The 99,893-nt window shown below is 64.2% G+C and carries 96 protein-coding genes, 2 tRNA genes and 1 pseudogene (1 of these 99 running past the window's edge); 65 read left to right on the forward strand and 34 right to left on the reverse strand.

All coding sequences use genetic code 11. From position 1 onward, the window contains the following. A protein-coding gene (gene motA / locus LB528_RS03820; RefSeq protein ID WP_224543321.1) for a flagellar motor stator protein MotA crosses the window boundary here: on the reverse strand, positions 1-324 show its start. The gene continues 552 nt to the left of window position 1, outside the view; only the first 324 of its 876 coding nucleotides appear in the window; it begins with the start codon at positions 322-324; its stop codon lies beyond the left edge, outside the window. Positions 325-471: 147 nt separating this feature from the next. Between motA and LB528_RS03825 the strand changes: the two genes are divergently transcribed. From LB528_RS03825 to LB528_RS03975, 31 genes are all read left to right on the forward strand, one after another. Next, a complete protein-coding gene (locus LB528_RS03825; RefSeq protein WP_224713899.1) occupies positions 472-1,593 on the forward strand; it encodes a DUF1217 domain-containing protein in 1,122 nt (373 codons plus the stop codon). 7 nt (positions 1,594-1,600) lie between these two features. Then, entirely contained in the window at positions 1,601-2,323 is a 723-nt protein-coding gene (flgF, locus tag LB528_RS03830) for a flagellar basal-body rod protein FlgF (protein WP_224713900.1), read from the forward strand. 4 nt (positions 2,324-2,327) lie between these two features. Further along, positions 2,328-3,734: a flagellar protein export ATPase FliI gene (fliI, locus tag LB528_RS03835; protein WP_224713901.1), complete on the forward strand. Its 1,407-nt coding sequence runs from the start codon at positions 2,328-2,330 to the stop codon at positions 3,732-3,734. Continuing rightward, complete coding sequence (locus LB528_RS03840) at positions 3,715-4,434, forward strand: hypothetical protein (RefSeq protein ID WP_224713902.1); 720 nt, start codon at positions 3,715-3,717, stop codon at positions 4,432-4,434. The genes fliI and LB528_RS03840 overlap by 20 nt, the downstream gene beginning before the upstream one ends. A 195-nt stretch (positions 4,435-4,629) precedes the next feature. Beyond that, positions 4,630-5,010 (forward strand): flagellar basal body rod protein FlgB, encoded by a 381-nt coding sequence (flgB, locus tag LB528_RS03845; RefSeq protein WP_140542872.1) that lies wholly within the window; start codon positions 4,630-4,632, stop codon positions 5,008-5,010. 2 nt (positions 5,011-5,012) lie between these two features. Beyond that, complete coding sequence (flgC, locus tag LB528_RS03850; RefSeq protein ID WP_095766383.1) at positions 5,013-5,429, forward strand: flagellar basal body rod protein FlgC; 417 nt, start codon at positions 5,013-5,015, stop codon at positions 5,427-5,429. Then, a complete protein-coding gene (locus tag LB528_RS03855) occupies positions 5,429-5,758 on the forward strand; it encodes a flagellar hook-basal body complex protein FliE (protein ID WP_095766382.1) in 330 nt (109 codons plus the stop codon). The genes flgC and LB528_RS03855 overlap by 1 nt, the downstream gene beginning before the upstream one ends. Positions 5,759-5,762: 4 nt before the next feature. Next, positions 5,763-6,551, forward strand: a complete 789-nt coding sequence (flgG, locus tag LB528_RS03860; protein WP_224603445.1) for a flagellar basal-body rod protein FlgG — start codon at positions 5,763-5,765, stop codon at positions 6,549-6,551. Positions 6,552-6,557: 6 nt separating this feature from the next. After that, entirely contained in the window at positions 6,558-7,079 is a 522-nt protein-coding gene (flgA, locus tag LB528_RS03865; protein WP_224713903.1) for a flagellar basal body P-ring formation chaperone FlgA, read from the forward strand. 149 nt (positions 7,080-7,228) lie between these two features. Beyond that, on the forward strand, positions 7,229-8,317 hold the full coding sequence (locus LB528_RS03870; RefSeq protein ID WP_224603773.1) for a flagellar basal body P-ring protein FlgI: 1,089 nt from the start codon (positions 7,229-7,231) through the stop codon (positions 8,315-8,317). 2 nt (positions 8,318-8,319) lie between these two features. Continuing rightward, the gene (locus LB528_RS03875; protein ID WP_411908996.1) at positions 8,320-8,931 is read left to right on the forward strand and encodes a MotE family protein; all 612 of its coding nucleotides are present in this window, start codon (positions 8,320-8,322) and stop codon (positions 8,929-8,931) included. After that, positions 8,928-9,632, forward strand: a complete 705-nt coding sequence (gene flgH, locus LB528_RS03880; RefSeq protein ID WP_140842054.1) for a flagellar basal body L-ring protein FlgH — start codon at positions 8,928-8,930, stop codon at positions 9,630-9,632. Before LB528_RS03875 ends, flgH begins: the two co-directional genes overlap by 4 nt. An 18-nt stretch (positions 9,633-9,650) precedes the next feature. Then, entirely contained in the window at positions 9,651-10,145 is a 495-nt protein-coding gene (fliL, locus tag LB528_RS03885; RefSeq protein ID WP_224707840.1) for a flagellar basal body-associated protein FliL, read from the forward strand. Continuing rightward, positions 10,142-10,873: a flagellar type III secretion system pore protein FliP gene (fliP, locus tag LB528_RS03890; protein ID WP_095766375.1), complete on the forward strand. Its 732-nt coding sequence runs from the start codon at positions 10,142-10,144 to the stop codon at positions 10,871-10,873. The genes fliL and fliP overlap by 4 nt, the downstream gene beginning before the upstream one ends. Before the next feature lie 249 nt (positions 10,874-11,122). Continuing rightward, entirely contained in the window at positions 11,123-12,109 is a 987-nt protein-coding gene (locus tag LB528_RS03895; protein WP_224514468.1) for a flagellin, read from the forward strand. Positions 12,110-12,366: 257 nt separating this feature from the next. Continuing rightward, positions 12,367-13,437, forward strand: a complete 1,071-nt coding sequence (locus LB528_RS03900) for a flagellin (RefSeq protein WP_224514470.1) — start codon at positions 12,367-12,369, stop codon at positions 13,435-13,437. Positions 13,438-13,610: 173 nt separating this feature from the next. Further along, entirely contained in the window at positions 13,611-15,257 is a 1,647-nt protein-coding gene (gene fliF, locus LB528_RS03905; RefSeq protein ID WP_224514472.1) for a flagellar basal-body MS-ring/collar protein FliF, read from the forward strand. A gap of 3 nt (positions 15,258-15,260) precedes the next feature. Next, a complete protein-coding gene (locus LB528_RS03910) occupies positions 15,261-15,887 on the forward strand; it encodes a hypothetical protein (protein WP_224713904.1) in 627 nt (208 codons plus the stop codon). Continuing rightward, positions 15,884-17,302 carry a MotB family protein gene (locus LB528_RS03915; protein WP_224713905.1) on the forward strand — a complete coding sequence of 473 codons (1,419 nt, stop codon included), beginning with the start codon at positions 15,884-15,886 and terminating at the stop codon, positions 17,300-17,302. Before LB528_RS03910 ends, LB528_RS03915 begins: the two co-directional genes overlap by 4 nt. Beyond that, the gene (locus tag LB528_RS03920; RefSeq protein ID WP_224713906.1) at positions 17,299-18,765 is read left to right on the forward strand and encodes a chemotaxis protein MotC; all 1,467 of its coding nucleotides are present in this window, start codon (positions 17,299-17,301) and stop codon (positions 18,763-18,765) included. The genes LB528_RS03915 and LB528_RS03920 overlap by 4 nt, the downstream gene beginning before the upstream one ends. Continuing rightward, entirely contained in the window at positions 18,762-20,117 is a 1,356-nt protein-coding gene (locus LB528_RS03925) for a flagellar hook-length control protein FliK (protein ID WP_224713907.1), read from the forward strand. The genes LB528_RS03920 and LB528_RS03925 overlap by 4 nt, the downstream gene beginning before the upstream one ends. Then, positions 20,104-20,637: a transglycosylase SLT domain-containing protein gene (locus LB528_RS03930; protein WP_224514593.1), complete on the forward strand. Its 534-nt coding sequence runs from the start codon at positions 20,104-20,106 to the stop codon at positions 20,635-20,637. The genes LB528_RS03925 and LB528_RS03930 overlap by 14 nt, the downstream gene beginning before the upstream one ends. 220 nt (positions 20,638-20,857) lie before the next feature. Continuing rightward, positions 20,858-21,526, forward strand: coding sequence for a response regulator transcription factor (locus LB528_RS03935; RefSeq protein WP_224514477.1), 669 nt, complete (start codon positions 20,858-20,860; stop codon positions 21,524-21,526). A gap of 89 nt (positions 21,527-21,615) precedes the next feature. After that, on the forward strand, positions 21,616-22,872 hold the full coding sequence (locus tag LB528_RS03940) for a flagellar hook protein FlgE (RefSeq protein WP_224713908.1): 1,257 nt from the start codon (positions 21,616-21,618) through the stop codon (positions 22,870-22,872). 29 nt (positions 22,873-22,901) lie between these two features. After that, positions 22,902-24,353, forward strand: coding sequence for a flagellar hook-associated protein FlgK (gene flgK / locus LB528_RS03945; protein WP_224514479.1), 1,452 nt, complete (start codon positions 22,902-22,904; stop codon positions 24,351-24,353). Between the two features lie 3 nt (positions 24,354-24,356). Beyond that, a complete protein-coding gene (locus LB528_RS03950; RefSeq protein WP_224514480.1) occupies positions 24,357-25,406 on the forward strand; it encodes a flagellar hook-associated family protein in 1,050 nt (349 codons plus the stop codon). Between the two features lie 31 nt (positions 25,407-25,437). Further along, positions 25,438-25,785 (forward strand): flagellar biosynthesis regulator FlaF, encoded by a 348-nt coding sequence (flaF, locus tag LB528_RS03955; RefSeq protein WP_140746484.1) that lies wholly within the window; start codon positions 25,438-25,440, stop codon positions 25,783-25,785. Then, positions 25,782-26,219 (forward strand): flagellar biosynthesis repressor FlbT, encoded by a 438-nt coding sequence (gene flbT, locus LB528_RS03960; protein WP_224713909.1) that lies wholly within the window; start codon positions 25,782-25,784, stop codon positions 26,217-26,219. Before flaF ends, flbT begins: the two co-directional genes overlap by 4 nt. Before the next feature lies 1 nt (position 26,220). Next, a complete protein-coding gene (flgD, locus tag LB528_RS03965; protein WP_140632323.1) occupies positions 26,221-26,628 on the forward strand; it encodes a flagellar hook assembly protein FlgD in 408 nt (135 codons plus the stop codon). 23 nt (positions 26,629-26,651) lie between these two features. Further along, positions 26,652-26,918, forward strand: coding sequence for a flagellar biosynthesis protein FliQ (gene fliQ / locus LB528_RS03970; RefSeq protein WP_040989996.1), 267 nt, complete (start codon positions 26,652-26,654; stop codon positions 26,916-26,918). 227 nt (positions 26,919-27,145) lie between these two features. Further along, positions 27,146-28,789 (forward strand): MFS transporter, encoded by a 1,644-nt coding sequence (locus tag LB528_RS03975; protein WP_224713910.1) that lies wholly within the window; start codon positions 27,146-27,148, stop codon positions 28,787-28,789. 54 nt (positions 28,790-28,843) lie between these two features. Here LB528_RS03975 and LB528_RS03980 read toward each other — a convergent pair whose 3' ends face one another. The 9 genes from LB528_RS03980 to LB528_RS04020 all read right to left on the reverse strand — a co-directional run bounded on the left by LB528_RS03980 (position 28,844) and on the right by LB528_RS04020 (position 37,781). Then, positions 28,844-29,212 (reverse strand): cupin domain-containing protein, encoded by a 369-nt coding sequence (locus LB528_RS03980; protein WP_224713911.1) that lies wholly within the window; start codon positions 29,210-29,212, stop codon positions 28,844-28,846. 2 nt (positions 29,213-29,214) lie between these two features. Further along, positions 29,215-30,600, reverse strand: coding sequence for an NAD(P)/FAD-dependent oxidoreductase (locus LB528_RS03985; RefSeq protein ID WP_224713912.1), 1,386 nt, complete (start codon positions 30,598-30,600; stop codon positions 29,215-29,217). An 81-nt stretch (positions 30,601-30,681) separates the two neighbouring features. Continuing rightward, on the reverse strand, positions 30,682-31,794 hold the full coding sequence (locus LB528_RS03990; RefSeq protein ID WP_224713913.1) for an ABC transporter ATP-binding protein: 1,113 nt from the start codon (positions 31,792-31,794) through the stop codon (positions 30,682-30,684). Then, positions 31,791-32,588 (reverse strand): ABC transporter permease, encoded by a 798-nt coding sequence (locus LB528_RS03995; RefSeq protein ID WP_224584077.1) that lies wholly within the window; start codon positions 32,586-32,588, stop codon positions 31,791-31,793. Before LB528_RS03995 ends, LB528_RS03990 begins: the two co-directional genes overlap by 4 nt. Further along, on the reverse strand, positions 32,588-33,457 hold the full coding sequence (locus tag LB528_RS04000; RefSeq protein WP_224514497.1) for an ABC transporter permease: 870 nt from the start codon (positions 33,455-33,457) through the stop codon (positions 32,588-32,590). Before LB528_RS04000 ends, LB528_RS03995 begins: the two co-directional genes overlap by 1 nt. Positions 33,458-33,479: 22 nt before the next feature. Then, the gene (locus LB528_RS04005; protein WP_224713914.1) at positions 33,480-34,553 is read right to left on the reverse strand and encodes an extracellular solute-binding protein; all 1,074 of its coding nucleotides are present in this window, start codon (positions 34,551-34,553) and stop codon (positions 33,480-33,482) included. A 38-nt stretch (positions 34,554-34,591) separates the two neighbouring features. Beyond that, positions 34,592-35,257 (reverse strand): helix-turn-helix domain-containing protein, encoded by a 666-nt coding sequence (locus LB528_RS04010; protein WP_224713915.1) that lies wholly within the window; start codon positions 35,255-35,257, stop codon positions 34,592-34,594. A gap of 119 nt (positions 35,258-35,376) precedes the next feature. Next, positions 35,377-37,158 carry a chloride channel protein gene (locus LB528_RS04015; protein WP_224713916.1) on the reverse strand — a complete coding sequence of 594 codons (1,782 nt, stop codon included), beginning with the start codon at positions 37,156-37,158 and terminating at the stop codon, positions 35,377-35,379. 323 nt (positions 37,159-37,481) lie between these two features. Next, positions 37,482-37,781, reverse strand: coding sequence for a putative quinol monooxygenase (locus LB528_RS04020; protein ID WP_224713917.1), 300 nt, complete (start codon positions 37,779-37,781; stop codon positions 37,482-37,484). A 122-nt stretch (positions 37,782-37,903) separates the two neighbouring features. Here LB528_RS04020 and flhA point away from each other — a divergent pair, with 122 nt between their 5' ends. The 7 genes from flhA (at position 37,904) to LB528_RS04055 (ending at position 43,236) form a co-directional block, all read left to right on the forward strand. Next, positions 37,904-39,991, forward strand: coding sequence for a flagellar biosynthesis protein FlhA (gene flhA, locus LB528_RS04025; protein ID WP_224713918.1), 2,088 nt, complete (start codon positions 37,904-37,906; stop codon positions 39,989-39,991). After that, on the forward strand, positions 39,988-40,740 hold the full coding sequence (fliR, locus tag LB528_RS04030) for a flagellar biosynthetic protein FliR (protein WP_224713919.1): 753 nt from the start codon (positions 39,988-39,990) through the stop codon (positions 40,738-40,740). The genes flhA and fliR overlap by 4 nt, the downstream gene beginning before the upstream one ends. A gap of 2 nt (positions 40,741-40,742) precedes the next feature. Next, a complete protein-coding gene (locus LB528_RS04035) occupies positions 40,743-41,129 on the forward strand; it encodes a hypothetical protein (protein WP_224713920.1) in 387 nt (128 codons plus the stop codon). A gap of 70 nt (positions 41,130-41,199) precedes the next feature. Next, on the forward strand, positions 41,200-41,769 hold the full coding sequence (locus LB528_RS04040) for a rod-binding protein (RefSeq protein WP_224713921.1): 570 nt from the start codon (positions 41,200-41,202) through the stop codon (positions 41,767-41,769). Between the two features lie 8 nt (positions 41,770-41,777). Then, positions 41,778-42,197, forward strand: a complete 420-nt coding sequence (locus LB528_RS04045) for a hypothetical protein (protein WP_140688726.1) — start codon at positions 41,778-41,780, stop codon at positions 42,195-42,197. A gap of 31 nt (positions 42,198-42,228) precedes the next feature. Next, complete coding sequence (locus tag LB528_RS04050; RefSeq protein WP_095766351.1) at positions 42,229-42,759, forward strand: hypothetical protein; 531 nt, start codon at positions 42,229-42,231, stop codon at positions 42,757-42,759. Positions 42,760-42,951: 192 nt separating this feature from the next. After that, entirely contained in the window at positions 42,952-43,236 is a 285-nt protein-coding gene (locus LB528_RS04055) for an SCP2 sterol-binding domain-containing protein (protein WP_027165149.1), read from the forward strand. A 120-nt stretch (positions 43,237-43,356) separates the two neighbouring features. On the opposite strand, the gene LB528_RS04060 is transcribed toward LB528_RS04055, so the two are convergent. Together LB528_RS04060 and odc2 are read right to left on the reverse strand one after the other, a co-directional pair. Then, entirely contained in the window at positions 43,357-43,947 is a 591-nt protein-coding gene (locus tag LB528_RS04060; protein WP_263481553.1) for a GNAT family N-acetyltransferase, read from the reverse strand. Between the two features lie 277 nt (positions 43,948-44,224). Continuing rightward, positions 44,225-45,358, reverse strand: a complete 1,134-nt coding sequence (gene odc2, locus LB528_RS04065; protein ID WP_140842090.1) for an ornithine/lysine decarboxylase — start codon at positions 45,356-45,358, stop codon at positions 44,225-44,227. 539 nt (positions 45,359-45,897) lie between these two features. On the opposite strand from odc2, the gene LB528_RS04070 reads away from it, so the two are divergent. The 4 genes from LB528_RS04070 (at position 45,898) to LB528_RS04085 (ending at position 49,972) form a co-directional block, all read left to right on the forward strand. Beyond that, positions 45,898-47,094, forward strand: coding sequence for an amidase (locus LB528_RS04070; RefSeq protein WP_224713922.1), 1,197 nt, complete (start codon positions 45,898-45,900; stop codon positions 47,092-47,094). Positions 47,095-47,096: 2 nt separating this feature from the next. After that, positions 47,097-47,996, forward strand: a complete 900-nt coding sequence (locus LB528_RS04075) for a LysR family transcriptional regulator (RefSeq protein ID WP_224710858.1) — start codon at positions 47,097-47,099, stop codon at positions 47,994-47,996. A 79-nt stretch (positions 47,997-48,075) separates the two neighbouring features. After that, positions 48,076-48,744 carry a DUF1007 family protein gene (locus LB528_RS04080; RefSeq protein WP_224713923.1) on the forward strand — a complete coding sequence of 223 codons (669 nt, stop codon included), beginning with the start codon at positions 48,076-48,078 and terminating at the stop codon, positions 48,742-48,744. Positions 48,745-48,904: 160 nt separating this feature from the next. Further along, positions 48,905-49,972 (forward strand): nickel/cobalt transporter, encoded by a 1,068-nt coding sequence (locus tag LB528_RS04085; RefSeq protein WP_411962093.1) that lies wholly within the window; start codon positions 48,905-48,907, stop codon positions 49,970-49,972. 48 nt (positions 49,973-50,020) lie between these two features. Here LB528_RS04085 and LB528_RS04090 read toward each other — a convergent pair whose 3' ends face one another. From LB528_RS04090 to LB528_RS04115, 6 genes are all read right to left on the reverse strand, one after another. Beyond that, positions 50,021-50,638 carry a Fic family protein gene (locus LB528_RS04090; protein WP_224713925.1) on the reverse strand — a complete coding sequence of 206 codons (618 nt, stop codon included), beginning with the start codon at positions 50,636-50,638 and terminating at the stop codon, positions 50,021-50,023. Positions 50,639-50,682: 44 nt separating this feature from the next. Then, positions 50,683-50,901, reverse strand: a complete 219-nt coding sequence (locus tag LB528_RS04095) for a hypothetical protein (RefSeq protein WP_224713926.1) — start codon at positions 50,899-50,901, stop codon at positions 50,683-50,685. Positions 50,902-51,109: 208 nt separating this feature from the next. Then, entirely contained in the window at positions 51,110-52,084 is a 975-nt protein-coding gene (gene denD, locus LB528_RS04100) for a D-erythronate dehydrogenase (protein WP_224713927.1), read from the reverse strand. Positions 52,085-52,086: 2 nt separating this feature from the next. Then, complete coding sequence (locus tag LB528_RS04105; RefSeq protein ID WP_224543371.1) at positions 52,087-52,293, reverse strand: hypothetical protein; 207 nt, start codon at positions 52,291-52,293, stop codon at positions 52,087-52,089. Positions 52,294-52,344: 51 nt separating this feature from the next. Beyond that, positions 52,345-53,328 (reverse strand): cation diffusion facilitator family transporter, encoded by a 984-nt coding sequence (locus LB528_RS04110; RefSeq protein WP_224713928.1) that lies wholly within the window; start codon positions 53,326-53,328, stop codon positions 52,345-52,347. A 13-nt stretch (positions 53,329-53,341) separates the two neighbouring features. Then, complete coding sequence (locus tag LB528_RS04115; protein WP_224713929.1) at positions 53,342-54,028, reverse strand: GNAT family N-acetyltransferase; 687 nt, start codon at positions 54,026-54,028, stop codon at positions 53,342-53,344. Positions 54,029-54,110: 82 nt separating this feature from the next. Between LB528_RS04115 and LB528_RS04120 the strand changes: the two genes are divergently transcribed. Then, positions 54,111-55,295, forward strand: a complete 1,185-nt coding sequence (locus LB528_RS04120; RefSeq protein WP_224713930.1) for a pyridoxal phosphate-dependent aminotransferase — start codon at positions 54,111-54,113, stop codon at positions 55,293-55,295. A gap of 12 nt (positions 55,296-55,307) precedes the next feature. Here LB528_RS04120 and LB528_RS04125 read toward each other — a convergent pair whose 3' ends face one another. The 3 genes from LB528_RS04125 to LB528_RS04135 form a co-directional block, all read right to left on the reverse strand. After that, positions 55,308-56,069 (reverse strand): SDR family oxidoreductase, encoded by a 762-nt coding sequence (locus LB528_RS04125; protein ID WP_224543380.1) that lies wholly within the window; start codon positions 56,067-56,069, stop codon positions 55,308-55,310. A 239-nt stretch (positions 56,070-56,308) separates the two neighbouring features. Then, positions 56,309-57,040: a tellurite resistance TerB family protein gene (locus LB528_RS04130; RefSeq protein WP_224713931.1), complete on the reverse strand. Its 732-nt coding sequence runs from the start codon at positions 57,038-57,040 to the stop codon at positions 56,309-56,311. 123 nt (positions 57,041-57,163) lie between these two features. After that, on the reverse strand, positions 57,164-58,081 hold the full coding sequence (locus LB528_RS04135) for a rhodanese-related sulfurtransferase (protein WP_224713932.1): 918 nt from the start codon (positions 58,079-58,081) through the stop codon (positions 57,164-57,166). Positions 58,082-58,238: 157 nt separating this feature from the next. Between LB528_RS04135 and LB528_RS04140 the strand changes: the two genes are divergently transcribed. Next, complete coding sequence (locus LB528_RS04140) at positions 58,239-58,877, forward strand: 2-dehydro-3-deoxy-phosphogluconate aldolase (protein ID WP_224713933.1); 639 nt, start codon at positions 58,239-58,241, stop codon at positions 58,875-58,877. 8 nt (positions 58,878-58,885) lie between these two features. On the opposite strand, the pseudogene LB528_RS04145 reads toward LB528_RS04140, so the two are convergent. Next, a pseudogene (locus LB528_RS04145) lies at positions 58,886-59,634 on the reverse strand (SDR family oxidoreductase). Between the two features lie 160 nt (positions 59,635-59,794). Between LB528_RS04145 and LB528_RS04150 the strand changes: the two are divergent. Next, positions 59,795-60,685 (forward strand): AraC family transcriptional regulator, encoded by an 891-nt coding sequence (locus LB528_RS04150; RefSeq protein WP_224713934.1) that lies wholly within the window; start codon positions 59,795-59,797, stop codon positions 60,683-60,685. Positions 60,686-60,734: 49 nt separating this feature from the next. Here LB528_RS04150 and LB528_RS04155 read toward each other — a convergent pair. From LB528_RS04155 to LB528_RS04165, 3 genes are all read right to left on the reverse strand, one after another. Then, positions 60,735-60,808: transfer RNA gene (locus LB528_RS04155), tRNA-Gln, on the reverse strand. Positions 60,809-60,887: 79 nt separating this feature from the next. Then, positions 60,888-62,744, reverse strand: coding sequence for a DUF882 domain-containing protein (locus LB528_RS04160; RefSeq protein ID WP_224713935.1), 1,857 nt, complete (start codon positions 62,742-62,744; stop codon positions 60,888-60,890). 378 nt (positions 62,745-63,122) lie between these two features. Further along, positions 63,123-64,667 carry a sigma-54-dependent transcriptional regulator gene (locus tag LB528_RS04165; protein ID WP_224713936.1) on the reverse strand — a complete coding sequence of 515 codons (1,545 nt, stop codon included), beginning with the start codon at positions 64,665-64,667 and terminating at the stop codon, positions 63,123-63,125. 159 nt (positions 64,668-64,826) lie between these two features. Here LB528_RS04165 and LB528_RS04170 point away from each other — a divergent pair, with 159 nt between their 5' ends. The 11 genes from LB528_RS04170 to LB528_RS04220 all read left to right on the forward strand — a co-directional run bounded on the left by LB528_RS04170 (position 64,827) and on the right by LB528_RS04220 (position 77,716). Beyond that, positions 64,827-66,665, forward strand: coding sequence for a M3 family oligoendopeptidase (locus LB528_RS04170; RefSeq protein ID WP_224713937.1), 1,839 nt, complete (start codon positions 64,827-64,829; stop codon positions 66,663-66,665). A 354-nt stretch (positions 66,666-67,019) separates the two neighbouring features. Beyond that, positions 67,020-67,721: a proton-conducting membrane transporter gene (locus LB528_RS04175; RefSeq protein ID WP_224514541.1), complete on the forward strand. Its 702-nt coding sequence runs from the start codon at positions 67,020-67,022 to the stop codon at positions 67,719-67,721. A gap of 153 nt (positions 67,722-67,874) precedes the next feature. Further along, a complete protein-coding gene (locus tag LB528_RS04180) occupies positions 67,875-69,020 on the forward strand; it encodes an aminodeoxychorismate synthase component I (protein ID WP_224514543.1) in 1,146 nt (381 codons plus the stop codon). Then, positions 68,969-69,631, forward strand: a complete 663-nt coding sequence (locus LB528_RS04185; protein ID WP_224514545.1) for an aminotransferase class IV family protein — start codon at positions 68,969-68,971, stop codon at positions 69,629-69,631. The genes LB528_RS04180 and LB528_RS04185 overlap by 52 nt, the downstream gene beginning before the upstream one ends. Positions 69,632-69,671: 40 nt before the next feature. Further along, positions 69,672-70,607, forward strand: coding sequence for a heme-dependent oxidative N-demethylase family protein (locus LB528_RS04190; protein WP_224514546.1), 936 nt, complete (start codon positions 69,672-69,674; stop codon positions 70,605-70,607). A 131-nt stretch (positions 70,608-70,738) separates the two neighbouring features. Further along, positions 70,739-72,184 carry a homospermidine synthase gene (locus LB528_RS04195; protein ID WP_224514548.1) on the forward strand — a complete coding sequence of 482 codons (1,446 nt, stop codon included), beginning with the start codon at positions 70,739-70,741 and terminating at the stop codon, positions 72,182-72,184. An 86-nt stretch (positions 72,185-72,270) separates the two neighbouring features. Beyond that, positions 72,271-72,642: a hypothetical protein gene (locus LB528_RS04200; protein ID WP_224514550.1), complete on the forward strand. Its 372-nt coding sequence runs from the start codon at positions 72,271-72,273 to the stop codon at positions 72,640-72,642. 189 nt (positions 72,643-72,831) lie between these two features. Next, the gene (locus LB528_RS04205) at positions 72,832-74,946 is read left to right on the forward strand and encodes a bifunctional metallophosphatase/5'-nucleotidase (protein WP_224713938.1); all 2,115 of its coding nucleotides are present in this window, start codon (positions 72,832-72,834) and stop codon (positions 74,944-74,946) included. 144 nt (positions 74,947-75,090) lie between these two features. Beyond that, positions 75,091-76,155, forward strand: coding sequence for a ferrochelatase (gene hemH / locus LB528_RS04210; protein WP_224514554.1), 1,065 nt, complete (start codon positions 75,091-75,093; stop codon positions 76,153-76,155). Between the two features lie 124 nt (positions 76,156-76,279). Further along, the gene (locus tag LB528_RS04215) at positions 76,280-77,230 is read left to right on the forward strand and encodes an SPFH domain-containing protein (RefSeq protein ID WP_224514556.1); all 951 of its coding nucleotides are present in this window, start codon (positions 76,280-76,282) and stop codon (positions 77,228-77,230) included. A gap of 21 nt (positions 77,231-77,251) precedes the next feature. After that, positions 77,252-77,716 (forward strand): NfeD family protein, encoded by a 465-nt coding sequence (locus LB528_RS04220; RefSeq protein WP_224514558.1) that lies wholly within the window; start codon positions 77,252-77,254, stop codon positions 77,714-77,716. Positions 77,717-77,751: 35 nt separating this feature from the next. Here LB528_RS04220 and LB528_RS04225 read toward each other — a convergent pair whose 3' ends face one another. Next, on the reverse strand, positions 77,752-78,753 hold the full coding sequence (locus tag LB528_RS04225) for an SIS domain-containing protein (protein ID WP_224514560.1): 1,002 nt from the start codon (positions 78,751-78,753) through the stop codon (positions 77,752-77,754). A 158-nt stretch (positions 78,754-78,911) separates the two neighbouring features. Between LB528_RS04225 and LB528_RS04230 the strand changes: the two genes are divergently transcribed. Further along, positions 78,912-80,714, forward strand: coding sequence for an outer membrane beta-barrel protein (locus LB528_RS04230; protein WP_224713939.1), 1,803 nt, complete (start codon positions 78,912-78,914; stop codon positions 80,712-80,714). A 223-nt stretch (positions 80,715-80,937) separates the two neighbouring features. Here the strand turns inward: LB528_RS04230 and galU are convergent, their stop codons facing one another. Beyond that, complete coding sequence (galU, locus tag LB528_RS04235; protein WP_224514564.1) at positions 80,938-81,843, reverse strand: UTP--glucose-1-phosphate uridylyltransferase GalU; 906 nt, start codon at positions 81,841-81,843, stop codon at positions 80,938-80,940. Positions 81,844-82,079: 236 nt separating this feature from the next. On the opposite strand from galU, the gene LB528_RS04240 reads away from it, so the two are divergent. The 3 genes from LB528_RS04240 to LB528_RS04250 all read left to right on the forward strand — a co-directional run bounded on the left by LB528_RS04240 (position 82,080) and on the right by LB528_RS04250 (position 85,160). Next, positions 82,080-83,300 carry a lytic murein transglycosylase gene (locus LB528_RS04240; RefSeq protein WP_224514565.1) on the forward strand — a complete coding sequence of 407 codons (1,221 nt, stop codon included), beginning with the start codon at positions 82,080-82,082 and terminating at the stop codon, positions 83,298-83,300. Between the two features lie 114 nt (positions 83,301-83,414). Beyond that, complete coding sequence (locus LB528_RS04245) at positions 83,415-84,632, forward strand: DUF459 domain-containing protein (protein ID WP_224713940.1); 1,218 nt, start codon at positions 83,415-83,417, stop codon at positions 84,630-84,632. 120 nt (positions 84,633-84,752) lie between these two features. Continuing rightward, complete coding sequence (locus LB528_RS04250; protein WP_224710840.1) at positions 84,753-85,160, forward strand: MAPEG family protein; 408 nt, start codon at positions 84,753-84,755, stop codon at positions 85,158-85,160. A 139-nt stretch (positions 85,161-85,299) separates the two neighbouring features. On the opposite strand, the gene LB528_RS04255 is transcribed toward LB528_RS04250, so the two are convergent. The 3 genes from LB528_RS04255 to LB528_RS04265 all read right to left on the reverse strand — a co-directional run bounded on the left by LB528_RS04255 (position 85,300) and on the right by LB528_RS04265 (position 92,139). Next, positions 85,300-86,754 carry a glutamate synthase subunit beta gene (locus LB528_RS04255; RefSeq protein WP_224514569.1) on the reverse strand — a complete coding sequence of 485 codons (1,455 nt, stop codon included), beginning with the start codon at positions 86,752-86,754 and terminating at the stop codon, positions 85,300-85,302. Between the two features lie 198 nt (positions 86,755-86,952). Next, positions 86,953-91,689 carry a glutamate synthase large subunit gene (gene gltB, locus LB528_RS04260; RefSeq protein WP_224713941.1) on the reverse strand — a complete coding sequence of 1,579 codons (4,737 nt, stop codon included), beginning with the start codon at positions 91,687-91,689 and terminating at the stop codon, positions 86,953-86,955. A 171-nt stretch (positions 91,690-91,860) separates the two neighbouring features. Then, positions 91,861-92,139 (reverse strand): hypothetical protein, encoded by a 279-nt coding sequence (locus tag LB528_RS04265; RefSeq protein WP_224713942.1) that lies wholly within the window; start codon positions 92,137-92,139, stop codon positions 91,861-91,863. A gap of 38 nt (positions 92,140-92,177) precedes the next feature. Here LB528_RS04265 and LB528_RS04270 point away from each other — a divergent pair, with 38 nt between their 5' ends. Further along, positions 92,178-93,227 (forward strand): threonine aldolase family protein, encoded by a 1,050-nt coding sequence (locus LB528_RS04270; protein ID WP_224514573.1) that lies wholly within the window; start codon positions 92,178-92,180, stop codon positions 93,225-93,227. 108 nt (positions 93,228-93,335) lie between these two features. Next, on the forward strand, positions 93,336-94,148 hold the full coding sequence (locus LB528_RS04275) for an MBL fold metallo-hydrolase (protein WP_318012272.1): 813 nt from the start codon (positions 93,336-93,338) through the stop codon (positions 94,146-94,148). A gap of 11 nt (positions 94,149-94,159) precedes the next feature. Here LB528_RS04275 and LB528_RS04280 read toward each other — a convergent pair whose 3' ends face one another. Together LB528_RS04280 and LB528_RS04285 are read right to left on the reverse strand one after the other, a co-directional pair. Then, complete coding sequence (locus tag LB528_RS04280; RefSeq protein ID WP_224713943.1) at positions 94,160-94,936, reverse strand: sulfite exporter TauE/SafE family protein; 777 nt, start codon at positions 94,934-94,936, stop codon at positions 94,160-94,162. 112 nt (positions 94,937-95,048) lie between these two features. Further along, positions 95,049-95,516, reverse strand: a complete 468-nt coding sequence (locus LB528_RS04285; protein ID WP_224713944.1) for an Hsp20 family protein — start codon at positions 95,514-95,516, stop codon at positions 95,049-95,051. A gap of 511 nt (positions 95,517-96,027) precedes the next feature. Here LB528_RS04285 and LB528_RS04290 point away from each other — a divergent pair. Continuing rightward, positions 96,028-96,984 (forward strand): alpha/beta fold hydrolase, encoded by a 957-nt coding sequence (locus LB528_RS04290; protein ID WP_224514577.1) that lies wholly within the window; start codon positions 96,028-96,030, stop codon positions 96,982-96,984. A 12-nt stretch (positions 96,985-96,996) separates the two neighbouring features. Here LB528_RS04290 and hisN read toward each other — a convergent pair whose 3' ends face one another. Both hisN and LB528_RS04300 read right to left on the reverse strand, forming a co-directional pair. After that, positions 96,997-97,770 carry a histidinol-phosphatase gene (gene hisN, locus LB528_RS04295; protein ID WP_224713945.1) on the reverse strand — a complete coding sequence of 258 codons (774 nt, stop codon included), beginning with the start codon at positions 97,768-97,770 and terminating at the stop codon, positions 96,997-96,999. 355 nt (positions 97,771-98,125) lie between these two features. After that, positions 98,126-99,082: an N-formylglutamate amidohydrolase gene (locus LB528_RS04300; protein ID WP_224713946.1), complete on the reverse strand. Its 957-nt coding sequence runs from the start codon at positions 99,080-99,082 to the stop codon at positions 98,126-98,128. A gap of 150 nt (positions 99,083-99,232) precedes the next feature. Here LB528_RS04300 and cpdR point away from each other — a divergent pair, with 150 nt between their 5' ends. Then, positions 99,233-99,595, forward strand: a complete 363-nt coding sequence (gene cpdR / locus LB528_RS04305) for a cell cycle two-component system response regulator CpdR (RefSeq protein ID WP_006199474.1) — start codon at positions 99,233-99,235, stop codon at positions 99,593-99,595. Between the two features lie 127 nt (positions 99,596-99,722). Then, positions 99,723-99,797 (forward strand) — tRNA-Val (locus LB528_RS04310). Positions 99,798-99,893: the final 96 nt, after the last annotated feature.

Below are 99,893 nucleotides of genomic sequence, written 5' to 3' on the forward strand. Positions count from 1 at the left end.
GGCCGACTCCTCCGGATTGTCGATATGCGCCTCGACCTCGCTGCGCGACTTCGAGCGCAGCTCGCGCATCAGGCTGTGCAGGACGCCCAGCGTCTCGAGGTAGTCGCGCTCCTTCGGCACCGCCTGTTTGAAGGCTTCGAGAATGCCCTTGCCGGTATCCTTGACCGTCTTCATCGGATTGGCGACGAGAAAGGTGCCGAGCGCCGCGCCGCAGATCACCACCGCTTCCCACGGCTGCAGCAGCACATGCAGATGGCCGCCCATGGCCATGAAGCCGCCGAGAACGCAGCCGAGCGTCACCACAAGTCCGATCAGAATGCCCACGACAGGTCCTTCCGCATGTCACATCGTGGATCAGGGATAGTCCCCGTGCCTTGTGTGAGGCTTGAATCGAGGCAGCGAACGCGATTCAGCTTCGCGCAAGGAAGTGACGCTATTGTGCGGGGATAGCTTCGGCCGGAGGCATGCCCTTTGCTTAGCACCTACATCAGCTACCAGTTGATCGCCAAAGACATCCCTAAGTCTATCGCCCGCATCGAGCAGCAGCCGAAGGTCGATCGCGATACCCAATACTATCTGGCCAACATCACCAAGGTGAAATCGATCGACGATTTCGTCAACAACGACCGCCTGTTCAAATACGCCATGAAGGCCTACGGGCTGGAGAACATGGACTATGCCAAGGCCTTTATGGTCAAGGCGCTGAAGGAAGGCGTCTCCAATCCCGACAGCTTCGCCAACAAGCTGACCGACAAGCGCTACGCCCAATTCGTCCGCGCGTTCAACTTCGCGGCGGATGGCGCCGATGCGACGGTCTACAATCCGGCGCAGCAGCCGGTCACGAAGAACTACGTAATGCAGGCTGAGATCGCCGGTCTCGACCCGGATTCGGACTATGTGAAGGGCGAGACGACATATTATCTCGCCAACATCACCAAGGTGAAATCGGTCGACGACCTGATGTCGAACGACCGGCTCTACACCTACGCGCTGGCCGCCTTCGGTCTCGACTCCGCGACCGAAGACAAGGACCTGATCAAGCAGGTCCTTGGGGGCGGCGTGCGCGATCCGGACAGCGTCGCCAACAAGCAGACCAACAAGGCCTATGCCGGGCTGGCTGCGGCCCTCAACTTCGAGCAGTACGGCGCAAATGCCACCACCTATGTGCCGGCGCAGCAGCCGACCGTCGACAAATACCTGCGCCAGACCTTGGAAGAGGACGCCGGCCAGACCAACGAGGGCGTGCGGCTGGCGCTCTATTTCCAGCGCAAGGCGCCGGACATCACCAGCTGGTACGACGTGCTGGCCGACACCGCTTTGGCCAGCGTGGCGCGGACCGCGCTCGGCCTGCCCGATTCCTTCGCTACCGCCGACGTCGACAAGCAGGCGCAGCTGTTCGAGCAGAAGCTCGACATCAAGGACTTCACCGACCCCGACAAGCTCAGCAAATTCCTGACCCGCTTCACCAGCATGTACGAGATCAACCATCCCACTTCGACGGCGGTGACGTCGGTCAGCGTGCTCTTCGCGCAACCGACCAGTGTCGGCATATCCACCGATTTGATGATGGCCATGCAGCAGTTGAAGTTCTGAGAAGATCATGCAGGACAGTCTTTACGTCGCCCTTTCCTCGCAGATCGCGCTCGAGCGCCGTCTCGACACCATCGCCGACAACGTCGCCAACGCCTCGACCATCGGCTTTCGCGCCACCGGCGTGAAATTCGAGGATATGGTTTCGGGTACCGGGCCGAAGTCGGTTTCCTTCGCCTCCTCCGGCAAGACCTATCTTTCCGGCGCGCATGGCGCGCTGACCGAAACCGGCAACCCGTTCGACTTCGCCGTCCAGGGCGACGCCTGGTTCGCCATCGAGACGCCCGCCGGCACGGTGATGACGCGCGACGGCCGCTTCTCCATGAACGAGAACGGCGAATTGATGTCGATCGAAGGCTACCCCGTCCTGGACGGCGGCGGCGCCCCGATCCAGCTCGATCCGCGCAACGGCCCGCCCAAGGCAGGCGCCGACGGCTCGCTCAGACAGAACGATCAACTGGTCGGCGCGATCGGCCTCTACAATTTCGACCCCGGCGAGAATTTCGTCCGCTATGGCAATTCGGGTGTCGTTCCGGCGCGCACGCCCGAACCCGTCACCGACCGCTCGGACGTCGGTATCGCCCAAGGGTTTCTGGAAGAGTCGAACGTCAACCCGGTGCTGGAAATGACTCGGCTGATCCAGGTGCAGCGCGCTTTCGAGAACACGGCGGCGCTGATGCGGCAGGCCGATTCCTCCACCGACGACGCGATCAAGACGCTCGGCTCGAAGTGACGGCATGACGACCGGCTCGTCCCTGTTGCGCGCTTCCGACAGCCCGGCGGCCACCGAACGGACCGACAGGCTGGCCGCGCTCGAACGCGTCTGGCGGCGGTTCGACGATCCGCAGGCGCTGCTTTCACGCGGCGGCCGCGTCGCCGAGATATCGCCGACGCATTACAAGGTCCGCGGCCTGTCCGGGATTGCCAGGCTCGGCGACATCGTCGAGCAGCGCGGCAAGGCCGGCGCACGCCGCGGCGAGATCGTCAAGATCGGCAGCGACGAGGTGGTGGTCGCGCCTTTCGAACGCAGCGCCGACGCCGGCATCGGCGACGTCGTTTTCCGCCGCGGCCCGCTCGCGGTCGCACCGCATGTCTCCTGGCGCGGGCGCGCCATCGATGCCTTGACGCGGGTCATAGACGGCGGACCGCCGCTGATCAGGCCGAATGCCGCCGGTGCTGCGGACGGGGCGACACCCGGCGCCTTGGCACGTCAGCGCGTCGGCACCGGCTTCCTCACCGGCGTCAGGGTCATAGACATCTTCACGCCGCTCTGCTTCGGCCAGCGGCTCGGCATCTTCGCCGGCTCCGGCGTCGGCAAGTCGACGCTGCTTGCGATGCTGGCCGGCGCCGAGGCCTTCGATACGGTGGTCGTGGCGCTGATCGGCGAGCGCGGCCGCGAGGTGCGCGAATTCCTCGAGGATACGATCGGCGCCCAGAGCATGGCCAAGACCGTCGCCGTCGTCGCCACCAGCGATGAAAGCGCCATGATGCGCCGGCGCGCGCCCGACACCGCCATGTGCGTGGCAGAGCATTTCCGCGACCAGGGCCATCGCGTGCTGCTGGTGCTGGATTCCATCACCCGCTTCGCCCATGCGCTGCGTGAGGTGGCGACGGGAACCGGCGAGCCGCCGGTCGCGCGCGGCTATCCGGCCTCGGTGTTCACCGACCTGCCGAAGCTGCTCGAGCGAGCCGGGCCGGGGGCCGAAGGCAAGGGTTCGATCACCGCCATCATTTCCGTGCTGGTCGACGGCGACGACCATAACGATCCGGTCGCCGATTCGGTGCGCGGCATCCTCGACGGCCATGTCGTGCTCGACCGCGCACTTGCCGAGCAGGGTCGTTATCCGCCGGTCAATCCGCTGTCGTCGATCTCGCGCCTCGCCGACAAGGCTTGGAGCGCGGAGCAGCGCATGCTGGTGACCAGGCTGAAATCGATGATCGCGCGCTTCGAGGACACGCGCGACATCCGTCTGCTGGGCGCTTACCAGAGCGGCGCCGATGCCGAGCTCGACATCGCGGTGCGCCAGGTGCCACTGATCTATGAGGCGCTCACGCAATCGCCGAGAGACCGCGCATCGGCCGATCCGTTCGCCGACCTCGCCCGCCACCTCAAGGGGAAGCTGAATGGCGATCAAGGAGACTGAGCTCCAATACACCGAGCGCATGTTGCGCGACATGCTTGCCGAGGCAGCCGAGAGGGCCGAGGCCGACGCGGCCCGAACTGCCAAGGACAGGGCCGCGCGCATCACCGCCGAGGCCGCCGATGTCGCGCAGGCCAGCCGCGATTCCTTGCTCGACGGCCTTTTCCCCCGCACCGAGTGGCCGGGGCCGCCGAAAACCCAGTTCCCGCGCCTGGCCGACAAGAGCGCCGACCGCCGCAGCGATTTCGTCATTGCCGCGCTTGGCATCACGCTCGGCCTGATCTGCGCGCTGTTTCCCTGGTACATCTTCTTCAACCAGGAACAGTTCGGCGTTCAGGCCATCAAGTTCGGCGGCAGTGGCAGCAACTCCGGGCGCGAGGGCGGCGGCGTCGTGGCCGAACGCAGCGGGCCGCTGACGGCCAAGGACGTTCCCAATGCCGATATCGACCTCTTTGCTACCGGAACGGTTGAGGACGACCCTGCGCCACCGCCCGGGGACCAGCCCTTCCCCGCCGCCGTATCGGAATTCAAGATGGTGCATGTCGCCAATGGCCGCGCCATGATCGAGGACGATACCGGTCTGTGGCTCGTCCAGCGCGGCTCCGTCCTGCCGGATTCCAGCCGCGTCGCCTCGATCGAGCAGCGCGGCGGCAAATGGGTGATCGTCACCAGCGCCGATAAGGTGATCCAGCTCTCGAAGTAGCCGCTAGAGCATGATGCCGAAAAGTGTGAAGCGGTTTTCGGACGACGTCGTGCTCTATTCGTTGATTTAGAAGCGGATTCAGATTTCAGGTCCATAGACCTGAAATCATACGGCTCCAGGGCGCAAGCCCACCCCGCGCAAGGTCCACGCAAGACTGGCCGCCTAGTCTTGCGCGTACTTGCCCGGGAGATTCCCATGGAACCCGTAAATCTTTTCGATCTCGCCACGCGGCAGTCGCAATGGCTGGCCGTGCGCCAGTCGGCGATTGCCTCCAACATCGCCAATGCCAACACGCCCGGCTACACCGCCAATGACGTCGAGCCCTTCGAAAAGGTCCTCGACCGGACCGCGGTGACGCTTGCCGCCACGCAGACTGGCCACCTTGGCGCCGAAAGGGCCAATGCCGGCTTCAACGTCAAGCCCGAGGACCCTGACGGCGCGATCATGCCCTCGAAGAACACCGTGGTTCTCGAACAGGAGTTGATGAAAGCCGGTGAGGTCCGCCGCTCCTTCGAGCTCAACACGGCGATCGTCAAGGCCTTCCACTCGATGATGACGATGGTGGTGAAGAGCTGATCATGGATGCCCTGACTGCAGCCCTCAAAGTCGCGGCATCCGGCCTTGGCGCCCAGTCCGAGCGGCTGCGCGTGGTCTCGGAAAACCTCGCCAACGCCCAGTCGACCGGCAGCACGCCCGGCGCCGATCCCTATCGCCGCAAGACCATCACCTTCCAGTCCGAGGTCGACCGCGCAACCGGCGGCTCGCTGGTGGAAGTCAACGCGATCTCCCGCGATCCTTCGGACTTCCCGATCGAATTCCAGCCCGGCAACGAAGCCGCCGACGCCAAAGGGTACGTCAAGATGCCCAATGTCAACACATTGGTCGAAATGGCCGACATGAGCGAGGCGAACCGCTCCTATGAAGCCAACCTGCAGGTCATCAAGCAGGCTCGCGATCTGATTTCCATGACCATCGACCTGATGAGGAACCAGTAATGATCGGCGGTATCGGGGCAATACAATTCAAGACGGCGGTTGACGGCGCGGAGCAGGCGTCACCGAACCTGCTGCAGGGCGGCGTCGGAACGCAGACCGGCGAAAGCGTCGGCAGCAGCTTCGCCGAGGTGCTCAGCCAAGCGGCGACGAAGACCGTCAACACCCTGCAGGGCGCCGAGCAGATGTCGATACAGGCCCTGAAGGGCGACGCCGATACGCGCCAGGTCGTCGATGCGGTGCTGAGCGCCCAGCAGGCGCTGCAGACCACCATCGCGATCCGCGACAAGGTCGTCTCGGCCTATCTCGAAATCAGCCGCATGAGTATCTAGCGTCATGAAAGCCCTTGCCATCGCCGCCACCGGCATGAATGCCCAGCAGACCAACTTGGAAGTCATCGCCAACAACATCGCCAACATCAACACCACCGGCTACAAGCGGGCGCGGGCCGAATTCTCCGACCTGCTCTACCAGGTCGACCGCACCCAAGGGGTGCCCAACCGTTCCAACACCTCGCTGGTGCCGGAAGGCGTCTCGATCGGTCTTGGCGTCAAGACGACGGCGGTGCGCAACGTCCACACGCAAGGCGAGCTGACCAGCACCGGCAACAGCTTCGACCTGGCGTTGACCGGCAGGGGCTGGTTCCAGATCGAGGGCGCCGATGGAGCCACGCTCTACAGCCGCGCCGGCGCCTTCAACACCAACGCCACCGGGCAGCTCGTGACGGTCGACGGCGCCAATGTCGTTCCGGCCATCTCCGTGCCGACCGACGCGGTCGAGGTGATCGTCAACAAGACAGGCCAGGTCTTTGCTCGCATCCAGGGCCAGACCGACCTCCAGCTGCTCGGCCAGCTTCAGATCGCCAACTTCGCCAACGAGGCGGGCCTGGCGCCGCTCGGCGACAACCTCTTCCAGGAAACGGCCGCCTCAGGCCCGGCCAATGTGGGCGTCCCCGGCGATCCGGGCTTCGCCACGATCCAGCAGGGCTATCTCGAATCCTCCAACGTCGATCCGGTGAAGGAAATCACCGAGCTGATTTCGGCGCAGCGCGCCTACGAAATGAATTCCAAGGTCATCCAGGCCGCCGACGACATGGCCTCGGTGGTCTCCAAGAACATCAGGTAACGGATGATGGCCTGGCCGATCTCCTCCGCGCTCCGTCGCGCCGTGCTGGCCACCGCCCTGGTGGCCGCCGGCACGCCGGCTTTGGCGCAGGACCCGACCGGCCAGTCGGCAAACCAGATCGCCGCCGGCCAGGCCGTCGGCGAGGCCGTGCTGATCCCCAACCGGGTCATCTATCCCGGCGAGACCATCGAGCCCGCCTCGCTCAAGCAGGTGACGCTCATCCCCGGCAAGCACAAGCCGGACGGCATGGCGACGCGCTCGGAGGAGCTTCAGGGCAAGGTTGCCAAGCGCACGCTGCTGCCCGGCCGCTACATCCCGGTGACTGCCATCCGCGACGCCTGGCTGGTCGAGCAGGGCGCTTCCGTGCAGGTCTATTTCACCGCCGGCTCGCTCACCATTTCAGCCGCCGGCGTCACGCTGCAGCCAGGTGCTGCCGGTGACCAGATCAAGATCCGCAACACCGACAGCGGCAAGATCATCTCGGGCACGGTGATGGCCGACGGCACCATCAAGGTCGGCGCTTCGTGATGCGCGCCTTTGTTCTTCTGCTGAGCGCCGCCATTAGTCTGCAGCCGGCATTGGCGGATGGGCTGACGCCCAAGGCCAAGCGGGAGCTCGCGCAGAAAAACGGCGGTGTCTACGACGATCCGGAATACGATCCGGCCACCACCCAGCGCATGTTCCGGGTCTCGACCGGGCCAAGCACGCTGCCGCCCGGCCAGGTCGCGGCGCGCATCAAGGACATCGCCCAGCTGCAGAGCGCGCGCGACAACCAGCTCGTCGGCTATGGCCTGGTCATCGGCCTCGCCGGAACCGGCGACAGCCTGCGCAACTCACCGTTCACCGAACAGTCGATCCGGGCCATGCTGGAGAATCTAGGCATTGCCACCGAAGACGGCCGAGCGCGCGCCAAGAACGTGGCGGCCGTCATCGTCACCGCCAACATGCCGCCCTTCGTCCAGTCGGGCAGCCGAATCGACATCGACGTCTCCTCGATGGGCGACGCCACCTCGCTCGCCGGCGGCACGCTGGTGATGACGCCGCTGAAGGCGGCCGACGGCGAAATCTATGCCGTCGGGCAGGGCTCGGTGATCGTCGGCGGTTTCACCGCCCAGGGCCAGGCCGAGCAGTTGACGCAAGGCGTGCCGACCGCCGGCCGCGTGCCGAACGGCGCCATCGTCGAGCGCTCGGTGCCGGCCGAGTTCGATGACCAGGGCGTGTTGACGCTGCAATTGCGCAATCCCGATTTCTCGACCGCCATCCGCATCGCCGACGCCATCAACGACTACACCTCGCAGCGCTTCGGGATGCGGGTCGCCGCCGAACGCGATGCCCGCACGGTGCAGATCAGGCGGCCGAGGAATGTCTCGGCCGCGCGTTTTTATGCCGAGATCGAAAATCTCGTCGTCGAATCCGACGCCCCTGCCCGCGTCGTCATCGACGAGCGCACCGGCACCATCGTCATCGGCAGCAATGTCAGGATCTCGCGCGTGGCGATCAGCCACGGCACCCTCACCGTGCGCATCACCGAAGCGCCGAAGGTGGTTCAGCCGGAACCCTTCTCCAGGGGTCACACCGCCGTCGAGCCCTTCACCGCCATCGAGGCGAGCCGGCCTGACGCCCGCGTTGCCGTGCTCGACGGTCCCGACCTCGAAACGCTGGTCTCGGGCCTCAATCGCCTCGGCGTGAAGCCCGACGGCATCATCGCCATCCTGCAAGGCATCAAATCGGCCGGCGCCTTGCAGGCCGATCTGGTTCTCCAATAGGCATGCCGATGATCGCGCTTTCCTCCCCAACACCCCGCCGTCACCTGAGCTTCCGGGCCATCGCAGCAATGGTTGCTCTGCTTGGCGGCACCGCTGCCCATGCGGACGAGGTACGACAGGTGTTGCCGGGCGGTCAGGCGCCGGTTCAGCCGGCACAGCTCACACATGAAAACGCGCCGCTTCAGCCGGCTGCGCTCGCAGGCGGCAAGGCGCCGGACGAAAGCGAGATCCAGCGCTTCTGCTCCAACATCGCGGATGCCGCGCGCGACCGCCGCTACGCTCTCCAGGCCGAGGAATTGAAGCAGCTGCAGGCCGGCATCGACGAGCGTATGAAAGCACTGGAGGCGAAGCGGGCAGAATACGAGGAATGGCTGAAGCGCCGCGAGGTGTTCCTGGCGCGTGCCGAGGACGGCGTCGTCAAGATCTATGCCGGCATGAAGCCCGATGCCGCCGCCGAACGTCTGGCGATGGTCAACGCCGAGCTCGCGGCGGCCATCCTGATGAAGCTCGATTCGCGCAAGGCCGGCGTCATCCTGAACGAAATGGACCAGAAGGCGGCGGCGACGCTCACCGGCATCATGGCCAGCGCGGCGCGAAGGGTTGATCCGTCATGAAGTTGAAATTGCTGGCCCTGATCGCCCTCGCCACCCTGGCCGGCTGCGGTACCGATCTCAGGGAGGTCGGCAGGGAGCCCGCTTTGTCGCCGGTCGGCTCCGGCATCGGCGAAGGCGGTTCCGGCCCTTACAGCTACCCTGAGCCGCCTGCCTCCCGGCCGAAGAAATTCTCGCTGTGGGACGATCGCCAGAGCCGGCTCTTTACCGATCCGCGCGCGCTGCGCGCCGGCGACATCCTGACCGTCAACATCAGGCTCAACGACAAGGCCAATTTCAAGAACCAGAACGACCGCAGCCGCACCGCCGCGCGCAAGCTTGGCTATGACATCAATCTCGGATGGGAAAAGGCAAGCACCAGCGGCAAGGGCGACGCCGGCCTGAGCTCCAGCACCGAGACCAATGCCGATGGGGAGATCAAACGTTCGGAAAACCTCGAGCTCAATGTCGCCGCCGTTGTCACAGACGTGCTGCCCAACGGCAATCTGATGATCAGGGGCTCGCAGGAGGTCCGCGTCAATTACGAGCTTCGGGTGTTGACCATCGCCGGCATGGTCCGTCCGTCCGACATCGGCGCGGAAAACACCATCCCCTACGAGCGCATCGCCGAGGCGCGCATTTCCTATGGCGGCCGTGGCCGTGTGAGCGAGGTCCAGCAGCCGGCCTATGGCCAGCAGATCCTCGACCAAGTGCTTCCCTTCTAGGACCGGGAGAGCGCTGCCGTGGCAAATGTCGAGCAAGTCCAGCCCAAGAAGGGACCTTCCCTGGCGATCCAGCTCGCCATGCTGTTGGCTATGACCGGCGCGGCCGTCGGTATGGGTTGGCTTTCCGGCGGCTATCTCCAGCAAGGCGAAACGCCGGCAGCGGTGCCCGCGGCGCCGGAGAACGCCGGCGCCGCGGAAAAACCCGCCGAAGGCGGCAAGGCGGGCGCCGGGCCAGCGCTGGTGCAGCTGGCGCCGATCACCACCAATCTCGCCTCGCCGTCGGAAGTCTGGATCCGGCTGGAGGCGTCGCTGCTCTACGATGCTCCGCAGCCGCAGGAAGTGACCGAGCAGATCCACCAGGACCTGCTTGCCTATGTGCGCACCCTCAAGCTGCATCAGATCGAAGGCGCCAGCGGCTACCAGCATCTCAAGGCCGATCTCGAGGAGCGCGCGGCGCTGCGCAGCGGCGGCCACGTCAAACAGGTTCTCGTCAGGACGATGCTGCTCGAATGAGAAAGTTCCTCATAGCCACGGCGCTCATCGTCGTCACCACGTCCGTCGCCGCGGCCCAGCAGCTCGATCTTGGCGGCATCGGCAAGGCCGACGGCACGACCGTCGGCTATCTGATTCAGATGTTCGGCCTGCTCACAGTGCTCTCGGTGGCCCCGGGGCTTTTGATCATGGTGACGAGCTTCACCCGCTTTGTCATCGCCTTCTCGATCCTGCGCGCCGGCATCGGCCTGCAATCGACGCCGGCCAATCTGATCCTGATCTCGCTGTCGCTGTTCATGACCTTCTATGTCATGGCGCCGACTTTCGACCAGGCCTGGAACACCGGCGTGAAGCCGCTGATGGACAACCAGATCACGCAGGGCGAGGCGTTCGAGAAAATCTCCGGCCCGTTCCGCGACTTCATGCTGCACAATGTGCGCGACAAGGATTTCGACCTCTTCGCTGACCTCGCCCGGGAGCGCGGCCAGACCGTCTCGCGCGAGACCGTCGACCTGCGCATACTGGTGCCGGCCTTCATGATATCGGAGATCCGACGCGGCTTCGAGATCGGCTTCCTGATCGTCCTGCCCTTCCTCGTCATCGATCTGATCGTTGCCACCGTCACCATGGCCATGGGCATGATGATGCTGCCGCCGACGGTGGTATCGCTGCCGTTCAAGATCCTGTTTTTCGTGCTGATCGACGGCTGGAACCTTCTGGTCGGCAGCCTGGTGCGATCCTTCACCTGATCGTTCCTGCCGGACCGCGCGCAGGCGTGTCGCCTCACCTCTCGACGGCTTGAGGAACGTGCACGCAAGTCTTCCAACATTATTTTCGATTAACCGTCCGATTTAGGTCTTTGGTAGGGACTTCCCGCCATAGTCGCTCGCAGATGGCGGGTGACCCGACTGAGCGGTCATTGGCATGATGCCGCACCGTCATACCGGACATGCCGGTATGTAAAAAAAAATCCGTGTAAAAAATAGGTACGAGTAACCATGGCCAGTATCATGACCAATGCCTCGGCGCTGACCGCGCTGCAGAGCTTGAACGCCACCCAGAAGAACCTCGACACCACCCAGGCCCGCATCTCGACGGGTTATCGCGTCTCGCAGGCTTCCGACAACGCCGCTTACTGGTCGATCGCCACCACGATGCGCTCCGACAACCAGGCCATGTCCACCGTCTCGGACGCGCTCGGCCTCGGCGCCTCGAAGGTCGATACCGCCTACACCGGCATGGACAGTGCGATCTCGACCATCAACCAGATCCAGCAGAAGCTGACCGCTTCCTACGGCCAGACCGATGCTTCCAAGGAAAAGACCCAGGTCGAAATCGCCGCTCTTCAGAACCAATTGAAGGCCTATGCCGACGGCGCCACCTTCTCCGGCACCAACATGCTGTCGGTCTCGACGGCTTCGGGCACGGCGGCGGACGTCAAGATCGTATCGGCCTTCAACCGCGGCGCCACCGGCGCGGTTTCGATCTCGACGATCGACGTCAACGTGGAAAGCATCAAGCTTTATGACTCGGGCGCTGCCCCGACCGCGAAGGGCATCCTCGACACAGAGCGCCTCGGCACCACCGGCGCCGCTGTCACCACGGCCTCGGCCCCGACTCTGGGCGCTGCTGCCGCCGCCACCGACACTTACTCGGTCGCCGGCCTGAAGATCTTCTCCGGCACCACCGCTGCAAGCGACACTCAGATCCAGGCGATGATGAACGTCGTCGACGCCGCGCTGAAGGACATGACCAACGCCGCCACCAAGCTCGGCGCCGCCAAGAGCTCCATCAACCTGCAGAAGACCTTCACCTCGAGCCTGATGGACTCCATCGATCGCGGCGTCGGCCAGCTCGTCGATGCCGACATGAACAAGGAATCGACCCGCCTCCAGGCGCTGCAGGTTCAGCAGCAGCTCGGCGTCCAGGCGCTGTCGATCGCCAACGGCTCGTCGCAGTCGATCCTGTCGCTCTTCCGCGGCTGATCGCTCTATACTGACCGGACCAAAGCATCGGGCCGCGCCAAAAGCGCGGCCCGATTTGCGTTTGCTCAAGCCTCGCGCAACGCTCGTTCCTTAACTTCTCCGAAGCCTACTTTTAACAGGCCATTAACCATATCGCGCTAGCTATGGTTAACCAATCACTTAGGTTGTCGAGTCGGCCCGACCGGCGCGATCGCAACCGATGGGCAGGTCGAGACCCGGCCTGTGTGGCATGCCGGCTTTGAGAAGGAGCGAGTTTCTTGGCGAGCATCATGACGAACGCTGCGGCGTTGACTGCACTTCAAAGCCTCAACGCCACCAACAAATCGCTCGAGCAGACGCAGGCCCGGATCTCGACCGGCTACCGGGTCTCCGAGGCCTCCGACAACGCCGCTTACTGGTCGATCGCCACAACCATGCGCTCCGATAACTCGGCGCTGTCGACCGTGCAGGATGCGCTCGGCCTCGGCGCCTCGAAGGTCGACACCGCCTATACCGGCATGAACAACGTCCTTTCGACGATCGGCCAGATCAAGACCAAGCTTTTGTCGGCTGTCGGCCAATCGGGTGCCAACAAGGCCAAGACGCAGACCGAAATCACCACGCTGCAGGCGCAGATGAAATCCTTCGCCGACGCCGCCACCTTCTCCGGCTCGAATTATCTTTCGGTGACGTCCAAGCAGGTCGCGGCCGCCAATGACGGCGTCCAGCCCGACGCCCAGATCGTCTCCTCGTTCAATCGCTCCTCGTCCGGCGCCATTTCGCTCGGCACCATCGACATCAATGTCGAGAGCACCAAACTGTTCGATTCCGGCCTCGCGACGGCCGTCAAGAACCAGGGCATTCTCGATCGCAAGACTTCGATCTATTCCACCGCCGCGGACCAGTCCGCATATGATGCCGCTTACGCGGCCTCGATCGCCGGCGGCGCCACCGACATCGCCGCCAACACCGCGGGCCAGGGCGCTGTGTCGGGCACGCCCGTCAAGATCGACAACGTCTCCGCCTTCAATCTCGACATCACGGCAACGGGCGTGACCGACGACATCATCACGCAGATGGTCACCAAGATCGACAACGTCATGAGTCAGCTTACTGACGCCGCCACCGTGCTCGGCGCCGCCAAGAGCTCGATCGACCTGCAGAAGACGTTCACGCAGAGCCTGATGGACTCTATCGACCGCGGCGTCGGCCAGCTCGTCGATGCCGACATGAACAAGGAATCGACCCGCCTCCAGGCGCTGCAGGTGCAGCAGCAGCTCGGCATCCAGTCGCTGTCGATCGCCAACAGCTCCTCGCAGTCGATCCTGGCGCTGTTCAAGAACGGCTAAGCGGCAGAAATATATTGACCCGCGAAGGGCCGCGCCTCGGGCACGGCCCTTTTCGTTCTCGATAAGACGCCGGATGCACGCTTTGCTGGACCTTCGGTGGCAGGCCTATCATCCTCGCACAAGCTTCGCGGTCTAGTCTTCCGGCGGACAGTCATGCTGGGAGCGGTTGAATCGTGCCGGAACAGATCCAGAGCATCATCGCGAATTTGAAGAGCTTCGGCGTGAGGCGTCTGGCGCTCATGGGCGGCATCGCGGCCCTGGTCATGGCCGTCATCGGCATCGCGTCGGTCTATCTCAATCGTCCGGCCTATGAGACGCTCTATGTCGGCCTCGAGCGTTCCGACGTCAATCAGATCGGCCTGGTGCTGGCCGACGCCGGCATCGGCTTCGATGTCGGCTCCGACGGCACATCCGTGCTGGTGCCGGCCGGCACCACCGCGCAGGCGCGCATGCTGCTTGCCGAGAAAGGCCTGCCGACCAGCGCCAATGCCGGCTACGAGCTGTTCGACAATGTCGGCTCGCTCGGCCTCACCTCCTTTATGCAGCAGATCACCCGCGTGCGCGCGCTTGAAGGCGAGATCGCGCGCACCATCCAGTCGATTTCCGGCGTCAAGGCGGCGCGCGTCCACATCGTCATGTCGGAGCGCGCCAATTTCCGCCGCGACGAGCAGCAGCCCTCCGCCTCGGTGGTTATCCGCTATGCCGGCAACGATGCCGAAAAGAGCGCGATGTCGATCCGCCACCTCGTCGCCGCGGCTGTTCCGGGCCTCTCGGCCGACAAGGTCACCGTGCTCGATTCCAACGGCAACCTGCTGGCCGCCGGCGACGATCCTTCCAACACGAGCGCCGCGCGCACGCTCGGCGTCGAGCAGACGGTCGAGGCGCAGATCGGCGACAATATCCGCCGCGCCCTCACACCCTATCTCGGTCCGGACAATTTCCGCGCCAGCGTGAAGGCCGACGTCAACACTGACAGCCGCCAGACGGAGGAGACGATCTTCGATCCGAACTCACGCGTCGAGCGTTCGGTGCAATCGGTGAAGACAAACGAGGCCAGCAACCAGAAGCAGGCTTCGACCCCGACCAGCGTCGAGCAGAACCTGCCCGAGACGCAGACGACGACCACCGAGGGACCACAATCCACCTCGCAGAACGATCGCAAGGAAGAGATCACCAATTACGAGATCAATTCCAAGAAGATCGCGACCGTTTCGAACGGCTACACGGTCAACAAGATGTCGATCGCGGTCGTCGTCAACCAGGATCGCCTGAAGACCATCCTCGGCAAGGATGCGACCCCGGAGCAGATCGCCAAGCGCGTCGCCGATATCCAGAAGATGGTCGCCTCGGCGACCGGGTTCGACGACAAGCGCGGCGACATCATCGACGTGTCGGCGGTCGAGTTCATCAACGGCCTCGACGGAGAGCCGATCGACCAGCCTGGCATCCTTGCCTCGATCGGCACCTATACCGGCACGCTGATCAATGCCGGCGCCTTCATCGTCGTCGTCTTCCTGGTTGCCTTCTTCGGCCTGAAGCCGATGGCCGCAGCGCTGACGGCGTCGGCGAAGCCCGCTGCCATTGCCGGTCCGAGCTTCGACGACGTGCAGCGTTCCCTGCCGATGCCCGACGCACCCGTCGCCGCGATCACCGCCGAGACCCCAGCCGGCGCGCGCGCCGGCGCAACCCCGCTCGACGACCTGCGCCAGAAAATCCGGCCGGCGCCGCAGGAGCGGCTTGCCCGCATGGTCGATCTCAACGAGGAGCGCACCGCGCAGATCCTGCGCAAATGGGCTGCCGCCCCGGAAGCCGTGGGGTAGGCCATGGCTTCGGCAGCCCTCTTCGATCTCCTGCCCGATTTCGGGTCGCGGACCTCGGCAGCCAGCCAGGTGCCGAAGGATCGCGATGTCCAGCATATGCCGGCCGCGCCGGCGCCGCAGGCCGATATCGGCGCGCTGATCGCCGAGGCTGTGGCCGACGCGGAGACAGCGCTCGAGGCACGCCTTGCGCTTTCCCATCAGGCGGCGCTCGACGCCGAGCGCCAGGCCAATGATGAAGCGGCGAGAGCATTCCTTGAAAGCTTCGGCGGCGACGTCGGCACGGCCATCGCCACGCGCATCGAAGCCATGGAGCGGCGCGTTGCCGAGCTTGCCGGCGCGACCGTCGCCCGCATCGTCGGCGGCCTTCTCAGCGACGACCTTCAGCAACGTTCGCTGCAAGCGCTTTCGCGCGTGATTGGCGCCGCGGTTGCCGACAGCGAGGCCGTGCGTATCGGTGTCCGGGGACCGCTCTCGCTGTTCGAGCCGCTGAAAGAGGCGCTCGGATCCCGCGCCGCCAATCTCGACTTCACCGAGGCGCCGGGCTTCGACCTGACCGTCACCATTGACGAAACGGTGTTCGAGACGCGTATCGCCGAGTGGTCGGCGTCCTTGTCGGAGGTCCTGTCATGAGCGCCGTCGAGCATGCCGACCCCCGGCACGAAATCATCATCGTCAAGCGCAATCACGACGGTCATGACGACGCTCACCATGGTGGCGTGTGGAAGATCGCCTTCGCCGACTTCATGACGGCGATGATGTGCTTCTTCCTCGTCATGTGGCTGATCAACGCCGCCAACGAGCAGACCAAGGCAGCCGTCGCCAGCTATTTCAACCCGGTCGAGCTGATCGATCGCAACTCCAGCCGTAAGGGCCTGGAAGACCTCGGCGACGGCCCGAGCAAGGTCGGGCTGACCGCAGACAACCCGCAGCAGGGCGCGACCAAGGCGGGCGATGACGGCAAGGGCGGCGCCGGTTCCTCCGAACGCCGGCAGACGAAGGCCGGGGCGCAGGATGCCCAGCTCTCCGATGAAAAGCTGTTTGCCGATCCCTACGCGGTGCTGGCGGAGATCGCCGCCGATACGGGCGTGATGCAGAACGTCAGCGCCAAGGGCGAAGGCGGCGCCCAGGCGGCGGGTCCGGCGACTGGCGCGTCCGGCGGCGAATCCTATCGCGATCCGTTCGCACCGGATTTCTGGTCGCAGCAGGTGGCGGCGCCCGGCGCCGAGGCCACCGCCGAACGCGCCAAGATCGAAGGCAATCCGGTCAGGCCCGGCGAGAAGGTCGCCACCGTCGCGGTGCCGAAGGTGAAGGCCGTTTCGGCCGCTCCTGCGCTGACGGCTGCGCCGCTGGAGCCGCTGGCAAGCCCGGAAAAGACCAACGCCAAGAGCGGGGCAAAAGCTGCGCAAGGCGACGCCGGGAAGCTGGCGGGCGAAGCAGGCAAGACCGAGAAAGCCCAAACCGGGAAAGCTGAAGCGGACAAGCGCGAGGCTGCAGCGGCCGACAGCAAAGCCGAAACCGCGAAGGCGGAAAAGGCCGAACCCGAGCAGACCACCGACAAAGGTGACAAGGCGCCAAGCAAAGCCGCTCTACAGGCAGCCGCGGATATCAAGAAGGAACTCGCCAAGGCATTCCTGCCGGGCGAAAAGCTGGCCGACGGCGTCTCGGTCGAGGCGACCGACAAGGGTGTCGTCATTTCGATCACAGATCAGCTGGATTTCGGCATGTTCGAGATCGGCTCGGCCATGCCGCGCCGTGAGCTGGTGCTGGCGATGGAAAAGATCGGCCATATCATCAACCAGAAGAAAGGCACCATCACCATCAGCGGCCACACCGACGCGCGGCCGTTCCGCAGCGACACTTACGACAACTGGCGGCTGTCCACCGCGCGCGCTCATTCAGCCTATTACATGCTGGTGCGCGGCGGCGTCGACGAAAGCCGCATCGCCGAGGTCGCGGGCTTCGCCGACCGGCAGCCCAAGATCGCCTCCGATCCGATGGCGGCCGCGAACCGGCGTATCGAAATCCTGATGACGGCCGGCGGATGAAGGGCAGGAGCGTCATCGGCGGCGCGGTAGCGCTGCTATTGCTTGCGGCAGGCTCGCCGGCGGCCTTCGCGCAGGACGCGCTGCAGCCCTATCAGCTGGTGCGTTCGCTGCAGCTGATCCAGGACCGCATTGCCGGCGGTGATCACGCCGCGTTGCCGATGCAGGCGAAGCTCCTCGAAATGATCGACGCCCGAATGCGCAACGCCGATGCCGAGGATTTCAAGGAGCCGAAGAATTTCCGCGCCTTGCTCGCGTATGGCATGAGCGGCGGCAATCCGGTGACGGTCGCGGCGGCGGCTTCGCGCGCGACGACCGACCCGCAAAGCCTCGCCATTGCTAAGGGCGTCGTCGCCTATCTGAACGGCCGGCCGGCCGAGGCGATCGAAATGCTGAGGCCGATCGATCCGATGGGCGTGCCCGCCGACCTCGGCGCCTTCCTGGCGTTGGTCAAGGGTTCGCTGCTTGCGACCGACGACCCGGCGGCAGCGCTGACGCTGCTCGACGAGGCGCGCCTGCTCAGCCCCGGCACGCTGGTCGAGGAGGCTGCGCTCCGCCGCTCCGTCGGCATCGCGGCCGCGCAAGGCGACGCCGCCCGCTTCGCGCTGGCCTCGACCCAATATGTCGCGTCCTATCTCTATTCGCCCTACGCCAGCCAGTTCGCCGACGCCTTCGTTTCCGGCGTCATCACGCTGCACATGGCGATCAGTCAGGACAAGATCGCCGACATCACCTCGATGATGGATCCCGAGCGCGAGAAGGTGATCTACCTGCGCATCGCGCGCCGCGCCGCGATAGACGGCATGACGGAGCTCTCGGCTTTCGCCTCTGCCAAGGCGGAGCTGGGCCGCAACGGCAATGGCAACCAGGACGACTCGCGCACCCAGCTCTATTCGAGCCTCTCCACCATGACGTCGGCCAATGTCGACGAAGTGCGTGCCAAGCTCGGCAAAATTGATCGTGGCAAGCTTTCGCAAGGCGACCGCGACCTGCTCGACGCCGCACAGGCGGTCGCGGGCGAAGTGATTGCGCCGGTGAAAGCGGCCCCGAAAGCCGACGCTGCACCGGCAACCGTCGCAAAAGGCCAGGATGCGAAATCCGCGACGGAAGCCTCGGCCGATCCGGCCAATGCGAACTTGCCTGCGGTGGAAGGAGCGATGCCCGACCAGCCAGCGGTCGCGGCACGCGATCCGGCGGTCGCGGCACGCGATCCGGCGGTTGCAGTGACCGATCCGGTGGTCGCGCCGGGTGATCAAGCGAAAGACGCGCAGCCCTCCGTCCCGCGGCCGGCGCAAACATCGGCTGAAACGCCGCCGGCCGCTCCAGCGCCGATCGACGCCGCGCCGGTGGTGCAGGCATCCGCGCCGGCGGCGCCCGAAGCGCAAGACCCGATCGATACGGCGGTGACCAGCACGCGCCGTCAGCTCGACCAGATCGACCAACTCCTCGGAGCAGCCCCCAAATGACCAGCGTCAACCAGACCTTGCCGGGCTTTGCTTCGACCCAGCCCCGCCAGCAAGCCGCCGGCGGCAAGGACAACGATCAGAATTTCGGCGAGATGGTGCAAGGGACGGAGAAGCCCGATCGGCCACAGGACAAACCGGCGACCGGGCTCGTATTGCCGGACCCACATCCCGCAAAGCGTTCATCGGCCGACAACGGCAATCAGGAGCCCGATCACGACGCGCGGGCTAAAACCGGCTCGCAGAAAGCAACCGCGGGAAAGTCTGCCAAGACCACCGCCCAGACACATCAAGCGAAGCCGACGACGGACAAAGATTCCACGGCGCAAGCCGATGATTCCGCGCCGCTGCGAGACCGCCTGCCGTTGCTGATGGCGCTGAGCGACATGAAGCATTTCGCGCAGTCGTCGAGCGCGGGCGGCAACGGTTCCACCGACGGTGACGATGACGCCGGCAAGCGCGGATCGCTCGAATTGCCGCTGCGCCCGGGCAAGCGCGCAGCGATCGACGGTTCCGCCGAGCCGCAGTCGCGATCCGTCCGTTCGACGGCGGCTGAAGATCACGGGCCTGACTTCGGGCAGAAGCCGGTGAAGGGCGACGTGGCTCTCGACATGCCGGGCCGCATTGGTAGCAAAATCGTGCCGGCTCAAGGGAACGAACCGCAGGCCGACAGCGCGGTATCGCCGCAAGGCTGGCGGCCGGCTTCCGCTTCCAAGGCTTCACAATCGGCCACGCAGCAGACACCGGGCAAGCCGTCTTCTTCCGCCGCACGCATGGAAGTTGTCAGCCAGCAGAGCTTCCCGGCGCCGGCGCAAAACCCGATCGGCCAGACGGCATCGGCGCTGGTTGAAGCGCTTGCCTCCGACAGGGGCGTTCAGCAAGCCTTCACAAGCGCCTCGGCAGGCTTGCAGACGACCCATTCTGTTGCCGTTCCGACACATGTGCTGAAGATCGAGCTCCATCCTTCGGAGCTCGGATCCGTCACCGCCAGCCTGCGGCTCTCAGGCGAGCAACTTTCGATTGAGATGAAGCCCGAGACACACGAGGCATACCGCCGTCTCACCGCCGACAGCGACGCCATCGTCAAGTCCATGCGCAGCCTCGGCTTCGACATCGACAAGGTTACGATCCTGCAACCTTCGATAGCAGCACATGCGGCCGGCCGCGCCGACGCAAGCGGTGGCATGCCGATGTCGGCAGGCCGCGACCAGCCTTCGTTCCAGCCCGAGAACTCGGGCGGCAACGGCGCGGGCGGCGACCGGCAACCGGGAAGGAACGACGGCAGTGGCGCACAGGAATTCGCTCGTCCCGCTTCGCCTCTTCGCGAGCGTGCTGACGACGATATATATATCTAGTTTCGCCGTCGGCACGGCCGCCGCCACCGCCAACCCTTGCGAGCCGGAGATCCTGCGCGCCGCCGACCGCTACGGCGTGCCGGCCGGCATCCTCTATGCGGTCGGCTTGACGGAGACCGGAAAGAAAGGCAGCCTTCAGCCTAACGCTTTGAATATAGAAGGAAAAGCCGTCTTTCCTCACAGCCGCACCGAAGCGCTCGCCACATTCGAAAATGCGCGTCGCGAGGGCAAGACGCTGATCGACCTCGGCTGCATGCAGATCAACCATCGCTATCACGGCGCGCAGTTCCGCAGCGTCGAGGACATGCTCGACCCGCATCAGAATGTCGACTACGCGGCGCGCTTCCTGGTGAGGCTGCATGCCCGGCATATGACCTGGTCGATGGCCGTCGCCCGCTATCATGCCGGCCCCGACAACGACCCGGCGCAGAAGGTCTATGTCTGCCGTGTCATCGCCAACATGGTCGCCACCGGCTTCGGCAAATGGACGCCGAATGCCAGCGCTTTCTGCAATCAATAGTTGCTAAACTTCGGACGCCGGTCGACCGTCGCCGGCATACTCGCCGGCGCCAATATCGTCAGCCGGCAGTTCGGCGCGAACACCTGCAGAACCGCCTTTATTACGGTCCCCCAAAAACTCCCAAGAAAATAGTTACAAGAAATGATGGTTTTTCAGGATTCGCCGAGCCGGGTACCCCTTTCCGCACGGGGCAAGTGATTTTGATTCGGAGGGCGGGCCGATGATCGTGATCGTTGACGAGCGGGAGCTCGTGACAGAGGGCTACTCTTCACTTTTCGATCGCGAGGGAGTGGCCACAGCCGGCTTCGCGCCAGGCGAATTCGGCGAATGGGTGAGTTCCGCCGCCGACACCGATCTCAGATCCGTCAGGGCCTTTCTCATCGGCGACTGCCGCGAGGGCGCGATATCGCCGCGTCAGATCCGCGACCGCACCGGCGCGCCGGTGATCGCGCTCAGCGAGCATCACTCGCTCGAACATACGCTGCGGCTGTTCGAAAGCGGCGTCGACGATGTCGTTCGCAAGCCCGTCCATATCCGCGAGATTCTTGCCCGCATCACCGCCATCCGCCGCCGCGGCTCCGAAGAGGCCGCCTACACCGAAGTCGGGTCGATGCGCATCTTCATGGACGGCCGCGATCCGGAGATCGACGGCGAGCCGCTGCCGCTGCCGCGGCGCGAGCGGCGCATCCTGGAATATCTGGCCAGCAACCGCGGCCGGCGCGTGACCAAGACGCAGGTCTTCAACGCCATCTACGGCATCTTCGACGAAGAGGTCGAGGAGAACGTGGTGGAGAGCCACATCTCGAAGCTGCGCAAGAAACTGCGCGAGAAGCTCGGTCACGATCCCATCGATTCCAAGAGGTTCCTCGGCTACCGGCTGGTGTTTTGATGGCCGCAAGGCACGTCTCGCGCCAGCCTCGCGCAAGACACGAGGCCTAATTTCATGGCCTGCTACCAAGGCACTGCGGAGATCCATCGATGAGCCTCTACGGAATGATGCGGACCGGCGTTTCCGGTATGAACGCGCAGGCCAACCGCCTCTCCGCGGTGGCCGACAACATCGCCAACTCCGACACCACCGGCTACAAGCGCTCTTCGGCAGAGTTCTCGACACTGATTATGCCCGGCACCGGGGGCGCTTATAATTCCGGTGGCGTGACGACGACGATCCGCTCGGCCGTCAGCACGCAAGGCGTCATGACCTACACCACCTCGGTGTCCGACCTTGCCGTCAACGGCGACGGCTTCTTCGTCGTCCAGGATGCCGGCGGCACGCCCTATCTCACCCGCGCCGGCTCCTTCGTTCCGGACGCGCAGGGCCGGTTGGTCAATGCCGCCGGTTACCAACTCATGGCCTACAGCTACGCCAATGGCGACCCGGCCGCGACCGCCAACGGCTTCGAAGGCCTCGTGCCGGTGCAGATCTCCGATCAGCAGATGACGGCGACGCCGAGCACCGAGGGCCTCTTCTCCGGCAACCTGCCGGCGGGCGCCACCCCGGTCGCGGCCGGCAGCCTGCCCTCCACCAACAGCGCTTCGGCGCAATATACGTCGAAGACCTCGCTGGTTGCCTATGACAACCTGGGCAACAAGAAGCTGCTCGACGTCTATTTTACCAACACCGGCGCCGGCACCTGGGAAGTCTCGGTCTTCGATCAGTCGAAGGCGACCGCAGGCACCTCTTTCCCCTATACCGGCGGTGCGCTGGGATCGGCCAACCTCACCTTCGACACCACGACGGGCAAGCTTGCCGGCACGCCGGACAGCGTCTCGTTCACGGTGCCGGGCGGCTCGACGCTGGACCTCGATCTCTCCCAGCTGACGCAGCTCGGCACCGGCTTCACGGTCGCCGACGCCAAGCTCAACGGCAACGCCCCGAGCTCCATCCAGAAGGTCCAGATTGGCCAGGACGGCGTCATTTACGCGCAGTTCGCGGACGGCTCGACCAAGGCGCTTTACAAGATCCCGCTGGCGGACGTTCAGAGCCCCGACAACCTCACCGCAATGCCCGGCAACGTCTATGTGCAGAGCACCGATTCCGGCGCCGTCCACATCGGCTTTGCCAATGAAGGCAAGCTCGGCTCAATCGTCTCCGGCGCCCTTGAAAACTCCAATGTCGATATCGCCGAGGAACTGACCAACATGATTGCGGCGCAGCGCAGCTACACCGCCAACTCCAAGGTCTTCCAGACCGGTTCGGACCTGATGGACGTCCTCGTCAATCTGAAGAGATAAACGACGGGCGCCGCCCGTGAAAGATCCGCATGTCACTTTCCTCCGCACTAAGCATTGCCCAGTCGGCGCTCCTGGCCACGTCCAAGCAGACCAGCGTTGTATCGCGCAATGTGGCCGATGCGTCGAACCCGGACTATACCCGCCGCATCGCCGTGGTGACCAGCACGGCGCCCGGCGCCAGGGTGGTGGAAATCCAGCGCCTCGCCAATGATCTCCTGTTCCGGCAGAACCTCTCGGCGCTATCGGCATGGAGCGGCCAGAGCGCGCTTTACAACGGCATGGATCAGCTCGATCTGTCGGTCAACGGGGTCGACAACGCGTCGTCCCCCTCCACCGCGATCGCCAACCTGCAGAAAGCCCTGCAACTCTACGCCACCACGCCGTCGAACCAGAACCTCGGCACCAGCGTCGTCGACGCCGCAAAGCAAGTGGTGAATTCGCTGAACAGCGGCACGCAGGCGATCCAGGATTTCCGCACCCAGGCGGACAGCCAGATCGCCACCGCCGTCAATGACCTCAACTCGCTGCTCAGCCAGTTCCAGGACGCCAACAAGGCGGTCATTTCGGGCACCCGTTCCGGCACCGACGTCTCCGACGCGCTCGACCAGCGCGACGCGCTTCTGAAGAAGATATCGGAATATGTCCCGGTCTCGACCTTCACGCGCGGCGACAACGACATGGTCATCACCACCAAGGACGGCGCCACGCTGTTCGAGACCGTGCCGCGCTCGGTGACCTTCACGCCGTCGTCCGGCTATTCGGCCGGCACACCCGGCAACACCGTCTATATCGACAATGTGCCGGTCTCGGCCGGCGCTGCCGACAACACCACTGCCGACGGCAAGCTTGCGGGCCTTCTGAAGCTGCGCGACGGCGTAGCCTCGACCATGCAAAGCCAGCTCGACGAAATCGCGCGCGGCCTTGTCACGGCATTTGCCGAAACCGCGCCATCGCAGCCTAATGCGGCCGGCCTGTTCACCTGGCCCGGCGCTCCGGCGATTCCGGCCGCCGGCACCCTGGTCGGCGGTCTCGCCGGATCGATCAGCGTCAATGCCGCCTTCGATCCGAGCGCCGGCGGCAATCCCGCGCTGTTGCGCGACGGGGGCGCCAATGGTGCGGCCTATGTCGTCAACACGGGCGGCGCATCCTATGCGGACCTTCTGATCGGCTACGGCAACAAACTCGATCAGCCGATGGCCTTTGACAGCTCCGCCGGCATCGCCGCCAGCTCCGGCGTCTCCGACTATGCGGCCAATGCCATCGGCTGGTTCGAAGGCGTGCGCCAGCAGGCCTCGACCAATGCGGACAGCAAGCAGGCGCTGGCCGCACGCACGGCCGAGGCGCTGTCCAACGATACCGGGGTCAATGTCGACCAGGAGATGTCTCTGCTGCTCGACCTCGAGCACACCTATCAGGCCTCGGCGCATATGATGAAGACCGTGAGCGACATGCTGGACGCCCTGATGAGCGCGGTGGGATAATTCATGAAAGCGACAGGCGTTTCCTCTGCTGCCATCTCCAACGCCCTGCGTTACCAGCAGGCAAAGATGCAGGCCGACCTCATCAAGGCAACCAAGGAATCGCAGACCGGTTCGGTCGCCGATGTCGGCCTGGCGCTTGGCAGCCGCACGACCCAGGCCGTCACCTTCCAGCGCGACCTCGACCGGCTGAACGGCATCGTCGATTCCAACGCGCTCGTCAAAGCGCGCCTGACATCGACCCAGGATTCGCTCGGCCAGATCGCCGGTGCCGCGCAGAGCTTCCTGTCGGCGCTGACCAGCGGCGTGTCGGGCGACTCCTCGACCAGCATCCTGCAGACCGCCGGCGCCGCGGCGCTACAGCAGATGACGGGCATCCTCAACACCAGCGTCAACGGCGAATATCTGTTTGCCGGCACCAATACCGACGTCAAGCCGGTCGACGATTTCAATGCCGCCGGCTCGCCGGCCAAGGCCGCCTTCGACGCCGCCTTTTCGGGCTATTTCGGCTTTGCCCAGACCGACCCGGCGGCAGCCAACATCACCGCCGCGCAGATGGACGACTTCATCACCACCAAGGTCGAGCCGCAATTCCTGGGCGCCGGCTGGCAAGCCAACTGGTCGAGCGCCACCGACGATCAGATCACCAGCCGCATCTCGCTCAACGAAACCACCCAGACCTCGGTCAGCGCCAACGAGCAGGGCATCCGCAAGCTCGCCATGGCGTCGGCCATGGTCAGCAGCCTGCTTACCGGCAGCATCAGCGAGGCCGCCCGGAACGCGGTCGTCAGCCGCGCGCAGGCGCTGGTCGGCGAAGCCATCGGCGGCATCACCCAGATACGGGCTCAGACAGGCATTGCCCAGCAGCGCGTGTCCGATGCCAGCGACCGCATGAAGACCCAGGTCGACCTCTTCGAGAAGCATATCGTCGATCTCGAGGGCGTCGATCCCTCGGAGGCCGCGACCCGCGTCGCCGACCTGACACAGCATATCGAGACGTCCTTCGCCCTGACCGCACGTCTGCAGCAGCTCAGCCTGCTCAACTATCTGACTTGAACACGTAAACCGGAACGCCAGAGCGCCGACGATGTATCAATTCTCCTACGCCGACATCCAGACCGACTCCGTCGCCGATGCCAAGGACAGGGAGCGGCAGCTGCTCACCCGTTCGATCGACATGCTAGCAGCGGCAGCCGCCGTCGGCACGGATTCGATGGAAGCGGTGGAGGCGCTGCACTTCACCAACCGCGTCTGGACCGCCTTCGTCGAGGATCTCGGCTCAAGCGACAACGCCCTGCCCAAGGAGCTGCGCGCCAATCTGATCTCCATCGGCCTTTGGCTGCTGCGCGAGACCGAGGACATCCGCCAGGGCCGCACCAACAATTTCGAAGGATTGATCGAGGTCTCCCAGATCATCCGAGACGGCATCCAATGACCAACACGCTGAAGATCTCGCTGAAGCCCAACGAGAAGATCTACATCAACGGCGCGGTCATCCGCGTCGACCGCAAGGTCACCATCGAGCTGATGAACGATGTGCAGTTCCTGCTCGAAAGCCACGTCATCCAGGCCGACCAGGCCTCGACGCCGCTCAGGCAGCTTTATTTCATCGTGCAGATCATGCTGATCAACCCGACGGGCGCCGCTGAGGCGCGCGACATGTTCCGCCGCTCGCTGCCGATGCTGATCGCGAGCTTCGACAACCAGGACATCTGCAACAGCTTGAAGCAGATCGACCGCATGGTCGGTGAGAATGAAATCTATGAGGCGCTGAAGGCGATCCGCGCGCTCTATCCGCTCGAGCGCAAGGCGCTCGAAAGCAATGACGACATTCCCGAAACGCCGCGCGCGCTGGCTGTAGGAGCATAAGATGGCCGTCGACATGACGACAACGATCCCGGTTGGCGCCAACCAGGCCAGCCAGAAGACCTCGAAGACGGCGGTGGACTACCAGTCATTCCTGAAGCTCCTGATCGCCGAGATGAAGAACCAGGATCCGACCAAGCCGATGGATTCCACCCAATATGTCGCTCAGCTCGCGACCTTCTCCCAGGTCGAGCAGTCGGTGCAGACCAACACCAAGCTTGACCAGATCATGCAGTCCTCGGCATTGTCGCAGGCCGACGCGCTGATCGGCCGCTCGATCACCTCGGCCGACGGCAAGACCACCGGCACGGTGGCTTCGGTGACGCTCTCCAGCAGCGGCTTGATCGCAGTGCTGCAGGACGGCACCCAGGTTCCGGTCGGCGCGGGCGTGTCGATCAAGCCGGCCGCCTAACCGTCTCGCATGAGGGACAGCCGATGAACGAGGCCGATGCCCTCGATATCGTCCAGTATGCGGTGTGGACGGTTCTCACCGCTTCAGCCCCCGTGGTGCTCGTGGCCATGGTGGTCGGCATCGGCATCGCGCTCATCCAGGCGCTGACCCAGATCCAGGAAATCACTCTGACCTTCGTGCCGAAGATCGTCGCCATCATGCTCGTGGTAGCGCTCACCGGCCCGTTCATCGGCAGCCAGATCTCGGCCTTCACCAACGTTATCTTCGAGCGCATCGAACACGGCTTCTGACGCCTCGTGGCCATGCGCTCGGGCTTTGCGTGAGCAGCAAGATGATAGGCTTGGCCGAGGTTGAAGGCGCGAATTAGCGAAATCTTGGTCCAGACCGGCGAGATGCTTGGCTTAAAGCTTCGCCGACGCATTTTTGCCTTTGCCATCCTGTTGGTGGGTCGCACTCTTTGGCGAGTCGCCCGCCGCTTCGGGCGCGGCGAGCCTGCATAGCGGACGAAGGCGCAACCATGATCGACGACGAGCCGGAAAGCGAACGCGTCTCCGCGCTGGCGCCGTTCCGGCACGGCATCTTCCGCGCCGTGTGGGCGGCCAGCCTGGTGTCGAATTTCGGCGGCCTGATCCAGGGCGTGGGCGCCGCCTGGATGATGACCACGATCGCCACCTCGCCCTACCAAGTGGCGCTGGTCCAGGCCTCGACCACCTTGCCGATCATGCTGTTCGCGCTCGTTGCCGGCGCCATCGCCGACAGCTTCAACCGCCGCAAGGTGATGCTGGTGGCGCAAACCTTCATGCTGGTCGTCTCGGCGCTGCTGACCTTGTTCACCTGGCGAGGCTGGATGACGCCCTGGACGCTGCTTGCCTTCACCTTCCTGATCGACAGCGGCACGGCGCTGAACAGCCCGTCATGGCAGGCCTCGGTCGGCGACATGGTGCCGCGCGCCAAGGTGCCGGCGGCGGTCGCGCTCAATTCGCTGGGGTTCAACATCACCCGCAGCGTCGGCCCGGCCATCGGCGGCGTCATCGTCGCCGCCGCGGGTGCCGCGGCCGCCTTCGCCGCCAACGCCGTCAGCTATATCGGCCTGATAGCCGTGCTTGCCGGCTGGAAGCCGGCGCTGCCCGAGCAAACCCTGCCGCGCGAGTCGCTCGGCGCCGCGATGGGCGCCGGCCTGCGCTATGTCGCCATGTCGCCCAACATCGCCAAGGTGCTGGTCCGCGGTTCTGCCTTCGGCTTCAGCGCCGGCGCGGTGCTGGCGCTTCTTCCCCTGGTGGCGCGCGACGTCGTCAAGGGCGATGCGCTGACCTACGGCATCATGCTCGGCGCCTTCGGCATCGGCGCGGTCGGCGGCGCGCTGATCAGCGTGCGGCTCAGGCAGTTGCTGTCGAGCGAGACGATGGTGCGCATGGCTTTTTGCGGCTTCGCGCTCTGCGCCCTCAACGCCGCCGTCAGCCACAATGCCTGGCAGACATCGGCGGGCCTGCTCATCGGCGGCGCCTGCTGGGTGATCGCGCTCTCGCATTTCAACGTCACGGTGCAGATGTCGACGCCGCGCTGGGTGGTCGGCCGCGTGCTGTCGATCTACCAGACGGCAACCTTCGGCGGCATCGCGCTGGGAAGCTGGATCTGGGGCGTCGTCGCCGACGCGCATGGCGCGGAAATCGCGCTGACCGCGGCGGCGATCGCGATGCTCGCCGGCGGCGCCATCGGCTTCGTCCTGCCCTTGCCGCGGCAGACGGTGCTCAACCTCGATCCGCTCAACCGCTTCAAGGAGCCGATGCTGGCGCTCGACCTCAAGCCGCGCAGCGGCCCGATCGCCATCATGATCGAGTACATCATCCGCGAGCAGGACGTGCCGGAATTCCTGGCGACCATGGCCGAGCGCGGCCGCATCCGCCGCCGTGACGGCGCCCGCAACTGGACTTTGGCCCGCGACCTCGAAAATCCGTCGGTGTGGATCGAGCACTACCACACGCCGACCTGGGTCGAGTATATCCGCCACAACCGGCGCGCCACTCACGCCGACGCCGTGGTCGGCGAACGCATCCGCGCGCTGCACAGCGGTGACAACCCGCCGCGCGTGCGCCGCATGATCGAGCGTCCAACCACCGCGGGCACGACGCTTGTCTCGCCGAAAGGTCCGATCGATCACTGATCGCACGTCGTGTGAAGCATGCTTCGGGCAAACGGCGTACGCGAAGGATCAGGATCAGCCGGCGCTCTGGATCATGTAGAGCTTGCGCGTGGTCTCGTGGATGCGCCACTCGCCCTTCCATCCCTGCGGCAGGACGAGGAGGTCTCCCGGTCCCAGCTCACGCATCTCGCCATCGGCGCGGCTCACCGCGGCGCGGCCGGAGATGATGTGGCAGATCTCCGACGAGTTCGTGCGATCGGCGGTGAAGCGGCCGGGGGTGCATTCCCAGATGCCGATGTCGACGCTCCCGTCCGGCGACTGGAAGAAGGATCGCGCGGCCTCCAGCTGATCCCCTTCGACCGAGGTCGGTTTCGGTGAAAAGGCGCCGATGTCGGCCTTGGCGAGGTCGTGGAAAGTCGAAAGATCGATCAAGCTGGTCTCCATGATCAATGACCGGTGAGGCTGTCCGCCAGGGCAGCAAGCTTCGAGGTATGCGCAAGCCCGGCGGCCTCGCGGCTGTCAGCGATGCGGTAGAGCTGGTACATCGAATGGACGCCAAGCCAGCGGAACGGCTCCGGCTCCCACGCCCGTACCTTGCGGTTGACCCAGGGCAGCCGCGTCAGCTCGGTATTCTGGCCGAGCACGAGGTCGGTCAGCGTGCGCCCCGACAGATTGGAGCTCGAGACGCCGAGCCCGACATAGCCGCCGGCCCAGCCGATGCGCGTCGCGGGGTCGAGGCCGACCGTGGTGCACCAGTCGCGCGGTACGCCAAGCACGCCGCACCAGGCATGGTCGATGCGGCACCCGGCCGTCTGCGGCAGGAGCGTCGTCAGGATCGTGTGCAGCTGATCCATCGTCGCCTGCTGCGTCTGCCCGTTGACGTCGGTGCGCGACCCGTAGCGGTAAGGCACGCCGCGGCCGCCCATAGTGATGCGTCCCTCGCGCGTGCGCTGGGCATAGCAATAGGCATGCGCGGCATTGCCGAGCAGCTCGTGCCCCTCCCAGCCGATCTTGCGCCAGAGCTCTTCCGACAGCGGCTCGGTGACGATCTGCGCGCTGTTGAGCGCAAGCCACGTCCGCTCCTCGCCGGGAATGCCGGCGGTGAACCCTTCCGTCGCGCGAATGATGGTTTCGGCCCGCACGGTGCCGCGATCCGTGGTCGCAACGCCCTTGGCAATCGCGGTGACCGTCGTCTTCTCATAGATGGATACACCGAGGCGCTCGACCGCCGCCGCGAGCCCGCACACCAGCTTGGCCGGCTGCACCCGCGCCTGGCCGTGGATGACGAAGCCGCCCATGACGTTCCGGATGTTGATGCGCGCCCGGGTCGCCTCGGCGTCGAGCAGCTCGATGCGTTCGGGATCGGCATCCCAGGAGCGGATCGTCTCGCATTCGTCGCGCACGCGTTCCAGCTGCGCCGGATTGGTGGCGACCGTCAGATTGTCGACGCGGCGGATGTCCGCGTCGATGCCTTCCTCCGTCGCGACCCGGATCACCTCGTCGACGCAGCCGGCCATCGCCTTCTGCATCGCGGTGACGCCTTGCCGTGTCGAGGTCTTCAGATATTTCTCGCGCGACCAGCCGAAGCCCCCCGACAGCCAGCCGCCATTGCGTCCCGAGGCACCGAAGCCGGCAAACTCGCGTTCGATCAGCACGATGCGCAGCGATGGCTTCGCCTTCTTCAGATAGTAGGCGGTCCACAGCCCTGTATAACCGGCGCCGACGATCGCCACATCCGCCTCGATGTCGCTGGGCAAAGGCGCGCGTGGCGCGGGGATGTGACCCAGATCCGCATACCAGAACGAGATGTCGCCGTTGCGCTTGACTTGCATGGGATGGTTTCCGCCAAAGCAATTCCAGAAAAAGTGTGAAACGGTTTCCGTCCGGGGAATTGCGTTAAAACAAAGAGGTGATCAGGTGAGCGTGGTGTCGGCCGTGCTGTCGTCGGGCAGGAGTTTCGCATCGGCGCCGTCGAAGCACAGCTCGACCTTCTCGCCGAGGCCGAAACTCTCGCCGGCGAGCGGCGAACGCACGATCGCAGTCGAGCCGTCGCCGAGCTTCACTTCATATTTCGACCCCGAACCGAGATAGATCGCCTCGGTGATCGTTCCCGACAGCCGGTTCGTGCCGGCGGCATCCTGGCCCGGCCGGCGGATGGCAAGTTTTTCCGGCCGCAGCAGCATCACCGGATGGGCTTCGCCCGCGAGGCGACGCGGCACGATAACTGTTTCTCCGGCGACCGTCAGAGCCGTGCCGGTGCCATCGCTTTTCGCCGCGCCGCGCAGCACGGTGGAATCGCCGATGAATCGGCCGACGAACAAAGTCGCCGGTTCGTCATAGAGCTGGCGGCCCGTGCCGACCTGCTCGATGCGCCCGCGATTGAAGACGGCGATCCGGTCCGACAGCACCAGCGCCTCCTCCTGGTCGTGCGTGACATAGACGAAGGTGGTGCCGAGCTCGCGATGGATGCGCTTGATCTCGAGCTGCAGCCATTCGCGCAGCTTCTTGTCGAGTGCGCCTAGCGGCTCGTCCATCAGAAGCAGCGGCGGATCGAAGACGATGGCGCGGGCCAGCGCCACGCGCTGCTGCTGGCCGCCCGACAATTCGCTCGGATAGCGATGCGCGAAGTCGCCCATCTTGACCATGTCGAGCGCTTTCGCGACGCGTTTCTTGCACTCGTCCTGGGCGATGCCGCGCAATGTCAGCGGATAGGCGACGTTGCGCCCGACGGTCATATGCGGGAACAGCGCATAGTGCTGGAAGACGACGCCAATATTGCGCTTGTGCGCCGGCACGCCGACAACACTCTTTCCCCCGACCAGCAGGCTGCCGCTGGTCACATCGGTGAAGCCGGCAATCACGTTCAGCGTCGTCGTCTTTCCCGAGCCGCTCGGTCCGAGCAGCGTCATGAACTCGCCAGGCTCGATCCTGAGCGAGACGCCGTCCAGCGCCTTGAAGGAGCCATAGGCCTTGCTGACCGTATCGAGGTCGATCGCGGCGCCGCGATTTTCCGCTCTCGGGTTCATAGGCGTCCCTTCCGCTCGCGGCCAAGAAGAAGCATGCCGCCGCCGATCAGGATCGTGGTGGCGAACAAAAGGATGGTGCCGACGGCCGCGACCGTCGGATCGGCGTCGCGCGTGATCGAGGAAAATATCTGCACCGGCAGCGTCTTGAGGTAAGGGTTGGTGATGAACAGCGACACCACGATCTCGTCGAAGGAGGTGGCGAAGGCGAACAGCAGGCCCGACAGGATGCCGGGCAGGATCAGCGGCAGCGTCACCGTGCGGAACGTGGTCAGCGCGCCGGCGCCGAGGCTTGCCGCCGCCGTTTCCAGCCGCCGGTCGAACACTTCAAGATTGGCCGAGACCGCGATCAGCACGAAGGGCAGCGCAAGGATGGTATGCGCCAGCACAAAGCCCGTCAGCGTGCCGACGAGCTGCGCATCGAGATAGACGGCATAGATGCCGATGGCCAGAACGACGCCCGGCACCACCATCGGCGTCAGCATCAGCATGCGCAAGAGATTGGCCGGACGCGCCTTCATGCGGTCGAGGCCGAAGGCGGCCAGTGTGCCGAGCACCGTCGCCAGCACCGCCACCAGCGAAGCGACCTTGAGCGAGTTGAGAAAGCTGGTCGACCATTCCGGATTGGTGGCGAAGTTCTGGTACCACTGCCAGGAAAAGCCCTGCGGCGGAAAGGCAAGCGACTTGTTCTCGTTGAACGACATCGGCACGACGACCAGCGTCGGCGCCACAAGCCAGATCGCCACGAGCAGGCAGACGAGACCGAGGATGAGGCGGGTAAGCGGCTTCATCTCCATCAGCGTCGCCCCGCTTCGCGATACCTGGACCGCATCACCGGCGCCGCCAATGCGAGCAGCACGAAAGTCGCGATGAGGAGCACCACGCCCATGGCGCCGCCGCGCCCCCATTGCAGCAGGCTGAGCACCTGCGTCTGCACCAGCGTCGACAGCATGGTCGACCGGGGTCCGCCGAGCAGCGCCGGCGTGATGTAGAAGCCCAGCGCCAGGATGAAGACGATGATCGCGCCGGCATAGACGCCCGGCAGCGACAGCGGCAGATAGACCGTGAAGAAGGCGCGCGACGGCCGCGCGCCCAGGCTTCGCGCCGCTTGCACCAGCCTGAGGTCGATGCCCTTCATCACCGAATAGAGCGGCAGGATCATGAAGGGCAGCAGCACCTGCGCCATGCCGATCACCACGCCGGTCTGGGTGCGGATCAGCCGGACCCCGTCGAAGCCGGCTGATCTCAGCAGCGAATTGATGACGCCGGAATCCTGCAGCAGGATCACCCAGGAGAGCGTGCGCACCACGCCGCTCACCCAGAACGGGATCAAGACGCAAAGCACCAGGACGAGTCGCACGCGTGGCCCGACGGCGGTCATCAGATAGGCATAAGGATAAGCGCAGAGCACGCAGACCACAGTCACCCAGGCCGAGATGGTGAAGGTGCGCTGAAGCACCGTCAGGTTGACGGGCGCGCCGAAGAACCAGGCGTAGTTCTGCAGGCCCCATTGCGGCTCCGACAGGCTGCGCAGCACGATGGTCAGCAGCGGGTAGCCGATCACGGCCACCAGCAGGAGGAGCGCCGGCAGCGTGAGCGCGTAGGGCCGCCATGCCCAGCCCGCCCGTTGCGGGGCGGAGGGCGTCGTCGGTTCGAGCGCGCTCACGGACTTCGCCTCTCTCAGCCGGTCAGTTGCCGGCCATCAGCGCGGACCACTTCTCCTGCGCCACGGCGAAGTTCGGCACCCAGAACTTGAAGTTCTGCTTGTAGCCCTGCTTCTGGCGCTCCGGCGTGTTGGTCAGGAAGGCGGCGACGGAAGCGTCGACCTTGGGCTGCGCCTCGCTGTTGATCGGCGTGTAGGAGGTCTTCTCGGTCAGGATCTCCTGCGCGTTCTTGCCGAGATAGGCATTGAGCAGCGCGTAAGCGGCATCCGTGTCCTTGACGCCGACCGGGATCGTCATCTGGTCCATCACCACCAGCCAATCCTGCCATGCGGGTGCGTATTTGGCGCCGTTCTTGACCGCGGTCATGGCGCGGCCGGTCCACATCATCAGCATGTCGGCCTCGCCGGATTCGGCGAGCTGCTGCGATTCAGCGCCCGTCTTCCAGAAGATAGTGTCGGGCCCAAGCTTGCGGACCACATCGATGGCCTTGTCGATATCGGCCACCGTCATCGCCTTCGGATCGCCGCCTGCATATTTGAAGGCCTGTTCGAGCAAGCCGCCGGTCGGGCTGCCGGAGCCGTCGATCCCGCGCACGCCCGGGAACTTTTCGGTGTCGAAGAAGTCGGCCCAGCTCTTGGGCGGATTGTCCTTGTACTTCTCCTTGTTGTACATCAGCACGACGCCGTAATTCATCGCCGGCACCGAGCATTCGCCAACCTGGCCTTCCGGGATTTTCGAGACGTCGAGCTTCGTCAGATCGAGCTTCTGGAACAGCTTGCCGCAATAGACGTAAGGCGGCAGGTCGTCGGTATCGACTACGTCCCAGGTGACGTTGCCGGATTCGACCTGCGCCTGCAGCTTGGCGATCTCGGTCGGGCCGTCATTGAGCAGCTTGACGCCGGACTTGTCGACGAACTCCTTTAGTGCCGCCGTCTGACCGTCCTGGTAGATGCCGCCATAGGAGACGAAGGTCAGGGTTTTGCCTTTGAGCGAGCCTTCCTTCACCTCGCCCGCCACGGGCTTGTCCTGCGCGAAGGCCGCGCCGGTCAGAACGCCAAGCGCCAGGACGGCGCCGATGCCATATCTCGATTTCAACATAACGATAACTCTCCCATTCATGCCCGCGTTTTGATCGGTTACCTGGCGGCGGGCGGTTTCCAGGTCGTGTATTGGTCGAGCTCGGCGCGCGCCGAGGTCGGCGGCGCGATGATCCACATCACTTCGGCCCGGCCGCTGCCGATGTTCTCCGTGCGATGCGGGGTGGACGTGGTGTATTCGACGCTGTCGCCCTCTTCGAGGACATGGCGCGCCTCGCCGAGCGAGACCTCGACAATGCCGCGCAGCACGATCAGCATCTCATGCGCGTCGCCATGCGTGTATTGGTCGGGGCCGGTCGAGCCGCCGATCTCGAACTCGCCGACATAGACTTCCATGTCGCTGAGCGGCGGCCGCGACAACAGCATCTTGCGGCAGCCGTCGCTGGGCGGCAGGCTTGGGCGCTCGCTGCGCCTGAGCACGCCATGGTGATTCTGAGCCGCGCTTTCCGCAAACAGCAGCGCGACGCTGACCCCGAGCGCGGAGGCGATCTGATTGAGCGATGCCGTGCTGGCGCCGGTCAGGCCGCGCTCGAGCTGGCTGATGAAGCTGGCGCTGGTTCCGGTCGCCTCCGCGAGGTCGCGCAAGGAAAGGCGGCGAGCAAGGCGAAGGCTCTTGAGGCGCATCCCCAGAGCCTGATGGGCAAGCGTTGCGGCCGCACCGGCGTTTGCCGCCTGCGCCTGACCGTTGCCAGATGCCTTGGGCATTCATGTTCCTCCACTGAACATCTTGTACAGTACCACTGTACAGATGGCAAGAGGCAGGGTTGCGCGGTCGGGCCGCATTCTCGCGGCCGCCGAGCCAGGGCTTCAGTTGAAAGAGAGGGCTAGCCCTCGCCCGACAGATCGCGGCGCGCCTTGTCGAGCTCTTCGGCATAGCGGCGCATCAGATGGCTTTCGGTGAGCAGGCCAAGCACGATGCGCTCGTCGAAGTCCTCGACCACCGCCAGTTCTTCGGCCCCGGTGCGCTGGAAGGTCTCGGCCGCGGTCTGGACGTTCATCGAAGGCACCAGCACCGCGTCCTTGAAGTGGGCCAGCGCGCTCACCGGCATATCGCCATCGGAGCGATCGCTGTGCAGTTCCGGCACCAGCAGCATGCCGACATATTGGTCGGCCTGCTCGACGGCGATGACGCGCTGTCCCGAGCCGAGCGGGACCTCCTTGCGGAATTCGGCAAGCGTGGTCGAGGCAGGAATGGTGCGGACATCCTTGCGCATCATCGAGCCGACGGTGAGGCTGCGCATCCAACCGACGTCATGCGCGCTGCGGATCGTCTCGCCGCGCAGGTGGAAACGCCAGGTCGAGAAGGAGTAGCCGAAGGTCTCGCGCACCAGGATCGCCGACATGATCGAGGCCGCCAGCACCACGCCGGTGAGCGTCAGGTCGCGGGTCGATTCCAGGGCCAGGAACGTCATGGTCAGTGGACCGCCAACGACGCCGACCGCAAGCGAGGTCATGCCAACGACGGCGGCGACCGCCGGGTCGACGCCGGCCGATGGCGCGGTCAGCGCCATGACGCCGGCAAAGACCTTACCGAGCAAAGCGCCCAGGAACAGCGAGGCGAAGAACAGGCCGCCGCGGAAGCCGGAGCCGAGCGAAATGGCCGAGGCCGCCAGCTTCACCACGAAGACGCTCGCCACCACCGGCAGCGCGTAGTTCATGGCGAACTCGCGATGCAGCGCGCCATGGCCGCTGGAGAGCACCTGCGGCGTGACCAGCCCGAGCAGGCCGACGAAGATGCCGCCGATGAAGGGCCTGACCGACGCGTCGATCGACAACCGCACGAAGACGCGCTCGACAATGCTCACCAGATGCATGATGGCGATCGAGGCTGCCCCGCCAAGCAGTCCCAGAAGCAGGAACGGCACATACTCGCCGGCGGTCAAATTCGGCAGACCCGACAGTTCCAGGGGGAACGGCACTCCGCCGAACACTTCCGCCGTCAGCGAGGCCGAGATTGCCGCCGTCATCACCGGCGCCACATTGGCGACGGAGTAGATGCCGATCACCAGCTCGAAACCGTAGAAGGCGCCCGTCAGCGGCGCGTCGAAGGCGGCGGCGATCGCACCGGAAGCACCGCAGCCGACCAGAATGCGCACGTCATTGCGGCGCAGGTGGAAGGCGCGGGCAAGTCGGGAAGCAATGCCGGAGCCGATCTGCGTGTAGCCGGCTTCCAATCCGACCGAGGCGCCGAAGCCGCTGGAGATCATCGTCTGCGCCACGATGATGAACGTGTCGGTGAGCGACATGCGCCCGCCATAGAGCGCGTTGGCCTCGATCGGGTCGACCGGCGTGCGGAACTTGCGCTTTCTGAGGCAGATGACGGAAAGCCCGAGAAGCAGGCCGCCGATCGCCGGGAACATCGCCTGTACCGGGTCGGCAAGCGAGAACATCGCCGAAAGCCGGCCGCCCGGCTGCACATCGAACAGCAGCCAATGCATGCCTTGCACCAGCGCGCTCATGCCGGTGACCACCGCGCCCGCGATGACGCCGACCACGCCGGCCATCAGCACGATCACGATGCCGCGTGCCTCGAGCACAGGAATCGAGCTGATCAGCACCGCGCGAAGCCGGCGGGCGTAGACTTGTGGGTCGTTTCTGGCAGGCAACGGGACGGCTCGCCGGTAATGCGAAAGAAAAACAGCTGCCGAGCCTGATACGCGCGGCGGCTTTGTGTGGCAATCGCAATGCCGACCGCTTATGGCGCCATTTTGGCGTTGCGCCGCATTAGCCTTAAGCAAGACTTGCCGCGTGACCAAGGAGATGGAGTTAGTCGGGTATCGGTACGGTGAGAGGGCCGGAATCGTCTTGTACGACGAAGATGGCCAGCAGCTCCGCCCGCCGGCCTCTCCGCCGAGGAGGAACGCGGTACGGCGCTGGCTGGTCGCCGTCGCGACCGCGGACGCGGCACAGCCGTAAATAGCTCAGACGATCAGGTCGGCGCGCCGCCGTCTGTCTCGAAAAGCGTGAGCTTGCGGTCGCCGATGCCGAGTTCCGCCCAGCTCGCGCGCCATTCCGCGATATGCGCCGACTTGAAATGCGCTTCGAGCGCGGCGCGGTCGCCCCAGGCTTCGGAGACATGGATGAGGCCGGCATCCAGCACATCGTGCGCGTATGAATAGCCGAGGCAGCCCTGCTCGGCGCGGCTCGCCAGGATCATGCGTTGCATCACAGGCTTTGCCTGTTCCAGCTTGCCGGGCGGCAACCGGATCGTGCCGATGATCAGGAGCATCTGCCTTCCTTTCGCAAAGACCGTGGCCAGGTCCCGTAGCCACTCTCCCACTTTCGCGCAAGCTTGGAGGGCTACGGTCGAGGGCCTGCCCTCCATGTGGCGGTTCTGGATTTGGGGACGATATGGCAATCAGCGAAACACTTGTGCCTGGCGCGGTAGCCAAGAACGGGCGCGACGTTTTCTTCGCGCTCGGCATCGTCATCATCCTGGCGGTGCTGTTCCTGCCGATCCCCGCCTTCCTCATCGATATCGGCCTTGCCTTCTCGATCGCGCTTTCGGTGCTGATCCTGATGGTGGCGCTGTGGATCCAGCGGCCGCTCGACTTCTCGTCCTTCCCGACCGTGCTGCTCATCGCCACGATGCTCAGGCTATCGCTCAACATCGCCACGACGCGCATGATCCTGTCGCACGGCAATGAGGGCACGCATGCGGCGGGTTACGTCATCTCCGGCTTCTCCAAGCTGGTGATGTCGAGCGACTTCGTCATCGGTCTCATCGTCTTCATGATCCTGATCGTGGTGAATTTCATCGTCATCACCAAGGGCGCGACCCGTATCGCAGAAGTCGGCGCGCGCTTCACCCTCGACGCTATTCCCGGCAAGCAGATGTCGATCGACGCCGACCTTTCCGCCGGCATGATCGACGACAAGACGGCGCAGTTGCGCCGCCGCGAGCTGGAAGAAGAATCTTCCTTCTTCGGCTCGATGGACGGCGCCTCGAAATTCGTCCGCGGCGACGCCATCGCCGGTCTGATCATCACCGCCATCAACATCGTCGGCGGCATCGCCATTGGCTATCTGCGACACGGCATGGGCCTCGGCCAGGCGGCCGACGTCTTCATCAAGCTGTCGGTCGGCGACGGCCTCGTCACCCAGATCCCCGCCCTCATCGTTTCGCTCGCCGCCGGCATGCTGGTCTCCAAGGGCGGCACGCGCGGTTCGACCAACCAGGCGGTGTTCGGCCAGCTCGGCGCGCATCCGCGCGCTCTCTATGTCGCGGCCTCGCTGCTCGTCATCCTCGGCCTGATGCCCGGCCTGCCGCTGTTCCCCTTCTTCGCGCTCGCCGGCGGCATGGCCGGCCTCGGCTACATCATCCCGCTGCGCCAAAGTCGCGAACGCGCCGCCGCGGAAACCCTGAAGACGCAGGAGAAGGCGAACAAGGTCGAGGAGGAGAAGAACTCGGTCAAAGCCTCGCTGGTCACCGCCGAGATCGAGCTTCTGATCGGCAAGCAGCTTTCGACTAGGCTGATGGTGGCGCATCAGGAACTGGTGTTCCGCATGTCGAAAATGCGCAAGAAATTCGCCCAGCAATACGGCTTCGTGGTGCCGGAGGTGCGCGTCGCCGACGACTTCGCCATTCCGCCCAAGAGCTACCAGATCAAGGTGCACGGCACGGTGATCGCCGAATACCAGATGCGCGTCGGCGAGATCATGGCGCTGCTCGGCACGCGCGGCGTGCCGGAAATCCCCGGCGAGGAGATCCGCGAGCCGGCCTTCGGCATGCGCGCCTATTCGGTGCTCGAAACCTTCGCCGAGGACCTGAAGCGCGAGAACTTCACCTTCGCCGACAATATGTCGGTGCTGCTCACGCATCTTTCAGAGGTGATCCGCAACAACCTGCCGCAGCTTCTCTCCTACAAGGACATGAAAGCGCTTTTGGAACGGCTCGATCCGGAATACCGCAAGCTCGCCGACGAGATCTGCACCTCGCACATTTCCTATCCCGGCCTGCAGGCCGTGCTGAAGCTGCTGCTCGCCGAGCGCGTGTCGATCCGCAACCTGCATCTGATCATCGAGGCCATCGCCGAGATCGCGCCGCATGTGCGCCGCACCGAGCAGATCGTCGAGCATGTGCGCATCCGCATGGCGCAGCAGATTTGCGGCGATCTCTCCGAAGGCGGCACGCTCAAGGTGCTGCGCCTGGGCAACCGCTGGGACCTCGCCTTCCACCAGAGCCTCAAGCGCGATGCCAAGGGCGAGGTGCGCGAGTTCGACATCGATCCGCGCCAGCTCGAGGAATTCGGCCAGGACGCCACCAAGGCGATCCGCAAGCATCTCGAGGCCGGCGAGCGTTTTGTGCTCGTCACCGCGCCCGACGCGCGTCCCTATGTGCGCATGATCATCGAGCGGCTGTTCACGACGCTTCCCGTTCTCAGCCATGTCGAGATCGCCAAGGGCGTCGAGATCAAGGTGCTCGGAACCATCTCGTGAACGCGCTCTCGCAGGGCGTCGTCATCGCCGCCTTCCTCGCCTTCTGCCGCATCGGCGCCTGCTTCATGCTGATGCCGGGCCTGTCCAGCGCCCGCGTGCCGATCCAGATCCGGCTCTTCGTCTCGGTGGCGGCGACCGGTGGCCTGCTCGCTTTTCTGTGGGACCGCATTTATCCGTTCGTCGATCCGCGCCCGCAAGTCCTGGCGCCGATGATCGTCTCCGAGCTGCTGGTCGGCGGGCTGATCGGCGCCATGACCAGGCTCTATATGGAGGCGCTGCGCTTCATGGGCTCGGCCATCGCCATGATGATCGGCTATGGCGGCTCGGGCGGGCCGGCGATCGAGGAGCCCGAGCCGCAGGCAGCGCTCGCCGCCATCATCTCGTTCTCGGCGCTGCTTCTGCTCTTCGTCTTCGACTTCGACCACGAGATCGTCAAGGCGCTCGTCGCCTCCTACCAGGTCGCTCCGGTCAACGTGTTCTTCAACCCGCAGGCCGCACTGGTCGACGTCACCGACACGGTGTCGGACGCCTTCTTCCTGGTCATTCGGCTCGGCAGCCCGTTCGTCGCCTATGCCATCCTGGTCAATCTGACAATCGGTTTCGTCAACAAGCTGACGCCGCAGATTCCGGTCTATTTCATCTCGCTGCCCTTCGTCATCGCCGGCGGCATGATCATCTTCTATTTCGCCGTCGGCACCTTGCTGTCGCTGTTCGTCGACGGCTTCGTCGACCTCACGCTGGCGAGGTAGCCATGACCACGCGCAAAGACCGCCTGAAGAAACTGGTCAAGGTGCAGGAGCAGTTGAAGGCGCTGCATGAGACCCGCCATGCCGGCTTCCTCGCCGCCGCCGTCAAGGCCGAAGCGGAGGCCAGGGAGCTGATCGAGCGCTTCGACACCGACAGCTCGCTGGGTTCCCTCTTTCCGGAAATCTACCACCGCCGCATCACCGACGCGCTCGGCCGTCAGGAACGGAACCTCGAGAATGCCCGCCGGGAAGTATCGCTGATCGCCACAGCGACGGCGCGCACCAATATGGTCGAGCGCGCCTACAAGGACGAGCGCCGCCGCGACGAGCGCGAACGCTCCGACCGCGAGCGCCTCGATCTGATCATGCAGAAGCGGGCCTCCGACGGCTGATCATCGCAAGCCTGCCACAAGCTTCTTCAGTCATTGTGCAACTAACAAAACCGGCAAAGGGCGGACTTTCTTGGCCATTTCCCCACCCAGCGACATCGTCATGGACGTCGCCCGCGCAGCGGAGCCGGCCGATGTCGAGGCCGCGCGGGCAGCGCTCGCGAGAAGGGCGAATGGCGCCTCGGCACCGTTCGCGCTCGATCCCCCCGCGACGGTTGATGCCGGCTCCATTCTCTCGCGTGCAACGGCGGACAAGGCGGAAGCCGCCAATCCGGCGAAGAAGTTCCAGCGCTTCGAGGCGATGGTGCTGACGACCTTCATCCAGAACATGATGCCCAAGGACACCGAGGGCGTTTACGGCAAGGGCTTGGCCGGCGACATGTGGAAGTCGCAGCTCGCCGAAAAGGTGGCCGATGTCATGGCCGCGCATGGCGGCATCGGCATCGCCAGATCCATGCTTGCCGACCATTATCTTGACGGCAACCACAAGGTGCCGGTCGGCCCCGTTGCCGGCGGAGCGCAGAAAACCGAGATCGACCGGCAGACCCGGCTTTCGACCTCGATGATCGAGGAGCTTGAGCGCAAAGCAGCACGGTCGATGACCGGCGACGAGACGACCATAAAAACAGATATCAAGATCTAGGGACCTACATGGCCGACCAAACGGACCTTTCCAACCTTCCCGCACGCACCAGCGCAATGGAGGCGCCCGCCGCCGCGCGACCCGGCAACCTCGCCGCCATCATCGGCCGCATCGAGGAAGTCGTGGACGAGGAAACCGCCGGCATCCGCAGCGGAACGGCCTATGACCTCAAGGCCTCGAACGCGCGCAAGAGCCGGTATCTCTACGAGCTGAACCGCGCCATGAAGGGCGCCAACGAGATCGAATTCCTCGAGCAGCATCGCGAAGGCCTGCTGCGGCTGCGCCAGAAGCTGGCCAGGAACGAGGCGGCGATCCTTGCCCATCTCAACGCGGTCAACGAAGTCGCCACGCTTTTGAGGAACGCCATCCAGCGCGCCGATACCGACGGCACCTATTCGGCCGGTGAGTTCGGAATGGCGCGAGCCTGATTGAGATGATCGAGGCGCAAGGACAGACCCGGTGATAAAATTCATCGCCGCCGCGCTGTGGATCTGCGCCGTGACGCTCGGCGCGGTCTTCTATTCCTTCCAGGCGGCGGGCCAGCGCGGCGCGGCCGAGCCGCCGAAGCCGATGCTGGGCGGCCTCGACTATGTCAAGACCGACATGATCTCGGTGCCGCTGCTGCGCGACGGTACGATCGAGGGCTATTTCCTCACCAAGCTCGTCTACACGGTGGAGCCGGACCAGATAAAGAAGCTGTCGATCCCGGCGCAGGCGCTGATGACCGACCAGGTCTATTCCTATCTCTATTCCAATCCGCAGATCGATTTCACCAAGAAGGAATCGATCGATCTCGACGCTTTCCGCAAGTCGATCCGCGACACCATCAACACCCGCGTCGGCGTCGAGCTGGTGCACGAGGTGCTGATCGACCAGGTCAACTTCCTGTCCAAGGACGATATCCGCGACAACGCGCTGCGGCGCCGCAAGAATGCCGGCGACACCGCGGCGGCGATGACCAAGCCTTTCCAGGCGGCGCCGGAGCATTGACTGCCTGGCCGCGTCCGGCGGCGATAGACATGGCCCAGTTGCCTTAAGCGATATGACGCATGGTGACCGCGTTGACGTAAACGTCAACTCGAAGCTATATGCGCCCTGTGGTCGCGCTGGAGCGCGGCGCGTCTACCTCGCCCAGCGGCCAAGCGCCGGTGCGCGTCAACGCAACCAACGAGGAGAACCGCCATGGGCGTTCAGGAGATTGCCGACAAGATCAAGTCGCGCGTGGCAAGCGCCGGCTTCGAGCATTCGGTCAAGTTCGACACCGGCAGCGACGGCGTCATCGTCATCGACGGCGCGACCGTCTCGACCACCGACGCGCCGACCGACTGCACCGTCAAGCTGTCGCTCGACGATCTGGATTCGCTGATTGCCGGCGACCTTAATCCGACCATGGCCTTCATGTCCGGCAAGCTGAAGGTCGAGGGCGACATGACCGTCGCCATGGCGCTCAGCCAGCTGCTCGGCTGATCCTTCGCACAAACAGCAACACCGCCCGATGGGCGGCGTTGCTGTTTTTGTTGAACCTAACGCAATTCCAGGAAAAGTGCGTAGCGGTTTTCCGTCCGGAATTGCGTGAAAACAAAGGCTTCAGGCGACGAAACCCAGCGCCTGTCCCTTGATCTTGCGGCCGGCGGCCTTGATCGTGCCTTTGGCGCCGTCCAACGCGCCTTCCTGCAGTTCCAGCGCCAGAAGCCGGTGCCGCTCATAGGGGCCGGGCATGGCAAGCGCCCCCGTGCGGTCGGCTGAGAAGCCGAACCGCCCGTAATAGGGCGCATCGCCGACGAGCAGGATCGCGCCATGGCCGAGCCGCGCCGCTTCGGCGAGTGCATGCCGCATTAGCGCCGAGCCGATGCCGCCGCTCTTCAATCCCGGCTCGACCGCGAGCGGGCCGAGCAGCAGCGCTGCCGGACCGCCTTCGCCCAGTCTCACATCCCACAGCCGCACCGTGCCGACGACCGCGCCCGACGCATCGCGGGCGACAAAGGCCAGGCCTTCCGAGGGCCGGCGGCCGCGCCGCAGCTTCTCGGATGACTTCTTCTTGCGCTTCGGCCCCATGGCGCGGTCGAGCAGCGCTTCGCGCGCCGCGACGTCGCCCGCGCCTTCGCCAAGAATGACGAAGGCCGGCGCCTGGGCGGCCCCCTCGTCCGGCGCGCCGCGCGAGCCAGCCTGTGCCCGCAGGGCCAGGGAGGGCGCAAACCCATTTTCAGGCGAAGTGGAAACCGGTTCGCCGTAAGAAAATGCGCCGAGAAGCGCTGCCGTCGAGCCGTTCTCCCCCGCGGAGAAAAGCTCAGCCAACGGTCCGGACGAGGGGGCAATTTCAGTGGCCGCGAAGGCCGATTTGGTCATGTATTCCATGTCCGCGATCCTTCACGAGCGGAGATCTGTCCCACAAGCGAGCCCGGGCGGGCGACATGCGCCCGCGCCGGTTTAATCTGAGCGGTTTCTTGCGAAATGCTCAGATCACGTAGGATCGGAGAGGTTCGAAGCCGTTGAAGGCGACCGCCGAGTAGGTGGTCGTGTAGGCCCCGGTGCCTTCGATCAGCACCTCGTCGCCGATGGTCAGCGACAAGGGCAGCGGATAAGGCGTCTTCTCATACATCACGTCGGCCGAATCGCAGGTCGGGCCAGCGAGCACGCAGGGCGCGGTCTCCGAGCCGTCATGGCGGGTGACCAGCGGATAGCGGATCGCCTCGTCCATGGTCTCGGCGAGACCGCCGAACTTGCCGATGTCGAGGAACACCCAGCGCACATTGTCGTTGTCGGCCTTCTTCGAGATCAGCACGACTTCCGACTTGATGACGCCGGCATTGCCGACCATGCCGCGTCCCGGCTCGATGATCGTCTCGGGCAGCGCGTTGCCGAAATGCTTGCGCAGGGCCGAGAAGATCGCCTGGCCGTAGGCCTGGGCCGCCGGCACGTCCTTCAGGTAACGGGTCGGGAAGCCGCCGCCCATGTTGACCATCTTCAAGACGATGCCTTCCTCGGCGAGCGTCGCGAACACCTTCCTGGCGTCGCCCAGCGCGCGATCCCAGGCCGACAGGTCGGTCTGCTGCGAGCCGACATGGAACGACACGCCATAGGCATCGAGGCCGAGGCCCTTGGCATGGCGCAGCACGTCGACGGCCATCGCCGGCACGCAGCCGAACTTGCGCGACAGCGGCCATTCCGCGCCTTCGCCGTCGGTCAGCACGCGGCAGAACACGCGCGAGCCGGGAGCGGCACGCGCGATCTTCTCGACCTCTTCGACGCAGTCCACCGCGTAGAGGCGAATGCCGAGCTGGTAGGCGCGTGCGATGTCACGCTCCTTCTTGATGGTGTTGCCGAAGGAAATACGGTCCGCCGGCGCGCCGGCATCCATCGCCATCTCGACCTCGGCAACCGATGCGGTGTCGAAGGACGAGCCCATCGCAGCAAGCAGGCGCAGGATTTCCGGCGCCGGGTTTGCTTTCACCGCATAGTAGATCTTGGAATCGGGCAACGCCTTCTCGAAGGCGCGGAAATTGTCGCGCACGACATCGAGGTCGACGACGAGGCAAGGGCCGTTCGGACGTCGGGTGGCGAGGAAATCAAGGATGCGCTGGGTGGCCATCGGGTCTCTCCATAACGCCTTTCGGCGCGCAATAAGGCTGCGGGACGCGGGCTGTCGGCCTCGCGAGCACGCGGTGGACAAAGGCGGGACGTCAAATCCATGGGACCAGCCGGTGGAGACCCCGGAACCATGAAATGCCGTCTCGCGGCGATGAACCTTGGCCTTGCCCGGCCTCGGTTCGCTTTGTCTGCCTTGGCTTGGATGGGAGACCCGTCCGCACTGCCGGCAATGAAGGTGTGCCTCTTTAGTAACCCCGGTCTTTGGACAACCGGAAGAGAACCAGAAAGGCCCGCACCGTCGTTGCTTCAAGGTGTCCTCGGTCTTGTGGTTGGCCACTGACCGACTGGAGGGGTTGGCTCCAGTTACCTTACCGATTGCCCTCACCATTCGAGGATCGGCGGACACCCACAGGCACGTGCGACTTTGGGCAAGGGCGATATAGGAGCGAAGGGTTTCACAATCAATAAAAATCGTAAGCGCAGGTTGTAAAATTTCTGGCATCGAACAATGCTTGCCGCACTGTATCCGGATATCGAACGATGCCAGGAACTCAAGCACCGCTCAACGCCTTCCTCGATCTGCGCCAAATGCCTGTGGCGAATGCGGAATTGGGCCCGCTCGCAGGCCTTCGCCTGGCCGTCAAGGACATCTATGACGTTGCCGGCTACCGCACAGGCTGCGGCAACCCGCAAAAATTCGAGGAGGCGCACGCCGCCTCGCGCACGGCGCAAGCGGTGCAGACGATCCTCGACGCCGGCGCGCGATTCGTCGGCAAGACCCAGACCGACGAGCTGGCCTTCTCGCTGTTCGGCCAGAACGCGCATTTCCCCTATCCGATCAATCCCGCCGCGCCCGAGCGCGTCACCGGCGGCTCCTCCTCCGGCTCGGCGGCCGCGGTTGCCGGCGGGCTGGCGAACATCGCCATCGGCTCCGACACCGGCGGCTCGATCCGCGCGCCGGCGAGCTTCTGCGGCCTGATCGGACTGCGCACCAGCCATGGCCGCATCCCGCTCGACGGCGCGATGAAGCTGGCATCGAGCTTCGACACTTTCGGCTGGTTCGCCGACGACATCGAAACCTATGAGACGGTCGGCAAGCTGCTGCTTGGCGGCGACCCGCACCAGCACCCGCTCAACCGGCCGCTGTCGATCCGCTGGCTTGACGCCTTCGTCACCGGTCCGGCCGAAGCCGCCGAATATGCGCGTATGAAGGCGTCGGCGGCCGCCGTCGTCGGCCAGCCCGCGGAGACCGAATACGCCTTCGCCTCGTTCCCCGACGAGCTTTACTGGTGCTTCCGCCGCCTGCAGGCCTTCGAGGCCTGGCGCGAGCATGGTCCCTGGATTTCGGCCGGCGGCCGGCTCAGCCCGGGCGTCGAGGAGCGTTTCGGCTTCGGCCGCACCATCGACGCCAAGACTGCCGCCACCGAAGCCGCGCGCCGCCTGGCGTTCCGGGCCGAGTTCGCGGCGCTGCTCGGCAACAACGGCTTTCTGGTCCTGCCCACCGTTCCCGGCGCGGCGCCGCTCGCTTCAAGCACGCCCGAACAGTTCCAGGCCTATCGCGAAAGGGCGCTGCATCTCTTGTGTCTTTCCGGTCTCTCGGGCTTTCCGCAGATCACCTTGCCGATCGGCTCCGTGGACGGCGCGCCCTTCGGCCTTTCGCTGCTCGGCCCTTCCGGCAGCGACGTTGCCCTGATACGGCTCGGCCGCAGGATTCTCGACGCGGCACGAAAGGTCTGACCATGGATACATTGACGCGCATGCGCGCCTTCATCGACGTGGTCGAGGCGGAAGGCTTTTCGGCCGCGGCTCGCAAGATCGGCCGCTCCAAGGCGCTGTTGTCGAAATATGTGCGCGAGCTGGAGGACGAGCTCGGCGCGCTGCTGCTCAACCGCACCACGCGCCAGTTCTCGCTGACCGAAGCCGGCCACACCTATTATCAGCGCGCCTCCGAGATCGTGCGCGAGGTCGACAGCCTCGCCGAGGCGGTGCGCCAGTCTTCCGGCGACGTCCGCGGCAGGATCAAGCTGTCGGCCGCCCGCACCTTCGCCGATGCGCCGATCGGCCAGTCGCTGGTCGACTTCGCCAGGCAGCACCCCGACATCGTGCTCGACATCCATCTCGACGACCGCTTCGTCGACTTGGTCGAGGAAGGTTTCGACCTTGCCGTGCGCATCTCGCGGCTGGAGAACTCCTCGCTGATCGCCAGGCGGCTGGCGCCGTTCTCGGTCAGGCTTTGCGCGTCGCCGGAGCTGATGGCCAAGCATGGCAAGCCGACACGTCCGCAGGATCTCGCCAACATGCCCTGCATCGTCGACACCAACGGCCGCTCGCTGTCCAACTGGCGCTTCAAGGGCGAGGGCGAGGACTCCATCAGCGTCGCCGTTTCAGGCCCGATCGAGGTCAACAGCCCGATCGTGGCGAGAGCCGCCGCGCTCTCCGGCCTGGGCTTTGCCATGCTGCCGGATTTCGTCGCCGCCCCCGACGTCGCATCCGGCAAGCTGGTCACCGCGCTCGACGATCGTCTCCTGGCGGGCACCGGCATCTTCGCGGTCTACCCCCACCGCCGCTATCTGCCGGCCAAGGTAAGGGTCCTCGTCGATTTCCTGGTGCAGTGGTTCAAGACGCGCGACGCAGCGTGATAACCCGCGTCCCAATTTCGCCCCCTTTATGTTAACTCTCGGGCCCTCACTCCCGAAGTCGATGGAATCGCGGCCCGGAATGCATCTGAAACGGCAAGCAACCATGCTGGCTTCGGCCATAGTGGCCACGTTCGCCTTGGTCGAGCAGGCTGAGGTGCACCCGCATGTTTTCGCCGAGGCTCGCCTCGACGTGATCCTCAGCCAGGATCACCAAAGTGTGACGGCGCTGCGCCACCTTTGGCGCTTCGACGACCTGTTTTCGAGTACGGTGATGATGGAGTTCGACAAGAACTCCGATCTGAAACTTGACGACAAAGAGCTCAAGGAAGTGGCCGACACCGTCCATTCCTCGCTTGCCGAGTTCAATTACTTCCAGCTCGTCACCCAGGACGGCAAGGACGTGCCGATGGTGCCGCCGCCGCATCTGATGGCGAACTTCGACAACGACCAGCTGATCATCCTGTTCGAGTCGCAGCCGAAGACCCCGATCAAGCTCGCCGGCAAAGTCGACATCGGCGTCTACGATCCGACCTTCTATACGGCGATCGACTTCACCGACGACGCCAACCTTGCCGTCGAAGGCCTGCCATCGACCTGCACCAAAAAGGTCATCCGGCCCGATCCTGACGAGGCGATCAAGGAAAACCAGAAGACCCTGACGGAGGCGTTCTTCAACGATCCGACAGGCACCAACATGAGCAAGATCTTCGCCACCAAGCTCGAGTTGAACTGCCCGCCGGAAGGATGATTTGGTGATGAAACCGTCGCTGCGCGCAAGCAGGTTCCGCAAAAGTGTCTCACGGTTTTGCGATCGGAACCTGCGACAAACAAGGGAATCCAAGCGGATATTCGTGGGACATCCCACGAATATCCGACTGGCCCTCGGGCTATTGGCCGCCGCCTTGATTGTGACCCATCTGCCTGTCGCGGCGCATGCGCAAAGCTCGCTCGGCATCGGCACCAATGACGGCATGGCGCCGACCGCAACGGGTCCGTTCGCCCACATCCTGATGTGGATCAATCTGCGTCAGCAGGAGTTCTACCATTCGCTGGCGGCCGCCATGAAGGCGATGCGCCAGGACGGCAGCAAGCTTTGGCTGCTGATCGGCTTGTCCTTCGCCTATGGCATCTTCCACGCCGCCGGTCCCGGCCACGGCAAGGCGGTGATTTCCTCCTATATGGTCGCCAACGAAGTGGCGTTGAGACGCGGCATCATGCTCTCCTTCGTCTCGGCGATGCTGCAGGGCCTGACGGCGGTGGTCGTCATGATGCTCGCCTATTTCGTGCTGCGCGGCACCGCGATCTCGATGACCGATGCGGCCTGGTTCCTCGAAATCTCGAGCTACGTGCTGGTGACGCTGTTCGGCGCCTGGCTTTTGTGGCGCAAGCTCGGGCCGTCGATCCTGCGCCTGTTCGGCAGGACGCCTGCCTACAGCCTGTCGGCCGCTCATGCCGGTCATTCGCATGGCGGGCATGCGGGCCACTCGCACGCTCATGCGCATGCACTGCACGTGCATGACGATCATGATCATTCGCACGGTCACGATCACATTGATCACGACCACCACCACCACGACCATGGCCCAGGCGAAGTCTGCGAGACCTGCGGTCATTCGCATGCGCCGGATCCGGCGATGCTGTCGGGCGACCGTTTCGACTGGCGCACGGCCTGGTCGGCGGTGGCCGCCGTCGGCATCCGCCCCTGCTCCGGCGCACTGATCGTGCTGAGCTTCGCGCTGCTCAACGGCCTGTGGGTCGGCGGACTGCTGTCGGTGCTGGCGATGTCGATCGGCACCGCGATCACCGTCTCGGCGCTGGCGACGATCGCAGTGCTGGCAAAGAACTGGGCGGTCTATTTCGCCGGCGACGGACGCCTCGGCAACCGCATCCATTCGATTGTTGAGATCGGCGGCGCGGCCTTCATCTTCCTGGTCGGCCTGCTGCTGTTGTCGGCCAGCCTGTCAGGCGGCGTCTAAGCCGACCGAACCGCTCAGCGTAGCGTGTCAGTTTGAAATCGAGTTGGGTTATTGTCCCTGATATGGAAGCCCTTCATCATCCAATTGGGCGCTCACCAACCCGGCTAGGTAGTCCTCCATTTCCGAAAAATCCAAGTCACCAGCTTCCCACGCGTCATCAGCAGCCTTAAGCGCCTTCTCGTATCCATCGCGGTTCTCCCGAATCCGCTCCGGCAAAATCTTACGACCTGGTAGTAAAGAGCCGTTCCTTACACATAGCAGGTAATAGCAGGTGGCCCGAGCCGTACGACCATTGCCCTCGATGAAGGGATGGATCCAATTCAGGCGCCACAGACCGTAGGCGGCCAGCTCTGTGGGTGTCCAAATGTACCAGTTCTCGTGAATGGTTGAGATAAAGCGATCCATCCAGTCGCGCACCTCACGGAAATGAGGTGGGTGGTGATCTCCAACGTAGATCGGTTCTTCCCTGAACCGTCCTCCGAAAGCTGATATGTTGGCGACTGCGACCGCGTTCAGTGACCACAACATGTATTTGTCGATCGCTGTCGGCCCCTGTTTAAGACCAATCTCGATGCAATTTGTCATCAAGTCGTATTGGCGTAGCAGGTTCTGCTCCTGCACGCGATCATAAAGTTCGGCGTCGTCTTCCTCTAAACCAACATTCAAAAAAAAGCCCGGCCTTAAGCCGGGCTCTCCTGTTTCGTGTTTCGTCAGGCTGCAGCAGGTGTTACCACGCGAATGTGCTTTGTCGCTTTGATCGCTGACTCTTTCGTTATCCTCGAACCCTTCGGTGCGTTGCCGTACACGAAGCTTGCGCGTTGCTCCTGCAACTGCTCTTCGGTGATCACTTGCTTTTTCGCCTTCTCCAACTTTTCGTTCAGTTCCGGACGGGCGGGGGCTCTTTTGAGTGCTGATTTACGTTCGGCCATTTTGATTCTCCCTCTCGGCGTGGGAAGAGTAACGTACCAATTCCTTGCGCCAAGCTTTCGTTCCGCATTTGTACCTCAATTTTTTGTAATATTCCATTGATTTTCCTGCCGGTGTTGCGATTGCGCGTCATGTTGAAGTTCGTATATGCGTTGCGCGGTTAGCTTTCTCGGTCCTGCTCTATCATTGCAACGATGTCGCCAACTTCCGTCAGGCGATCTTCCCGCCCAGCTCATCCTCGATATGCGCGCGGATGATTTCGTCGAAATTCTTCTCGGCGGCAAATCCCAATTCCCTCGCCCGCCTGGCCTCGAACCGCGTCGGCCAGCCTTTGACGATCGCCCAGACGGTCTCGTCGGGCTGCTCGCGGATCCGTTTCGCGACCTCGGCGCCGGCGATGCGTTCCAGCGCCTCGATCTGCTCGCCGACCGTGACGGCGACGCCCGGCATTGTGAGGTTGCGGCGCGGACCAACCTTGTCGCCGTCGATCTCGGCCGCGTGGATGAGGAAATTCACCGCCGAACGCGGGCTGGCATGAGTATGCAGCACCGATCGCGGCACCGGCAGGATCGCCTCCTGGCCGGCGAGCGGCTCGCGGATGATGCCTGAGAAGAAGCTCGACGCCGCCTTGTTCGGCTTGCCGGGGCGAACGCAGATCGTCGGCAGCCGGATGCCGATGCCGTCGAAGAAGCCGCGCCGCGTATAGTCGGCGAGCAGCGCTTCGCTCATCTGCTTCTGCGTGCCGTAGGAGGTGAGCGGCGTCGGATGGAATTCGTCCGGGATGACGTCCGGAAACGGCGCGCCGAACACGGCGATCGACGAGGTGAAGACGAGGCGCGGCGCGAACGCCGCCAGCCGCACGGCGTCGAACAGGGTGCGCGTGCCGTCGAGATTGACGCGGTAGCCGAGGTCGAAATTAGCCTCTGCCTCGCCCGAGACGATGCCCGCCAGATGGAATATCATATCCGGGCGCGGAGCCACGAGAGCGGACATGGCGCCGGGCGCGGAAAGATCGCCGGTGTGGATCGAGACATCGACGCCGGCGAGCGCCGGCGCCTGCGGCGCCACGATGTCATGCAGGTCGAGCCTCGTGATCTTGCGTCCGCGCAAGGCGCCGTCCCTGGCGAGCCGCGCGATAAGCTTGCGGCCGACCATGCCGGCGGCGCCCGTGATCAGAATTCTCATCTTCAGAGACCTTTCTTGCGCTGGCTGCGTCCGCGCAGCCACAGGACGACGAACAGACCGACCATGAAGATCACGGCGATGACGGCCGCGAGCACCGTCGACACCTTGCCGGCGGCCAGCATGATGGCCGGCAGGAAATAGGCGGCGAGGCCGAACACGAGCAGTATCACGGCCGCGGCCGTCGCTGCGTTGCGGGTGTCACGATCCATCAGCTGGCGTTCTTCAGTTCGAGGCTGTTCGGGTTCATCATCACGCCGCGATCAGTGATAGTGCCGGCGATCGCGCGGCGCATCATGCGCATGGTCGTGATCATGATGGTGGTCGTGCTCGTCATGGCTGTCCGCGCATTGGCCGAATTCGGGTTCGACAGTGGCATGCTCGATGCCATGCTTGGCTGCAAGCCGTTTCTTGATGGCGCTCACCGCCACATGCGCATCGACGCCGTCGTTCAGGCAGGCATGCAGCGTCGCCATGTTCGACGTTCCGTCGAGCGACCAGACATGCATGTGATGCACCTCGCGCACGCCTTTGACCGCGCTTTCGATGTCCTTGGCGACAACGTCGCGGTCGAGGCTTGCCGGCACGCCTTCGAGCAGGACGTGGGCTGCCTCGCGCATCAGCGACCATGCCGTCGACAGAATGAGCAGCGACACCAGCACCGACAGGATCGGATCGATGGGCGTCCAGCCGGTTGCCAGGATGATGAGGGCTGCCGCGATTGCCGCGGCCGAGCCAAGCAGGTCGCCCAGCACATGCAGGATGGCGCCGCGCATGTTGAGGTTTTCCCGATCGCCGCCATGCAGCACGAAGAAGGAGGCGATGTTGACCAGAAGGCCTGCCACCGCCACCACCAGCATCGGCCCGCCGAGCACCGGTGCCGGGTTCATCAGCCGCCCCCAGGCCTCGTAGACGATCCAGAGCGCGATGACGAAGATGGCGATGCCGTTGGTGTAGGCGACGAGCGTCTTCACGCGGGCGAAGCCATAGGTGAGGCGGCCGGTGGCCGGACGGCCTGTCAGGTGGAAGGCATACCAGGCAAGACCGAGCGCGATGGCGTCGGCCAGCATGTGCCCGGCATCGGCGACCAGCGCAAGCGATCCGGTCAGCCAGCCGCCCAGCGCCTCGGCGACCATGAAGCCCGTGGTCAGGCAGGTCGCGATCAGCACCCGTTTCTTGTCGGTCGAGCCATGCACATGGCCGGCACCGGCCGGGCCGTGATCGTGCGAAGCGTGGTCATGCGCCATCGCTGAACTCCTGTCACGCGCCGAAATCAGCGCGGAAATCCTCGAGCCGCCGCTTCTGAGCGCCTTCGCGGTCGAAATTCGCCGGATCGAGCCAGCCCTCATAGGCGTTGCGCAAGGCCGGCCACTCCTTGTCAATGATCGAATACCACGCCGTATCGCGGTTTTCACCCTTGACCACAAGGTGTTGCCGGAAGATGCCTTCGAACCTGAAGCCGAAGCGCTCGGCGGCGCGCTTCGAGGGCTCGTTGCGGTTGTTGCACTTCCACTCGTAACGGCGGTAGCCGAGATCATCGAAGAGATATTTCGCGAACAGGAACTGCGCCTCGGTCGCGGCCGGTTTGCGCGAGATCAGCGGACCCCAATAGATGTTGCCGATTTCGCCGACGCCGTTGGCGGCGTCGATACGCATCAGCGTCTGACGCCCCGCGATCTTGCCGCTCGCCTTGTCGATGACGGTGAAGAACAGCGGGTCCTCGCTCGCTTCGGCCTTGTCCAGCCAAGGCTGGAAGGCCGCGCGGGTCTCCGGCGGATAGTCCGGCAGCCAGGCGAAACGTCCGCCGGCATCCGAAACCGAGGAGGCCTCGTAGAGGCCGTCGCCATGCCTTGCCGCGCTCAGCGGCTCGAGCCTGACGGTGCGTCCCTCTATCGCGTTGCGCTCCGGCCGCGGGCGCGGCTGCCAATTCTTCAGATCTTCCGACACGGCCATTCCAATCCGTTTGACTTTTGCCTGCGGACGGTCACAAAAACGCTCGCCCACAGAAAGAACCACAGGGACAGGAAAAATGCTCCACACGATCGCGGCCTTCGACCGTCTCGGCGAGGAAAATGCCTTCGCGGTGCTGGCGAGGGCCACCGCGCTTGCCCATCAGGGTCGCGACATCGTCAACCTCGGCATCGGCCAGCCCGACTTCAAGACGCCGCAGCACATCGTCGAAGCGGCGATCAAGGCGCTGCGCGACGGCCACCATGGCTACACGCCGGCAAACGGCCTCTTGGCTACCCGCGAGGCCGTCGTGCGCCGCACGCTGACCACCACCGGCGTCGAGGTGTCGCCCGAGAACGTGATGATCCTGCCCGGCGGCAAGCCGACCATGTTCGCCGCGATCCTGATGTTCGGCGAGGCCGGCACCGAGATCCTCTACCCCGATCCCGGCTTTCCGATCTACCGCTCGATGATCGAGTTCACCGGCGCCACCCCGGTGCCGGTGCCGATCCGTGAGGAGAACGGCTTTGCCTTCTCGGCCGACGAGACGCTGGCGCTGATCACGCCCAGGACCAGGCTGCTGATCCTCAACTCGCCCGCCAATCCGACCGGCGGCGTCACCCCGCGGGCCGAGATCGAGAAGCTGGTCAAGGGCCTGGAGAAGCATCCGCAGGTCGCCATCATGTCGGACGAGATCTACGACGTCATGACCTATGACGGCGAGACCCACTGCTCGCTACTCAATTTCCCCGAGATCCGCGACCGGCTGATCGTGCTCAACGGCTGGTCGAAGACCTGGGCGATGACCGGCTGGCGCATGGGCTGGTCGATCTGGCCGAACGGCGACAAGGGCGCGCATCTCTACGACAAGGTTCGCAAGCTGGCGGTGAACTGCTGGTCCTGCGTCAACGCGCCGAGCCAGTTCGCCGGCATCGCCGCGATCGACGGCCCGCAGGACGATGTCGAGAAGATGATGCGCGCCTTCGACAATCGCAGGAAGATCGTGGTCGAAGGGCTGAACGCGCTCCCGGGCATTTCCTGCATCACGCCGAAGGGCGCCTTCTATGCCTTCCCCAATGTCTCGAAGACCGGCTGGAAGGCCAAGAAGCTTGCCTCGGCGCTGCTCGAGGATGCCGGCGTGGCGCTCATCGGTGGCCCCGATTTCGGCGTTCTCGGCGAAGGCTATATCCGGCTTTCCTATGCCAATTCGGAGGAGAACATCCTGCGCGCGCTGGAGCGGATCGAGGCGTTCCTGAACAAGTGATCGATCAGGCGCTCATCCGCGCCCGACGAATGGCATCTTCGTCGCCATCACCGTCATGAACAGCACATTGGCATCGAGCGGCAGGCTGGCCATATGCAGCACCGCGTCGGCGACGCGCTGCACATCCATCACCGCTTCGGCGGCGATCGAGCCGTTGGCCTGCGGCACGCCCACCGTCATCGGCTGCGCCATCTCGGTCAGCGCATTGCCGATGTCGATCTGGCCGCAGGCGATGTCGAAGGGCCGGCCGTCGAGCGCCAGCGTCTTGGTGAGCCCGGTGATCGCGTGCTTGGTCGCCGTATAGGGCGCTGAGCCTGGGCGCGGTGCATAGGCCGACACAGAGCCGTTGTTGATGATCCGGCCGCCCATCGGCTTCTGCCGCCGCATCGCACCGAAGGCTGCGCGAGCGCACAGGAACGATCCGGTGAGATTGACGCCGACGACGTCGTTCCACACCTCGACCGGAATCTCGTCGATCAGCGTCGACTTGTAGCCCATGCCGGCATTGTTGAAGAGCAGGTCGACGCGGCCGAAGCCTTCGAGCACGGTCTCGAACATGTCGTCGACTTCCTCGGCCTTGCTGATGTCGCAGGCGATGGCCAATGCCTTGGCCTGCGTCTTCCCCGCCTCTGCGATCGCCTCATCCAGCAGCGTCTTGCGGCGGCCGCAGAACACCGTGTTCCAGCCTGCCTTGAGCAGCGCCGTCGCGACGCTCTTGCCGATGCCGGTGCCGGCGCCGGTAACGATGGCGGTCTTCTCTGCTATGGCTGTCATCGCCGTCCTCCGGTCATGGATGGAAAGACGTGGCATCGCAAATGCATGGGGTCATGGCAAGCCGCTGTTGGCAATAAAGAAAAGGCCAACAAAAAGGGCGGCCATTGGCGACCGCCCCGATCTGAACCGCGCTTGGGAGGAGGAAAAGCCGGTCCGACTGATTAGAATGATGCGCTTGCTGGGTTAACGGAAGATTAACGACCGGCAAGGCGTCCCCGAAGGACGTTTACCACGCCGAATCACCACGGTGAATTGGACGCCGTTCCCGCCGGCACCTTGGCCGCCGAAACCGTCGCCTCGACATGATCGACCAGGGCGTCCGGCAGGCCGAGGCGGCCGGCGAGCAGGTCGAGATAACCGCGCTCGGTGCGCGTGTCGGGATCGATGGTGAGCCGCGAGGCGGTGTAGAGTTCGAGCTTCTGCGCATCGGTCTTGGCGCCGGCGATCAGCGCGTCGAGATCGAGCGGGCTTTCGAGCTCCGCAAGCAGGAATTTTTCCGCTTCGGCGCCGATGCCCGCGAGCTTGAGCTTGTCGGCGATCTTCTTGCGCTCGTCATCGTCGACATGGCCGTCTGCCTTCGCCGCCGAGATCATCGCCCTGACCAGCGTCAGCGTGAACTCGGCCTCGCCCTGCGGCGCCTGCGAGGGATGGAAGGCGGTGTCGGCCGGCGGCGGCAGCAGCTCCGGCTCGCCGGCGGCCGGCGCCTGCGCCGGCTCCTTGCCGGCCTTGTAGTTCTGATAAGCCTTATAGGCGAGGCCTCCGATCGCAGCCAGGCCGCCGAGCTTGACGGCCGCGCCCGTGACCTGCCGGCCAGTGCCGGTGCCGAGCAGCACGGCTGCCAGCGCGCCGGCGGCGAGCGGATTGTCCTTTGCCATCTGCACCGCCTGCCCCGCCTTGTCGCGGACAGTCGAGCCGGTCCCGGGGATTTGCGAGCCGAGAAGGTCGTCGAGCAGCTTCTTGGGATCGAGCATCAATGCCTCCAGAATGGGCCCGGCCGAACGCGCCCGGGCGGGGTTTCGGACCGGCAAGAGGTAGGCCCCGTGCATCGACATTACAATGACGGGGGCAGCTTTTCGCTCGCAGAGCTGGCCGCTCTAATTGCCGATATGGCGCTTGCCGCCGCGCGCTTGCGCCAGCTCGACCTGGCGGTGGCGTTCGGCATAGCGCTCGCGATCCTCGTCGGAGCGCACTTCAAAGCAATGCGGACATGAGACGCCGATTGCATATTTCGGCGACAGGCGGTCCTCGACCGTCAGCGGATGCCGGCAAGCCCGGCAGAGCTCCGCCTCCCCCACGGCCAGACCATGCGAGACGGAGACCCGCTCGTCGAACACGAAACATTCGCCTTGCCAGAGGCTCTCTTCGGCCGGCACATCCTCCAGGTATCTCAGGATGCCGCCCTTGAGATGGAAGACATTTTTGAGACCGAGCGACTTCACATAGGCCGTCGCCTTCTCGCAGCGAATGCCGCCGGTGCAGAACATCGCCACTTTGCGGCCTTCGAGCTCCTTACGGTGCTCTTCCACCCAGGCCGGGAACTCGCGGAAGCTGCTGGTCCTTGGATCGACCGCGCCCTTGAAGGTGCCGAGCGAGACCTCGTAGGCGTTGCGGGTGTCGATGACGACAGTGTCGGTGTCCGAGATCAGCGCGTTCCAGTCGGCCGGCGCGACATAGGTTCCGGCGCTGGTTGCCGGATCGATATCCTCAACGCCCATGGTGACGATCTCGCGCTTCAGCCGCACCTTCATGCGGTGGAACGGCATTTCGGCGGCGCTGCTGTATTTGATTTCCAGACCGGCCAGGGCTTCGATGGCCTGCAGATGGTCCACAAGCGCGGCAATCGCTTCCTCGCTGCCGGCAACGGTGCCATTGATGCCTTCATGCGCCAGAAGCAGCGTGCCCTTGATGTCGCGCCCGCAACAGAAGGCGGCAAGCGGCGCGCGCAAGGCTTCGTATCCGTCGAGGCGCGCGAATTTATAGAGCGCGGCGACCCGGACTGGCTGAATTTCCATGGCAGTTGTCATGCTCATGCCACTAGACCGTGCTGAAAGCCGTTTCAAGGCAACCGATATGCAGCTGGCCACGCGGCATCACGACACGCCGCCCTTCGTAGACTTGGCATACCCCTTCTGCTAATCGGTTTAAAACGATCGAGATGGAGACCAGTACATGACCAGCAAGACCGAAAAGCTCCTGTCGCTCCTCAACGGTCAGCCGGTCATCCCGGTGCTCAAGATCGCCAATGTGGCAGATGCCGTGCCGCTCGCCCGCGCGCTCTCGCGCGGCGGTTTGCGGGCCATCGAGATCACCTTGCGCACCGCCGATGCGCTGGAAGCGATCCGCCGCGTCGCGGCCGAGGTCGAGGACGCGGTCGTCGGCGCCGGCACCATTCTCGATGCCAAACAGTTCGACGAGGCAGCCGCTGCCGGCTCGAAATTCATCGTCAGCCCGGGCATCACCAGAGAGCTTCTCGACGCGGCCAAGGACAGCCCCGTGCCGCTTTTGCCCGGTGCCATCACGCCTGGCGAGATCATGGCCGCGCGCGAAGCCGGCCTGCGCTTCCTGAAATTCTTCCCGGCCGAGCAGTCGGGCGGCATCGCTTCGCTGAAAGCCTTCGCCTCGCCCCTGGCGGATGTGAAATTCTGTCCGACCGGCGGCATCACGGCCAGGAACGCCGCCGACTATCTGAGCCTGCCCAACGTCATCTGCGTCGGCGGCTCCTGGGTGGCGCCCGACGATCTCATCAAGGTCGGCAGGTGGGATGAAATCGAAGCGCTGGCGCGTGAGGCGAGCAAGCTCAAGACGTAATCAGCGCTTTACCAGGGCAGCGCACCGTTCTCATCGAAGTAACCGCCCGTCGGTCCTCCCGGCGCCAACGTTGCCAGCCGCACGATGATCTCGGCCGCCTGTTGCACCGTGCGGCCACCTCTGTGCGCGTTGAGGTCCGTCGCGGTGTAGCCCGGAGCGGCGGCATTGACCATGATGCCGCGCGGCGCGAGTTCCCGGGCGAAGGCCAGTGTCACGGCGTTGAGCGCCGTCTTCGAACTGCCATAGCCCAGACATTGGGCGACTGGTCATTGCCGGACGCGCGCGCCAGCGATCCGAGATAGCTGCTCACCATGACGATCCGCGCAGCGGACGATGCCGTGAGCAGCGGCAGGAACGCCTGCGTGACTCGCACCGGACCGAAGACGTTGACGTCATAGGTGGCTTTCATGTCATCGACACTCTCGCGGCTCGGCGGCCGCTCATAGCGGCCGTCTGGGCCGAGCGCATCGACATAGCCGGATGCAATTCCGGCATTGTTGACCAGAACGTCCAGGCGGGGCGCCCTCGCCGCGACGGCTTTGGCCGCGGCCGCGACGCCCTCGCCGCTGGCGACGTCGAGCTCGAGCCACTCGACGTCCAGCCCTTCGTCGCGCAGCGCCTGGGCCGCGGCCTCGCCGCGCCCGGCGTCGCGAGCACCGAGCCACACCTTGAATCCCATGGCGGCCAGCCGACGGACGGTCTCGAGGCCGATGCCCTTGTTGGCGCCGGTCACCAGCGCGTTCTTTTGCGTCGTCATATCCATGTCTCCTGTCGGTGACCTAGAGATGGCGGGAGCCGGGCCGCTTTGCGCGCCAAAAGCTCTCATGCTCTTGCCTAATCCTCTCAGCTGCGCGTCTTCTCGTGCGTCACGGCCTCGCTTGGTTGCTTGGCGGCAGGGGATCGGCAATGCTGCAAGGATGAACGAAGCGCTTCAGGAACTGATCGCGATCGCCGGCCGGCATGCGCGCGGACGGCGGACGAAAACGGCTATCCCGCGCGTCACGATCGGCCGCAGCGAGGTTCCGACGCCGCCGCTGCCCGAGCTTAGCCAGCCGACCACACTGTTCGTTTTGCAGGGAACCAAAACGGTGCTGATCGGCGACCGCAGGCTTGCCTACAGCGCCGGCAGCTATTTCGTCTATGCGGTTGAAACACCCGCCACCAGCCAACTGATCGATGCGAGCGTCGCACAGCCTTACATGGCCATCGCCTTCTCGATCGATACCGAGCTGACCGCCGGCCTGCTCATTGACCACAAGCCGGCGATCGATGGCGATAGCTTCGTGACCAATCAAACCGATGACTTGCTGCTCGATGCGTGGCACCGGATGCTGCGGCTGCTGGACAAGCCGGCCGAGATTCCTGTTCTCGCGCCCATGCTCGAACGGGAGATCGCGTTCAGGCTTCTGCAAGGCCCGCAAGGCGAAAAGCTGCGCCAGCTCGCGCGCGCCGACGGGCGCCTGTCGCGGATCCGCCGCGCCACGGCCTGGATCCGGGCGCATTACAACGAGCCGATCGATGTGACGCAACTGGCCGGGCTGTCGCATATGAGCAATGCTGCGTTTCATCGGCACTTCAAGGCGGCGACGGCAATGAGCCCGATCCAGTATCAAAAGCAGCTCCGCCTGCTGGAAACGCGCCATCTGCTGATTGCGCAGCCGGGCAACGCCGCGCAGGTTGCTTTCGCTGTCGGCTACGAAAGCGCTTCCCAGTTCAGCCGCGAATATGCGCGCCAGTTCGGGTTGCCGCCCGCGCGCGACGCCGCGCGGCTCCTGGCCAAGGGCGAAGCGGCCACGCTGGAAGTTTAGCCTGACGTGACATGCGCGCACGGAACGCCGACAGAGCTATTGCCATGTCTGGTTCCCGCTCATGGATTCGAACCACGATTCACGCCTTCAAAGGGCGCTGTCCTACCATTAGACGAAGCGGGAAGTGCAGGCGAGCCATATACCATAAACAAAAGCCGCGCTGGCGAGCCAACGCGGCTTTTCGGCGGCCACGCTCGCTTGCCTATTTCGTTTGGAAGCGCGCGACCGAGAGGAACTTCACCGCATTGCCCGTGAAACGGCTCGCGTCCGGCAGCTGGCCATCCATCTGGAAGCCGGCCGTGTACACTTCGCTCGGCGGCGTGTGCACGATGTTGTAGGCATAGCGCGGCGCCGTCGTCGGGTCGGAAACAGAGGCGATGTTGACGCCGCTGCCGAGGGCCCAACGCGCGGCTTGGGGCGGCGCCGCCACCACCATGGCCTTCGGCCCTGGCTTCAGGTCCTGCGCAGACGCCCTGCCTTCCTTGGCTGTGGTCTTCACACCGCCGCCGATCGCCTGCGCGGGATCGGTCCCGGCCGGCAGCGCGGCGATGGCTTTGCGCGGCGAGGCCGCATCGACGCCTGACGGATCGTTGAAGGCGGAGCGCGGCTCCGGTTCGGTCAGCGACGCGAGCTGATATTCGGCGCCGGCGCCATCGGCCTTGACGGTCGCATTGGCCTGTTCGAGAACGGCTTTGACCTCATCCTGCTTGCCGGGCTGCGGCCGTGCGGTCGGCAGCACGGAGAACGCGTCGGTCGCGCTCTTGTCCTGCGAAGCCGTTTCGGCCAGCGCCAGAAGCACGCTCTTGTCCTTCGGCGCCGGTTCGGCCGGCGTCGAACGGTCGGGCCGCCATGTCGGCAGCGGGATGTTATTGACCGCCACCTGCGCCGGATCGGTGCTCGCGGCTTCGGCGGCGCTGGCTGCGCCGAACGGCACCTTGTCCGGCACGGACGCCTGTGCGGTCGAAACCGCCTGCTCCGCCGTCGCCGAGGCATCCGCCACGGCGAACGGCACGTTCTGCGGCGTCTGCTGGCCGACATCGGCCTTCGGACGCGGCGCGAAATCGGGCAGCGGGATTTCCTTGGGCGGCAGAGCGGCGATAATCGTCTCCGGCGTATTCTGCTGCGGCTGCGAATCGTCGGCGCTGTCATCCGCGATCTGCGGGATGCTGGCGCGCTTGGCATCTTTCGGCGCGACGATCGCGATACCCGGAAGATTGCTGGTGCGGGCCGTGGCGGCGCTCGCGACCTGAACCTGCTTCACAGCTTTCTGCTGCGGCGCCGGGGCGCTTTCGTCGGCCTCGTCGTCGGCCTCGTCGGCGCCGCCGCCACGGAACCAGGCAAACAGGCCGCCGGACCGCTTGGTCGAGCCACCGGCGCTGGCCAGTTCGATATTGGGCGTGCCGGCGCCCTTACGCGCCTGATAAGCGGCCAGCGCCTGCTCATAGCCAGGCAGCGGCTTGCCGTCGCTCGGCACATGCAGCGTCTTGCCGTTGGGGAACAGGCTGACCAGCTCCTGACGGCTGATGCCCGGCCAGTGGCGCACATTGCCGACATCCATATGGACGAAGGGCGAACCGGAACTCGGATAATAGCCGACGCCGCCGCCCTGCATCTTGAGGCCGATGTTGCGCAGCTTCTTCAGCGGCACGCCGGGGATGTAGAAGTCCATCGCCTTGCCCAGCATGTGCTGGCTCTTCTCGGCGACGCCCCGGCTGCGCGAGCGCAGCATCGCGTTGGTCGATGGCGAACGATAGCCGCAGACGACCTGGATATAGTCGGTAGCGCCGCTTTCGCGATAGGCTTCCCAAACTAGGTCGAGCAGCCGCGGATCCATCTTGGTAGGCTCGTTGCGGCGCCAGTCGCGCAGGATGATGTTGATCTTGCGCAGGCCTTCCGGATCGTAGCGGCCATTGCGCTTGTAGACGATCTCGGCCTTTTCGTGCGTGTGCAGGTGATAGAGCTTGAGTGTACGAACTTCAGCCCGGGCGCCAGACGTCGCCGCGGACAGGAACCCGACGGCCAAAATCACGAACGTCAGCCACCTCGGCCAGACGTTCATATGAAAATGCCGCCCGTCTTTGTGTCGTTCGATTTTGTTCAAATCAAATGGCTTTCAGGCTGCCGTTTGTCCCCGGATTTGACCAAACGGATGCGTCGTTTTCACATCCGAATATCGATCCTAATGGTTAATCATCGTTTATTGAAGCCGAAATGCGGTAACACCGTGGCGATATCCCGTCAAAAATAATGGACGGCATTTCGTGGTAAACCGCTGGTTTAGATCAAGAATCCGGTCTCGGCCAGAACACGATCTGTTACCGTTAGCGTTAATGCGTGATCCTCGGCAACGCCAACCGCTCAGAACCCTGCGTTTTCACCTTCAAAGCGACAATTTGACTCGGATTTTAGGCAGACAAGCTCGTTCGAGGCTTGCGCCTCATGAGGCAAGCCGGTCGAGGCGACCAGCTTCGGGATCAATGCCATATTCCTTCAACTTGCGGTAGAGCGTCGAGCGGCCGATGCCCAACCGCCGGGCGACTTCGCTCATCTGGCCGTTGTAATGATCGATCGCGAGCCTGATCATCTCGAGTTCGACGTCGGCCAGCGCCCGCACATTGCCGCGCTCATCGAGCGCACGAAGCGTTCCAAAACGCGGCTGCGGCTTGGCGGGCGCCTCGCCGTCGGACAAGGCGGGCCCCATCGTGTCGGCAACCTCATCCTCATTCAGGGGCACATCCGCAACCGTATCGGCGACGGCGGATGCCGGTTCCGCTCCGAGATTGACCGTTCCTTCAACCTGCGCCCGGATTTGCGGGAACTCCTCCTCGGTCAGCACATCGCCCTCGGCGAGCACCGACGCGCGGAAGACCGCATTCTCCAGCTGGCGGATGTTGCCCGGCCAGTCATAGGCCTGCAGCATCGCAAGCGCCGCGGCCGATATGCCGGCAAGGCGGCGGCGCGGATCGGTCGGAGCGACCTTTTCCATGAAGTGTCGGACAAGGTAGGGAATGTCGTCGCGGCGGTCGCGCAGCGGCGGCACGAAGATGGGATAGACGTTCAGCCGGTAGAACAGGTCCTCGCGGAACTTGCCGTCCTTGACCTGCTGCAGAAGGTTGCGGTGCGTGGCCGAGATCAGCCTTATATCGACTTTGACGGTCGAGCGGCCGCCAACCGGATCGACCTCGCCTTCCTGCACGGCGCGCAGCAGCTTGACCTGGACGTCCAGTGGCAGATCGCCGATCTCGTCTAGGAACAGCGTGCCCGAATTCGCTTCGACGAATTTGCCGGTGTGCTTATCGGAGGCGCCGGTGAAGGAGCCCTTCTCATGGCCGAACAGGATCGATTCGACAAGATTGTCCGGAATGGCGCCGCAATTGACGGTGACGAAGGGCTTCGAGCGGCGATCGCCGCTGCCTTGGATGGCGCGCGCCACCAGTTCCTTGCCGACGCCGGACTCGCCCTCGATCAGGATCGGGATGTTGGAGGCCGCAGCCTTCTGGCCGAGGCGGATCACCCGGTCCATTGCCGGGCTGCGCGTGATCATGTCCTTGAAGGTGAGATGGCCGCCGCCGCGCCGCCGCGATGCGCGCTTCACCTCGTCCTCGACGGCTTCCACCTTGAGCGCGTTGGAGATCGCGGTCTGCAGCCTGTCGGGCGACGCCGGCTTGACGACGAAGTCGAAGGCGCCGTGCCGCATTGCCGAGACGACCGTCTCGATGCCGCCCTGCGCCGTCTGGACAATGACGGGAATGTTGATGGCGCGCTCGCGCATCGCCTTCAGCACGCCGATGCCGTCGAGGCCGGGCATGATAAGGTCGAGAATGACGACGGAGACCTCGCGCGCGTTCGGCCCGTCGAGCACGTCGAGGCCGGCCTCGCCGCCATCCGTGACGATCGCGCTATGGCCGAACTTGGTCAACGCGGCTTCGACCAGCCTGCGTTGCACCGGATCGTCATCGACTATGAGTATGGAACCTGTCATGACTGTTTGAGTTGTCCGCCCGAGAAAATCCCCATGGATCATCTTGGCACAGGGTTCTAAATAAGGTTTCAAAAAACCCGGTGAACGAATTCCTTAGGATTTGACCGGCTTTTCCTTTCCCTTTGATTCTGGCCCCTTGGCTCAAAGAAGGTATCGTTGATGCGCATGATGTTTGGTCGGCGGCTTGCGGCGCCAATATCCGGCCAAGGTGCTGCGGGGCTCGGTGACCTGCCGGAATGGAATCTCGCCGATCTCTACTCGGGCATGGAAGCGCCCGAGTTGAAGCGCGACATCGCCAAGGCGGCCGCGGACGCCGTGGCCTTCGAAACCCGCTGGAAAGGCACCCTTGCCGCCGAAGCCGGGCGCGGCGGTGCCGGCCGGCTCGGCGAGGCGCTCAAAACCTATGAGGCGCTCGAGGAACTGATCGGACGCATCGTCTCCTATGCCGGGCTCGTCTATGCCGGCAACACCGCCGATCCGCAGCGCGCCAAGCTCTATGGCGACGTCCAGGAAAAGATGACGGACGCCAGCGCCCATCTCCTGTTCTTCGCGCTCGAGCTCAACCTGATCGACGATGCGGCGATCGAGAGCGCTTTGGCCGCCGACAAGGCCTTCGGCCACTACCGGCCCTGGGTGCTCGACCTCAGGAAGGACAAGCCCTACCAGCTCGAGGATCGCGTCGAGCAATTGTTCCACGAAAAGTCGGTCACCGGACGCGGCGCCTGGAACCGCCTGTTCGACGAGACGATGACGGACCTGCGCTTCGATGTCGACGGCGAGGAGCTGACGCTTGAGCCGGCGCTGAACCGGTTGCAGGATGCCGATGGCGAGGTGCGCCGCCGCGCCTCCGAGGCGCTCGCCGCTACGTTCCGCAAGAACCTGCGCACCTTCACGCTCATCACCAACACCTTAGCCAAGGACAAGGAAATCTCCGACCGCTGGCGCGGTTTCCAGGACATTGCCGACTCGCGCCACCTCGCCAACCGCGTCGAGCGCGAAGTGGTCGATGCGCTGGCCGCGGCCGTGCGCGAGGCCTATCCGCGGCTGTCGCACCGCTATTACGCGATGAAGGCGCGCTGGCTCGGCATGGAGGTGATGAACCACTGGGACCGCAACGCGCCGCTGCCGGAGACGCCGCAGGCGGTGATCAGTTGGGACGACGCCAGGGACACGGTGCTCTCCGCCTACCAGCGCTTTTCGCCGGACATGGCCGAAATCGCACGAGGCTTTTTCGACCGCAGATGGATCGACGCACCGGTCAGGCCGGGCAAGTCGCCCGGCGCCTTCGCCCATCCGACGGTGCCGTCGGTGCATCCTTACGTGCTGCTCAACTACATGGGCAAACCGCGCGATGTGATGACGCTGGCGCATGAGCTCGGCCATGGCGTGCACCAGGTGCTGGCCGCCGGCCAGGGCGCGCTGATGGCCTCGACGCCGCTGACGCTGGCCGAAACCGCCTCCGTCTTCGGCGAGATGCTGACCTTCCGTTCGCTGCTTGAGCAGACCGGCGACAAACGCGAGCGCAAGGCCATGCTCGCCCAGAAGGTCGAGGACATGATCAACACCGTCGTGCGCCAGATCGCCTTCTACGAGTTCGAGCGCAAGGTGCATGCCGAGCGCAAGAACGGCGAGCTGACCTCGGACAGGCTGGGCGAATTCTGGCTGGGGGTGCAGGCCGAGAGCCTGGGGCCGGCAATCAAGCTGCGCGAGGGCTACGAGGTCTTCTGGACCTACATCCCGCATTTCATCCACTCGCCTTTCTATGTCTATGCCTATGCCTTCGGCGATTGCCTGGTGAACTCGCTCTACGCCGTTTATCAGAACGCCGAGCGCGGATTTCAGGAGAAGTATTTCGAGATGCTGCGCGCCGGCGGCACGAAGCATCACTCAGAGCTTCTGGCGCCCTTCGGCCTCGACGCAACCGATCCCGCTTTCTGGCAGATCGGTCTTGGGGTGATCGGTTCGCTGATCGACGAGTTGGAGGCACTCGAGAAGTGAACAGCAACGAAGGGCGCATCGGCAGCTAATAGTTTAGCCGAGCTGCATATTAGCAAGAATCTATTCTAGCTCTAAATAGCTGTTCTTGAATAACTCTCCGGCGCATTTTCAACTGGCTTTCGACAAGCCATATGATAGCGTCCGGCCTCAAGCTCAGCCGGACGCATCGCGCAGGCCAGAGATGGCCGGTCGCGGTGCCACGGCGAATGCGATGATGGCCGTCGGCCCCGGACAAGGCCGAACGCCGATGGCTCGATTGAAGCCGGTGGTTCCGCCGACCACGGAACCTTTGACGATCCTTGGCGTGCGCTCGCCTTTCCGGGCCTCGGCCGACAGATCGGACTGGAGAGGGAAATGAGCACTTTCTTCTACATGCTTCTGGCGTTCGTTGTGGGTATCTTGGTTGGCTGGTTCATCTGGGGCCGCCTGCGCGGAGAGCTCGACAGTCTGCGAGGCGATCTCGACCGCACGCGAGGCGAGCGCGACAGGCTGCGCGCCGACAGCGATCGGTTGAAGGGCGAGCTCGACGCCTGCGGCCGTGCCCGCGCCGATCTCGAAAGCCGGCTGCGCGATGCCCCTGCCGCCAAGGCCGGCGCCGCTAAGGCCGCCGCGCCGGCGCCGGCGGCGCTGATGTCCACGCCTACGGCATCGGCAGCGGCAAACGCTGCTCCGGCGAAGTCGGCCGCCGCAAAGAAGCCGGCGGCAACGAAGACCGCGGCGCCGAAGCCGGCTGCCAAGGCCGCTGCGCCCAAGAAAGCGGCAGCCCCCGCGGCAAAGAAAGCTGCCGCGCCGACGACAGGCAAGGCCGACAATTTGCGCCGCCTCATCGGCATCGGGTCGGTCAATGAGAGGCTGCTTAACGGGCTAGGGGTCACCACCTATGCCCAGATCGCCGCCTGGACCGACGCCGACGTCAAACGCATCGAGGAGGTGCTCAATTTCGACGGCCGCATCGCGCGCGAAAAATGGATTGAGCAGGCGAAATTGCTGGCCGCCGGCGACGAGGCCGAATTCGCCCGCCAGTTCCCGAGCGCGGGAACCGCAAGCAACAGCTGAGCAATCCGCCTGTTGGCGTAAGGCGGCGCCCCCACAGGCGCCGCCTTTGTTTTGGGCCAGCCGCCTTTGCGCCGCCCGGCGCCGTTCCCTCGATTGCGCCTCGCCGAACCCCCATATAGAGCGGTCGACTGAATTGTCCGCACCCAAGGGTTCATGTCTCTGCCCGCAGCCATCTTCCGCAACGACGCGACCGCTCGTCAGCTGGTCTTCGATAGGCCGCGTGAGATCATCGTCGCGCACGAGGCGGAAGAGTTCACGCCCGCGCTTGAAAGGGCGCAGGCAGCCTCCGATTCCGGCAAATGGCTGGCGGGCTATTTCTCCTACGAAGCCGGTTACCTGCTCGAGCCCAAGCTGGTGCCGCTGCTGCCCGAAGGCCGCCGCGCGCCGTTGGTCTGTCTTGGCGTGTTCGATGCGCCTGTGGACCAGGCTGTGTCGCCGAACACCGGGCCTGCCAGCAACGGCCCGATCTTCGATGCCCGCGCAGCCTGGTCGGCCGAGGACTATGCCGGCCGCTTCGCGCGTCTTCACAATCACATCCGCAAGGGCGACTGCTATCAGGGCAACCTCACCTTCCCGGTCCGCGCGCAGTGGTCCGGCGATCCGCTTGCGGCGTTCGACGCGCTGACGGAACGCCAGCCGGTGAAATATGGCGCGCTGGTCTCGCTCGGCGATCCGATCGTCCTGTCGCGCTCGCCCGAATTGTTCTTCGAGATCGATGCCGACCGCATGATCGAGACGCATCCGATGAAAGGCACCGCGCCACGCGGCGCGACCAAGGCCGAAGACGCCCGGCTGAAAGCCTTCCTGCGCAACGACGAGAAGAACCAGGCCGAGAACCGGATGATCGTCGACCTTCTGCGCAACGACATCTCGCTGATCAGCGAAGTCGGCACGCTCGAGGTGCCGGAACTGTTCCGCATCGAGACCTATCCGACGGTGCACCAGATGGTGAGCCGCGTGCGGGCAAGGCTTTTGCCGGACATCGGCATCCGCCAGGTCTTCGCCGCGCTCTTCCCTTGCGGCTCGATCACCGGTGCGCCGAAAATCCGTGCCATGGAAATCCTGCATGAGCTGGAAGACGCACCGCGAGATGTCTATTGCGGCGCTATCGGCTGGATCGCGCCGGGCGGCAGGATGCGTTTTTCGGTGGCGATCCGCACCATCTCGCTCTTTGCCGACGGCGAGGCCGTCTACAATGTCGGCGGCGGCGTCGTCTTCGATTCCACCGCCGAAGAGGAGTATCGGGAGTGTCTGTTGAAAGCGCGCTTCGCGACGGGAACGGTGCCGGCTTCGAGCTGATCGAGACCATGCGCTGGGAGCCTGGCTCAGGCTTCCTGCGCTTCGAGCGCCACCTCGCGAGGCTTTATGCGTCCGCCGCCGAACTCGGCTTCGCCTGCGATCCGGCGCGGATCGGCGAGGTGCTTTCCAGCGCCGTCGGCGGACACGGAGTTGCCTTGCGCGTGCGCCTTGCCTTGCAGCGCAATGGCGAAGCGGCAGCCGCCGCTCAAGCCTATGAACCGCTGCCCACCGACAAGGTCTGGCGGCTGCAGCTGGCGCGCATCCGTCTCGATTCCGCCAACACGCTGCTGCGCCACAAGACAAGCCTGCGCCAGGTCTATACGCAGGCGCGCAGCGAGTATCTCGCGACCCGCGCCGACGAAGTGCTTCTGGCCAATGAGCGCGGCGAGCTCTGCGAGGGCACGATCACCAATCTCTTCGCCGATTTCGGCGACGGCCCGCTCGCCACGCCCCGCCTCGACTGCGGCCTTTTGCCTGGAATATTACGCGGCGAGCTTCTGGATGAAGGCCGCGCCGTGGAAGCGATCTACAGCTTCGACGATCTGAAGGCGGCGAAGGCGATCTTCGTCGGCAACTCGCTGCGCGGGCTGATCCCGGCGCGCCTTGGCTGATCGCCCTGGAGACATAAATCTGGATAACACCCAAACAGGCATGACCGTCCGCCAGCCAACCCATACGCCCTATGACGGGTCCTCGAAACTCTTCACCATCGGGCTGAAGCCGCTCGACTTTGACTGTTGGATCGAGGTCGATGAATTCCTGCTGCCGCATCTGGCCGAAAAGCAACGGCTCTATGCAGAAATCCCGGAAAAGGTCTTTGTCGAGGAAGACGGCACAAGCGAGGCTCAGCGCGAAGTGCTGGACCTGCTCGTCGTCCATCTCGAAGCCGCGCACCCCGGCACGCACCGCCGCAGCGGAGCGGATGTCGAGCCGATTGGTTTCGAGGAGACGATCGACAGGCTGCCTCCTGCCCTGCGCGAGGCGCCGCTGGCAAAGGCCTCGCTGCTCGTCCAGGAAGATCTGATCCTGATGCGCCGCGACGAGCGCGGCTGGCGGCTCGCCGCCGGCTCGCTCTGCTTTCCTTCGTCCTGGTCGCTGCAGGAGAAGTTCGGCAAGCCGCTGCAGGAGATCCACGAACCGGTGCCTGGATTCGGCCCTGGCACCCGGCCGGCAGATATCATCAACCGCATGTTCGACGGCCTGCAGGGCCAGGCAGTCGAGCGCTTCAACTGGTCGATCCAGGCCAACGATGCGCTCTATCATCCGCTTTCCAATGTCGAGCGCATTGATCGCGCAACGAACCGCCCGAGCCGCTTCCCCGACGGCGACGTCAAAGCCCATGCCTTCATTCGCGTCGAACGCCAGACGCTGCGCAAGCTTCCCGTCTCGCGCGACATCCTCTTCACCATCCGCATCCATCTCGACCCGCTCAAGCTGCTCATCCGCCATCCCGACCGGGCAGCGCTGGCCGCCTCCTTCGCGGAGCAGCTCCTGGCCCTTGACCAGCAACAACTCGACTATAAGGGCCTGACCGCCGACCGCGACCGGCTGGTCGAATTCCTCAGCGACATGGCCTGCACGCCTTAACCAAGCTTCCAGGCGGGCCTGGCCGGCGATTGGTGCTTTTCGCTGGTTTATGACAATGATCTGTGGTTGTAGCGCTTGGCCCTCGGGCAAAGGCCCCGGTTTTGCGCGTATTTGAAGGAGTGTGCGAAAAAATGGCGAATGAAAACTGGCCCGTTTACGGTGAAATCACCGGTCCCGTCGTGATGATCGGCTTCGGCTCGATCGGGCGGGGAACGCTGCCGCTGATCGAGCGCCATTTCAAGTTCGACAAGTCGCGCATGACGGTCATCGACCCGCGCGACACCGATCGCAAGCTGCTCGACGAGCGCGGGATCACCTTCGTGCAGGACGCGGTGACCGAGAAGAATTACAAGAAGCTGCTCACGCCGCTTCTGACCAATGGCGGCGGCCAGGGCTTTTGCGTCAACCTGTCGGTCGACACCGGCTCGGTGGACCTGATGAAATTGTGCCGCAAGCTCGGCGTGCTCTACATCGACACCGTCGTCGAGCCGTGGCTCGGCTTCTATTTCGACACCGAGGCCGACAATGCCAGCCGCACCAACTACGCGCTGCGCGAGGCGATGATCAAGGAAAAGCAAGACAAGCCCGGCGGCCCGACGGCGGTCTCCACCTGCGGCGCCAATCCCGGCATGGTCTCGTGGTTCGTCAAGAAGGCGCTGGTCAACCTCGCCACCGATCTCGGCCTCGAGTTTTCCGAGCCCGCGCAGGAGGATCGCGGGGCCTGGGCCAGGCTGATGAAGAAGGCCGGCATCAAGGGCATCCATATCGCCGAGCGCGACACCCAGCGCACGAAGAAGCCGAAGCCGATGAACGTGTTCTGGAACACCTGGTCGGTCGAAGGCTTCATTTCGGAGGGCCTGCAGCCGGCCGAGCTCGGCTGGGGCACGCATGAAAACTGGATGCCGAAGAACGGCAAGAAGCACAAGCACGGCTCCAAGGCGGCGATCTATCTGGAGCAGCCCGGCGCCAACACGCGCGTGCGCAGCTGGTGCCCGACGCCCGGCCCGCAATACGGCCTGCTGGTGACGCATAACGAGTCGATCTCGATCGCCGACTTCTTCACCGTGCGCTCGAAAAAGGGCAAGGTCCAGTATCGCCCGACCTGCCACTATGCCTACCATCCCTGCAACGACGCCATGCTGTCGCTGGACGAGATGTTCGGCGCCGCCGGCAAGTCGCAGCCGGTCCACCACGTGCTCGACGAGAACGAATTGGTCGACGGCGTCGACGAGCTCGGCGTGCTGCTCTACGGCCACGACAAGAACGCCTACTGGTACGGCTCGCAGCTGTCGCTGGCCGAGGCGCGCAAGCTCGCCCCCTACCAGAACGCCACCGGTCTGCAGGTGACCTCGGCTGTGCTTGCCGGCATGGTCTGGGCGCTGGAGAACCCGACCGCCGGCATCGTCGAGGCCGACGAGATGGACTACCGGCGTTGCCTCGAAGTGCAACTTCCCTATCTCGGGCCGGTCAGGGGCTACTACACCGACTGGACGCCGCTGGATAGCCGGCCGGGCCTCTTCCCCGAGGACCTGGACAAGGACGACCCGTGGCAGTTCCGCAACATTCTGGTCCGATAGCAGCCAGCCCGACAGCTCTCACCGCCTTGCAATCGCCCGGAAATCGGGCGATTGAGTATCGGCGGACTGAGGAGAGGATTTTCAGAATGACCATTGCGCGCAAACTGCTGTCGGCAGGCGCCGCGGCAAGCCTTCTGGCTGCGGCCGCCTGCACCACCACCGGACCTTCGCAACCACCGGCCGCCGCACCCAAGGGCGTCGAGGGCAACTGGATCGACGCCAAGGGCACAGGCTTGTCGACCTTCACGGCCGGCAATTTCACCACCGTCGCCACCGACACCGGGCAGAAACTGTCGGAAGGCAGCTACAGCATGACCGGACCGACCTCGGTCGAGATCCACGGCACCTCGCTGATCCGCCAGACGCCGGTCAGCTTCAACTGCCTGATGATCTCCACCACCCAGCTCAACTGCACCAGTGCCAGCGGCCAGAATTTCGTGCTGACGCGCCGGGCCTGAGGGCTAGCGAATGTCTCGCTGACAGGGACGGTGGCGTGAGCCGCCGTCTTTTTTGTGCCGGCAAACATCTCCCTGATTTGTGCTTGCATCGCCCAGGACCCGATGTGAACATGGCCCGAGGCTGACTGTTATTTTCCAGTCAAGCGAGGGCGCTAGCATATTCGAAGTCAGCTTATCCGGGAGACGAAGATGAAGAAGATTGCCGCGATCCTAGCCCTGTCGGCCTCGGCGCTCGGCCTGTCGGCAGGCGTGTCTTTTGCCGACTACACGCTGAACATCCTGCATTTCAACGATTGGCACAGCCGCATCGAAGGCAACAACAAATACGAGTCGACCTGTTCGGCCGACGAAGAGACCAAGGGCGAATGCATCGGCGGCGCCGGCCGGCTGATCACGGCGATCGCTGAGGAGCGCAAGAAGCTCGAAGGCCAGAACGTGCTGCTGCTCAATGCCGGCGACAGCTTCCAGGGGTCGCTCTTCTACACCACCTACAAGGGTGCTGCGGAAGAGGAATTCCTCAATCAGATCAAGCCCGACGCGGTGACGCTCGGCAATCATGAGTTCGACGACGGCGAGACCGCCCTGGTGCCTTACCTTGACAAGGCGAAATTCCCCATCGTCAGCGCCAACGTCGTGCCCAACGACAAGTTCGGCGCCAAGGACAAGATCAAGCCGTCGATCGTCGTCGAGGTCGGCGGCCAGAAGATCGGCATCGTCGGCGCCGTCACCAATGACACGCCCGAACTCGCCTCGCCCGGTCCGAACATCGCCATCACGGATGACGTCAAGGCGATCACCGCCGAGGTCGAGAAGCTGAAGGCGCAAGGCATCAACAAGATCATCGCGGTCACCCATATCGGCTACCGGCGCGAGCGCGACGTCATCGCCAAGATCCCGGGGATCGACGTGGTGGTCGGCGGCCACAGCCACACGCTTCTGTCCAACACCGATCCGAAGGCCGAGGGTCCCTATCCGACGATGGTCGACAACCCCGACGGCTCCAAGGTGCCGGTGGTGCAGGCCGCGTCCTATTCGAAATATCTCGGCGAGTTCAAGGTCGTGTTCGACGACAACGGCGTCGTCAAGGAAGCCAGCGGCGCCCCGATCCATCTCGACAAGTCGATCACGCCCGATCCCGCTGTCCTTGCCCGCATCAAGGAGCTCGGCGCGCCGATCGAGGCGCTGAAGAACAAGGAGGTGGCCGAGACCACCAAGGCGATCGACGGCAGCCGCGAGAATTGCCGCGCGCGCGAATGCGAGATGGGCAATCTCGTCTCCGACGCCATCCTCGACCGCACCAAGGGCCAGGGCGTCGAGATCGTCATTTCGAATGGTGGCGGCCTGCGCGCCTCGATCGACCAGGGCATAGTGACCATGGGCGAGGTGCTGACCGTGCTGCCCTTCCAGAACACGCTGGCGACCTTCAAGATTTCCGGCAAGGACCTGGTTGCGGGCCTCGAAAGCGGTCTCAGCCAGGTCGAGGACGGCGCCGGCCGCTTCCCGCAGGTTGCCGGGCTGAAATATTCCTTCGACAAGTCGGTCGCGCCCAATGCCGGCCGCGTCAAATCGGTCGAAGTGATGGAGAACGGCGCCTGGGCGCCGATCAATCCCGACAAGCAGTATCTCGTCGCCACCAACAACTATGTCCGCCAGGGCGGCGACGGCTATAAGGTCTTCGCCGAGAAAGCGACGGATGCCTATGACTACGGCCCCGGCCTCGAACAGGTAGTGGCCGACTATCTCGGCGCGCATCGGCCCTACACGCCCAAGCTCGACGGCCGCATCACCGAGATTGTGGCAACCACGGCGGCGACCGAGCCGGCCAAGCCTGCGGAACCGGCAAAGGCTGCCGAGACCGCTCCCGCCGCCACCCAGGCGCCTGCGGCCGAGGCAGCAAAACCGGCCGAGGCTTCGCCGGCAAACAGCGAACCGGCGATGCCGGCTCTGCCTTCCGGTTCCAGCGACATTGCCGGCACCCCGCCGGCCGTTTCGGCTGAAACCGCTCCGGCCGCGCCCGCCGAGACCGCGAAGCCGGCTGAGACGGCGCCCGCGGCGCCGGCCGCGGAACCGGCAAAGCCTGCCGAGGCTGCCCCGGCAACCCCTGGTCCCGCGGCCGAACCCACAGAAACCAAGGCGGCAGAAACCAGCCACACCATCGCCGCCGGCGATACCTATTGGGACCTGGCCAAGAAAGCCTATGGCGACGCCGCCAAGTGGAAGCTCATCTCCGAAGCCAACAAGGATTATAAGCCGCGCCGCCTGCCGCTCGGCGCGACGCTGACCATTCCGCCGGCCGCGAAGTAACCGGTCATCCGGAACCCATGGCACCCGCTCAGGCAACCGGGCGGGTGTTCCTTTTTCAGATCGTAACGCGGTAAGGTGCGGCCAGACGCGGCATTGAAACCCGCCAGGGCATCGCTAGTTTCGCGGCGCTACCGGAGACTGTTGATGACGCTTGCCAATCCTACCGATGCCGAAGCCGCAAAGGCAGTCGGTCCGCTGTCCGCCGACGCCGCACCGGTCAGGCCAGGCAAGATCGGCATCATGCTGGTCAATCTCGGTACGCCCGACGGCACCGACTTCAAGCCGATGTGGCGCTACCTGCGCGAATTCCTTTCCGACCCGCGCGTTATCGAGCTCAACAAGGCGATCTGGTATCCGATCCTCTACGGGCTGGTGCTGACAACCCGGCCGAAGAAGTCCGGCGCCAACTACGCCCGTATCTGGAACCGGGAGATGAACGAGTCGCCGTTGCGCACGTTCACCCGCGCGCAGGGTGAGAAGCTGGCCGCCGCACTGGCCGACCTGCCCGATGTGGTGGTCGATTGGGCGATGCGCTACGGCAGTCCCTCGACGGCAAGCGTCGTCCAAAGACTGGTCGAGCAGGGCTGCGAGCGCATCCTGACCTTCCCGCTCTATCCGCAATATTCGGCGACGACGACGGCGACGGCAAACGACCAGCTGTTCCGTGCGCTGATGAAGATCAGGCACGCGCCGGCGATCCGCAGCGTGCCGCCCTATTATGACGAGCCGGTCTATATCGAGGCGCTTGCGCTTTCGATCGAGAAGCACATCGCGACGTTTGATTTCGTGCCGGAGGTGGTGATCACATCCTATCACGGCATCCCGAAACCCTATTCCGACAAGGGCGATCCGTACCGGGCGCATTGCCTGGAGACGACGCGGCTGCTGCGGGCAAGGCTCGGCTGGGACGAGAACCAGCTCATCACCACCTTCCAGTCGCGTTTCGGCGCGCAGGAATGGTTGCAGCCCTATACCGACATCACGGTCGAGAAACTGGCCAAGGACGGCATGAAATCGATCGCCATCGTCAATCCGGGCTTTTCCGTCGACTGCATCGAGACGCTGGACGAGATCGGCCGTGAAGCGGCCGAAACCTTCCATCAGGCCGGCGGCAAGAACTTCGCCCACATCCCCTGTCTCAACGACAGTGCCGAGGGCATGGCTGTAATCGAAGCACTGGTGCGGCGCGAGCTCGCCGGCTGGGTGTGACCGGCTTCACCGACAGGCTTGAAACCGGTGCGCAAAAGCCTTCGCTAACGATCAACTGATTGTAACGTTGCGGAAACACACTTAAGTGATTCCGTGAGGTCGCCGCCTTTGAGGGAGAAGCGAAATGAGCTTTAGCGGTTTCGACATTGCGATTATGGTTCTTGTTGCACTTGTCGTTTTGGTGCTTTTCAAGGGCATTCGGACAATACCCCAAGGCTACAACTATACGGTTGAGCGGTTTGGCCGTTATACCAAGACATTAAGCCCCGGCCTCAATCTCATCGTTCCGTTCATCGACCGCATCGGCGCCAAGATGAACATGATGGAGCAGGTGCTCGATGTTCCCAGTCAGGAAATCATCACCCGCGACAATGCCATCGTCGGCGTCGATGGGATCGCCTTCTTCCAGATACTCAATGCGGCGCAGGCTGCCTACCAGGTCTCCGGCCTGCAGAACGCCATCCTCAACCTCACCATGACCAACATCCGCACGGTCATGGGTTCGATGGATCTCGATGAGCTGCTGTCCAACCGTGACGCCATCAATGAGCGCCTGCTGCGCGTCGTCGATGAAGCCGCGCATCCATGGGGCATCAAGATCACCCGCGTCGAGATCAAGGACATCAATCCGCCGGCCAATCTCATTGAATCGATGGGGCGGCAGATGACGGCCGAGCGCAACAAGCGCGCGCAGATCCTGGCCGCCGAAGGTCTCAAGCAGTCGCAGATCCTCGAGGCCGAAGGCCGCAAAGAAGCCGCCTTCCGCGATGCCGAGGCGCGCGAGCGCTCGGCCGAAGCCGAAGCCCGCGCCACGCAAGTCGTGTCGGAGGCGATTTCCAAGGGCGACGTCCAGGCCCTCAACTATTTCGTCGCCCAGAAATATACCGAGGCTCTGACCAGGATCGGCTCTGCCACGAACAGCAAGGTCGTGCTGATGCCGCTGGAGGCCTCCTCGCTGATTGGCACTCTCGGCGGCATTGGCGAGATCGCCAAGGAGGTCTTCAGGAACGAAGGCACCGCCGGCGCGCAAAGGCAGGCCGCCCGACCGCCGGTGGTTCGCCCGAGCGAGAATTGATGTCTTAAGGAGCACACTCATATGCTCGACCGCATTATTTCCGAACTGGGCCCGTGGAACTGGATGGTTCTGGGTATCGCCCTGCTCGTGATGGAAGTCGTTGCGCCGGGTATCTTCATGCTGTGGATCGGCATTGCCGCCCTGATCATCGGCGCCGTATCGCTGCTCATCTGGGACGCCGGGTTCTGGACCTGGCAAATCCAGGTTCTCGCCTTTCTCGCACTATCGCTGGTTTCAGCCTATGTCGGCTCGAAGCTGGTTGGCGGGCGGCAGGATCCAACCGACCAGCCGCTGCTCAATCGCCGCGGCGCCCAAATGATCGGCAAGATGGCGACCCTGGCCGAACCGATCAAGGACGGCCGTGGCCGCATCAAACTCGGCGACACACTATGGCGCGTCTCAGGCCCGGATCTGCCGGCCGGCACGCAGGTGCGCGTGACGGGAGCCGCCGATACTGACCTGGAGCTGACTGTCGAGGCTGTTTGAGCAGATAACCAGCCTCACCTGAATATCAGTGCGTCTTACGCCGCGCCGATGCGCAGCAGGTCGTGAAGATGCACCAATCCCACGGGCCGCCCGCCCTCGACGACCATCAGGCTGGTGATGGCGGAGGTGTTGATCGTCTGCAGCGCCGTCGCCACCAGCGTGTCGGGGCTTGCGGTCTTCGGCTTCTTCGTCATCACCTGATCGACGCTCATCGAAAGAAGGTCGCTCGCGATGTGGCGGCGGATGTCGCCATCGGTGATGATGCCGACCAGCGCGCCGTCGGCGCCGGTGATCGCCACGCAGCCGAAACCCTTGCGCGACAATTCCAGGATCGCCTCGCGCATGCCGGTGCCCGACGACACCAGCGGCAGCCTTTCGCCGACATGCATGATCTCGCGCAGCTGGGCCAGATTGGCGCCGAGCTGTCCGCCCGGGTGGAAGGTGCGGAAATGATCCGGCGTGAAACCGCGCGCCTCGAGCAGCGCGATCGCCAGCGCATCGCCCATGACGAGTTGCAGCAAGGCGGAGGTTGTGGGCGCCAGCCCATGCGGACAGGCCTCAGGCACGGCGGGCAGGAGCAGGACCACATCGGCCGCCCGCGCCAGCGCCGAGTTTTCGCCGGAAGTGATTGCGATCAGCGGGATGGAAAAACGCCTTGAATAGGCGACGATGCCCATCAATTCCTTGCTCTCGCCCGACCACGACATGGCGATGATGGCGTCGTCCTTGGCGATCATGCCGAGATCGCCGTGATTGGCCTCGGCCGGATGGACGAAAAAAGCTGGCGTGCCGGTTGAGGCAAGCGTCGCGGCGATCTTGGAGCCGATATGGCCGCTCTTGCCGACACCGGTAACGATGACACGGCCCTCGATCCGCGAGATCAAGTCGATCGCAGCGGCAAAAGGCTCGGCCAGGCCGTCTGCGAGCGCGGTGGCCAGCGCCGCCACGCCGGCCTGCTCCGTCGCCACCGTTCTCAGCGCCGATTCGATCGCAGCCTGCCTGTCCGGCTGCTTTCTTTCTGGGGACCCCGCATGCATGGCGAAGCGATTAGCGCTTTGCCGCGTCCCTGTCCAACAGAATTGCCTTAGCCTCCGGTTGGAGGGGCTCTGAGGCGGCTCTCTCAACCCTCCGTTAACCATCCGCATTTACGGTTCGGTAAGTATGGCGCAAGCGCGCCGCGCAAGCAGTGGTGACGATGTCCGGGGGCCAGCCTGAAACGAAAATCGGTCGAAGGGGCATTGCCGTTGCAGCACTGCTGCTGACGGCAAGCGCGCTTGCCTTGCTGCGCCCGGTGCCTGCGTTTTCGCAGGAAACCGAGCTGCGCGGCGAGGTCTCCGAATCGGCCATACTCGCCGACCAGCAGCGCAAGGCGAGGCAGTTGCGGGCGCAAGGATCGCTGGATCAGGCCCCGCCTCCGGTTGCGGCCGCCCAGGACACGGCGCCGACGACATACCAGCCGTCGAGCCCCGGCGCCGTTCCCGATAATGATCCGGCGGCGGGCGCGCCGGACAGCATCTTCGACCAGCCGCAGGCAACAGACGATCCGTTGGCCGTTACGACAAAGCCGGCAAAACCGCGCCGGCCCTCGACGGCGAATCGGCGCACGCAGGACACCAAGACCGACGCCAAGGCGAATACCAAGACCGCCGACAAGAAGAAGGCCAAGAAGAAGGCGGGTGAGACCACCGACAGAACGACCACCGCCGCGACCGCCGCCTCCGGTGGCCAGACCGACACCGCGGCGACCGACGACGACGGCAGCAACCGCCGCGCCTCCACCATCGACAGCGTCGACAAGCAGAAGCTCGACCCAGGCCAGGAGCGCACCGCATCCATCGAAGGCCGGAAGGTCAAGCCGGAGGAGGATCCCTTCGCTGCTCCCGGCATCAAGGTCGGCACCTTTGTCTTCCGGCCAACGCTCGAGCAAGGCTTCACCGCGACCTCTAATGCCGATTCCAGCAGCACAGGCAAATCCGCCGTTCTGTCCGAGACGGCGCTGCGTTTCACCGCGACCTCCGACTGGCGCGAGAATTCGGCTCTGATCACCGGCTACGGCCAGTTCCGCAACACCGTCTCGGGCGAAAAGATCAACGATGCGCAGGGCCGCATCGAAGGCCAGCTCAATGTCGATCTCGACAACGAGCTGCGCGCCATCGCCAAGCTCGGCTATGAGGCAGCACCGGAATCAGCCTCCTCGCCGGACGCGATCGCCGGCGTCAACCAACAGCCGTTGCGCCAGACCCTGGACGGCAGCCTCGGTCTCGAAAAGAGTGTCGGCAAGATGCGTTACACGCTGACCGGCGCGGTCTCGCATGACGTCTATGGCGATGCCGAGCTCACCGACGGCGCCACGATATCGCAGAAAGATCGCAACAATACGCTCTACACTGCCACTTTGCGCACCGGCTATGAGATTTCGCCGGCGCTCACGCCCTTCACGGAAGTCGAACTCGGCCGCCGGGTCTATGATCAGCGTCTCGATACCGACGGCTTTGAGCGCTCCTCGAAGCGGCTCGGGGCGCGCGCCGGCCTCGAGCTCGACATGGGCGAGAAGCTATCGGGCGAATTCTCCGTCGGCTGGTTGCGCGAGGCGATCGACGACAGCCGCCTGCCGGCAATCGCCGGGCCGTCCATCAATGCCGACCTCAAATGGTCGCCCGAGCGCGGCACCATCATCGGCCTCACCGGCAAGACCAGCGTCGAGACCACCACAACGGCAAACGAGAGCGGCGACATCCTCTACTCCGGACGTCTGACCGGCGAGCGCCAGATCCGCGCCAATCTGACGGCGAACTCAGCGCTAGGCCTCGATTGGCGCGATTACACTGGCTCCGACGGCCACGACATGATCCTGAGCGCCGAGGCCGGGCTGACCTGGTGGCTGAACCGCTATGCCGGGGTTACCACCCGCGTCAGGACCGAGAAGCTGACCAGCAACCTGCCTGGTCGCGACTACACGGCCAACAGCGTCTATCTCGGACTGAAGGTCCAGCGCTGAAGAGCGGCAACGGCCCAAGCCTATGCCGAGATTCAGGTCAGGCCGAGTCGAGACCGGCGGGTTCCGAGAACCGGCCTTTGCCGGCCGAAGCCTTTATAGAACGGACACACTTATGAGGGCTTCGGCCGGCGAAGGCCGGAGCGGAGCGTACTCAAAGTACGTGAGCACCGAAGCGCAGGAACCTGCCGTTCGCAGACCGGCCTCACCTGAATCTCGGCATTGGCTAGAACGCCGCGCCGCGGCGCTCCGCCGGCCGCACCTCGTCCAGCAGCGTGCGGATGACACCGGCCATGCTTGCGTTCATGTCGCTGCGCCACAGCGCGAAGGCGACATTGGCCTCGACGAAACCTTCCGGCGAGCCGCAATCGAAGGTGCGACCCTTGTAGTGATAGCCGAAGAAAGGCTGCTGTTTTTCCAGCTTCAGCATCGCGTCGGTCAGCTGGATTTCGTTGCCGGCGCCGCGTTCCTGGCTTTCCAGGATGCCGAAGATTTCCGGCTGCAGGATGTAGCGGCCGTTGATGTAGAGGTTGGACGGCGCAGTGCCCTGTTTCGGCTTCTCCACCATGCCGGTGATACGGAAGCCGTGATGCGCGTCCTCGCCGCGGCCGACAATGCCGTATTTATGCGCTTCCGCCGGGTCGCATTCCTGCACGGCGACGATGTTGTTGCCGGTCGCGGCATAGAGTTCGACCATACTCCTCATGCAGCTCTTTTCCGACTGCATGATCATGTCCGGCAGGAGCAGCGCGAAGGGTTCATCGCCGACCAATTCGCGGGCGCACCAGACGGCGTGGCCGAGGCCCATCGGCACCTGCTGGCGCGTGAAGCTCGTCTGTCCCGGCGCCGGCTGCAGCCGCTGCAGGCGCGCGAGCTGGTCGTCCTTGCCGCGCTGGGCGAGCGTGTCATAGAGCTCGAACTGCACGTCGAAATGGTCCTCGATAACCGCCTTGTTACGCCCGGTGACGAAGATGAAATGCTCGATGCCGGCCTCGCGCGCCTCGTCGACTACATATTGGATGACCGGCCGGTCGACGACGGTCAGCATTTCCTTCGGGATGGCCTTGGTGGCCGGAAGAAACCGCGTGCCGAGGCCGGCGACCGGGAAAACTGCCTTGCGAACGCGCTTCATGCTGACACCCCCTTCCGTTTCGGCCAATTATCCGCTCGGCGGCACGCTCCGCAATCCCCCAAACATTTTCACGACGGAATCATTTTCACGCCGGAATGTTGGATTAACGGCGAGCAGTGAACGTAACAGCTAAAAGCCGCGATACCTCTTTTCGTTCCCGATGGCTCCTATGGTAAACTAAATACTAACCCGGTTCGGCGTTGAATGGTCTTCCTGATTTGACGAAGGAGGAAATGATGTCCGTTCGCAACACCGCGAGGCGCCTGACGGCATTGGCTACGGCCGCCGGCCTCGCGCTGGCCTTGTTGGTGCCCGCCGGTCCTGCTTTCGCCGATGCCGGGTTCCGTCAGTGGGTCGCGGGTTTTCGCGGCACCGCGGTGGCCGGCGGCGTTTCGGGCGCTGTCTACGACCAGGCTATGAGAGGCATCGAGCCCGACCCGGTCGTGCTGGAAAAGGCCCGCACCCAGCCGGAATTCACCGCCCCCGCCTGGGATTATTTCGACAACCGCGTACATGACCAGTCGGTGGCCAACGGCCGGGCAATGGCGAAGAAATGGAAGCCTTGGCTCGATCGGATCGAGGCGCGGTTCGGTGTCGACCGCAATATCCTTCTGGCGATCTGGTCGATGGAATCGAACTATGGCGAGATCCTCAAGCGCGACGACATCATGCGCAATGTCATACGTTCGCTTTCCACGCTCGCCTATGGCGACGCGAAGCGCTCGAAATATGCGCGCACCCAATTGATCGCGGCCTTGAAGATCCTGCAGACCGGCGACATCGACGAGAGCCATCTGATGGGCTCCTGGGCCGGCGCGATGGGTCAGACCCAGTTCATTCCGACCAGCTATCAGCGCTATGCGGTCGACATGGACGGCAACGGCAGGCGTGACATCTGGAATTCGATCCCCGACGCGCTGGCGACCTCGGCCAATCTGCTCAAGAAGAACGGCTGGCAGGCCGGCAAGACCTGGGGCTATGAGGTCACTATCCCGGCCGGCAAACTGCCCGGCGGAGCAAAGACGATCGCCCAATGGCAGGCGCTCGGCGTCGTCAGGGCCAACGGCAAGCCGTTCAGGAACCTGACCGACAAGGCGACGCTGAAAGTGCCGGACGGCCGGGGTGGCCCCGCCTTCCTGATGATCAGGAATTTCTCGGTGATCAAAGCCTACAACAATGCCGACAAATACGCCTTGGCCGTCGGCCTGCTCGCCGACGAGATCGCCGGCGGCCCCGGCCTAGTGCAGGACTGGCAGCGGCCCTTCACCAAGCTAAGCTTCGAGGAGCGGCAGGAGTTGCAAAAGCGGCTTTCCGAGCACGGTTACTATGACGGCAAGTTCGACGGCAAGATCGGCGACGGCTCGAAGGCCGCCATCATGGCCTATCAGGCAAAGGTTGGCCTGACCCAGGATGGCTATCCGAGCCTGGAAGTGCTCAAATGGCTTCGCAAGCAGTAGAGCCTGCGGAAGCGCCAGGCGTTCTTTCAAAGACGGCACGGATGCTGTAGCGCTTCGGCTTGCGCATGACTTTGCCATGTCTGTCTGGTGATGCGCCAAGGGATGGAGAGGTGTTTGGTTTCGGTTGCGCGTATCAGGCAGAGCATTCGCCGGGCGCCTGTCCTGATTCTCGCCCTTGCCGTGCTTGTCGTCACCGCCGCCGGCGCTTTCCACGCCCCCGCGTTTGCGCAGGAGGAAAGCCGTGGCTGGTCGCTGCGCGACCTTCTGTTCCCGCGCCGCAGCGAACGCGTCGAGCCACCGTTCGAAATCCAGAAATCAAGGCCGAAACCGAAGAAGAAAGCCAAGCCGCGCCCGCCGGCCGAGCCGGAAACGCCGATCGTCGAGAAGACGAACGACGCCCATGTCGTGCTGGTGGTCGGCGATTTTCTGGCGGGCGGGCTGGCCGAGGGCCTGGACACCGCCTTTGCCGACAATCCCGCCGTCAGGATCGTCGCCCGCGCCAACGGGTCGTCGGGCTTCGTTCGCGACGATTTCTATAACTGGCCGGTCGAGATCAAGTCGCTGATCGAGACCGAGAAACCGTCGGCCGTGATCGTCATGCTGGGCTCCAATGACCGCCAGCAGATGCGGGTCGGCGAGGTGCGCGAGCAGCCGCGCTCGGAGAACTGGACCAAGGAATACGAGCGCCGCGCCGATGCGCTCGGCAAGGCCATCCAGGACACCAAGGTGCCGTTCCTGTGGGTCGGCATGCCGGCTTTCGGTGTGTCGAAGATGAACTCGGACATGCTCGCCTTCAACGACATCTACCATTCGGTCGCCGAAAAGCATGGCGGCGAATTCGTCGACGTCTGGGACGGCTTCGTCGACGAGAACGGCGCTTTCGTCACCTCCGGCCCGGACATCAACGGCCAGCCGGTTCGCCTGCGTTCCGACGACGGCATCAACGTCACCAAGGCCGGCAAGCGCAAGCTCGCCTTCTATACGGAAAAGCCGCTGGCGAAGATCCTGGGCTTGGCGGCGCCGGGAAGCGTCACGACCGTGTCGGCGCCGGCCGGAGCTCCGGTTGAGGCGCCGAAGCCGGCCGCGGCGCCCGTCATCGTCGACCGCACCGCGCCGATGCTTCTCGGCGACCCGGCGCTCGACGGCGGCACCGAGCTGCTCGGCGCCGCGCAGCCGGCCAGGGCCGATCCGAACCTGCCAGGCGAAAAACTGATCGTCGAAGGCAAGGCGCCCGCCGCCTCGCCCGGCCGCGCCGACGATTTTTCGTGGCCGCCGAAGACGCAGCCGGCGACAGCAGCCGTCGAGTCGGACTCCACGCCCGCCAGCCCTTAATCGACGTCCATCGGATTCGTCGGGATGAGATCACCCTTAGATCGTCCTGCGCGAAAGCGATTTCACGCTAGGCCGAACAATGGCATTGTTCTATCCCGCTGGGATTACAGGGGGGCGAACATGTCGGCGACGGGCTATGCCTTGCTTGGCTTCGTAACTTGGACCCTCCTCCTGCTTGTATGGATGGAGATCCTGCGCACCCACCTTGTGGTGAGCGGCCGCATCCCGGCAAATGGCTTCACGCCGGATAACGCAGGTCTTTCGCCCTTTTTGCAGCGGCTTGCGCGAGCCCACGCCAATTGCATTGAGGGACTCCCGATATTCGGTGGCCTCATGGGCGTGGCCATGATGACTTCGCGGACGGGGATCACCGACCCCCTTGCATACTGGTTTATCGCCGCGCGGCTAATCCAGTCGGCCATTCATCTGGCGTCGACAAGTCCAAACGCGGTCAAGGCTCGATTTTCCGCGTTCGCGGTCCAGATGGCCATCGGCCTCTACTGGGCGGTAAAGCTGCTGGCCGGTTAGGCGCTTCAAGAAGCTAGAGCATGATCCCGAGAAGTGGGAACCGGTTTTCGGATAAAGATCATGCTCCAACAAAGAGTTAGACCGTGACGGCGATTCAACGAAACGCCATCAGGGTCTAATGGCTGAGTGCTTTGAAGCCTTACCGCGGCAGTACCGTCGATCCCATCAATGCCTCGTCGATCGAGCGCGCCGCCTGCCGGCCCTCGCGGATCGCCCAGACCACAAGTGACTGGCCACGACGCACGTCGCCAGCCGCATAGAGCTTGTCGATGCTGGTCCTGTAGTCGTGGTCGTTCGCCTCGACATTCTTCGAGCGGCGGCTGTCGGTGATGACCTTGATCTTACCGTCGAGCTCTTTCATCAGGCTGTCGCTCGCAGGACCGGCAAAGCCGATGGCGATGAAGGCGAGATCGGCGCGGATGACGAACTCGGTGCCGGGAATCGGTTTGCGCTTGTCGTCAACCTCGCAGCAGCGCACACCGGTCAACTGGCCGTCCTCGCCGATGAATTCGAGCGTCGCCACCTGAAATTCGCGCTCGGCCCCCTCGGCCTGCGAGGAGGACGTGCGCATCTTCGTCGCCCAGTAGGGCCATACCGCCAGCTTGTCTTCCTTCTCCGGCGGCTGCGGGCGGATGTCGAGCTGCGTCACGCGCACCGCGCCTTGGCGGAAAGCGGTGCCGATGCAGTCGGACGCGGTGTCGCCGCCGCCGACCACGACGACATGCTGGCCACCGGCGATGATCGGGTGCGATGGCCAGGCCACCGACTGGATCGGCTCGCCGCCGACGCGACGGTTCTGCTGCACGAGATAGGGCATCGCGTCATAGACGCCGCTGAAGTCGCTGCCCGGAATGCCGGCCGGGCGCGGCGTTTCGGAGCCGCCGCAATAGAGCACCGCGTCGAATTCCTCGATGAGATCGGCCGCCTTCATGTCGACGCCGACATTGACACCGCAATGGAAAGTCACGCCCTCGCCCTGCATCTGCTCGATGCGTCGGTCGATATAGTGCTTCTCGATCTTGAAATCGGGGATGCCGTAGCGCATCAGCCCGCCGGGACGGCTTTCGCGCTCATAGACATGCACGTCATGGCCGGCGCGGCCGAGCTGCTGCGCCGCCGCCATGCCGGCCGGACCGGAGCCGATGACGGCGACACGCTTGCCGGTCTTCTTCTCCGGCGGATAAGGCCGGATGTGGCCGGTCTCGTAGGCCTTGTCGGCGATCGCCTGCTCGATCGTCTTGATGGCGACCGGAATGTCTTCGAGGTTGAGCGTGCAGGCTTCCTCGCACGGCGCCGGGCAGATGCGGCCGGTGAATTCCGGGAAATTGTTGGTCGAATGCAGGTTGCGGATCGCGCTGTCCCAGTCGCCATTGTAGACGAGATCGTTCCAGTCGGGGATCTGGTTGTGTATCGGGCAGCCGGTCGGCCCGTGGCAGTACGGGATGCCGCAATCCATGCAGCGCGCGGCCTGTTTCTCGACCTCCTTATCCGACATCGGCAGCGTGAATTCGCGGAAATGCCGGATGCGGTCAGAGGCCGGCTGATACTTGTGCACCTGCCGGTCGATCTCGAGAAAGCCTGTTACCTTGCCCATAGTCCAGTCCCTGCTGTCCGAAGGCACGCTTTTTGTCGCGCACCCGTTAACCCCTTAAGGCTGCCATGGCAACCGCACCTTGTTGGAGCATGACCTTCGCCGAAAACCGGTTCCCACTTCGGGGTCATGCTCGCGGGGTCAGGATTGTTGGTGAGGATGCCGGCCGGGAAGTCATCTGCCCGGCCCGCGCCCGAAGGCCTATTCCGCCGCCACGCTCATGCGCATGCGTTCCATCTCGATCAGCGCGCGGCGATATTCGACCGGCATGATCTTTCGGAATTTCGGCCGGAAATTCTGCCAGTTGTCGAGGATCTCGCGGCCGCGCACCGAACCGGTGAAATGCACGTGGTTCGAGATCAGCTGATAGAGCCGTTCCTCGTCATGGCTGGTCATGTCGCCCGACACGTCGACGCGGCCCTTGTGGTCGAGGTCGCCGCCGTGATGGAGCAGCTTCTCCATCAGGTCGTCCTCTTCCGGTACCGGCTCGAGCTCGACCATCGCCATGTTGCAGCGTTCGGCGAAGTCGCCTTTCTCGTCCAGCACATAGGCGACGCCGCCCGACATGCCGGCCGCGAAGTTGCGTCCGGTCTTGCCGAGCACGACCACGATGCCGCCGGTCATGTATTCGCAGCCATGATCGCCGACGCCTTCGACGACGGCGGCCACGCCGGAATTGCGCACCGCGAAACGCTCGCCGGCGACGCCGGCGAAATAGGCCTCGCCCTCGGTGGCGCCGTAAAGCACCGTGTTGCCGACGATGATCGAGTCAGCCGCGACGATCTTGGCTTCTTCCGGCGGGCGGATGACGATGCGGCCGCCCGACAGGCCCTTGCCGACATAGTCGTTGCCGGCGCCGACGAGCTCGAACGATACGCCGCGCGCCAGAAAGGCGCCGAAGGACTGGCCGGCGGTGCCGGTGAGCTTCACCTTGATCGTGTCCTCGCGCAGGCCCTTGTGCTTGAACCGCTTGGCGACTTCACCCGACAGCATGGCGCCGACAGAGCGGTCGACATTGCGGATCGGCAGCTCGATGGTCAAGGGCTGCTTGGCATCCAGCGCCGGCTTCGCCAGTTCGATCAGCTTGCGGTCGAGCACGTCGTCGATCGGATGCTTCTGCCGTTCGGTCCAATGCAGCGCCTCATGCGGCGCGTCCGGCTTGAAGAACATCTTCGAAAAATCGAGCCCGCGCGCTTTCCAGTGCTGAATGACATCGCGCTTTTCCAGGAGATCGGTGTCGCCGATGATCTGGTCGAGATGGGTGTAGCCCATTTCGGCAAGCAGCGCCCGCACCTCTTCCGCCACATAGAAGAAGAAGTTGATGACGTGCTCGGGCGTGCCCTTGAAGCGCTTGCGCAGCACCGGGTCTTGCGTCGCCACGCCCACCGGACAGGTGTTCAAGTGGCACTTGCGCATCATAATGCAGCCGGCCGCGATCAGCGGCGCGGTCGAGAAGCCGAACTCGTCGGCGCCGAGCAGCGCGCCGATGATGACGTCGCGCCCGGTGCGCAAGCCGCCATCGACCTGCAGCGCGACGCGCGAACGCAAGCCGTTGAGCACCAGCGTCTGGTGCGTTTCGGCAAGGCCCATTTCCCACGGGCTGCCGGCATGCTTGAGCGAGGTCAGCGGCGAAGCGCCGGTGCCGCCGTCATAGCCGGAGATGGTGATGTGGTCGGCGCGCGCCTTGGCGACGCCCGCCGCGACCGTGCCGACGCCGACCTCCGACACCAGCTTGACCGAGACGTCAGCCGCCGGATTGACGTTCTTCAGATCGTAGATCAGCTGCGCCAGATCCTCGATCGAATAGATGTCGTGATGCGGCGGCGGCGAGATCAGGCCGACGCCGGGCGTCGAATGCCTGACCTTGGCGATGGTCGCGTCGACCTTATGTCCAGGCAACTGACCGCCTTCGCCGGGCTTGGCACCCTGCGCGACCTTGATTTGCATGACATCGGAATTGACCAGATATTCCGCCGTGACGCCGAAGCGGCCCGAAGCGACCTGCTTGATCGCCGAGCGTTCCGGGTTCTTGCCGCCGCCAGGCAGCGGCAGATAGCGGTCGGCCTCTTCGCCGCCCTCGCCGGTGTTGGACTTGCCGCCGATGGCGTTCATGGCGCGCGCCAGCGTGGTGTGCGCTTCCCTGGAGATCGAGCCGAACGACATCGCCCCAGTCGAGAAGCGCTTGACGATCTCGGCCGCCGGCATCACGTCTTCGAGCGCGACCTTCTTGCGGCCGGTCTCTTCCGCTGTTCTTATCTTGAACAGGCCGCGGATGGTCTGCGCTCTGGCTGTCGCGCTGTCGATCTGCGCCGAATACTCCTTGAACGTATCCCAGGAGCCCTGCCGCACGGCGTGCTGCAGGCTGGCCACCGCATCGGGCGACCACATATGCGCCTCGCCGCGCATGCGGAACATGTATTCGCCGCCGACCTCGAGATTGTTGCGCAGCACCGGATCGCTGCCGAAGGCATCGCTGTGACGGCTGAGCGTCTCGGTGGCGATCTCGTCCAAGCCGACGCCTTCGATCAGCGTCGCCGTGCCGGTGAAATACTTCTCGACGAAATCGGACTTCAGCCCGATGGCGTCGAAGATCTGCGCGCCGCAATAGGATTGGTAGGTCGAGATGCCCATCTTGGACATCACTTTGAGGATGCCCTTGCCGATCGACTTGATGTAGCGCGAGACCACCTCGTATTCGTCGACCTCTTCCGGCAGCTCGCCGCGCTTGTGCATGTCGAGCAGCGTGTCGAAGGCCAGATAGGGGTTGATCGCCTCGGCGCCGTAACCGGCCAGGCAGCAGAAATGATGCACCTCGCGCGGCTCGCCGGATTCCACCACGAGGCCGACCGCGGTGCGCAGGCCCTTGCGGATCAGATGATGGTGCACGGCCGCCGTCGCCAGCAGCGATGGAATGGCGATGCGGTCCGGCCCGACCTGGCGGTCGGACAGGATGATGATGTTGTAGCCGCCGGCTACCGCCGCCTCCGCGCGCTCGCAGAGGCGGTCGATGGCGCCTTGCATGCCGGCGGCGCCCTCGTTCGAGCCATAGGTGATGTCGATCGTCTTGGTGTCGAAACGGTCCTCGGTGTGGCCGATCGAGCGGATCTTTTCCAGATCGCCATTGGTCAGGATCGGCTGGCGCACTTCGAGCCGCTTGCGGCGCGACGTGCCGACGAGGTCGAAGATGTTCGGCCGCGGCCCGATGAACGACACCAGGCTCATCACCAACTCCTCGCGGATCGGGTCGATCGGCGGGTTGGTGACCTGGGCGAAGTTCTGCTTGAAATAGGTGTAGAGCAGCTTCGACTTGTCCGACATCGCCGAGATCGGCGTGTCGGTGCCCATCGAACCCACCGCTTCCTGGCCGGTGGTGGCCATTGGCGCCATCAGAAGCTTGGTGTCTTCCTGCGTGTAGCCGAAGGACTGCTGGCGATCGAGCAGGCTGACATCCTTGCGCAGCGCGCGCGGCTCGACCGGCTTCAGGTCTTCGAGGATGAGCTGCGTGTTGGCGAGCCAGGTCTTGTAGGGATGCCTGGTCGCGATCTCCGACTTGATCTCCTCGTCGGAGACGATGCGGCCCTTGGCGAGGTCGATCAGCAGCATGCGGCCGGGCTGCAGCCGCCACTTCTGCACGATCTTTTCCTCCGGCACCGGCAGCGCGCCGGCTTCCGACGCCATGATGACGCGGTCGTCATCGGTGACGATATAGCGCGCCGGGCGCAGGCCGTTGCGGTCGAGCGTGGCGCCGATCTGGCGCCCGTCGGTGAACACCACCGCCGCAGGCCCGTCCCACGGCTCCATAAGCGCCGCATGGTACTCGTAGAAAGCCTTGCGGTCGGCGTCCATGAGCTTGTTGCCGGCCCAGGCTTCCGGGATCAGCATCATCATGGCGTGGGTAAGCGAATAGCCGCCCTGGAACAGGAACTCGAGCGCGTTGTCGAAGCACGCCGTGTCCGACTGGCCCTCATAGGAAATCGGCCACAGCTTCGAGATGTTGTTGCCGAACAGCTCGGAATCGACCGAGGCCTGACGCGCCGCCATCCAGTTGTTGTTGCCGCGCACGGTGTTGATCTCGCCGTTATGCGCGACCATGCGATAGGGATGCGCCAGCTTCCACGACGGGAAGGTGTTGGTCGAGAAGCGCTGGTGAACCAGGATCAGCGCCGTTTCGAAGCGCGGATCCTTGAGGTCCTTGTAATAAGCGCCGACCTGGTAGGCCAGGAACATGCCCTTGTAGACGATGGTGCGCGCCGACAGCGACACGCAATAGGCGCCGACATCCTTGTTGTCGTTCTCGGCATAGATCCGGCCCGAGATCACCTTGCGCAGCAGATAAAGCCGCGCCTCATATTCCTCGTCGTCCGGAATGTCGGCCGTGCGGCCGATGAACACCTGCCGATGGAACGGCTCGGAGGCGACGATATCCGGCGCCTTCGACAGCGACGAATTGTCGACCGGCACGTCGCGGAAGCCGATGAGCGGCAGCCCTTCCGACTGCGCCGATTCGGCGATGATCTCTTCGATATGGGCGCGAAGTGCCGCGTCCTGCGGCATGAACCAGTGGCCGACGCCGTATTGACCGGCCGGCGGCAGTTCGACGCCCACGACCGCCATTTCCTCGCGGAAGAAAGCGTCCGGGATCTGCACCAGCACGCCGGCGCCGTCGCCGACCAGCGGGTCGGCGCCGACGGCGCCGCGATGGGTGAGGTTTTCCAGCATCGCCAGACCGTCCTCGACGATCCCGTGCGACTTCATGCCCTTCATATTGGCGATGAAGCCGACGCCGCAGGCGTCATGCTCGTTGCGCGGATCGTAGAGGCCCTGCGCGTTCATGCCGTTGGCAGTTCGCAGCTCTTTAGTCGGGACGGTATTTTTAACGGCTGCCGCTTTCGTCTGCGCGGCCTGGCCGTTCATCGCAGATGGCGTCAGTTCCGTCATCGTCCTATCCTCCGTTCTCCACCTTAGCCCCGACTGTCTCAGGGCGCTGGTTTGCCTTGGGAAGCGAGAATGCTTCCCCTTCATCCTGCTGCACGTCTCGCGAAATCCATCGAACCATACGGCTATACGCCCGGTTCGCATCCGGTATCGTACAGGCCAGAGCCGGGCCGTCTACCCGCCGCTCGCGACAATGGCCGGAATGGCAGCAATGATACGCCAGTCCAGCCTGTTTTGTGCGACAAAATAAGACAGCACTACTGTCCTAAATTTTATGGCAGAAATCAGAGAGCCGCACAAGACCGATTCACCAAAAACTTGGGCGCGCTGCGACACAAAATTTCGTGACGAGCGTCCGAAGCGCAAGCTTTGGTCCGAGTCTTTCGAGGCGACGGGCTGCTTCACCGCTTTGCCGGCGATTGGCCCTTGCGCTTCGACCGCCGAAGCGGTCAAGTCCCGCCGCTTTTGCCAATCACGATATGGACCTATCGATGTTCTTTGCATCCGACAACTGGGCCGGCGTCCACCCCGACATTTCGGCCAACCTGTCGCGCCATGCCGCCGGCACCGCTGTCGCCTATGGCGACGGCGATCTGGACCGCGCCGTCTATCGCCGCTTCAGCGATATCTTCGAGCGTGAGGTGCAGGTCTTCTTCGCCGCGACCGGCACCGCCGCCAACGCGCTTTCGATGGCTGCGTTGAACCGCATAGGCGGCATCGCGCTCTGCCATTCCGAGGCGCATATGAATGTCGACGAATTCGGCGCGATGGGTTTCTACACCGGCGGCGCGCGCATGGCGCCGGTGCCGGGACCGCTGGGGCGTATGAACCCCGAGGCTCTCGACCGGGCCATCAAGCGCTATTCGCAGGATCTGGCCCCTGCCGGCCAGCCGATGGCGGTCACCGTCACCCAGGCGACCGAGGTCGGCACGGTCTACAGCGTCGAGGATGTCAAGGCGATCGCCGAGGTCAGCCGCCGCCATAAGCTGCCGCTGCACATGGACGGCGCGCGCTTCGCCAATGCGATTGCGGCGACCGGCGTCAGCCCGGCCGAAATGACCTGGAAGAGCGGCGTCGACATCATCTCCTTCGGCGGCACCAAGAATGGCTGCTGGATGGCCGACGCGGTGGTGATCCTCAATCCGGACGTCGGCAAGGACCTGCGCTTGCTGCGCCAGCGCGCCGGACAGACCTTCTCCAAGGCTCGTTTCATTTCGGCTCAGTTCGAGGCCTATCTGACGGACGATCTGTGGCTGCGTATGGCGAGGCACGCCAATCAGATGGCGGCACACCTGGCCGAGACCATCGAGGACGCGCCGGTCGGCAAACTCGCCTGGCTGCCGCAGGCCAATGAGGTGTTCGCGATCCTCACCCGCGAAACCGCCGACAAGCTGCAGGCGGCCGGCGCCAAATTCTACGAATGGGGCGTCCCGCAGGGTTTCGATGGCCATCTCGGCGACAAGGAAGCGATCTACCGCTTCGTCGCCAGCTTCGCCACGACGACGGAAGAGGTCGACCGTCTCGGTCGGTTGCTGGCCTGACTTTGCTGCCGTCGAGGAGCAAGCCGATGACTAGGCCGCCTCTCGGCTCGACGATGCGGCTGGTCCGTCCAGCGCCGAATGTGCTCGGCTTCTATGACGGCCGCGTCGATGGCGTCCGCATCTGGTCGGACGAGCCGAACTGGCTCGACGACGGCGCCTATATGCTCGGCATCTGGCACCTATGCGATCGTCGACGGATCGCAGGCGCTTGTCTACGACACGCACATCTCCCTGCCCCATGCCCGCTTCATCCGGCGGACCCTCGAGGAGATGGGCGTAACCTCGATACGCGTCGTGCTCAGCCACTGGCATGACGACCATATCGCCGGCAACGAGGTGTTTAAGGATTGCGAGATCATCGCCAACCGCCTCACCGCCGCGGCGCTCGAACGCGGCCGGACTAATATCGAAGGCGGCAATCCGCCGATCAAGCCGCTCGTGCTGCCCAACAGGACGTTCGACGACAGCCTCCGCTTGACGCTGGGAGCCATCGCCATCGAACTGCGCCAGGTCGAGATCCACAGCCATGACGGCACGGCGCTGCTGATGCCCGACGCCGGCCTGCTCTTGGCGGGTGACACGCTGGAAGACTCCGTCACCTATGTCTCGGAACCGGAACGCCTGGGCGAACATCTGGTCGACCTCGAGCGCATGGCCGGCTGGCAGTTCGACCGGATCCTGCCCAACCACGGTTCCTTTCCGGTAATCGAAGCGGGCGGCTATGACAGAAGCCTCATCGCCGCCACCGAGACCTATGTCCGAAAACTGCTTGCCTGCCGACAAGACCCCGACCTGGCCAAGCAGGATCTGCAGACCTTCGGCGCCGAGATTTTCGCCACCACGGCGACCGAGTATTTCGCGCCATACGAAGCCGTTCACCGGCGGAATGTCGAAGCCGTTCTTGCGGCAAATAATCAGTAGGTCCCTTGCAGCTAGGCCAGAAAGGGCCGCAGCAACAGCTCGACGCCGAGCAGGATCAGGAAAACCAGGAACCAGCGGCGGAAAGTAGCCGGACTGATCTTCTGGCGCAGAATTTGCCCCAGCCACATGCCGAGCAAGGCCGGCAGCACCGCAAGCGAGGATATCGCCAGATGTCCGGCATCGAACGCGCCATGCGATGCGAGTCCCAGCGCCAGGGCGATGGTGGAGAGGGTGAAAGAAAGACCGAGCGACTGGATGAGATCGTCGCGGCTCAAGCCGAGCGCCTGGATATAAGGGACGGCAGGTACCACGAAGACACCGGTGCCTCCGGTGACCAGGCCGGTGAGCAAGCCCACGGCCGGGGAAAACCAGCGCTCTGTCCTCTCCGGAACCGACGGCTGCCGCGCCAGCAATGTATAGGCAGCGTAAAGAATGAGCGCCGCGCCGAGACCCGCGGTCGTCCATTTGACGTTGTCGCTGGCAAGCAGCCGCGCGCCGATGATCGTGCCCGCGAGAATGCCTGCCATCATCAGCCAGAGCCGGCGCAGGATCGCGGAAAAACTCGGGCCGGCGAAAAGCTGCCAGACATTGGTGACGAAGGACGGAACTATGAGCAGCGAAGCGGCTGTCGCCGGCGGCATGATCGTGCCCAGTAGGCCCATGGCCAGCGTCGGCAGGCCCATGCCGGTAACGCCCTTGACTATACCGGCGAGCAGGAAAGTGATTGCGACGGTCGCCTTAAGAGCTGGGAAAAATCGGACATGGTCCTCCGTGATCCGCCGCTGCATGCTTCAAAAGAGCCAGAAAGACCCGTTGCCGGTGGCACAACAAAAAGCGGCGCCTCGCGGCGCCGCTTTTTCGTCTCGGGAGGGAGACTTTGTCCAGGATGGACCCCGCGGATTACGCGGCGGCCTTGGCCTCGATCTGCTTGGCCTTGTCCGCGGACGAGGTGATCGTGATCTTGCGCGGCTTCAACTCCTCGGGAATGTTGCGCTTGAGGTCGACGAAGAGCAGGCCGTTCTTCAGCGTGGCGCCTTCCACTTCGACGTGGTCGGCGAGCTGGAAGCGGCGCTCGAAGGACCGCGAGGCGATGCCGCGATAAAGCAGCTCCGACCCCTCGCTGTTGTTCTCTTCCTTGCGCTCGCCCTTGACGGTCAGCACGTTGCGGTGGGCTTCGATCGAGATCTCGTCTTCCGAGAAGCCGGCAACGGCCATCGAGATGCGATAGGCGTTCTCGCCGGTCCGCTCGATGTTATAGGGCGGATAAGTCTGCGCGGTCTCGGGCTGGCCAAGCGAGTCGAGCATGGTGAACAGCCGGTCGAAGCCGACAGTCGAACGATAAAGCGGGGAAAAATCAACGTGACGCATCAGGTGTTCTCCTGTTGAGCAACATGGTTTGCGTGTGACCCGGTGCGAAACCCTCGCAAGGCGTTCCGGATAGGCCAGCGACCCCGACAATCGGCGGCCGCAACCCACATTTGGGAAGCTCAAAAACCCATTTCAAGGCTTTCGTGGCGGTCGCAATGCAGCCACGTTGATGAATGGTGGATGAACCATCGCTTCGGCATCCGTTCAGTCAAGCAGCGCTAGCTTTGTCCAAGTTCGAGCAATTCCCGGAAAAGCGTGAAGCGGTTTTCCGTCCGGAATTGCCTCAAGACAGAGAGACAAGCGGCGCCTTCCCTGCCGCGACGAGGCCGAACCGGGTGCAACGTCCCTTCCTCCCGGATCGACGAGGCCGGAAGTGCGCCGCAGGCACTTCCGGCCTTCCTCTTCGCGGCTTGCCGCGTAAATCCTCGCAACGCTTTGCTTTTGCCGGCTGGCCGTCTATCACCATGCCGACGCCTCGCCCATCCGAGCAAAGAACAAGCAACGACGCCGAATGACGGATCTTTTCCATCTGACCGAGGACAATCCCGCGCCGCAGAATGCCGCGGGCGGCTTCTTCACCACGCCTGACGGCAAGAAGATCCGCTACGGCGTCTTCGCCGCGGTCGCTCGTCCGTTGCAGGGCACGGTGGTTCTGCTGACCGGGCGCAACGAATGCATCGAGAAATATTTCGAGACCATCCGCGACCTCGCCGATCGCGGCTTCGGCGTCGCCATCCTCGACTGGCGCGGCCAGGGCGATTCCAGCCGCCTGCTGCGCGACCGCCAGCGCGGCTACGTCCGCAGCTTCCGCGACTATGCGCGTGATCTCGAGCAATTCTTCGAGGAGATCGTGCTGCCCGACTGCCGCGGCCCCTATTACATCCTCGCCCACTCGACCGGGGCCGTGATTGCGCTGCTTGCCTCGCCATCCATGGTCAACCGGGTGCGGCGCATGGTGCTGCTGGCGCCTTTTCTGGAGGTGCCGGACCTGCCGGTCTCGATCGCCACGGTGCGACGCGTCTGCGCGATCTTCTGCGCGCTGGGTCTCGGCCGGCTCTACGCCGCGCTCGGTCCGCGGCCGAAAGTGCCGCCGGCTTTCGAGGTGAACAAGGTGACCTCGGATCCCGCGCGCTACCGGCGCAATGTCGGCATCTACGAGGCCTGGCCGCAGCTGGCGCTCGGCGGCCCGACCATCCGCTGGCTGAAAGCTGCAGCCGCGGCCGCGAAAGCCATCAGCGATCCGGATTTCATGGCAAGGATCAAGGTGCCGATGCTGATCGTCGCCGCCGGCGCCGACCGGGTGGTCTCGACCAAGGCGGTGGAAGCCTATGCCAGGAAACTGCGCGTCGGCTCGCTGTTGATGATCGACGGTGCCCAGCACGAAATCCTGCAGGAGAAGGACATCTATCGCGAGCAGCTCCTGGCCGCCTTCGACGCCTTCATTCCCGGCACCGGTGACGCTCTCTGAGCGCGCGCCCGCTCAGCCGCGCAGCGCCGCCATCGCCGCCGCGTGAAGCTCGGGCGTCGCGGCCGCCAGTATGTCGCCGCCCTTCTCAGCCGGCCCGCCTTCGAAAGTGGTGATGACGCCGCCGGCCTTTTCGATGAGCGGGATCAGCGCGACGATGTCGTAGGGCTTCAGGCCCGGGTCGGCGACGATGTCGATGCTGCCGGCCGCCAGCATGGCGAAGGCGTAGCAATCGGTGCCATAGCGGGCGAGTTGCACCTTTGTCTCGAACTGGTCGTAGCGCTTGCGCGCATCCCCCTTGAACAGGGCCGGCGTGGTCGTGAACAGCGTCGCTTGCGCGAGCTCGGTCGTCTTGCGAGTCGCGAGCCGGCGCGGGCCGCCCGGGCCTTCGTAATGCGACCCCGAAGCGTTGGCGTAGAACAGCTCGCCGGTGAAGGGTTGCGACATCATGCCGGCGACCGCGTCGCCATCGACGGTCAGCCCGACCAGCGTTCCCCAGACCGGGATGCCGGAAATAAAAGCGCGGGTGCCGTCGATCGGGTCGATCACCCAGACATGCCGGCTGGCGAGGTTCTGGCTGCCATGCTCTTCGCCAAGAATCCCATGCTCGGGATATTCGGAGGAGATCAGCGTGCGGATCACACGCTCGGCTTCGCGATCGGCCTCCGTGACCGGATCGAAGCTTCCCGCAAGCTTGTTGGTGACCGTTCCCTCGCTGCGGAAGCGCGGCAAGGTTTCCGCGGCGGCGGCATGCGCGATGCGCCGCATGAAATCGGTGCTGATATCCAAGTCGCTCTCCCCATCGCGGCTCTTGCCAGCCGCTCTTTCTCGCAGAACAGGCGCTTTGAAGACCGATCAGGCGCCCGCTTTTTGTTGCCCGAATGCCACATCTGAACCGCCGAAGCGGAATTTCCACATCATATTGAATTAAAAACGCCGATGTCGATTGACATTTGTGCGACGCACAATAATTTTGTTATCGGACAGGTTTTCCTGTCCATGCCCTCCTTGGGCGTTTCCTCCCTAGACTTCGACCGTGTCGTGAAAACGATGCGGTCTTTTTTTCGAGCAATTCCAGGAAAAGTGTGACGCGGTTTTCCGTCCGGAATTGCGTTTATGAGAACTCGGCCCGCCGACCGCGCTGTCATTCGGCCGCGAGCGGCAAATCGACGAAATGATGGTCGGGCATCGACATCAGGTCGGCCGAGAAGCGGGTCAGGTCATCGGCCAAAGCGTCGAAGCCGGCCGATTTCTGGAACGTCCGCTCGTCCATGTAAAGCCCGCGATTGACCTCGATCTGCAGCGCATGCAGATGCCGAGCCGGCCTGCCATAATGCTCGGTGATGAAACCTCCGGCATAGGGCTTGTTGTGCGCGACCGTATAGCCCATGCCGACAAGCAGGCCGATCGCCGTTTCGGTGAGCGCCGGCGAGGCCGAGATGCCGAACCGGTCGCCGATGATGAAGTCGGGCCGCACGCCATTGTCGCCGACGCGGATCGAGGCCGGCATCGAATGGCAGTCGACCAGCACGGCATAGCCGAACCTGGCATGCGTCCTGGCCAGCAGCCGCTTCAGCGTCTCGTGATAAGGCTTGTACACCGCCTCGATCCGTCCGATCGCCTCGGCCAAAGGCAGCCGGCCGGGATAGATGTCGAGCCCCTCGCCGACCAGCTTCGGCACAGTGCCCAGCCCGCCGGCGACACGCGCCGAGCGGATGTTGCAGAAGGATGGCACCGGCTCCGCGAACATGCGTGGATCGAGTTCCCAGGGCTCGCGGTTGACGTCGAGATAGGCGCGCGGAAAATTGGCCGAAAGCAGCGGCGCGCCGAGCGGCACGGCGCCGCCGAAAAGCTCCTCGACATAGCAGTCCTCCGACCGGCGGATGGCGTTGCGGTCGAGCCGCGCCATGGCCAGGAAACGCTCCGGATAGTGGCGGCCGCTATGCGGTGAGTTGAACAGGAAGGGGACACGCTGTTCGGCGCCCGATCGGATTTCGAAGGGTGGAACGACCGAAAAATCCTCGGCTGCCGTCTTCAATTTGTACGAACCAGGAAACAGCACTGCATCATGACGCAAAACTTGCCACCTTGCGCCCGGCATGTCCAGCATTTCAGGCGGCGAAACCGCGCTTCGAACCGGATGTTGGATGCCCTTCATTCACTTGATGTTTACCGGCCCCACCTCATATACAGGATGGTTAACGGCCTTGCCCGGCGGCAGGCTTGGGGCGGGTGATTCGGACGGGATATGATGGCACGCATTCTGCTGGCGGAAGACGATGACGATATGCGCCGCTTCCTTGTCAAGGCGCTGGAACGCGCCGGCTACCAGGTAAGCGATTTCGACAATGGCGCCAGCGCCTATGAGCGGCTGCGCGAAGAGCCTTTCTCGCTGCTTTTGACCGACATCGTCATGCCGGAGATGGATGGCATCGAGCTCGCCCGCCGGGCCACCGAGATCGATCCGGACCTCAAGGTGATGTTCATCACCGGTTTCGCCGCGGTCGCGCTCAATCCCGATTCCAAGGCGCCCAAGGACGCCAAGGTGCTGTCCAAGCCCTTCCACCTGCGCGATCTCGTCAACGAGGTCGAGAAGATGCTGCAGGCCGCCTGAGCCGTCTGTGGCCTGCATCGAGGCTCGCATCGGCAGGGACTTCACCGATGCAACAAACGGAAGCCGTCTTTCCACATTCCCGCTATTGACGCGCCGGATCAAAAATGGTGTATGCGCGGCTTCGGATGGGCGTGTAGCTCAGCGGGAGAGCACTGCATTGACATTGCAGGGGTCACAAGTTCAATCCTTGTCACGCCCACCATCCTTCCAATAGCTTAGCTAAGTGTTTGATCCCAGGCTTTGATGGGGCATCCTTATCCTCCGAATCAAAGGATGCGCTATGGGCCAGGTTCTTCAT

Origin of the sequence: Mesorhizobium sp. CA4 (assembly GCF_020165075.1) — a bacterium.
GTDB lineage: Bacteria > Pseudomonadota > Alphaproteobacteria > Rhizobiales > Rhizobiaceae > Mesorhizobium.

What these genes read in the sequence shown, in the direction of transcription:
- LB528_RS04095 (WP_224713926.1), bottom strand. Translation starts at nt 50,901, where the DNA reads ATGGCCGAACGTAAATCAGCACTCAAAAGAGCCCCCGCCCGTCCGGAA.
- flgH (WP_140842054.1), top strand. Translation starts at nt 8,928, where the DNA reads ATGAAGTTGAAATTGCTGGCCCTGATCGCCCTCGCCACCCTGGCCGGC.
- LB528_RS04135 (WP_224713932.1), bottom strand. Translation starts at nt 58,081, where the DNA reads ATGGAAATTCAGCCAGTCCGGGTCGCCGCGCTCTATAAATTCGCGCGC.
- LB528_RS04215 (WP_224514556.1), top strand. Translation starts at nt 76,280, where the DNA reads ATGAGCTTTAGCGGTTTCGACATTGCGATTATGGTTCTTGTTGCACTT.
- LB528_RS04170 (WP_224713937.1), top strand. Translation starts at nt 64,827, where the DNA reads ATGCGCATGATGTTTGGTCGGCGGCTTGCGGCGCCAATATCCGGCCAA.
- galU (WP_224514564.1), bottom strand. Translation starts at nt 81,843, where the DNA reads ATGAAGCGCGTTCGCAAGGCAGTTTTCCCGGTCGCCGGCCTCGGCACG.
- LB528_RS04290 (WP_224514577.1), top strand. Translation starts at nt 96,028, where the DNA reads ATGACGGATCTTTTCCATCTGACCGAGGACAATCCCGCGCCGCAGAAT.
- LB528_RS04190 (WP_224514546.1), top strand. Translation starts at nt 69,672, where the DNA reads ATGACCGTCCGCCAGCCAACCCATACGCCCTATGACGGGTCCTCGAAA.
- LB528_RS04010 (WP_224713915.1), bottom strand. Translation starts at nt 35,257, where the DNA reads ATGCCCAAGGCATCTGGCAACGGTCAGGCGCAGGCGGCAAACGCCGGT.
- flhA (WP_224713918.1), top strand. Translation starts at nt 37,904, where the DNA reads ATGGCAATCAGCGAAACACTTGTGCCTGGCGCGGTAGCCAAGAACGGG.
- LB528_RS04105 (WP_224543371.1), bottom strand. Translation starts at nt 52,293, where the DNA reads ATGGATCGTGACACCCGCAACGCAGCGACGGCCGCGGCCGTGATACTG.
- LB528_RS04035 (WP_224713920.1), top strand. Translation starts at nt 40,743, where the DNA reads ATGACCACGCGCAAAGACCGCCTGAAGAAACTGGTCAAGGTGCAGGAG.
- LB528_RS03910 (WP_224713904.1), top strand. Translation starts at nt 15,261, where the DNA reads ATGGCTTCGGCAGCCCTCTTCGATCTCCTGCCCGATTTCGGGTCGCGG.
- LB528_RS04240 (WP_224514565.1), top strand. Translation starts at nt 82,080, where the DNA reads ATGTCCGTTCGCAACACCGCGAGGCGCCTGACGGCATTGGCTACGGCC.
- LB528_RS03940 (WP_224713908.1), top strand. Translation starts at nt 21,616, where the DNA reads ATGAGCCTCTACGGAATGATGCGGACCGGCGTTTCCGGTATGAACGCG.
- fliQ (WP_040989996.1), top strand. Translation starts at nt 26,652, where the DNA reads ATGAACGAGGCCGATGCCCTCGATATCGTCCAGTATGCGGTGTGGACG.
- hemH (WP_224514554.1), top strand. Translation starts at nt 75,091, where the DNA reads ATGACGCTTGCCAATCCTACCGATGCCGAAGCCGCAAAGGCAGTCGGT.
- odc2 (WP_140842090.1), bottom strand. Translation starts at nt 45,358, where the DNA reads ATGGCCACCCAGCGCATCCTTGATTTCCTCGCCACCCGACGTCCGAAC.
- fliI (WP_224713901.1), top strand. Translation starts at nt 2,328, where the DNA reads ATGACGACCGGCTCGTCCCTGTTGCGCGCTTCCGACAGCCCGGCGGCC.
- LB528_RS03925 (WP_224713907.1), top strand. Translation starts at nt 18,762, where the DNA reads ATGACCAGCGTCAACCAGACCTTGCCGGGCTTTGCTTCGACCCAGCCC.
- LB528_RS04280 (WP_224713943.1), bottom strand. Translation starts at nt 94,936, where the DNA reads ATGCAGCGGCGGATCACGGAGGACCATGTCCGATTTTTCCCAGCTCTT.
- LB528_RS04225 (WP_224514560.1), bottom strand. Translation starts at nt 78,753, where the DNA reads ATGCATGCGGGGTCCCCAGAAAGAAAGCAGCCGGACAGGCAGGCTGCG.
- LB528_RS04110 (WP_224713928.1), bottom strand. Translation starts at nt 53,328, where the DNA reads ATGGCGCATGACCACGCTTCGCACGATCACGGCCCGGCCGGTGCCGGC.
- flgD (WP_140632323.1), top strand. Translation starts at nt 26,221, where the DNA reads ATGGCCGTCGACATGACGACAACGATCCCGGTTGGCGCCAACCAGGCC.
- cpdR (WP_006199474.1), top strand. Translation starts at nt 99,233, where the DNA reads ATGGCACGCATTCTGCTGGCGGAAGACGATGACGATATGCGCCGCTTC.
- LB528_RS03950 (WP_224514480.1), top strand. Translation starts at nt 24,357, where the DNA reads ATGAAAGCGACAGGCGTTTCCTCTGCTGCCATCTCCAACGCCCTGCGT.
- LB528_RS03985 (WP_224713912.1), bottom strand. Translation starts at nt 30,600, where the DNA reads ATGCAAGTCAAGCGCAACGGCGACATCTCGTTCTGGTATGCGGATCTG.
- LB528_RS04075 (WP_224710858.1), top strand. Translation starts at nt 47,097, where the DNA reads ATGGATACATTGACGCGCATGCGCGCCTTCATCGACGTGGTCGAGGCG.
- flgB (WP_140542872.1), top strand. Translation starts at nt 4,630, where the DNA reads ATGGAACCCGTAAATCTTTTCGATCTCGCCACGCGGCAGTCGCAATGG.
- flbT (WP_224713909.1), top strand. Translation starts at nt 25,782, where the DNA reads ATGACCAACACGCTGAAGATCTCGCTGAAGCCCAACGAGAAGATCTAC.
- LB528_RS04080 (WP_224713923.1), top strand. Translation starts at nt 48,076, where the DNA reads ATGCATCTGAAACGGCAAGCAACCATGCTGGCTTCGGCCATAGTGGCC.
- gltB (WP_224713941.1), bottom strand. Translation starts at nt 91,689, where the DNA reads ATGACGGAACTGACGCCATCTGCGATGAACGGCCAGGCCGCGCAGACG.
- flgK (WP_224514479.1), top strand. Translation starts at nt 22,902, where the DNA reads ATGTCACTTTCCTCCGCACTAAGCATTGCCCAGTCGGCGCTCCTGGCC.
- LB528_RS04255 (WP_224514569.1), bottom strand. Translation starts at nt 86,754, where the DNA reads ATGGGCAAGGTAACAGGCTTTCTCGAGATCGACCGGCAGGTGCACAAG.
- flgC (WP_095766383.1), top strand. Translation starts at nt 5,013, where the DNA reads ATGGATGCCCTGACTGCAGCCCTCAAAGTCGCGGCATCCGGCCTTGGC.
- LB528_RS03990 (WP_224713913.1), bottom strand. Translation starts at nt 31,794, where the DNA reads ATGAACCCGAGAGCGGAAAATCGCGGCGCCGCGATCGACCTCGATACG.
- LB528_RS03980 (WP_224713911.1), bottom strand. Translation starts at nt 29,212, where the DNA reads ATGGAGACCAGCTTGATCGATCTTTCGACTTTCCACGACCTCGCCAAG.
- LB528_RS03875 (WP_411908996.1), top strand. Translation starts at nt 8,320, where the DNA reads ATGCCGATGATCGCGCTTTCCTCCCCAACACCCCGCCGTCACCTGAGC.
- flaF (WP_140746484.1), top strand. Translation starts at nt 25,438, where the DNA reads ATGTATCAATTCTCCTACGCCGACATCCAGACCGACTCCGTCGCCGAT.
- LB528_RS04055 (WP_027165149.1), top strand. Translation starts at nt 42,952, where the DNA reads ATGGGCGTTCAGGAGATTGCCGACAAGATCAAGTCGCGCGTGGCAAGC.
- LB528_RS04220 (WP_224514558.1), top strand. Translation starts at nt 77,252, where the DNA reads ATGCTCGACCGCATTATTTCCGAACTGGGCCCGTGGAACTGGATGGTT.
- LB528_RS04120 (WP_224713930.1), top strand. Translation starts at nt 54,111, where the DNA reads ATGCTCCACACGATCGCGGCCTTCGACCGTCTCGGCGAGGAAAATGCC.
- LB528_RS04270 (WP_224514573.1), top strand. Translation starts at nt 92,178, where the DNA reads ATGTTCTTTGCATCCGACAACTGGGCCGGCGTCCACCCCGACATTTCG.
- LB528_RS04160 (WP_224713935.1), bottom strand. Translation starts at nt 62,744, where the DNA reads ATGAACGTCTGGCCGAGGTGGCTGACGTTCGTGATTTTGGCCGTCGGG.
- LB528_RS03840 (WP_224713902.1), top strand. Translation starts at nt 3,715, where the DNA reads ATGGCGATCAAGGAGACTGAGCTCCAATACACCGAGCGCATGTTGCGC.
- LB528_RS03855 (WP_095766382.1), top strand. Translation starts at nt 5,429, where the DNA reads ATGATCGGCGGTATCGGGGCAATACAATTCAAGACGGCGGTTGACGGC.
- LB528_RS04125 (WP_224543380.1), bottom strand. Translation starts at nt 56,069, where the DNA reads ATGACAGCCATAGCAGAGAAGACCGCCATCGTTACCGGCGCCGGCACC.
- LB528_RS04005 (WP_224713914.1), bottom strand. Translation starts at nt 34,553, where the DNA reads ATGTTGAAATCGAGATATGGCATCGGCGCCGTCCTGGCGCTTGGCGTT.
- LB528_RS04070 (WP_224713922.1), top strand. Translation starts at nt 45,898, where the DNA reads ATGCCAGGAACTCAAGCACCGCTCAACGCCTTCCTCGATCTGCGCCAA.
- flgG (WP_224603445.1), top strand. Translation starts at nt 5,763, where the DNA reads ATGAAAGCCCTTGCCATCGCCGCCACCGGCATGAATGCCCAGCAGACC.
- LB528_RS04195 (WP_224514548.1), top strand. Translation starts at nt 70,739, where the DNA reads ATGGCGAATGAAAACTGGCCCGTTTACGGTGAAATCACCGGTCCCGTC.
- LB528_RS04230 (WP_224713939.1), top strand. Translation starts at nt 78,912, where the DNA reads ATGTCCGGGGGCCAGCCTGAAACGAAAATCGGTCGAAGGGGCATTGCC.
- LB528_RS04175 (WP_224514541.1), top strand. Translation starts at nt 67,020, where the DNA reads ATGAGCACTTTCTTCTACATGCTTCTGGCGTTCGTTGTGGGTATCTTG.
- flgA (WP_224713903.1), top strand. Translation starts at nt 6,558, where the DNA reads ATGGCCTGGCCGATCTCCTCCGCGCTCCGTCGCGCCGTGCTGGCCACC.
- LB528_RS04180 (WP_224514543.1), top strand. Translation starts at nt 67,875, where the DNA reads ATGTCTCTGCCCGCAGCCATCTTCCGCAACGACGCGACCGCTCGTCAG.
- LB528_RS04200 (WP_224514550.1), top strand. Translation starts at nt 72,271, where the DNA reads ATGACCATTGCGCGCAAACTGCTGTCGGCAGGCGCCGCGGCAAGCCTT.
- LB528_RS03995 (WP_224584077.1), bottom strand. Translation starts at nt 32,588, where the DNA reads ATGGAGATGAAGCCGCTTACCCGCCTCATCCTCGGTCTCGTCTGCCTG.
- LB528_RS04300 (WP_224713946.1), bottom strand. Translation starts at nt 99,082, where the DNA reads ATGCCGGGCGCAAGGTGGCAAGTTTTGCGTCATGATGCAGTGCTGTTT.
- LB528_RS04275 (WP_318012272.1), top strand. Translation starts at nt 93,336, where the DNA reads ATGGCGTCCGCATCTGGTCGGACGAGCCGAACTGGCTCGACGACGGCG.
- LB528_RS03915 (WP_224713905.1), top strand. Translation starts at nt 15,884, where the DNA reads ATGAGCGCCGTCGAGCATGCCGACCCCCGGCACGAAATCATCATCGTC.
- LB528_RS03895 (WP_224514468.1), top strand. Translation starts at nt 11,123, where the DNA reads ATGGCCAGTATCATGACCAATGCCTCGGCGCTGACCGCGCTGCAGAGC.
- LB528_RS03920 (WP_224713906.1), top strand. Translation starts at nt 17,299, where the DNA reads ATGAAGGGCAGGAGCGTCATCGGCGGCGCGGTAGCGCTGCTATTGCTT.
- LB528_RS04045 (WP_140688726.1), top strand. Translation starts at nt 41,778, where the DNA reads ATGGCCGACCAAACGGACCTTTCCAACCTTCCCGCACGCACCAGCGCA.
- LB528_RS04130 (WP_224713931.1), bottom strand. Translation starts at nt 57,040, where the DNA reads ATGCTCGATCCCAAGAAGCTGCTCGACGACCTTCTCGGCTCGCAAATC.
- LB528_RS04205 (WP_224713938.1), top strand. Translation starts at nt 72,832, where the DNA reads ATGAAGAAGATTGCCGCGATCCTAGCCCTGTCGGCCTCGGCGCTCGGC.
- LB528_RS03975 (WP_224713910.1), top strand. Translation starts at nt 27,146, where the DNA reads ATGATCGACGACGAGCCGGAAAGCGAACGCGTCTCCGCGCTGGCGCCG.
- LB528_RS04250 (WP_224710840.1), top strand. Translation starts at nt 84,753, where the DNA reads ATGTCGGCGACGGGCTATGCCTTGCTTGGCTTCGTAACTTGGACCCTC.
- fliP (WP_095766375.1), top strand. Translation starts at nt 10,142, where the DNA reads ATGAGAAAGTTCCTCATAGCCACGGCGCTCATCGTCGTCACCACGTCC.
- LB528_RS03870 (WP_224603773.1), top strand. Translation starts at nt 7,229, where the DNA reads ATGTTCCGGGTCTCGACCGGGCCAAGCACGCTGCCGCCCGGCCAGGTC.
- LB528_RS04020 (WP_224713917.1), bottom strand. Translation starts at nt 37,781, where the DNA reads ATGCTCCTGATCATCGGCACGATCCGGTTGCCGCCCGGCAAGCTGGAA.
- LB528_RS04150 (WP_224713934.1), top strand. Translation starts at nt 59,795, where the DNA reads ATGAACGAAGCGCTTCAGGAACTGATCGCGATCGCCGGCCGGCATGCG.
- flgF (WP_224713900.1), top strand. Translation starts at nt 1,601, where the DNA reads ATGCAGGACAGTCTTTACGTCGCCCTTTCCTCGCAGATCGCGCTCGAG.
- LB528_RS03935 (WP_224514477.1), top strand. Translation starts at nt 20,858, where the DNA reads ATGATCGTGATCGTTGACGAGCGGGAGCTCGTGACAGAGGGCTACTCT.
- LB528_RS04285 (WP_224713944.1), bottom strand. Translation starts at nt 95,516, where the DNA reads ATGCGTCACGTTGATTTTTCCCCGCTTTATCGTTCGACTGTCGGCTTC.
- denD (WP_224713927.1), bottom strand. Translation starts at nt 52,084, where the DNA reads ATGAGAATTCTGATCACGGGCGCCGCCGGCATGGTCGGCCGCAAGCTT.
- LB528_RS04165 (WP_224713936.1), bottom strand. Translation starts at nt 64,667, where the DNA reads ATGACAGGTTCCATACTCATAGTCGATGACGATCCGGTGCAACGCAGG.
- LB528_RS04140 (WP_224713933.1), top strand. Translation starts at nt 58,239, where the DNA reads ATGACCAGCAAGACCGAAAAGCTCCTGTCGCTCCTCAACGGTCAGCCG.